105 protein-coding genes, 6 tRNA genes and 1 riboswitch (1 of these 112 only partly in view) are annotated in these 112,344 nt (G+C 68.6%); of the genes, 74 read left to right on the top strand and 37 right to left on the bottom strand.

Features of this window, described 5'->3' with window-relative positions:
• On the bottom strand, positions 1-430 hold the 5' portion of the coding sequence (locus tag K7W41_RS05655) for a sulfite oxidase-like oxidoreductase (RefSeq protein WP_224605566.1). It extends 167 nt beyond the left edge of the window; the window shows 430 of its 597 coding nt (coding positions 1-430); it begins with the start codon at positions 428-430; the stop codon falls past the left edge of the window.
• Positions 431-670: 240 nt separating this feature from the next.
• Between K7W41_RS05655 and K7W41_RS05650 the strand changes: the two genes are divergently transcribed.
• Positions 671-1,591 (top strand): DUF4032 domain-containing protein, encoded by a 921-nt coding sequence (locus K7W41_RS05650; RefSeq protein ID WP_224605565.1) that lies wholly within the window; start codon positions 671-673, stop codon positions 1,589-1,591.
• A 70-nt stretch (positions 1,592-1,661) separates the two neighbouring features.
• Here the strand turns inward: K7W41_RS05650 and K7W41_RS05645 are convergent, their stop codons facing one another.
• Complete coding sequence (locus K7W41_RS05645) at positions 1,662-2,990, bottom strand: M17 family metallopeptidase (protein ID WP_224605564.1); 1,329 nt, start codon at positions 2,988-2,990, stop codon at positions 1,662-1,664.
• A 120-nt stretch (positions 2,991-3,110) separates the two neighbouring features.
• Here K7W41_RS05645 and K7W41_RS05640 point away from each other — a divergent pair, with 120 nt between their 5' ends.
• Positions 3,111-3,443 carry an Asp23/Gls24 family envelope stress response protein gene (locus tag K7W41_RS05640; RefSeq protein WP_224605563.1) on the top strand — a complete coding sequence of 111 codons (333 nt, stop codon included), beginning with the start codon at positions 3,111-3,113 and terminating at the stop codon, positions 3,441-3,443.
• 43 nt (positions 3,444-3,486) lie between these two features.
• Complete coding sequence (locus tag K7W41_RS05635) at positions 3,487-5,046, top strand: DAK2 domain-containing protein (RefSeq protein ID WP_224606190.1); 1,560 nt, start codon at positions 3,487-3,489, stop codon at positions 5,044-5,046.
• A gap of 115 nt (positions 5,047-5,161) precedes the next feature.
• On the opposite strand, the gene K7W41_RS23465 is transcribed toward K7W41_RS05635, so the two are convergent.
• A complete protein-coding gene (locus tag K7W41_RS23465; RefSeq protein WP_263489560.1) occupies positions 5,162-7,369 on the bottom strand; it encodes a VWD domain-containing protein in 2,208 nt (735 codons plus the stop codon).
• Positions 7,370-7,962: 593 nt separating this feature from the next.
• Between K7W41_RS23465 and K7W41_RS05620 the strand changes: the two genes are divergently transcribed.
• The 6 genes from K7W41_RS05620 (at position 7,963) to rsr (ending at position 10,622) form a co-directional block, all read left to right on the top strand.
• Positions 7,963-8,040: transfer RNA gene (locus tag K7W41_RS05620), tRNA-Leu, on the top strand.
• A 234-nt stretch (positions 8,041-8,274) separates the two neighbouring features.
• Positions 8,275-8,415 (top strand) — tRNA-OTHER (locus K7W41_RS05615).
• 23 nt (positions 8,416-8,438) lie between these two features.
• A tRNA-OTHER gene (locus tag K7W41_RS05610) sits at positions 8,439-8,587 on the top strand.
• Positions 8,588-8,599: 12 nt separating this feature from the next.
• Positions 8,600-8,719: transfer RNA gene (locus K7W41_RS05605), tRNA-Arg, on the top strand.
• A gap of 4 nt (positions 8,720-8,723) precedes the next feature.
• Positions 8,724-8,795, top strand: a tRNA-Phe gene (locus K7W41_RS05600).
• Between the two features lie 219 nt (positions 8,796-9,014).
• The gene (rsr, locus tag K7W41_RS05595; RefSeq protein WP_224605560.1) at positions 9,015-10,622 is read left to right on the top strand and encodes an RNA-binding protein Rsr; all 1,608 of its coding nucleotides are present in this window, start codon (positions 9,015-9,017) and stop codon (positions 10,620-10,622) included.
• Between the two features lie 100 nt (positions 10,623-10,722).
• Here rsr and K7W41_RS05590 read toward each other — a convergent pair whose 3' ends face one another.
• The gene (locus tag K7W41_RS05590; RefSeq protein WP_224605557.1) at positions 10,723-12,483 is read right to left on the bottom strand and encodes a bifunctional metallophosphatase/5'-nucleotidase; all 1,761 of its coding nucleotides are present in this window, start codon (positions 12,481-12,483) and stop codon (positions 10,723-10,725) included.
• 102 nt (positions 12,484-12,585) lie between these two features.
• Between K7W41_RS05590 and murF the strand changes: the two genes are divergently transcribed.
• The 15 genes from murF to K7W41_RS05515 all read left to right on the top strand — a co-directional run bounded on the left by murF (position 12,586) and on the right by K7W41_RS05515 (position 26,704).
• Positions 12,586-13,890, top strand: a complete 1,305-nt coding sequence (gene murF / locus K7W41_RS05585; protein ID WP_224605555.1) for a UDP-N-acetylmuramoyl-tripeptide--D-alanyl-D-alanine ligase — start codon at positions 12,586-12,588, stop codon at positions 13,888-13,890.
• Between the two features lie 524 nt (positions 13,891-14,414).
• Positions 14,415-15,140 carry a hypothetical protein gene (locus tag K7W41_RS05580; RefSeq protein ID WP_224605552.1) on the top strand — a complete coding sequence of 242 codons (726 nt, stop codon included), beginning with the start codon at positions 14,415-14,417 and terminating at the stop codon, positions 15,138-15,140.
• A 268-nt stretch (positions 15,141-15,408) separates the two neighbouring features.
• Positions 15,409-16,587, top strand: coding sequence for a type IV pilus assembly protein PilM (pilM, locus tag K7W41_RS05575; RefSeq protein WP_221088930.1), 1,179 nt, complete (start codon positions 15,409-15,411; stop codon positions 16,585-16,587).
• The gene (locus K7W41_RS05570; protein ID WP_224605549.1) at positions 16,580-17,278 is read left to right on the top strand and encodes a PilN domain-containing protein; all 699 of its coding nucleotides are present in this window, start codon (positions 16,580-16,582) and stop codon (positions 17,276-17,278) included. Before pilM ends, K7W41_RS05570 begins: the two co-directional genes overlap by 8 nt.
• Positions 17,268-17,909 (top strand): type IV pilus inner membrane component PilO, encoded by a 642-nt coding sequence (gene pilO / locus K7W41_RS05565; protein WP_224605547.1) that lies wholly within the window; start codon positions 17,268-17,270, stop codon positions 17,907-17,909. Before K7W41_RS05570 ends, pilO begins: the two co-directional genes overlap by 11 nt.
• Positions 17,906-19,195, top strand: a complete 1,290-nt coding sequence (locus K7W41_RS05560; protein ID WP_224605544.1) for a hypothetical protein — start codon at positions 17,906-17,908, stop codon at positions 19,193-19,195. The genes pilO and K7W41_RS05560 overlap by 4 nt, the downstream gene beginning before the upstream one ends.
• A 3-nt stretch (positions 19,196-19,198) precedes the next feature.
• Positions 19,199-21,211 (top strand): secretin N-terminal domain-containing protein, encoded by a 2,013-nt coding sequence (locus K7W41_RS05555; RefSeq protein WP_224605541.1) that lies wholly within the window; start codon positions 19,199-19,201, stop codon positions 21,209-21,211.
• Positions 21,212-21,306: 95 nt separating this feature from the next.
• Positions 21,307-22,455, top strand: a complete 1,149-nt coding sequence (aroC, locus tag K7W41_RS05550; protein WP_224605538.1) for a chorismate synthase — start codon at positions 21,307-21,309, stop codon at positions 22,453-22,455.
• 7 nt (positions 22,456-22,462) lie between these two features.
• Positions 22,463-23,215 (top strand): shikimate kinase, encoded by a 753-nt coding sequence (locus K7W41_RS05545; protein WP_318010895.1) that lies wholly within the window; start codon positions 22,463-22,465, stop codon positions 23,213-23,215.
• Positions 23,202-24,269 carry a 3-dehydroquinate synthase gene (gene aroB, locus K7W41_RS05540; protein ID WP_224605533.1) on the top strand — a complete coding sequence of 356 codons (1,068 nt, stop codon included), beginning with the start codon at positions 23,202-23,204 and terminating at the stop codon, positions 24,267-24,269. The genes K7W41_RS05545 and aroB overlap by 14 nt, the downstream gene beginning before the upstream one ends.
• 97 nt (positions 24,270-24,366) lie before the next feature.
• Positions 24,367-24,792, top strand: a complete 426-nt coding sequence (aroQ, locus tag K7W41_RS05535; protein WP_224605530.1) for a type II 3-dehydroquinate dehydratase — start codon at positions 24,367-24,369, stop codon at positions 24,790-24,792.
• On the top strand, positions 24,789-25,025 hold the full coding sequence (locus K7W41_RS23780; RefSeq protein WP_224605527.1) for a CPCC family cysteine-rich protein: 237 nt from the start codon (positions 24,789-24,791) through the stop codon (positions 25,023-25,025). The genes aroQ and K7W41_RS23780 overlap by 4 nt, the downstream gene beginning before the upstream one ends.
• Before the next feature lie 163 nt (positions 25,026-25,188).
• Positions 25,189-25,614, top strand: a complete 426-nt coding sequence (gene rplM, locus K7W41_RS05525) for a 50S ribosomal protein L13 (protein WP_221088939.1) — start codon at positions 25,189-25,191, stop codon at positions 25,612-25,614.
• Positions 25,614-26,015 (top strand): 30S ribosomal protein S9, encoded by a 402-nt coding sequence (gene rpsI / locus K7W41_RS05520; protein ID WP_224605525.1) that lies wholly within the window; start codon positions 25,614-25,616, stop codon positions 26,013-26,015. The genes rplM and rpsI overlap by 1 nt, the downstream gene beginning before the upstream one ends.
• Positions 26,016-26,110: 95 nt before the next feature.
• Positions 26,111-26,704, top strand: a complete 594-nt coding sequence (locus K7W41_RS05515) for an antibiotic biosynthesis monooxygenase (protein ID WP_224605523.1) — start codon at positions 26,111-26,113, stop codon at positions 26,702-26,704.
• A gap of 72 nt (positions 26,705-26,776) precedes the next feature.
• Here K7W41_RS05515 and K7W41_RS05510 read toward each other — a convergent pair whose 3' ends face one another.
• Both K7W41_RS05510 and K7W41_RS05505 read right to left on the bottom strand, forming a co-directional pair.
• Positions 26,777-27,244 carry an NfeD family protein gene (locus K7W41_RS05510; protein ID WP_224605521.1) on the bottom strand — a complete coding sequence of 156 codons (468 nt, stop codon included), beginning with the start codon at positions 27,242-27,244 and terminating at the stop codon, positions 26,777-26,779.
• Positions 27,245-27,246: 2 nt separating this feature from the next.
• A complete protein-coding gene (locus tag K7W41_RS05505) occupies positions 27,247-28,167 on the bottom strand; it encodes an SPFH domain-containing protein (RefSeq protein ID WP_224605519.1) in 921 nt (306 codons plus the stop codon).
• Positions 28,168-28,288: 121 nt separating this feature from the next.
• Here K7W41_RS05505 and K7W41_RS05500 point away from each other — a divergent pair, with 121 nt between their 5' ends.
• Together K7W41_RS05500 and K7W41_RS05495 are read left to right on the top strand one after the other, a co-directional pair.
• Positions 28,289-29,737 carry an ATP-binding cassette domain-containing protein gene (locus K7W41_RS05500; protein WP_224605518.1) on the top strand — a complete coding sequence of 483 codons (1,449 nt, stop codon included), beginning with the start codon at positions 28,289-28,291 and terminating at the stop codon, positions 29,735-29,737.
• 5 nt (positions 29,738-29,742) lie between these two features.
• A complete protein-coding gene (locus K7W41_RS05495; protein WP_224605515.1) occupies positions 29,743-30,300 on the top strand; it encodes a PsbP-related protein in 558 nt (185 codons plus the stop codon).
• Positions 30,301-30,607: 307 nt separating this feature from the next.
• Here the strand turns inward: K7W41_RS05495 and K7W41_RS05490 are convergent, their stop codons facing one another.
• The 3 genes from K7W41_RS05490 to rplS all read right to left on the bottom strand — a co-directional run bounded on the left by K7W41_RS05490 (position 30,608) and on the right by rplS (position 32,807).
• Complete coding sequence (locus K7W41_RS05490; protein WP_318010894.1) at positions 30,608-31,438, bottom strand: HAD family hydrolase; 831 nt, start codon at positions 31,436-31,438, stop codon at positions 30,608-30,610.
• A gap of 10 nt (positions 31,439-31,448) precedes the next feature.
• On the bottom strand, positions 31,449-32,237 hold the full coding sequence (locus tag K7W41_RS05485; RefSeq protein ID WP_224605512.1) for an HAD family hydrolase: 789 nt from the start codon (positions 32,235-32,237) through the stop codon (positions 31,449-31,451).
• 99 nt (positions 32,238-32,336) lie between these two features.
• Complete coding sequence (gene rplS, locus K7W41_RS05480) at positions 32,337-32,807, bottom strand: 50S ribosomal protein L19 (RefSeq protein WP_224605509.1); 471 nt, start codon at positions 32,805-32,807, stop codon at positions 32,337-32,339.
• Positions 32,808-33,012: 205 nt separating this feature from the next.
• On the opposite strand from rplS, the gene K7W41_RS05475 reads away from it, so the two are divergent.
• On the top strand, positions 33,013-33,792 hold the full coding sequence (locus K7W41_RS05475; protein ID WP_224605506.1) for a hypothetical protein: 780 nt from the start codon (positions 33,013-33,015) through the stop codon (positions 33,790-33,792).
• Between the two features lie 106 nt (positions 33,793-33,898).
• Here the strand turns inward: K7W41_RS05475 and K7W41_RS05470 are convergent, their stop codons facing one another.
• Positions 33,899-34,564 (bottom strand): GNAT family N-acetyltransferase, encoded by a 666-nt coding sequence (locus K7W41_RS05470; RefSeq protein WP_224605502.1) that lies wholly within the window; start codon positions 34,562-34,564, stop codon positions 33,899-33,901.
• Between the two features lie 83 nt (positions 34,565-34,647).
• On the opposite strand from K7W41_RS05470, the gene lipB reads away from it, so the two are divergent.
• The 3 genes from lipB (at position 34,648) to K7W41_RS05455 (ending at position 37,327) form a co-directional block, all read left to right on the top strand.
• Positions 34,648-35,367, top strand: a complete 720-nt coding sequence (gene lipB, locus K7W41_RS05465) for a lipoyl(octanoyl) transferase LipB (RefSeq protein WP_224605499.1) — start codon at positions 34,648-34,650, stop codon at positions 35,365-35,367.
• A 9-nt stretch (positions 35,368-35,376) separates the two neighbouring features.
• A complete protein-coding gene (gene lipA / locus K7W41_RS05460; protein ID WP_224605497.1) occupies positions 35,377-36,372 on the top strand; it encodes a lipoyl synthase in 996 nt (331 codons plus the stop codon).
• Between the two features lie 103 nt (positions 36,373-36,475).
• Positions 36,476-37,327: a CBS domain-containing protein gene (locus K7W41_RS05455; protein WP_224605495.1), complete on the top strand. Its 852-nt coding sequence runs from the start codon at positions 36,476-36,478 to the stop codon at positions 37,325-37,327.
• A 140-nt stretch (positions 37,328-37,467) separates the two neighbouring features.
• Here the strand turns inward: K7W41_RS05455 and K7W41_RS05450 are convergent, their stop codons facing one another.
• The 4 genes from K7W41_RS05450 to dgt all read right to left on the bottom strand — a co-directional run bounded on the left by K7W41_RS05450 (position 37,468) and on the right by dgt (position 42,705).
• Positions 37,468-37,611, bottom strand: a complete 144-nt coding sequence (locus K7W41_RS05450) for a hypothetical protein (protein ID WP_224605493.1) — start codon at positions 37,609-37,611, stop codon at positions 37,468-37,470.
• A gap of 371 nt (positions 37,612-37,982) precedes the next feature.
• On the bottom strand, positions 37,983-40,925 hold the full coding sequence (locus K7W41_RS05445; RefSeq protein ID WP_224605491.1) for an HD domain-containing protein: 2,943 nt from the start codon (positions 40,923-40,925) through the stop codon (positions 37,983-37,985).
• Positions 40,926-41,413: 488 nt separating this feature from the next.
• Positions 41,414-41,490 (bottom strand) — tRNA-Ile (locus tag K7W41_RS05440).
• Positions 41,491-41,577: 87 nt separating this feature from the next.
• A complete protein-coding gene (gene dgt, locus K7W41_RS05435; protein WP_224605489.1) occupies positions 41,578-42,705 on the bottom strand; it encodes a dGTP triphosphohydrolase in 1,128 nt (375 codons plus the stop codon).
• A 59-nt stretch (positions 42,706-42,764) separates the two neighbouring features.
• Between dgt and K7W41_RS05430 the strand changes: the two genes are divergently transcribed.
• Positions 42,765-43,271, top strand: coding sequence for an NUDIX domain-containing protein (locus K7W41_RS05430; protein ID WP_224605487.1), 507 nt, complete (start codon positions 42,765-42,767; stop codon positions 43,269-43,271).
• Positions 43,268-44,164 carry a riboflavin biosynthesis protein RibF gene (gene ribF, locus K7W41_RS05425; protein WP_224605485.1) on the top strand — a complete coding sequence of 299 codons (897 nt, stop codon included), beginning with the start codon at positions 43,268-43,270 and terminating at the stop codon, positions 44,162-44,164. Before K7W41_RS05430 ends, ribF begins: the two co-directional genes overlap by 4 nt.
• A 531-nt stretch (positions 44,165-44,695) precedes the next feature.
• On the opposite strand, the gene K7W41_RS05420 is transcribed toward ribF, so the two are convergent.
• Positions 44,696-45,235, bottom strand: a complete 540-nt coding sequence (locus K7W41_RS05420; protein WP_224605483.1) for a hypothetical protein — start codon at positions 45,233-45,235, stop codon at positions 44,696-44,698.
• A 30-nt stretch (positions 45,236-45,265) separates the two neighbouring features.
• On the opposite strand from K7W41_RS05420, the gene K7W41_RS05415 reads away from it, so the two are divergent.
• From K7W41_RS05415 to K7W41_RS05395, 5 genes are all read left to right on the top strand, one after another.
• The gene (locus tag K7W41_RS05415) at positions 45,266-46,336 is read left to right on the top strand and encodes a CobW family GTP-binding protein (protein ID WP_224605479.1); all 1,071 of its coding nucleotides are present in this window, start codon (positions 45,266-45,268) and stop codon (positions 46,334-46,336) included.
• A 63-nt stretch (positions 46,337-46,399) separates the two neighbouring features.
• On the top strand, positions 46,400-46,645 hold the full coding sequence (gene rpmB / locus K7W41_RS05410) for a 50S ribosomal protein L28 (protein ID WP_224605478.1): 246 nt from the start codon (positions 46,400-46,402) through the stop codon (positions 46,643-46,645).
• Positions 46,642-47,541: a metal ABC transporter solute-binding protein, Zn/Mn family gene (locus tag K7W41_RS05405; protein ID WP_224605474.1), complete on the top strand. Its 900-nt coding sequence runs from the start codon at positions 46,642-46,644 to the stop codon at positions 47,539-47,541. The genes rpmB and K7W41_RS05405 overlap by 4 nt, the downstream gene beginning before the upstream one ends.
• Positions 47,542-47,652: 111 nt before the next feature.
• Complete coding sequence (locus tag K7W41_RS05400; RefSeq protein WP_224605470.1) at positions 47,653-48,369, top strand: metal ABC transporter ATP-binding protein; 717 nt, start codon at positions 47,653-47,655, stop codon at positions 48,367-48,369.
• A gap of 146 nt (positions 48,370-48,515) precedes the next feature.
• Positions 48,516-49,325 carry a metal ABC transporter permease gene (locus tag K7W41_RS05395; protein WP_224605469.1) on the top strand — a complete coding sequence of 270 codons (810 nt, stop codon included), beginning with the start codon at positions 48,516-48,518 and terminating at the stop codon, positions 49,323-49,325.
• Between the two features lie 225 nt (positions 49,326-49,550).
• Here K7W41_RS05395 and K7W41_RS05390 read toward each other — a convergent pair whose 3' ends face one another.
• Positions 49,551-50,978 (bottom strand): serine hydrolase domain-containing protein, encoded by a 1,428-nt coding sequence (locus K7W41_RS05390; protein ID WP_224605467.1) that lies wholly within the window; start codon positions 50,976-50,978, stop codon positions 49,551-49,553.
• Between the two features lie 537 nt (positions 50,979-51,515).
• On the opposite strand from K7W41_RS05390, the gene K7W41_RS05385 reads away from it, so the two are divergent.
• Complete coding sequence (locus K7W41_RS05385) at positions 51,516-53,117, top strand: ABC-F family ATP-binding cassette domain-containing protein (protein WP_224605466.1); 1,602 nt, start codon at positions 51,516-51,518, stop codon at positions 53,115-53,117.
• On the opposite strand, the gene K7W41_RS05380 is transcribed toward K7W41_RS05385, so the two are convergent.
• Complete coding sequence (locus tag K7W41_RS05380; protein WP_224605465.1) at positions 53,114-54,235, bottom strand: quinone oxidoreductase family protein; 1,122 nt, start codon at positions 54,233-54,235, stop codon at positions 53,114-53,116. The genes K7W41_RS05385 and K7W41_RS05380 overlap by 4 nt on opposite strands.
• A 98-nt stretch (positions 54,236-54,333) precedes the next feature.
• Entirely contained in the window at positions 54,334-54,954 is a 621-nt protein-coding gene (locus K7W41_RS05375) for a nitroreductase family protein (RefSeq protein WP_224605464.1), read from the bottom strand.
• A gap of 88 nt (positions 54,955-55,042) precedes the next feature.
• Between K7W41_RS05375 and K7W41_RS05370 the strand changes: the two genes are divergently transcribed.
• From K7W41_RS05370 to K7W41_RS05340, 7 genes are all read left to right on the top strand, one after another.
• Positions 55,043-55,396, top strand: coding sequence for a winged helix-turn-helix transcriptional regulator (locus K7W41_RS05370; RefSeq protein WP_224605463.1), 354 nt, complete (start codon positions 55,043-55,045; stop codon positions 55,394-55,396).
• A 93-nt stretch (positions 55,397-55,489) separates the two neighbouring features.
• The gene (locus tag K7W41_RS05365) at positions 55,490-55,723 is read left to right on the top strand and encodes a hypothetical protein (RefSeq protein WP_224605462.1); all 234 of its coding nucleotides are present in this window, start codon (positions 55,490-55,492) and stop codon (positions 55,721-55,723) included.
• A 43-nt stretch (positions 55,724-55,766) separates the two neighbouring features.
• Complete coding sequence (locus K7W41_RS05360) at positions 55,767-56,321, top strand: hypothetical protein (RefSeq protein ID WP_224605460.1); 555 nt, start codon at positions 55,767-55,769, stop codon at positions 56,319-56,321.
• Between the two features lie 149 nt (positions 56,322-56,470).
• Positions 56,471-56,557, top strand: a riboswitch (ZMP/ZTP riboswitch).
• Positions 56,558-56,615: 58 nt separating this feature from the next.
• On the top strand, positions 56,616-58,181 hold the full coding sequence (gene purH, locus K7W41_RS05355; protein WP_224605458.1) for a bifunctional phosphoribosylaminoimidazolecarboxamide formyltransferase/IMP cyclohydrolase: 1,566 nt from the start codon (positions 56,616-56,618) through the stop codon (positions 58,179-58,181).
• 185 nt (positions 58,182-58,366) lie between these two features.
• Positions 58,367-58,828 (top strand): MarR family winged helix-turn-helix transcriptional regulator, encoded by a 462-nt coding sequence (locus K7W41_RS05350; protein WP_224605456.1) that lies wholly within the window; start codon positions 58,367-58,369, stop codon positions 58,826-58,828.
• Entirely contained in the window at positions 58,825-60,009 is a 1,185-nt protein-coding gene (locus K7W41_RS05345; protein WP_224605454.1) for a cytochrome P450, read from the top strand. Before K7W41_RS05350 ends, K7W41_RS05345 begins: the two co-directional genes overlap by 4 nt.
• Before the next feature lie 258 nt (positions 60,010-60,267).
• Positions 60,268-60,666 (top strand): hypothetical protein, encoded by a 399-nt coding sequence (locus K7W41_RS05340; RefSeq protein ID WP_224605452.1) that lies wholly within the window; start codon positions 60,268-60,270, stop codon positions 60,664-60,666.
• A gap of 66 nt (positions 60,667-60,732) precedes the next feature.
• On the opposite strand, the gene K7W41_RS05335 is transcribed toward K7W41_RS05340, so the two are convergent.
• The gene (locus K7W41_RS05335) at positions 60,733-61,311 is read right to left on the bottom strand and encodes a DUF4258 domain-containing protein (RefSeq protein ID WP_224606180.1); all 579 of its coding nucleotides are present in this window, start codon (positions 61,309-61,311) and stop codon (positions 60,733-60,735) included.
• Positions 61,312-61,664: 353 nt separating this feature from the next.
• Here K7W41_RS05335 and K7W41_RS05330 point away from each other — a divergent pair, with 353 nt between their 5' ends.
• The 3 genes from K7W41_RS05330 (at position 61,665) to K7W41_RS05320 (ending at position 64,817) form a co-directional block, all read left to right on the top strand.
• Complete coding sequence (locus tag K7W41_RS05330) at positions 61,665-62,513, top strand: GNAT family N-acetyltransferase (RefSeq protein ID WP_318010893.1); 849 nt, start codon at positions 61,665-61,667, stop codon at positions 62,511-62,513.
• 100 nt (positions 62,514-62,613) lie between these two features.
• Positions 62,614-62,922, top strand: coding sequence for a hypothetical protein (locus K7W41_RS05325; protein WP_224605450.1), 309 nt, complete (start codon positions 62,614-62,616; stop codon positions 62,920-62,922).
• A gap of 524 nt (positions 62,923-63,446) precedes the next feature.
• Positions 63,447-64,817, top strand: coding sequence for a serine hydrolase (locus tag K7W41_RS05320; protein ID WP_224605449.1), 1,371 nt, complete (start codon positions 63,447-63,449; stop codon positions 64,815-64,817).
• Positions 64,818-64,996: 179 nt separating this feature from the next.
• On the opposite strand, the gene K7W41_RS05315 is transcribed toward K7W41_RS05320, so the two are convergent.
• Positions 64,997-65,611 carry a DUF305 domain-containing protein gene (locus K7W41_RS05315; RefSeq protein WP_224605448.1) on the bottom strand — a complete coding sequence of 205 codons (615 nt, stop codon included), beginning with the start codon at positions 65,609-65,611 and terminating at the stop codon, positions 64,997-64,999.
• Between the two features lie 43 nt (positions 65,612-65,654).
• Here K7W41_RS05315 and K7W41_RS05310 point away from each other — a divergent pair, with 43 nt between their 5' ends.
• The gene (locus K7W41_RS05310) at positions 65,655-66,446 is read left to right on the top strand and encodes a YdcF family protein (RefSeq protein WP_224605446.1); all 792 of its coding nucleotides are present in this window, start codon (positions 65,655-65,657) and stop codon (positions 66,444-66,446) included.
• Here the strand turns inward: K7W41_RS05310 and K7W41_RS05305 are convergent, their stop codons facing one another.
• Positions 66,447-66,710: a hypothetical protein gene (locus tag K7W41_RS05305; protein WP_224605444.1), complete on the bottom strand. Its 264-nt coding sequence runs from the start codon at positions 66,708-66,710 to the stop codon at positions 66,447-66,449.
• A gap of 223 nt (positions 66,711-66,933) precedes the next feature.
• On the opposite strand from K7W41_RS05305, the gene trmFO reads away from it, so the two are divergent.
• Positions 66,934-68,334 carry a methylenetetrahydrofolate--tRNA-(uracil(54)-C(5))-methyltransferase (FADH(2)-oxidizing) TrmFO gene (gene trmFO / locus K7W41_RS05300; protein ID WP_224605441.1) on the top strand — a complete coding sequence of 467 codons (1,401 nt, stop codon included), beginning with the start codon at positions 66,934-66,936 and terminating at the stop codon, positions 68,332-68,334.
• Positions 68,335-68,677: 343 nt separating this feature from the next.
• On the opposite strand, the gene K7W41_RS05295 is transcribed toward trmFO, so the two are convergent.
• Positions 68,678-69,865, bottom strand: coding sequence for a hypothetical protein (locus K7W41_RS05295; protein ID WP_224605440.1), 1,188 nt, complete (start codon positions 69,863-69,865; stop codon positions 68,678-68,680).
• A gap of 122 nt (positions 69,866-69,987) precedes the next feature.
• On the opposite strand from K7W41_RS05295, the gene murD reads away from it, so the two are divergent.
• The 3 genes from murD (at position 69,988) to K7W41_RS05280 (ending at position 73,266) form a co-directional block, all read left to right on the top strand.
• Complete coding sequence (murD, locus tag K7W41_RS05290) at positions 69,988-71,268, top strand: UDP-N-acetylmuramoyl-L-alanine--D-glutamate ligase (RefSeq protein ID WP_224606177.1); 1,281 nt, start codon at positions 69,988-69,990, stop codon at positions 71,266-71,268.
• The gene (locus tag K7W41_RS05285; RefSeq protein ID WP_224605437.1) at positions 71,265-72,377 is read left to right on the top strand and encodes an FtsW/RodA/SpoVE family cell cycle protein; all 1,113 of its coding nucleotides are present in this window, start codon (positions 71,265-71,267) and stop codon (positions 72,375-72,377) included. Before murD ends, K7W41_RS05285 begins: the two co-directional genes overlap by 4 nt.
• A gap of 76 nt (positions 72,378-72,453) precedes the next feature.
• On the top strand, positions 72,454-73,266 hold the full coding sequence (locus K7W41_RS05280) for an EamA family transporter (RefSeq protein ID WP_224606174.1): 813 nt from the start codon (positions 72,454-72,456) through the stop codon (positions 73,264-73,266).
• A gap of 601 nt (positions 73,267-73,867) precedes the next feature.
• On the opposite strand, the gene K7W41_RS05275 is transcribed toward K7W41_RS05280, so the two are convergent.
• Positions 73,868-75,442 (bottom strand): ABC transporter ATP-binding protein, encoded by a 1,575-nt coding sequence (locus tag K7W41_RS05275; protein ID WP_224605433.1) that lies wholly within the window; start codon positions 75,440-75,442, stop codon positions 73,868-73,870.
• 131 nt (positions 75,443-75,573) lie between these two features.
• Between K7W41_RS05275 and K7W41_RS05270 the strand changes: the two genes are divergently transcribed.
• Together K7W41_RS05270 and K7W41_RS05265 are read left to right on the top strand one after the other, a co-directional pair.
• Positions 75,574-76,398 (top strand): phosphatase PAP2 family protein, encoded by an 825-nt coding sequence (locus K7W41_RS05270; protein ID WP_224605431.1) that lies wholly within the window; start codon positions 75,574-75,576, stop codon positions 76,396-76,398.
• 44 nt (positions 76,399-76,442) lie between these two features.
• On the top strand, positions 76,443-77,141 hold the full coding sequence (locus tag K7W41_RS05265) for a c-type cytochrome (protein ID WP_224605429.1): 699 nt from the start codon (positions 76,443-76,445) through the stop codon (positions 77,139-77,141).
• 76 nt (positions 77,142-77,217) lie between these two features.
• On the opposite strand, the gene K7W41_RS05260 is transcribed toward K7W41_RS05265, so the two are convergent.
• The 3 genes from K7W41_RS05260 to K7W41_RS05250 all read right to left on the bottom strand — a co-directional run bounded on the left by K7W41_RS05260 (position 77,218) and on the right by K7W41_RS05250 (position 80,583).
• The gene (locus tag K7W41_RS05260) at positions 77,218-77,544 is read right to left on the bottom strand and encodes an HNH endonuclease (protein ID WP_224605427.1); all 327 of its coding nucleotides are present in this window, start codon (positions 77,542-77,544) and stop codon (positions 77,218-77,220) included.
• A gap of 155 nt (positions 77,545-77,699) precedes the next feature.
• Entirely contained in the window at positions 77,700-79,346 is a 1,647-nt protein-coding gene (locus K7W41_RS05255; protein ID WP_224605425.1) for a catalase, read from the bottom strand.
• 256 nt (positions 79,347-79,602) lie between these two features.
• Positions 79,603-80,583, bottom strand: coding sequence for a DUF1517 domain-containing protein (locus K7W41_RS05250; protein WP_224605423.1), 981 nt, complete (start codon positions 80,581-80,583; stop codon positions 79,603-79,605).
• Between the two features lie 131 nt (positions 80,584-80,714).
• Between K7W41_RS05250 and K7W41_RS05245 the strand changes: the two genes are divergently transcribed.
• The 8 genes from K7W41_RS05245 to K7W41_RS05210 all read left to right on the top strand — a co-directional run bounded on the left by K7W41_RS05245 (position 80,715) and on the right by K7W41_RS05210 (position 89,154).
• The gene (locus K7W41_RS05245) at positions 80,715-81,089 is read left to right on the top strand and encodes a hypothetical protein (RefSeq protein ID WP_224605420.1); all 375 of its coding nucleotides are present in this window, start codon (positions 80,715-80,717) and stop codon (positions 81,087-81,089) included.
• Positions 81,090-81,434: 345 nt separating this feature from the next.
• On the top strand, positions 81,435-82,118 hold the full coding sequence (locus K7W41_RS05240) for a YtxH domain-containing protein (protein WP_224605419.1): 684 nt from the start codon (positions 81,435-81,437) through the stop codon (positions 82,116-82,118).
• A 117-nt stretch (positions 82,119-82,235) separates the two neighbouring features.
• Positions 82,236-82,544 (top strand): ATP-dependent Clp protease adapter ClpS, encoded by a 309-nt coding sequence (gene clpS, locus K7W41_RS05235; RefSeq protein ID WP_224605417.1) that lies wholly within the window; start codon positions 82,236-82,238, stop codon positions 82,542-82,544.
• A 31-nt stretch (positions 82,545-82,575) separates the two neighbouring features.
• Positions 82,576-84,798: an AAA family ATPase gene (locus tag K7W41_RS05230; RefSeq protein ID WP_224605415.1), complete on the top strand. Its 2,223-nt coding sequence runs from the start codon at positions 82,576-82,578 to the stop codon at positions 84,796-84,798.
• A 327-nt stretch (positions 84,799-85,125) separates the two neighbouring features.
• Complete coding sequence (locus K7W41_RS05225; protein WP_224605414.1) at positions 85,126-85,620, top strand: hypothetical protein; 495 nt, start codon at positions 85,126-85,128, stop codon at positions 85,618-85,620.
• Between the two features lie 99 nt (positions 85,621-85,719).
• Positions 85,720-86,301, top strand: coding sequence for a GNAT family N-acetyltransferase (locus tag K7W41_RS05220; RefSeq protein WP_224605412.1), 582 nt, complete (start codon positions 85,720-85,722; stop codon positions 86,299-86,301).
• A 35-nt stretch (positions 86,302-86,336) separates the two neighbouring features.
• On the top strand, positions 86,337-87,470 hold the full coding sequence (locus K7W41_RS05215; RefSeq protein ID WP_449508525.1) for an LCP family protein: 1,134 nt from the start codon (positions 86,337-86,339) through the stop codon (positions 87,468-87,470).
• 88 nt (positions 87,471-87,558) lie between these two features.
• Positions 87,559-89,154, top strand: coding sequence for an alpha-amylase family glycosyl hydrolase (locus K7W41_RS05210; RefSeq protein WP_224605410.1), 1,596 nt, complete (start codon positions 87,559-87,561; stop codon positions 89,152-89,154).
• Between the two features lie 545 nt (positions 89,155-89,699).
• On the opposite strand, the gene K7W41_RS05205 is transcribed toward K7W41_RS05210, so the two are convergent.
• Positions 89,700-90,452, bottom strand: a complete 753-nt coding sequence (locus K7W41_RS05205) for a serine/threonine-protein kinase (RefSeq protein WP_224605408.1) — start codon at positions 90,450-90,452, stop codon at positions 89,700-89,702.
• Positions 90,453-90,767: 315 nt separating this feature from the next.
• Here K7W41_RS05205 and K7W41_RS05200 point away from each other — a divergent pair, with 315 nt between their 5' ends.
• Positions 90,768-91,586 carry a patatin-like phospholipase family protein gene (locus K7W41_RS05200; protein WP_224605406.1) on the top strand — a complete coding sequence of 273 codons (819 nt, stop codon included), beginning with the start codon at positions 90,768-90,770 and terminating at the stop codon, positions 91,584-91,586.
• A gap of 47 nt (positions 91,587-91,633) precedes the next feature.
• On the top strand, positions 91,634-92,443 hold the full coding sequence (lepB, locus tag K7W41_RS05195) for a signal peptidase I (protein WP_224605404.1): 810 nt from the start codon (positions 91,634-91,636) through the stop codon (positions 92,441-92,443).
• Between the two features lie 184 nt (positions 92,444-92,627).
• Here lepB and K7W41_RS05190 read toward each other — a convergent pair whose 3' ends face one another.
• A complete protein-coding gene (locus tag K7W41_RS05190; protein WP_224605402.1) occupies positions 92,628-92,999 on the bottom strand; it encodes a VOC family protein in 372 nt (123 codons plus the stop codon).
• Positions 93,000-93,038: 39 nt separating this feature from the next.
• Between K7W41_RS05190 and K7W41_RS05185 the strand changes: the two genes are divergently transcribed.
• The 4 genes from K7W41_RS05185 (at position 93,039) to K7W41_RS05170 (ending at position 96,035) form a co-directional block, all read left to right on the top strand.
• Complete coding sequence (locus K7W41_RS05185; protein ID WP_224605399.1) at positions 93,039-93,623, top strand: hypothetical protein; 585 nt, start codon at positions 93,039-93,041, stop codon at positions 93,621-93,623.
• A 51-nt stretch (positions 93,624-93,674) separates the two neighbouring features.
• The gene (locus K7W41_RS05180) at positions 93,675-94,703 is read left to right on the top strand and encodes an aldo/keto reductase (RefSeq protein ID WP_224605396.1); all 1,029 of its coding nucleotides are present in this window, start codon (positions 93,675-93,677) and stop codon (positions 94,701-94,703) included.
• A 119-nt stretch (positions 94,704-94,822) separates the two neighbouring features.
• Positions 94,823-95,569, top strand: coding sequence for a chlorite dismutase family protein (locus tag K7W41_RS05175; RefSeq protein ID WP_224606169.1), 747 nt, complete (start codon positions 94,823-94,825; stop codon positions 95,567-95,569).
• 79 nt (positions 95,570-95,648) lie between these two features.
• A complete protein-coding gene (locus K7W41_RS05170; RefSeq protein WP_224605392.1) occupies positions 95,649-96,035 on the top strand; it encodes a hypothetical protein in 387 nt (128 codons plus the stop codon).
• Between the two features lie 74 nt (positions 96,036-96,109).
• Here the strand turns inward: K7W41_RS05170 and K7W41_RS05165 are convergent, their stop codons facing one another.
• Both K7W41_RS05165 and K7W41_RS05160 read right to left on the bottom strand, forming a co-directional pair.
• Entirely contained in the window at positions 96,110-97,123 is a 1,014-nt protein-coding gene (locus tag K7W41_RS05165; protein WP_224605389.1) for a threonine aldolase family protein, read from the bottom strand.
• Between the two features lie 316 nt (positions 97,124-97,439).
• Positions 97,440-99,452: an elongation factor G gene (locus K7W41_RS05160; RefSeq protein ID WP_224605386.1), complete on the bottom strand. Its 2,013-nt coding sequence runs from the start codon at positions 99,450-99,452 to the stop codon at positions 97,440-97,442.
• Between the two features lie 329 nt (positions 99,453-99,781).
• Between K7W41_RS05160 and mnmD the strand changes: the two genes are divergently transcribed.
• The 3 genes from mnmD (at position 99,782) to K7W41_RS05145 (ending at position 102,535) form a co-directional block, all read left to right on the top strand.
• On the top strand, positions 99,782-100,510 hold the full coding sequence (gene mnmD / locus K7W41_RS05155; protein ID WP_224605384.1) for a tRNA (5-methylaminomethyl-2-thiouridine)(34)-methyltransferase MnmD: 729 nt from the start codon (positions 99,782-99,784) through the stop codon (positions 100,508-100,510).
• Positions 100,507-101,472: an FAD-dependent oxidoreductase gene (locus K7W41_RS05150; RefSeq protein ID WP_224605382.1), complete on the top strand. Its 966-nt coding sequence runs from the start codon at positions 100,507-100,509 to the stop codon at positions 101,470-101,472. Before mnmD ends, K7W41_RS05150 begins: the two co-directional genes overlap by 4 nt.
• 61 nt (positions 101,473-101,533) lie before the next feature.
• Entirely contained in the window at positions 101,534-102,535 is a 1,002-nt protein-coding gene (locus K7W41_RS05145; RefSeq protein WP_224605380.1) for an isocitrate/isopropylmalate dehydrogenase family protein, read from the top strand.
• A gap of 80 nt (positions 102,536-102,615) precedes the next feature.
• Here K7W41_RS05145 and K7W41_RS05140 read toward each other — a convergent pair whose 3' ends face one another.
• The 5 genes from K7W41_RS05140 to K7W41_RS05120 all read right to left on the bottom strand — a co-directional run bounded on the left by K7W41_RS05140 (position 102,616) and on the right by K7W41_RS05120 (position 106,807).
• Positions 102,616-103,797 carry a trans-sulfuration enzyme family protein gene (locus K7W41_RS05140; protein WP_224605378.1) on the bottom strand — a complete coding sequence of 394 codons (1,182 nt, stop codon included), beginning with the start codon at positions 103,795-103,797 and terminating at the stop codon, positions 102,616-102,618.
• A gap of 20 nt (positions 103,798-103,817) precedes the next feature.
• Positions 103,818-104,324 (bottom strand): hypothetical protein, encoded by a 507-nt coding sequence (locus K7W41_RS05135; RefSeq protein WP_224605376.1) that lies wholly within the window; start codon positions 104,322-104,324, stop codon positions 103,818-103,820.
• Between the two features lie 12 nt (positions 104,325-104,336).
• Complete coding sequence (locus K7W41_RS05130) at positions 104,337-105,149, bottom strand: nitroreductase family protein (RefSeq protein WP_224605374.1); 813 nt, start codon at positions 105,147-105,149, stop codon at positions 104,337-104,339.
• 234 nt (positions 105,150-105,383) lie between these two features.
• Entirely contained in the window at positions 105,384-106,385 is a 1,002-nt protein-coding gene (locus K7W41_RS05125; protein ID WP_224605373.1) for an FAD:protein FMN transferase, read from the bottom strand.
• 140 nt (positions 106,386-106,525) lie between these two features.
• Positions 106,526-106,807: a hypothetical protein gene (locus K7W41_RS05120; RefSeq protein WP_224605369.1), complete on the bottom strand. Its 282-nt coding sequence runs from the start codon at positions 106,805-106,807 to the stop codon at positions 106,526-106,528.
• 93 nt (positions 106,808-106,900) lie between these two features.
• Between K7W41_RS05120 and K7W41_RS05115 the strand changes: the two genes are divergently transcribed.
• Complete coding sequence (locus K7W41_RS05115; RefSeq protein WP_224605366.1) at positions 106,901-107,356, top strand: hypothetical protein; 456 nt, start codon at positions 106,901-106,903, stop codon at positions 107,354-107,356.
• Positions 107,357-107,436: 80 nt separating this feature from the next.
• On the opposite strand, the gene K7W41_RS05110 is transcribed toward K7W41_RS05115, so the two are convergent.
• Positions 107,437-109,071, bottom strand: a complete 1,635-nt coding sequence (locus K7W41_RS05110) for a GGDEF domain-containing protein (RefSeq protein ID WP_224605363.1) — start codon at positions 109,069-109,071, stop codon at positions 107,437-107,439.
• 87 nt (positions 109,072-109,158) lie between these two features.
• Positions 109,159-111,090, bottom strand: coding sequence for a 1,4-alpha-glucan branching enzyme (locus K7W41_RS05105; RefSeq protein WP_224605360.1), 1,932 nt, complete (start codon positions 111,088-111,090; stop codon positions 109,159-109,161).
• A 187-nt stretch (positions 111,091-111,277) separates the two neighbouring features.
• Between K7W41_RS05105 and K7W41_RS05100 the strand changes: the two genes are divergently transcribed.
• Entirely contained in the window at positions 111,278-112,108 is an 831-nt protein-coding gene (locus tag K7W41_RS05100) for a hypothetical protein (RefSeq protein ID WP_224605358.1), read from the top strand.
• The last annotated feature ends 236 nt before the right edge of the window (positions 112,109-112,344 follow it).

The following is a 112,344-nucleotide window of genomic DNA, read 5'->3' as shown; positions in this document are numbered from 1 at the left end:
GTTCGGCGTCCAGCGGCTGACCATCGAAGGTATGGGCCAGCAGATTATCGGGGCGCAAAAAGTCGTCCAGGCTGAGGTTCGTGGTGTACCCGCCCACCGAATGCTGCATCACGTGGGTGGCGCCGGGCTTCAGGCGCACGTGCGCCATCAGGTCGGTGACGCGCACGCCGGTCCAGGTGGTGTCCAGCTTGCTCCAATGCGTGACGCAGTGAATGTCGTAGGTCAGGGTGGTCTGGGGCAGGGCCAGCAGATCAGCCCAGGTCAGCGTGTGTTCCTCGGCCAGCCCGAAGATCCGCACGGCCACGTCCTGCGGGGCGTAGTGCTGGGTGGGCCCGTAGGTCAGCACCGGGAAGCGGGTGGTCAGGCTCTGGCCCGGGGGCACCCGGCCGCCTAGGTCGTCGGCGGGCTTTTTGAAGAACTTGCCAAGCATGGCCGCATTCAACCCCCGCCCCGCCCGCGCTGCCCAGGGTCCAGCCTACGATGTGTGGGCTGCCTTAAGGCTTGTCTTATGCGCCGCTGCCCCGCCCCCGGGGCTTTCATCACACGCCCCTGACGCCCCTTGGTGTACCCTGAACACCAGCGACCGGGGCTCTTTCTTTCCCCCGGCAACGAAGGCGACCCGGCCGACTTGCGTCCCTGACCGCAGGGCACCCCAAGGAGCCGAGATTCCATGTCCGCATTCGATCAGGCCCGGCACGAGGTAGAACGCGCGCGCTTTCTCAGTGACGTGCGCGACCTGCTGTCCATTCTGCGCCGGCAGCCCAACGAGCTGCTGCCCTTTGACTGGGTGCGCCATCTGGCCCCCGAAGGCGAGTATGCGCGCGGCCTGCAAACCATCGAGGTGGACCACATCATCGGGTCGGTGGACCGCTACCGCGAGTTTGACCGCCATTACCTGCCCAAGGAGCGCCACCTGGACGAACGCTGGATCGGCGTGCGCAGCGCGCAGCTGCAGGGCAAGGAACTGCCGCCCATCCAGGTGTACCAGGTGGGCGAGCTGTATTTCGTCAAGGACGGCAACCACCGCGTTTCCGTCGCCCGGCGCCAGGGTCAGAAATACATCGACGCCGACGTGATCGAACTGCAGGTCACCGTCCCCCCCGAGGAAGGCGACACCCTCAAGGACCTGATCATCAAGGGCGAGTACGCGCAGTTTCTCAAGGCCACCAACCTCGACCGGGTGGTGCCGGGCCACCATGAAATCCTGTTCACCACGCCGGGGCGCTACGAAAAGCTGCTGGAGCACATCCGCACGCGGCAGTATTTTCTGGACCGCAAGCCTGAACGCGCGGGCCTGCCGCCCGTCACCTGGGAAGAGGCCGTGGACAGCTGGTACCGCCGCCTGTACTGCCGCATTGTGGAGAACATCGGCAAGCACGACGTCATGGCGCACTTCCCCGGCCGCACCGAGGCGGACCTGTACCTGTGGATCATGGACCACCGCTATTTCCTGACCCAGCACGGCGGCCACGACGTGGGCAGCGAGGAAGCCACGGTGCAGTTCCGCACCCAGTACGCCCCGCCTATCTACAAACGCCTGCGCCAGCGCGTGCAGCTGCTGCTGCGGGGGAAGCTGGGGCCAGCGGTGTAAGGGATGTGGGGTGTAGGACGTAGGTTGTAGGAAAGGAGGTGGACTTTTCCTACAGCATACAACCCACGACCTACAGCCTCCCCAACACGTATTCCACCAGCGTCCCCACCCCCCAGCCCGTCGCCACTTCCTCACGGGTGGCGTTGCCGGCGATGTCCAGGTGGGCCCAGGGGCGGGTGACGAACTGCTGGAGGAACAGGGCGGCCTTGATGCTGGCGCCCGCCGGGTTCATGTCGCTGTTTTTCAGGTCGGCCACGGTGTTTTTCTGGTAGCCCTTCAGGTAGGGCTGGTGCAGGGGCAGTTCCCACACGTGCTCGCCGGCGGCCTCAGCGGCGCTTTTCAGGCGGGCGGTCAGGGCGGGGTCGCTGCTGAACAGGGCCGCAATGTCGTTGCCCAGGGCGCTCACCTTCACGCCGGTCAGGGTGGCGAGGTCCACCAGTTCGGTGGCGCCTTCCTCGCAGGCCACGGTCAGGGCGTCGGCCAGCACCAGGCGGCCCTCGGCGTCGGTGTTCGTGACTTCTACATGCAGGCCGTTGGCCGCGCGGTAAATATCGCCGGGGCGCATGGCGTTCGGGCCCACCATGTTCTCGGCGGCGGCCACGTAGGCGCGCACCTCCACGCCTTCCGGCACCTGCGCCTTCAGTTCCCCCAGGGCGCGCATGGCCCCCAGCACCGCCGCCGCGCCGCCCATGTCGTTCTTCATGCCGTTCATCCCCGCCGCCGGCTTGATGGAATAGCCGCCCGTGTCGAAGGTGATGCCCTTGCCCACCAGCGCCAGCACAGCTGTTTTTTCGCCGCGGGCGGGTAAGGTCACGCGGATCAGGCGCGGGCCAGTCGCGTTCCCGGCCGCGACGGCGGCCAGCAGCCCCATGCCGCGCGCCTGAATGTCGTCGCCGTCCCACACGTCCACATCCAGGCCCAGGGCCTCCAGGGTCCGGGCCTCGCGGGCCAGGGTGACGGGGTTCAGCACGTTGGCGGGCGCGCTGGTGAGTTCACGGGCAAAGGTCAGGCCCGCGTTCAGGGCGCTGAGGCGCGCGTGGGCTTCGTCGCTCAGGCCCTCCACCAGCAGAGAGGGGGTGGTGCCCGGTGTCTGTCGGTAGCGCCGTTCGCGCCAGCCTTCGGCCAGGGCCGCCTGAGCCAGCGCCGCGCCGTGCGGGGTGGCCGGCACCTTCACCGAGGCCGCCTTCAGCTCACGCGCCAGTCCGGCCAGCGCCGCGCCCAGGTCACGGGCCTCCCGGGCGCTTGCGGGGGCCAGGGCCACCGCCTCGTCCCCATCTTCGGTCCGGGCCAGCAGCCGCACCTCACCCGCCTTCAGGCCCTGGGTCAGCCGCTCCGTCTGTTCGGGGCCCGCCCACACCAACGCAAGGTCTGCACGCTCCAGCGTCTTCACAAGTGACATGCGCGGAGTAAACCACGCCCGCCCCCGCCCTGTTCACCCACGCCAGACACCCCGGCCCTCCCGCTTCCCGCACCCCGCGCCCCGCTCCCTTTTCTACCGCCCCTTATACTGCCCTTTACTGTGAACGGCTCCATTCAAATCACCGAGGCGGCGCTGGCCTCCCTGATCGGCCTCACCGCCCATGAGATTCCGGGCGTGGTGGGCATGGCCCCCGCCAACCTCAAAGAAGGCCTCAGCCGCGTGCTGGGGCGCGCGCAGGTCAGTGACGGCGTGGTGATCACCAAGGACGGCGCGCGCTATGCGGCCGACCTGTACGTGGTCATGGCCTACGGCGTCAGCATTCCCACCGTGGCGCGCAACATTGCCGAGCGCGTGGAACACACCGTGAAAACCCAGGCGGGCCTGGAGCTGGCCGCCACCCGCGTGCATGCCGTGGGGGTGCAGCGTGTCTGAAGTGACCCCCCACACCCACCTGCAGCCTGCCGATCTGGCCCGCATGCTGCGCTACGCCACCGACTGGCTGGGCGTGTACCGCGAGCAGGTCAACGCCCTGAACGTGTACCCGGTCCCTGACGGCGACACCGGCACCAACATGCACCTGACGATGCAGTCGGTGCGCCGCGAACTGGACACCTGCGACGAGAGCAGCATGGCCCAGGTGGCCCGCGCCATCAGCTACGGGGCGCTGCTGGGCGCGCGCGGCAACAGCGGCGTGATTCTCTCACAGCTGCTCAAGGGCTTTGCGGAGGTCATCAAGGACCAGAAGACCGTGGATGCCGCTGGCCTGAGCCGCGCCTTCCAGGCGGCCCAGCGCGTGGGGTATGGCGCCGTGATGAAGCCGGTGGAAGGCACCATCCTGACCGTGGCGCGCGGTGTGGCCGAGGGCGCGCAGGGCGAGGACATTGAAACCGTGCTGGAACAGGCCCTGTTCCGGGGCCAGGAACTGCTGGACCAGACCCCCGAGATGCTGCCCGCGCTCAAGCAGGCGGGCGTGATTGACAGCGGCGGCCAGGGCTACCTGTACATCGTGCAGGGGATGCTGGCGCAGCTGCGCGGCGAGGCGCTGCCCCCGGCCCCCGAGATCACCTCGTATGCCCAGGAGCAGTTCGAGAACGAGGAATTCGGCTTCTGCACCGAGTTCCTGATGAGCGAGGCCACCAAGCCCATCGAGGAAATCCGCGAGCTGGTCAGCCCTTACGGTGACAGCCTGCTGGTGGTGGGCGCCGAGGGCTACGTGAAGGGCCACATCCACACCAACGAGCCCGATCAGCTGCTGGCCACCGTGGCCCGCTACGGCAAGATGCTGAAAACCAAGGTCGAGGACATGAGCGAGCAGCACACCGAGATCCTGGGCATGGCGGGCTCGGCGGCGCGCGCTGAAGAAGAAATTGCCCCCAGCGGCCTGGTGGCGGTGGCCAGTGGCTACGGGCTGGTCAAGCTGTTCCGCTCACTGGGCGCGCGCATCGTGTCGGGTGGGCAGACCGCCAACCCCAGCGTGCAGGACATTGTGGACGCGGTGCGCTCGGTCAGCGCCGAGAAAGTCATCATCCTGCCCAACAACAAGAATGTGCTGATGGCCGCCGAAAAGGCGATGGAGCTAATGGACGGCCGCGCCGTAGTCATCCCGACCCGCACCCTGGGCCAGGGGATGGGCGCCGCGCTGAACTTCAGCCCCGACACCCCCGCCGAGGAGTTGAAGGACGCCATGACCGAGGCCGCCCAGGCGGTTACCACCCTGGAGGTCACGCGCGCCAGCCGCACCACCAGCATCACCGTGCAGGACGGACGCACCCTGGAGATTGCCGAGGGCGACGTGATTGGCCTGAAGGACGACGAACTGGTGCAAAGTGGCGGCAGTCCCGAAGACAGCGTGCTGGAGATGCTGGGGCGCCACCACGAAGGCCAGGAGATCATCACGGTGTTCGGTGGCCCGCAAAAAACCCAGGAGGACCTGGACGCCCTGGCCGCGCGCATCTCGGAAGCGTATGGCGACGCCGAGGTCGAAACCCACATGGGTGGCCCGGACCTGTACGACTATCTGGTGACGCTGGAATAGGGGAAGTGGTGAGTGGTCAGTGGTGAGTAGAACCACCCCCCACATGAGGGGGCCAGCGGCACACACCGCTGGCCCCCTCTCTTTTCCCACAACCTCCGACCAACCACCCACCGCCCTACCGGCAATCGCCCGCGGGTACCGTCACCGTCTGCACCCCGCCAAAGCGGTTATTCGCCGTGCTGGCTTCCGGAAAGTAGGCGCCGAAATTCACGCGGGCGGCGTAGGTGTGGGCGCCGGGGGCGTCGGCGGGCTGGGTGGAAGGGAAGTACACCGGGATGGTCACGGTGGCACTCTGGCCCGGGGCCAGGGCGCCCAGGCCTACCCCATTGCCCCGGTAGCCGCTGGGCTGGCCCTCGTCGCGGGTGTCCACCACCTGCACCACGCCCACGTCGGGCCGCGCGGGGCTGGGGGCGCCGCCCACGTTGCGCACCGTGACCTGGGCGGTCACCAGGGCCTGGCCGGCGCGGCAGACCCCGCTGTAGACGGCACTAAAGGCGGTCACCGTCAGGTCAGGCAGGGCCAGGCGCACCTGGTCGCGCGGGGGCTGGGTCTCGGCGCTGCTGGCGGCAAAGCGGGGATTGCCGGTCAGGGCCACATCGGTCACGCAGCGGTCCAGCAAGAGGGGGTCGGTCACGCCCGCCGCGCGGCAGGTGGCCTCGGCGCTGGCGGCGGCCCCGGCAGGCACGGCGGGCGCCGCCGCCGGGAAGGTGGGATCGTCAAAGCCGCCAAAGCGTTCGCCGTCGTCGTACACGAACAGCGACTCGGTGGCCGACGGCACCCGCCAGCTGTTGCCAAACGTGCCGTACAGCTCGCCCAGACCTGTTGGGCCGGGCAGGGTCACCCCGCCGCGCGTGGTGAGTTCGTTGGTCAGGTTGCCGTCGAAGTTGCCCCACAGCCCGCGCACGCGGCCCCGGCGGCTGTCGGGCAGGGTCAGGCGGGCGTCCAGGTACGCGCCGTTGTTGGTGATCGCCAGGCGCTCGCCGCCCGGGAAGGCCAGGGTGTAGAGGTTGCCGCTCTGCGTGATCCGGAAACCGCCGCCCAGGTCCAGCCCCCCCACGGGCACCTCAGTGCGCACGCCCGCATCCCCCAGGCGCAGGGCCGGAATCTGCCCGGCGTAGACACCCACCTTCTGGCCGTTCATGCGGGTGGCAATGGCGGTGTTCACACTGACCACGCGGCTGCCGCCCCAGGGCCGCTGCCGGGCCTGCACGCGAAAGTCATCGGTGCTGGCCTGGGTCAGGTCGAATTCGCCCACGGCCTGGAATTCCAGCGCCACCTGATCCAGCGAGATGAGGTGCGGGTCGCCCCAGCTGACCGCCGGCGGGTTGGGCGCGGCGGCCTGCACCGTCACGTCCCGCCCGGCCTCGTCGCCGTTGCGAATGGCCATGCGCGAGTCTGGGGTGAAACTGCCCACAAAGGCCCCCGCCCCGTCGTTGTAGGCGTAGACCCGCACCTTCACCGTCTGCCCCGCCGGCAGCGTCCCCGCTGGCAGGCTGAAGCTGCGCGCGCTGCCCGGCAGGTCGCCCGAGCGCCAGCCGTGCCCCACGCCGTCCGCCACCCAGGTCGCCGCCACCACAAAGCGTGCCGGATTACTGGCCGAGGTCCAGGCCACTGGCAGGGCCGCGCCCGGGGCCACGCTGGTCCCCGCCGCCGGGGCATTCAGGATGGGGCGTTCCGGCACGCGGTCGGTGGCGAACACCAGGCACTCGCCCACCCGGGTCAGCAGGGCCAGGGGACTGCCCGCCGCCACGGGGGCCGGCAGGGTGCCCTGGTACAGGCCGCCGCCACTGGCGCCCAGCGTCAGGCCGTTCACAGTCACGGTGGCCGCGCCGCTGCCCACCTGCACGTTCTGGGCCTGCACGCCCATATCGGTGCCCTGCACGGGGTAGCGCGCGCACACCAGCGGCCCGCCCGAAACCGGCGCCGGGGACGCCGAGGCCGCCACCTTCGCGTCCCCCAGCGCCACCACCCGGAAGTCGTAGCGCACACCATTTTTCAGGTTCGGCACGCGGTACCGCAGCGCGGCGGCCTCCTGGCTGCTGGACACGGGCCGGGCATTCAACTTCTGGCCCCCCTGGTATACGTCGTACCCGGAGACGCGCGGGTCGGCAGTCCAGACCAGGGTGACGGCCCCGTCCTCCGGCACCACCACCAGCGCCGGGCCAGCCAGCACCCGCACCAGATTGGGATTGACCACCGGTTGCAGGGGTTGCAGCGCGCTGCCCGGCGCCGTGAGGCCCTGGGCGCTGGCGGCCCCCAGCAGTGTCAGCGGGACCAGGCCACAGAGTCTCAGGAACCGCCCTTTTTGCGTTGTGTTCGTCATGGTCCTTCCTCCTGCCTGGCGCCCGGCCAGGGTGCGCCCAGGGTAGACAGGTCCCCATGAACGCCCCGTGATCGGTCCGGCAGGCGACCATGACCGCGCCGCCAGGCCCCGCTGAATGGCGTACACGCCTCTTACGCCACCCAGCGAATGTGGCGCGCCCGCCGGCCCCCTACACTTCCCCCGTGCCCGCTGACTGGGCCGAAGACCCAGGGTTATCCTTCCCACGATCCCTCTGTCGCCCCTTTGCCCGGTCAACCTCACTCACCCCTCGTCCAGAGGTCAAGGCGCCTGATGTTCGCTCAGGAAACATGCCCCTCAAGTCCGATTGGGTGTCCCACTCCTCCGGGTGGGCCGAAGGCCATGAGTTCTCCCTTTCCAGGACATCCGCTCATGGCTCTGCCTTGTCCACCCCACCTTCACGCAGGTTTCTTCTAGTCAGCAAGATGCCGGGCAACCGTCCGGTGACGGCGGTGCAATTCCGACCAACCTGCTCCACGGGACTATGTGTCCCTTTTGCACACCCTTGCCCAACCTGTGGGCCGAAGCACAAGGGTTATCTTCCCGGCTGCTCTGGCCCCCACGAGGTCTCCTATGCTCCGGTATCCCAACTTGGTAGAGGAACACGGCTCAGAACCGTGTCAGTGCTGGTTCGAGTCCAGCCCGGAGCACCAGGCCCGATCCGGGCCCATCCCGGTGGCTGTCCGGTCCCCCAGACAGATGTTGCCCTGCGTGGGCCACGGCCCAAACGCAGCAGGCCTTCTTGATCCCCCTCCAGACAAGCGCGCCACCCGCTGCGGAAGACAACCTGACCGGTTTCCCGGGAGAGGCAACGCAGCTTGCGCGCGCTGCAGGCCTGTGGGTCTTCGGCCTTCGCTCAGTCAGTCTGGCGCTCCAACTTTAACTATGCAGCGGGTAGCTCAGCTGGTAGAGCAATTGGCTACCTGAAAGGGCAGTTTCCTTCCACAGCCACTTGCCCGCTTCTGGGCCGACAATGCAAGGTTACCTTTTCATCAATGGGTCGCGGGTTCGAATCCCGCCCCGCTGCATTACCTCTTCAAACATCACCGTGGGGACGGTGGTGGAACTGGTCAACACGAATGTGGCTTCTTCCAAGAAGCTCTGCCTTTGCGTTCCCTTGCCTGTCAAAGCGGGCCGAGAGTGAAGGCTGATCTGGAACATTGGTCGCAAGACCTGCGGGTTCAAGTCCCGCCCGTCCCCCACCCTTTTTCTGGAACGGTAGCTCAGCGGTTAGAGCACTTTGCCAGCGCCGCACCTTGCCCGATTGGGCCGAAGGCACTGGCTTATCGACTACGGATCGAGAGGTCGTGGGTTCGACTCCCACCCGTTCCCCCGTGAACTGGTAGCTCAGATGGCAGAGCGGCTGGCTGAAGCCCAGCAGATGCAGGTTCGATTCCTGCCCTGTTCATACGGATTCCGTCTGTTCCGTTGCCAAACCGGAACATCACCGGTTTGCCAACTCCACGCCCGGAACCCTTTTCTCTTCTTCTCGCATCCGCTCGGATTGAATCACTTCGTAGCGATGCAATCGAAGCCCGCATCACCACCCAGGCGCGTGGCGCCGGGTCGCTGCTGGCGCAGGTCCAGCATCCATCTCCCCCGCCCCCACAGAGGAGGGCCGATGTCCATGAAGAACCTACTGAACGCGATCACCCCCGCCCGCACCCCGCAGACCGAAGGACTGGACCCCCGGCAGATCAAAAACAACGCCGGCGGCTATGTCTACGGCCTGTCGGACGAGGCCCGGCTGACGCGCTTTCTGATTCTGGGCACGGACGGCGGCACGTTTTACGCGGGCGAGCGGGCGCACACCACGCAGGCCACCGAGTTTGTAAAGACCTTTGTGCAGGTGGACGCCGCCGCAGCCCTGCGCATTACGCTGGACGTGGTGCGCGCCGCCCGCGCCCCCAAGCCGGACCCCGCGCTGCTGGTGCTGGCGCTGATCGCCAAAACTGCCCTGAACGCCGCCGACCGCCAGGCCGCCTGGGCGGCGCTCCCCGAGGTGGCGCGCACCGGCACCATGCTGCTGCACTTCCTGGCGTTTGCCGACGCTCTGGGGGGCTGGGGCCGCCTGACCCGCCGGGGTGTGGCGAACGTGTACGAAACCGCCGATGTGGGCCGGCTGGCCCTGTGGGCGGTGAAGTACAAGAGCCGCGACGGCTGGAGCCAGCGCGACGCCCTGCGCAAGAGCCACCCCAAAGTGGCCGACCCCGAGCGCAACGCCGTGCTCAAGTTCATGGCGAACGGCGTGCTCCCGGCCCTGGGGGCAGAGGTCAGCGCCCCGGCCCTGCGCGTGATTGAAGGGCACCTGCTGGCCACCAGCGCGGGCACCGACCGGGACGCCGCCACCCTGATGCGCGGCTATGGCCTGCCCATTGAGGCGGTGCCCACCCACCTGCGCGGCGCCGAGGTCTACCGCGCGGCTATGCAGACCAACGGCCTGACCTGGCTGCTGCGCAACCTGGGGAACCTGGGCCGCGTGGGCGTGCTGACCGCGAACGACCCGGCCACGGTGCAGGCCGTCACGGGCCGCCTGACGGACCCCGGCGCCCTGAAGCGCGGGCGCATTCATCCGCTGGATGTGCTGAAGGCCCGGCTGGTGTATGCCCAGGGCCGGGGCGTGAAGGGCAAGAGCGAGTGGCTGCCCGTTCCCCAGGTGATTGACGCGCTGGAAGACGCCTTTCACCTGGCCTTCGGGAACGTGCGGGCGGCGGGTACCCGGCACCTGCTGGCCCTGGATGTCTCGGGCTCCATGACCTGCGGGCAGGTGGGCGGGGTGCCCGGCCTGAGCCCCAACATGGCCGCCGCCGCCATGAGCCTCGTGGCGCTGCGCACCGAAGCCAGCGCGCTGACCATGGGCTTTGCCGCTCAGTTCCGGGCCCTGAACATCACGGCGCGCGACACGCTGGAAGCGGCCATGCGCAAGGCCCAGAGCGCCAGCTTTGGCGCCACCGACTGCGCGCAGCCCATGCTGTGGGCCGCCGCACAGGGGCTGGAGGTGGACACCTTTGTGGTCTACACCGACAACGAAACCTGGGCCGGCCAGGTGCACCCTGCGGTGGCCCTGGACCGCTACCGCCAGAAAATGGGCATTGACGCCCGCCTGATCGTGGTGGGCCTCACCGCCACCGGGTTCACGATTGCCGACCCCAACCGCACCGACATGCTGGACGTGGTGGGCTTCGACACGGCGGCGCCTGGGGTGATGGCGGACTTCGCCCGGGGGGTCCTGTAGGGGCCAACAGCGGCTGGCTTATGGCAGATGGCCAGGACCAAAAGGCAGATGGCAGAGGCTCCCACGAGCCCTCTGCCATCTGCGTTGTGCCATTTGCCCTTTAGGGCAGAACGACGATGCGGCCCTTGACCGTGTTCGTCAGCTGAGGCCCCTTGGCCTTCAGGTAGTTGCTGAGCACGTCGGTGTCGGCCAGACCCGGCAGCTGCACCACGTTGGTGGCGCTCTTGAACGCCAGGAAGTTGTCGCCGCCGCCCGCCAGGAAGTTGTTCGTGGCAATGCGGTAGGTGGCGGTGGGGCTGATCGGGGTGCCGTTCAGGGTGATATCGGCAATGTTGATCTTGCTGCCCGCCGGGGCGCTCTGGCTGTACTTGTAGCTGAAGCCCTCAGACACCTGCAGCAGCTTGACCGAGGTGGCGTTGGCGCCCGAGAACTGCTGCTCCAGCAGGTCGTCGATCTGCTGACCCGTCAGGCTCAGGATGGTGGTGGTGTTGCCAAAGGGGTTCACGGCGAACACGTCTCCGAAGTTCACGGCGTTGTTCGGCTTGATCTGGGTGCTGTCGGGCAGGTCGGCGCGAATGCCGCCAGGGTTCATAATCCCGATCTGCACGCTGGCGTCGTTGGCCTTGCCGGCGGCCAGCAGCGCGTCGGCGATCACGTCGCCCAGCGCGCTTTCGATGGTGCGGTCCTGCACGCCAGCGGCGTTGTACCCGCGCTTGATCTGGGGCGAGCCCAGGCGCGCGATTTCCACGCTGCTGATGGCGGCCACCTTGCTCCTGGCGGTGGTAACCAGCTGGGTCATGCCGAAGTCCAGCTGACCGGCCTTGGCGCGGGCGTCGTAGTCCACCACGAGGTTGGCGGCCTTCACAGTCATGACCTTGTGGTTGGCCTTGTCGACCGTCAGGTCCAGGCGCTGCAGCAGGTGACCGTACTGCTCGCCCTGAATCACGATGCGGTCCTGGCCGGCGGGATCAGGCACGAGGCAGTTGTAACCCTTGTGGCTGTGGCCGCTGATGATCGCGCTGACCGAGGGGTCCACCTGGGTCGCAATCTTGTAGATCGCGCTGTCGGTCTTGAGGGTCTTGCAGCCCACGGTGGCGTAGTTGTCGGTGCTGCCTGCGGCCAGTTCGCCGCCCTCGTGGATCAGCATGATGATCGCGTCGGGGTTCTGGGCCTTGATTTCCGGCAGCACCTTGTTCACGGCGGCGGCCGGGTCGCTGAAGGCGAGGTCCTTGATGCCTTCGGGCGAGACAATGCCCGGGGTCTCAGTGGTCACGGCCCCCACAAAGGCGATCTTGGCGCCGCCCACCTGCTCAATCACGTAGGACTTGAAGGGGCTGCCCGTCTTGCCGGACGCCGCGTTGTAGGCCACGTTGGCGGCGATCCACTGGAAGTTGGCGCCTTTGTAGTTGGGGTCAAACTTACAGGCCTTGGCCGTGTCGTTGCTGGCACAGCCGCCGTTTTGCATGCGCAGCAGTTCGGCAAGGCCCTGGTCAAACTCGTGGTTGCCCAGCGCGCTGACCCGCATGCCCAGGCCGTTCAGGGCGTAGACAGCGGGTTCGTCACGCAGCAGACCCGAGGTGATGGGGCTGGCGCCGATCAGGTCGCCCCCACCCACGAAGATGGTGTTGGGGTTGGCCTTGCGGGCGTCGTTCAGCTCGGCGGCGATGGCTTCCACGCCCCCGGCCTTGATGTCGGCCGTGGCGCCCACCGGGCGGAATCCACTGGGTTCCAGGTTGCCGTGGAAGTCGTTCAGGCCCAGCACTGTCACGTTGACAGGATCAGCGGGCAGCACCGTGTTGGGGGGCGTACAGGCGCTCAGGCCCAGGGCTACAGTCAGCAGCAGCAGGGGGGTTTTGTTCATATGACCCCGGTATTCTACTCATCCCTTCTCATGGCTATGTGAGCTTGTTGGCACTCGCGCGGCTCCACCTACCGGGGGGGCTGGGTCTGGTAGCCTCGCGCCATGCTCGACCCGCGTGCCGTGCCGTTTGACGCCGCCCTGCACCCCGACGCCCGCCCGGCGCTGCGCCTGACCTGGGATTCGCGCGAAGCCGGGCCAGACACCGCGTTCGTGGCCCTGCCCGGCGAGCGCATGCACGGCAACGCCTTTGTGGACGCCGCCCTGGCCGCCGGGGCCCCCTTTGTGCTGACCGATCTGGCGGTGCCCCGGGCCCTGCGGGTGCCCGACGCCAGAACGGCTCTGTTCGCCTGGGCCCGCGCTGAACGCACCCACGCGCCCCTGGTGGTGGGGATCACCGGCAGCGCGGGCAAGACCACCGCCAAAAGTTACGCCGCCGCCGCGCTGGGCGCCCTGTCCATGCCGGTGTACAACACCATGCCCGCCATTGCCTGCTTCCTGATCGAGCGGGGCCGCGCCGGGCAGCCCCTGGTGGTCGAAATGGGCATTGACCGCCCCGGTGAGATGGCCGAACTGGTGGACCTGGTGCGGCCCGATGTGGGCGTGGTCACCTCTATTGGCCCGGCGCATCTGGAGCAGCTGGGCAGCATTGAGAACATCGCCCGGGAAAAGGGCGGCATTCTGCAGGGCGCGCGCGGCCTGGTGGGGGCCCAGGCGGCGGCCTATTACCCCGGCGCAGACAGCTACGGTTTTGGCCCCGTGACCTTTGCGGGTGAGGGCCTGCGGGTCACGCCCGAGGGCGCGCGCTTCGCCTTTGCCGGGGTGCCGGTGTTTCTGCCCTACGCCGCGCAGGTGCAGGCGGAAGCGGCGGTGCTGGGCCTGGTGCTGGCGCGCGAGGCCGGGGTGGCCCTCCCCGACGCCGCGGCGCGCCTGCGCGGCGTTCAGGTGCCGGGCGGGCGCTACACGGTTCACCCAGGGTCCATTACCGTCATTGACGACGCCTACAACGCCTCCCCCGTGGCGGTGCGCGCGGCCCTGGACGCCCTTCAGGCCCTACCGGGGCGCAGGATCAGCGTGCTGGGCCGCATGCTAGAACTGGGCCCCACCGAGCGCGCCCTGCACGCCGAGGTGGGCGCCTACGCCCGGCAGCGCGCCGACGTGACCTACGGCGTGGGGGCCTTCGCCGCCGAACTGGGCGACCGCGCCTTCGCCACCGTGCCCGAACTGACCGCCGCCCTGCTGGCCGACCTGCGCCCCGGCGACGTGGTGCTGGTCAAGGCCAGCCGCGGCATCTCGTGGACCCCGGACCGCCGGGCGCAGGAGGGCGTGGGCCTGGACACCGTGGTGCAGGCCCTGTTAAAGGCCCGCGAGCAGGTTTCGGCCTCCGGACCCGCAGCCGCCGATCTGTAAGGCGCGGCGTCCACAGCCCGGCGGGTGGGGCCACGCCGGGACCAGTGGCGTGGCGGACTGGAAGGGCGCTGGTCTGAATCCATACTTCGGGCGATGCGGGCCGTCCGCCGAGAGAGGCCCACCAAACCACGCGGCTTTGATCCCTCTTGCCTCCCGGACAACGCGCAGAGCGGCGCAGCAGCAAGGGGCGTGCCCAGACGCTCGGCCGACGCTGCTTCCATGGCCTGATCGCCCCGCCCGGACAAAACCCCTGCTCTTGCAGCGCCCCTCTTTAGACCGGGGCCAGTCGACAGTCTCTCTTCGCCTTCTGCGCGGCGTGCCACAGTCCTGCGGCCGTTCTGGCCTTGAGCGGCCACCGACAAGGAAGCAACAGGGTCCAGTGCCCAATACCAGGGCCTCAAGGTGGCCCAAAGACATACACCTGCTGGCCTTTGAGCGGCACAGGCAACGTGTCAGGGTCACACAAGCTTTATGGTCCCACCGGCCTTCATGCCCCTCAGTCCTGGGCGGCCCACAATGCGGCCATGCGCTTCTTGCTGCCCCTGGCCCTGCTGCTGACGGCGTGCGTGCCCACCCTGTCGTCAGCCCCGACGACCTGGCCCTTCCGGGCTGCGTTCAGTGACCTGGGGGTGGCCTGGGTCAGTGGGGGCCGGGCCTGTGTGGCGCGGGCGCCCTCATTTGAGCGCAGCTGTCCAGCGCTGCCAGGAGCCGTGGACGTCGCCTGGGCCCAGGGCGATGCCTGGGCGGCCGTGCCGGAACGGGGGCTGGCCGTGACCCTGGACCGCGCGCCGCGCACCGTGAACGTGGGCCGCGTGGTGGCCCTGAGTGCCAGCCGCGCCTACCGCGAGGACGGCAGCGCGGTGGACTATGACGGCCGCGCCGCGCCCGGGGTACGCGGCGCGCCCCAGGCGGCCCTCACCAGCCTTCAGGGCGAAGACTTCGTGCTGCTGGGCGGGCAGGTGGTGCGGGTCCCGGGGGCCGCCACCGGCCAGGGGCCCGCCAGCTATCTGGCCCTCGGCCCAGGTGGCGTTACCGGGACCGCGCAGCCGCAGGTGCAGACCCCGGGCGGCACCTACCGCCTGACCGGGCAGGCCCTGGTGCGCCTGGACGCAGCCGGGCAGGTGCGGGCCCAGGTGCCCCACGGTGCGGGCCGCATCGGCACCGTGGGCGCCCTGGTGGTCACGGTCAGCCCGGATGGTCAGTTGCGTCTGTTTGACGCCAGCCTGCAACCCTGGCCCGCGCCCCGCTGAAAGGGCAATGAAGGGCGGCCTCAGAGTGCGCCCAGGGGTCACCCGAACAGGCCAGCTCCAGATGCTGCCCGAAGTCTCATTTTGCCGATCTGAGCGGCAATATTCGATTTTGTACAGATGTAAGTGTTCGGTAAGCGGAATGATGGTCATATGGCCCAAGCCCATGACCCTCACGCCGTTTTCCTGTCGCCGTGCCCGCATGCTCCTCCAGCCCCCTTCCCCGAGTCAGATGAGGGAATGCTAAAATCAGCGTGATCCTGGAGGGAGAATGTCGAGTTTCCTGAACCGCTTATTGAATCCACGGCCAAACGCGCTGGGAGTCGAGATCGGCACCAGTGCCATCAAGGTTGTGGCCCTGCGTCCCGGCTCTCCGCCTTCCCTCCAGCACGCCATCATGGTGCCGACCCCCATTGGCAGCATGCGCGACGGGCTGGTGGTTGAACCCCAGGCGGTGGCCACCGAGCTGAAGAACCTGCTGGCCGAGCACCGCATCACCACCCGGCACGCGGTGACGGCCGTGCCCAACCAGGCCGCCGTGACCCGCAACATCATGGTGCCCAAGATGGAGCGCAAGGACCTGCAGGAAGCCATCAAGTGGGAAGCCGAGCGCTACATTCCCTACCCCATTGATGACGTGAGCCTGGACTTTGACCTGCTGGACGATCCTGCCAACGTCCCCGACGACGGCCAGATGGAGGTCGTGATTGCTGCCGCCCCCACCGAGGCCGTGGCCCGGCAGGTGGAGGTGCTGCGCCTGGCCGGCCTGGAACCCACCGTGGTGGACCTCAAGAGCTTTGCCTCGCTGCGCGCGCTGCGCGGCAACCTGCTGGGCGAGCACCTCACCAAGAGCACCCTGACCGGCAGCAACTACACCGAAGCCGGCGAGGTGGCGCTGGTGATGGAAATTGGCGCGAGCAGCTCGGTCATCAACCTTGTGCGCGGCGACCGCGTGCTGATGGCCCGCAACATCAACGTCTCGGCCGACGACTTCACGATGGCGCTGCAGAAGGCCTTTGATCTGGACTTCTCGGCGGCTGAAGACGTGAAACTGGGCTACGCCACCGCCACCACCCCCACCGAGGACGAGGAAGACCTGCTGAACTTCGATATGGCCCGCGAGCAATACTCCCCGGCGCGCGTGTTCGAGGTGATTCGCCCCGTGCTGGGCGACCTGATTACCGAGATTCGCCGCAGCCTGGAGTTCTACCGCGTGCAAAGCGGCGACGTGGTGATTGACCGGACCTTCCTGGCCGGCGGCGGCGCCAAACTGCGCGGGCTGGCCGCCGCCATTAGCGACGCGCTGGGCTTCCGCGTAGAGGTCGCCAGCCCCTGGCTGACGGTGCAGACCGATCAGGCCAATGTGGACACCGGCTACCTGCAGGCCAACGCGCCGGAATTCACGGTGCCGCTGGGCCTGGCACTGCGGGGGGTGGGCAGCCGTGGTTGAAATCAACCTGCTGCCCCAGCAGTACCGCAAGCAGGCCGAGCCCAACGCCTGGATTCCCGCAGCCATCGGGGTGGCGGCCATCACGGGTCTGGCGCTGCTGGCCGGCGAAATTGCCACCGGAACCCGGGCCGGCGAACTGCGCAAGCAGCTGGACGCCCTGAACGGTGACGCCACGGCGCTGGCCCCGGCCAATGCCGAATTCGTGCGGCTGACCCAGCAGAAAACGCAGCTGGAACAGGTGACCAATGTGTCGCAGCAGTTGCGTTCCAGCAAAACCTACTGGACCAATGATCTGGCTGCCTTTACGGCGCAGCTGCCCCAGGGCAGCGGGGTTGCCCTGCAGAGCATGAGCATCAAGGCCCTGGATGCCAGCGCGCTCAGCACCCTGCAGCAGACCGGAATTTACACCGGCAAGAATGTCACCCGCGAAATTGACTTGACCGGCAACGCCAGCAGCCAGCAGGCCGTGGTCAATTTCCTGCGCACCTTTGAAAACAGTCCCAACTTCGGGGTGAATTTCCGCAATCTGCAAAGTGATGCCAGCACGGGGCGGTACACCTTCAGCGCCTCGGTAGGCATCGTGCAGGCCAGCGCCCCTGCACCAGCAGACACTCCCGCCACGCCCGGGGCGACCCCTGCTGCGCCCAGCGCCCCTGCAGGTACCACGGGAGGAAACGGCAGTGTCAATTAAACTTGCCCCGCGCAACGTCTTTCTGCTGGTGCTGGCCGTCTGCCTGATCGTGGGCGCGCTGTGGTACACCATGCGCTTTCAGGCCCGCCAGGCAGAAATCAGCGCGCTGCAGAGCGATCTAGACAGCGTCAATGCCCGCGTGCTGACCCTGCGTGCCAACGCCGCGCGCCTGCCGGCCCTGCGCGAAGAGGTCGCCACCCTGTCGCGCGAGCGACAGGTCTTTCTGGCCGCACTCCCCCAGACCGCCAATTACAACGCGGTGCTGGACGAGGTGCGCCTGAACGCCAGTGCCGCCGGCGCCACCCTGAGTGGTTTTACCGTGCAGACAGGCAACACCACCAACCTGCCCGCTGGTGTGCGGCCCCTGAGCCTGAACCTGAACGTGAGTGGCCGCTTTGCGCAGCTGTTCCAGCTTCTGCGCTCGCTGGAGACCATGAACCGTTTTTCCACTGTGACGGCCGTGAACCTGCAACTGCCTGCCGCCACCAGCCTGGACCCTCGCCTGGAAAGCACCATGGGCCTGACCGTGTACACCTTTGATCCCGCCCAGGCAGCGGCCACCCCCGGCACCGCCGAGGCCCCGAATGCGGCGCCCGCCGCGCCCAGTGCGCCGGCAGGAGGTACCCAGTGACGCGCGCGCCCGTCAAACTCTCCCGCGAGATGAAGGTGCTGCTGGGCCTGCTGCTGCTCGTGGCGGCCATCAGCCTCTGGTACTTTCTGACCAGCCAGCGGGCCGGGCAGGACGACCTGACCGCCACCCAGCCGCCCGTGAGCACCGACCCGAACGGCAGCACGGTCCCCGTGACCCCTGACCCAGCGGGTGGAACCACCCCCAACACCGTGCAGCCGGACGGTCAGGTGGATGTCGAAGTGATTCCGCCGTTCCCCACGGATGACGCGGCGCAGACCCCTGACGCGGCGGCTGGCGGCGACGTGCCGCCCACCCCCGGCGGCATTAACCCCAACACCGCGCTGGCCTCTGTGCCGGGCACCAACCCCTTCCGGCCTCTGGCTGTGAATGCCACCAACACCAATGGAGCGGGCTCGAGCGCGGCCCCGTCCCCCACGCCGGTGGCGGTGGCGCCTACACCCATCCCCAGCGGCAGTGGCAGCAGCAGTGGCGGCGTCACCCCCGTCACTTCGACCGGCGGGGCCCTGGGCCTCAGCCCCGTGGCGGGCAGCGCGGGCGACAGCAGCGGCAGCAGCAGCGGCCCCATCCCGGTGCCCCAGATTCCCGGCGCCAACGGCGAATCCAGCGTGGGCGGCACGCCCGTGGTTGTGACCCCCCTGCCCACGGTGGACGGCCCTGTGGTGGTGGGCGGCCAGGGCAGCAACGCGAACGGCGCGGGTCCGGCCAGCGGCAGCACGGCCGGAGGCAACACCAGCAGCAACAGTGGCAATGGTTCTGGCACCGGCGCGCCTCCCACCCCCCGGCCCCCCGCGCCCCCTGTGGCTGGCGTGAGTGTTCCCAACGTGACCCGCTTGCCAAGTGGCGCCGCCGGCAGCAGCACCCTGGGTGCGGGCACGGCGGGCACGGGAACCCCGGGAACTGGCGGCGCAGGCACGCTGCCTGGCGCTTCAGGCACAGGTGTGGCGGGCACGCCAGCCACCGCCACCCCCACGCCCAGCACCCCGCAGGTCATCACGGACCTGAGTGCTCCGCCCACGGCGGGTACCACCCCGGCGGCCAGCACCAATGCCCTGGACAGCTTCGTGCAGACGCAGGAACTGGCTTTCAATGCCGTGGTCCTGGGGCCCGTCAACACCGCCATCTTCCGCAGCAAGGACGGCTTTGTCGTGGTTTCGGTGGGGCAGACGCTGCCCGATACGCAGGTGACGGTCAAGGAAGTCACCGCCACCAGCGCGACCCTCAGCCTGGGCAACAACACGACCACACTCGAACTGGAAAAAAGGTGAGCCATGACTAAACGCTTCGCATCCCTCCTGCTGACCGCCGCGCTGGGCATGGCCGCCGCGCAGACCGCTGGCCCCGCCGCTCCTGTGACCGCCGCTGCGGACCCCTCGCTCTCGGGGGCCAACGTGACCATCGAGATTGGCCGCTACGGTGGGCCGCTCTCCAGCCTGTTGGCGGCGCTGGCCAAGTCAGCCGGGTACGGCCTGATTCTGGATACGAACGTGGACGTCCTGCCAGGCGCGGGCAGCACGGCGAGCCCTGACACTGCCGGCACTGCGGCGGGCACACCGGCCACGGGCACGGCGCCCAGCGCGGCAGGCACGGCCCGGCCCATCGTCTACTCCTTTCAGAACAAGCCCTTCAACGAGGTCTGGCCCCTCCTGATGGATGTGTACGGCCTGAGCTACGACGTGGTGCAACTGGGCGGTCAGCCGGTGCTGCGCGTGAGCAACACGCCGATTCAGCGCACCATTACGCTGCGCAACGCCGACGCCACGCAGGCCGCCCAGCAGGTCAAGCTGTTTTTCGGCACGCCCACCTACAGCGAAACCCCGCAGCGCGACGCCCAGGGCAACACCGTGGGGGTCACGCGCACCCTGGTGGACGTGAAACTGGACTCACCCACCCTGCGCATCGTGCCCGACGTGCGCAGCAACGCGGTGATCGTGCGCGGTACCAACAAGGAAGTGGCGGAAGTCACGCGCCTGCTGGGCCAGCTGGACACCAGCGCGACCACCCCAGCCACCGGCACAACCCCTTCGGCCGATACCCAAACAGTGCAGCGCGTGTATGCGGTCAAGGGTGCCCAAGCGGACATCACGACGCTGCTGGCTGCGCAGTATCCGGGCTTAAAGGTGACTGCCGTGGGCCAAACGGGCCAACTGGTCATCACCGGGCCGCAAAACCAACTGGAAGCAGCCCTCACCTTGCTGGGGCAGGTGGACCGCCCCGCGCCTTCAGTCACCAGCGCGCAGATCACGCAGCGGGTGTTTCAGCTCGTCAATGCCAGCGCCGAAGAAGTCAAGGCGACCCTGGAAGGGACCCTGGCACGTGATGTGACCACGAACAGCACCACACCGACTACACCCGCAGCAGGGAGCACCAGCACAACCAGCATCTCGGTGACCTCTGCCCCTGCCAATAGCAGCTCGGCCACCAGCACCGCTACGCCGGGCGCACAGGCCAACACGGTCACCATCATTGCTGACAAGCGCACGAATACCCTGATCGTGCGCGGCACTCCCGACCAGGTCACGCAGGTGGCCGAGCTGATTCCGCAGCTGGACCAGCGCGTGCCGCAGATCAACGTGCAGGTGCGCATTCAGGAAATCACCGAGCGCGCTGCGCGCAGCCTGGGCGTGAACCTGCGCGCGGGCTTCGGGGGCTTTACGGTGTCCACCAGCGGCGGCACCGGGCTGGCCGCCTCCTTTGACCCCACCCAGAGCCTGATCGGCTTTAACCTGGGCGCCACCCTGAACACGCTACAAACCCAGGGTCTGAGCAAGAGCGTGTACGACGGCAGCATCACCATGCAGAGCGGCCAGCGGGCGCTCGGTTCATCCACTGAGACCCAGAACGCCTCCAGCACCGCTGCCGCCACCATCAAGAGTGGTGGGCGCCTCGAAGTGAACATCCCGTCTCAGGGCAACGCCGACAACATTCAGAAGCAGATTGACTACGGCGTGAACCTGGACTTCTTCAGCCCGCAGGTGGCCCCGGACGGCACCATCACCCTGCGGGTGCGTGGGCAGGTCAACGCACTGCAAACGGCCATCAACGCCACCACGCTGCCTAACATTCTGCAGTTCACCAACAGCGAGGCCCAGACCACGCTGACCTTCAAGAACGGCGAAACCCTGCTGCTCAGCGGCCTGCTGGCCAACCGCGAGTCCACCACCAACGGTGGTGTGCCGTTCCTCTCCAGCATTCCGGTGGTGGGGGCGCTGTTCGGAAACCAGAACACCACGCGCGAACAGACCCAGCTGCTGGTGGTCATCACCGGCAACATCGTTCGCTAACCGCCCTCCTGCCGCCGCCGCGCTCCCTTCACGGGGGCGCGTTTGTTTGGGCATGGAGCGGCGCCTCTCCCACCCCACGCGCTACAGTCGCCCCCATGAGGTATCTGACCGCCGGGGAATCACACGGGCCGCAGCTGACGGCCATCATCGAGGGGTTACCGGCACAGCTGCCGCTGGGCAAGGCCGACATTGACCCCTGGCTGAAAAAGCGGCAGGGCGGCTACGGGCGGGGCCGCCGCATGGTGATTGAAACCGACGAGGCCGACATTCTGAGCGGCGTGCGCGCCGGGCGCACCACCGGGGCTCCGGTCACCCTGGCGATTGCCAACAAGGACCACCGCAACTGGGTGGAGATCATGTCGCCCGAGCCCGGGGGCGAACCCCGCAAGAAGGCCCTGACCGACGCCCGCCCCGGCCACGCCGACCTGACCGGCGGCATCAAGTACCGCCACAAGGATCTGCGTGACGTGCTGGAACGCGCCAGCGCCCGCGAAACGGCGGCCCGGGTGGCGGTGGGCAGCGTGGCCCTGAAACTGCTGGCCGAACTGGGCGTGGAGGGCGCGAACTACGTGTCCAGCCTAGCGGGCATCGAGACGGGGGTGCCGTTCTCCTGGGACACGCTGGCCGCGATTGAAGACAGCGACCTGCGCACCCCCGACCCCGACGCCGCCGCCCAGATGCGCGAGCGCATTGACCAGGCCAAAAAGGACGGCGACACCCTGGGCGGCATTCTGGAGGTGCGCTTCCGGGGCCTGCCGGTGGGCCTGGGCAGTTACGTGCACGCCGACCGCAAGCTGGATGGCCGGATTGCCGCCGCCTGCCTGAGCGTGCAGGCGATGAAGGGTGTAGAGATTGGCCGCGCCTTCGAGAACGCCCGCAAGCCCGGCAGTGGCGTGCACGACCCTGTGTTCTACCGGGACGGCACCTATGCCCGCGACACCAACGGCGCCGGGGGCCTGGAAGCCGGCATGACCAATGGCGAGGAACTGATCGTGCGCGTGGCCATGAAACCCATCGCCACCCTGATGAAGCCGCTGCCCACCGTGAATGTGGTGACCCACGAGGCCAGCGACGCCGCGCGAGAACGCAGCGACACCACGGCTGTCCCCGCCGCCGGGGTGATTCTGCAGTGCGCCGTGGGCTGGGTGCTGGCCGAGGCCATGCTGGAAAAGTTCGGCGGCGACACCCTGCCCGAGCTGCAGGAGCGGGTGGCCGCCGCGCGCGCCTACGCGCAGCACTACTGAGGGCCCCATGTTCAGCGACGCGGCGGGTGAGCCGCCCCCCACCGACCGGCCGGCCCGCCTGGAGTGGGCCCTGAGCACCGAACTGCGCGGCCCTGGCCCGGCGCCAGAGGGTGCGCCCGTCACGCCGCCTGCGGAGGACTGCCGTACACTGTCCCCCATGTTCAGTTCCGGCCTGATTGAGCGCCCGGTGTCGTGGGTGGCGCTGGCGGGCTTTATGGGTACGGGCAAAAGCCGCATCGGCTGGGAACTGTCGCGCGCCCTGGCACTGCATTTTGTGGACACCGACAAGCTGATCACCCGCGTGGTGGGCAAAAGCATCCCCGAGGTCTTTGCCCAGGAAGGCGAGGGCTACTTCCGCGCCTGCGAGCACGAGGTGGTCCGGCGCGTGACGCGGCTGGAACACGCGGTGATCAGCCTGGGAGGCGGCACCTTCATCAACGAGGACAACCGCCACGAACTGCTGGAACGCGGCCCGGTGGTGGTGCTGTGGGCCAGCCCGGAAACGGTCTACCAGCGCACCAAGCACAGTGACCGCCCCCTGCTGCGCGCGGAGGATCCGCTGTCCAAAATCCGCACCCTGATGCACGAGCGAGAGCCGGTCTACCGCCAGGGCACCATCCATGTGCACAGCGACGGCCGCCCCAGCGAGGAGATTGTCGAGGAGATCATCGAGCGCCTGTGGGCCTGGGCCGACGTGCAGCAGGCGTGGGCCGACGCCGGCCCCGAGCGGCCCGAGCTGGGGGAACGTGCGGCCGATTGAGGTGGGCGGCGCGGCGCCCTACACCGTGCAGGTGGGCCCCGGGCTGCTGGGCACGCTTCAGGTGCCCGGGCGCCACACCGCCCTGATTCATCCGGTGGACCTGCCCCCTGCGTTCGTGGCGGCCGTGCAGGCGGCCACGCAGCCTGTGGTTACCATCCCCGTCCCCGCCCGCGACGACTGCAAGACGATGGCGGTCCTGAGCGGCGTGCTCTCGGCCCTGGCGGGCGCGAACCTTCCCCGCGACGGCGCCGTCATTGGCCTGGGCGGCGGCGCGGCCACCGATCTGGCGGGCTTTGCGGCGGCCAGCTACCTGCGCGGGGTGGCCTTTTACACGGTCCCCACCACCCTGCTGGGCATGGTGGACGCGGCGGTGGGCGGCAAAACCGGCGTGAACCTGCCCGAAGGCAAGAATCTGGTGGGCGCGTTCTGGCCTCCGAAGGCGGTGTGGTGCGACACCGACACGCTGGCCACCCTGCCCGGCGCCGTGTTCCGCGAAGGGGCCGCCGAGGCATACAAGCACGGCCTGATTGCCGACCCCAGCCTGCTGCCGCGTGTTCTCTCTCCTGATTTCCGTCCCGGTGGCCCTGGCCTGCAGGACACGCTGGCCGACGCCATTGCGGTCAAAGCGGGCGTGGTCACCCGCGACCTGACGGAACAGGGCGAGCGGGCCTTTCTCAACTTTGGGCACACGCTGGCGCACGCGCTGGAAGCGGTGACCCACCACACCCTGTCCCACGGCGAGGCGGTGGCTTACGGGATGCACTACGCCGCCCGGCTTTCCCGCGCCCTGGGCGGCGCCGACCTGGCCCCCCACACCCTGGCGTTCCTGCACTGGCAGCGGCCCCAGCCCCTGCCCCCCCTGACGTACGACGACGTGGCCCCCTACATGGCCCGCGACAAGAAGGCCGATGCCGAGGGCGTGCGCTTTGTGCTCCTGCGTGGCCTCGCCCAGCCGTATCTGGCGCGGGTGCCGGAAGCGGTGCTGCGGGCGGAGTTTGAGGGGTGGGAAAAAGAGGTGCGCGGGGTGCGGGAAGCGGGGGGCGGGGAAGGCTGAGAACCGCCAGTTTGTATGGCGGCCCCTGCTCCATCTCTGGGCCTGAGCGCTCAACATCTCCCGCGCACCGCCTCCTGCACACTGCTACCCTCCTCTCATGCTGCTCGTGCTGAACGGCCCCAATCTGAACCGCCTTGGCCTGCGTGAACCGGGCGTGTACGGCTCGCAGACGCTCGAAGACCTGGAGCGGCAGTGTGAGGCCTGGGGTGCGGAACTGGGCCAATCGGTCACCTGCCGCCAGAGCAACTACGAAGGCCAGCTGGTGGAATGGGTGCAGGATGCCGAGGAGCACGGCTTTACCGGCATCGTGATCAACCCGGGGGCCCTCACGCACTATTCCTACGCCCTGCGCGACGCGATTGCCGGGCAGCGCGTGCCGGTGGTGGAAGTGCACATCAGCAACGTGGACGCCCGCGAGGAGTTCCGGCACAAGAGCGTAACGGCCGCCGTCTGCCGGGGCAAGATCAGCGGCCTGGGCTTCCTGGGCTACCGGCTGGGAATGGAGGCGCTGGTGGAGGCGTGAGCAAGAGGTTCGCCTGCCCCTGCTGCGGCTTTCTGACGCTCAAGCGGCGCGGCCACTATGACATCTGCCGAGTTTGCTTCTGGGAGGACGATGGTGGGAACGACGATCACAGGCACAGCGGCCCCAATCACATGACCCTGGGCGAGGCACGCCAGAACTTCGCCAGATTGGGTGCTTGTGACGAAGGCTCCCTGGCCTTCGTACGCCCGCCCCTTCCCTACGAAATCCCATGAACCGCTTGCCCCGCCTAGGCCCTTTCTGATACCTTGGCCTTTAGTGTCTTGTGCTTGGTAGGGCACGGGGCGACCGGGAGGCACCCGGACACGCACGCCAGTTTCTTCCCCCGAAAACGCGGGGCGTGTCGCAGCCAAATTCCCTTCTGTATGGAGTTTCACGGTGAAAACCTACATCCCCAAAAATGACGAGCAGAACTGGGTCGTCGTGGACGCCGCCAACGTGCCCCTGGGCCGTCTGGCCACGCTGATCGCCAGCCGTATCCGTGGCAAGCACCGCCCCGACTTCACCCCCAACATGATCCAGGGTGACTTTGTGGTGGTCATCAATGCCCAGCAGGTCGCCCTGACCGGCAACAAGCTGGACGGCAAGGTCTACACCCGCTACACCGGCTACCAGGGTGGCCTGAAGACCGAAACCGCCCGTCAGGCGCTGGCCAAGCACCCCGAGCGCGTCATTGAGCACGCCGTGTTCGGCATGCTGCCCAAGGGCCGTCAGGGCCGCGCCATGCACAGCCGCCTGAAGGTCTACGCCGGCGAAACGCACCCCCACGCGGCTCAGAAGCCCCAGACCCTCGAGGTTAAATAATGGCGATTCAGCAACCTGAACAGTTCTACGGCACCGGCCGCCGCAAGAGCGCCGTGGCCCGCGTGTTCCTCCGCCCTGGCGAAGGCAAGATCATCGTGAACGGCAAAGAGTTCCAGACCTACTTCCGTGGTCTGCTGCGCGCCGTGCACGCCCTGCAGGCGTTCCGTGAAACCGGCACCGCTGGCCGCTACGACGCCGTGATCACCGTGGCCGGCGGCGGCCCCACCGGTCAGGCCGACGCCATCAAGCTGGGCATCGCCCGCGCGCTGCTGAAGGTCAACCCCGACTTCCGCACCCAGCTGAAGCCCAAGGGCCTGCTGACCCGCGACCCCCGCGAAGTCGAGCGCAAGAAGTACGGCCTGAAAAAGGCCCGCCGCGCCCCCCAGTTCAGCAAGCGCTGATCCTCTCCCGCCCCCCCTGCCCCCTTCCATGTGCGGAAGGGGGTTTGTTCTGTGCCGGGCGGCTTACGCTTGTTCCGGTCCACAAGGAGGTTTCCGTGACTCAGCCCAATCCCGTCATGACCGTACCCTCGCCCACCTCGGCGGCCCCCGAAGGCGTGACGCTGGTGATCACCGAGCGGGTGCGCCCGTCGCAAGTCGAGCCCTACGAAACCTGGGCGCGCGGGGTACACGCCCTGCTGGCGCAGCAGTCCGGCTTTCTGGGCCTGCACGTGCTGCGTGACCCCTCTGGCCCCGTGCCCGAGTACATCACCCTGCTGCGCTTTGCCACGCAGGAGGCGCTGGACGCATGGCGGGCCAATCCAGCCTACGCGGCGGCCCTGCGCGAGTTGCCCACCTTTACAGCGTCCGATGTGGATTACCGCGAGGCGCGCGGCCTGGAAGCGTGGTTCGACCTGCCCGGCAGCCTGCCTGCCCCGCCACTGTGGAAGAACGTGCTGGTGGGCTTTGTGGGGGTCTATCCTCTGATCCTGCTGTTCAGCTACCTGTGCGGCTTTTTCACGAAAGGCTGGCCCTGGTGGGCGGCGATCATTCCGTCGGCGTTCCTGGCCACCGTATTCCTGAACTGGCCGGTGCTGCCGCTGCTGTCGCGGCTGCTGCGGCGCTGGCTGTATCCGGCCCAGCGGGGCTGAGCCGGGCCATGGGCGATGGGCCATGAGCTTTGGGGGTTGCCCCATGGCTCATGGCCCATCGCTCATCGCCCCTCAGGTCCAGGTGCCGTTCACTTCACGCACGTGCAGGGTGGCGCCGTCGGCGGCCACGATCAGCACGCGGGCGCCTTCGGGGGTGTCGGGACCCGTGACACGCCATTCGCCGTCGCCCACGCGCACGCGGCCCACGCCGTTTTCGATGGCGCGGGTGACCACCACGGTCTGCCCCACCAAGCGGTGCGAGCCCTGGTTCAGGCGCTCGGCTTCGGGGGAATCGGGGAGCAGCCGGGCCATATAGCGGCGGCCCAGCACCACCGCCGCCACGCTGAGCACTGCAAAGAGCAGCAGTTGCACCGCCACCGGCAGAGGCAGCACGAACACCAGCAGCCCCAGGGCAAAGGCCGCCAGCGCCAGCCAGACGAAGAAGACGCCGGGGGCCGCCACCTCCAACATCAGCAGGAGGGCGCCCAGCACCCACCAGTGCCAGGGCGCCACGCGGCTCAGGGTGGGCCACCAGTCCACCGCTATCCCTTGCGCCCGCCGAAGGCTTCGCGGGCCACCTCGGCAATGCCCTGTAGGCTCCCCAGCACGCTGGTGGCCTCAATGGGCAGAATCAGGGTTTTCTGGTTGGGGGCCGCCGCCACGTCGCGCAGGGCCTCCACGTACTTCTGGGCCACGAAGTAGTTGATGGCCTGCGCGTTGCCGGCCTCAATCGCCTCGCTGACCATACGGGTGGCCGCCGCCTCGGCCTGGGCGGCGCGCTCTCTGGCCTCGGCTTCCAGAAAGGCGGCCTGCCGGCGCCCCTCGGCCGACAGGATCTCGGCCTGCTTCTCGCCCTCGGCCTTCAGAATGGCGGCCTGCCGGAAGCCCTCGGCGTCCAGGATGTTGGCTCGTTTTTCGCGTTCGGCCTTCATCTGGCGGGCCATGCTGGCCACCAGATCGGCGGGCGGCTTGATGTCCTTGACCTCAATGCGCGTGGCCTTCACGCCCCACGGCTCGGTGGCCTCGTCCACCACCGTCAGCAGGCGGGCATTGATCTGGTCGCGGTTGGAGAGCAGTTCGTCCAGGTCCATGCTGCCCATCACGGTGCGGATGTTGGTCATGGTGAGGTTCAGGATGGCCTGCTGCAGGTTGCTGACCTCGTAGCTGGCCTTGGCGGCGTCCAGCACCTGATAGAACACCACGCCGTCCACCGTGACCAGCGCGTTGTCCTTGGTGATGACCTCCTGGCTGGGCACGTCCAGCACCTGCTCCATCATGTTGACCTTGCGGCCAATGCGGTCTATGTACGGCATGATGAGGTTCAGGCCCGGCTTCAGGCTGCGCTGAAACTTGCCGAAGCGCTCCAGGGTCCACTGCGAGCCCTGCGGCACACTCTTGACCCCGGCAAACAGCGTGACGATCACCAGCAGCACCAGCACCGCCACAAAAATCGTAAATCCCATAACTCATTCCCCCCCGTGTGTTTCAAACGCTTACGCGGCGGGCCCGGCGTGGGTTCCCGGCAGCTGGGCCAGGCAGACGGGTCAAGCCCCCACACCGTCCCGGCCCGCTAGACTCGCACGGATGCCGCCCCTGGTTCGCCTGCTGAACGTGACTGCGCTGCAAGGCGGCCAGCCGGTGCTGCGCGGGGTGGGGCTGGAGGTGGCCCCGGGCGAGGCCCTGCGGCTGTGGGGGCCCAACGGCGGCGGCAAAACCACGCTGCTGCGCCTGCTGGCCGGGCAGGTGGCCCCGGTTGCGGGCGAGCGCACCTACCACCTGGGCGGGCAGGACCAGCGCTCGGCGGTGCAGGCCCGGCGCACCCTGCGCGTGGTGGGCCCCGACGCCGAGGCGTTTTACCTGTCGCGCGACTGGGTGCAGAGCGCCGGGGACGTGCTGCTGGCCGCCTTCGAAGGCGAGGCCCTGAACCTGTGGACCCCCAGCCCGGCGGCGCGGGCCCGGCTGCAGGAGGTGGCGGCCCTGACCCGCCTGGAGCTGCTACTGGCACGCGATTTTCGCACCCTCAGCCACGGGCAGCGTCGCCGGGTGCTGCTGGCCGCCGCCCTGATGCCCGCCCCCGAGTTGCTGCTGCTGGACGAGTTCACCGATGGCCTGAGTGAACGCGCACGGGCCGAACTGGGCACGGTGCTGGCGCGCGTACACGCCGCCGGGGTGGCGGTGGTGCTCGCCACGCACCGCCCCGAAGAGGCGCCGCCCCTGCCCTGGCGCACGCTGCGGGTGTGGGGCGGCCAGGTGACCGAGGCGGCGCCGCCAGAAGAACCTGTGGCCCGGCCCACGCCTCTTCCGCGCCCGGGTGACCACGCCAGCGCGCCCCTCGTGCGCCTGCAGGACGTTACGGTGTACCGCAACGGCGAGCGCGCCCTGGGGCCCCTCAGCTGGACCTGGGCGGCAGGGCAGCACTGGCTGGTAACGGGCGAGAACGGCAGCGGCAAAAGCACCCTGACCCGCCTGATCGCCGGCGAGCTGCACCCGGCCGTGGGCGGGCACATTGAGCGCCCCTTTCTGAACCGCGACCGCCTGGAGGACCGCCGCGCCGCCACCGGGCTGGTGGGCGCCGAGGTGGGGATTCGCCAGCGGCGCGACTGGACCGGCCGCGAGGTGATTGGCAGCGCCTGGAGTGGCAGCGAGGGCTTTGCTCCCGAACTGACCCCGGCCCAGGCGGCCGAGGTAGAGCACCTGGCGGCCGGGCTGGGCGCCCGTGAACTGCTGGACCACCCCGCCGAGGGGCTGTCGCAGGGGCAGTGGCGCCGCCTGCTGCTGGCCCGCGCGGTGATTCACCGTCCCCGCCTGCTGCTGCTGGACGAGGGCCTGGATTTTCTGGATGCGCCGGCGCGCGCCGCCTTTCTGGCCCTGCTGCCCAGGCTCGTGCAGGGCGGCACACACCTACTGGTGGTCGCGCACCGCGCCGCCGACGCCCTGCCGGGGCTGACCCACCACCTGCACCTGCAGGCGGGGCAGGCGGCTTTTGCCGGGCCGCTGGCGTCAGATTGGGCTCACCTTCAGGCTCTACCTTAAAAGCCATGAACCGCGTGTTTCTCAGCCTCGCCCTGCTTGCGGGCCCCCTTGCGACTGTTCAGGCCCAGACGGCCCCGGCCACCTCTGCGCCGGCCACCACCGAGCCGCGCACCATTGAAACCATCACGGCCACCAGCAACAAGGGCTACAGCATTCGCGTGCCCAGCGGCTGGACCCCGCTGAAAAACGTGCCGGGCACGGACATCGCCTTTATCAACAAGACCATCGGAGCGCTGCGGCCCACGGTGACGGTGGTCGTGCAGGACATTCCCGCCGAACTGAAAGCCACCCTGGCCGACGTGCGCGACATCAACGAGCGCAAGATGCCCGAAGTGGTCACCAAGCTGAAGTTTCTGGGCGAGAAGAACGTCAAGGTGAGCGGCCAGCCCGCCATCCTCTGGAGCTACACCGGCGACGGCGAGGGCGGCACCGTGCGCTGGACCCAGCTGTTCACCCTGAAAAACAACCGCCTGTACACCGCCACCCTGATGCTCCCCAGCGGCACCCCCGCCGATCTGGCCGAGCAGGGCCGGGCCATTCTGACCAGCATGACGCTGAAGTAAGAGCGTGGCATGTGGGGGTGGAGCGTGGGGAGAGGTCCCAGACGCTCCGCTCCTTTTGCTTGTGGGCGTGAAGCTGGGTCGAGGAGGCCCGTGCCAGCAGGCCATACCGCTTTTGGGCTGCTCTACGGAGCACCGTTTTGTTCGTCGCTCAGGGGGAGCAGAGTTGCAATGACGTGACCCTCGGCAGCAGGACGCGGAAGAGGGGCCTCACAGCCCTATGTCCAGTCGCCCGGCCCGAATCGTCCCTCTTTCGCGGAGCACCCAGCCAGACTGCTGAGGTGAAGCCCCAGCGCCCCTGCACCACGCTCTACGTTCCACGCTCCATGCTCGCCCCACCCCTCTCCATCCGCTCGGCCCAGGCGTGCAAAAACGCCCCCAGCTCCTCCTGCACCGGCACCTGGGCGCGGGCGTGGGGGGCCAGCAGGGGCAGGGTGCCCACCTGCACGCCGTAGCCAGCGACTTCCAGCATGGCCTCGTCGTTGTCGCTGTCGCCGTAGGCCACGGTGCGGTCATGGGAGATGCCCAGGGTGTCGGCAATCAGGGTCAGCGCGGCGCCCTTGTGCGCCCCTTCGGGGGTCACGGTCAGGAAATGGGGGTAGGGGGCCTGGGCACCCGTCAGCACGAGGTGGGGGTGAGACTGGCGCAGGCGCGAGGCCAGATCGGCCACGCCGGGGTGGTAGAAGCCCACCTTCAGGATGCCGCTGCTGGGGGCCTCGGCCAGGGGACGGAACTGCCGGGCCACCATCCAGGCTTCGGGCTGGGTGCCACTGGGCAGGTCCACGTACAGGGCCTCGGCGGTAAACAGCACCACCCGCGCGCCGTGCAGTTCGTGGGCCAGCACCGCTTCCAGATCGGTGGCCGAGAACTGCGCTTCCACATGCAGGTCCTCGCCCACCAGAATGCGCCCGCCGTTGTTGGTGGCCACCGCGTCGGGCTGCACGCTGAGGCGCACCTGAGCGGGGGGCGTGTCGCGCCCGGTGATGATCGCCACCTTCACGCCCAGCGCCCGCAGCCGCGCCAGGGCGGCAGCGGTGTCTTCGGGCACCTCGCGCCCGGCATCGGGAATCAGGGTGCCGTCCAGGTCGAAGGCCATGAGCAGCGGCAGCGTGGTCGGCGCGTCGGCAGGCAGGTCCCTCACGGGCGGCAGCCTAGCGCATTTGGGTCAGCGCGGCGGACAGGTGGGGCGGGGCAACGCCCTGCCGGAACTGCCGCAGCATCCGGCCCAGCGCGGCGGGACCGGCCACGGTGTGGTCGGCGTGGGCCAGCGCCACCTCTGCGCCCACCCGCACGAATACGCCGGCCTGGGCCTGCATGGGGGCGTCGGCCGGACCGTCGCCCGCCGCCAGCACCCGCGCGCGGGGCACGCCCAGCTGGCGGCGCAGCTCGGCCAGGGCCGCCCCCTTGTCGGCGCCCCGGGCCACCAGCACCACGCGGTCGGCCCGCTCGTGGATCACGCCTGCCCCTGGTAGGGCGGCCCACGCGGCCTGCACCTCGTCCAGCCGCGCCCGGTCGGGGCCGCCGTGCACCAGTTTCAGGACCCCGGGGGCCGCCGCCGCCCGGCGCGCGAAGTTCGGGTCCGTGTGGCGCAGGGCCGCCGCTGGATCGCGGGTGACCACCACGGTCTTGCCCCCAACCGCCAGATCCGCCGGGCGCAGCGGGGCCAGGGCCGCCGCCACGGTTCCGGGTGCCAGGGCCCGCTCATGGATCACCTGCCCACCCTGGAGCAGCTGGGCCCCGTAGCAGCGCGAGACGGTCCCCACCGGCCAGTCGGCCAGAAAGGTGGGCACCCAGGCGCGCGCGGTCAGCAGGGCGAGGTGAGCGCCCCCGGCCTGCCACGCCCGCAGTTCGGGGGGCAGGTCCGGGGGCGCCTCGCCCGCCGCGTCCAGCAGCGTGCCGTCCAGATCCAGGGCCAGCAGGGCAAATGGCAGCGGCGACACACCTCTACGGTAAACCGGCTGGCCGCTGCTCCACCACCCTTGCCCCAGCACACTGAACCGCCCCCGCACAGGGCGGGGGCGGCGCAGAGGAACCGTCGCTTATTCGGCGTCGGTGGCGGGCGCTTCGTCGCTGACAGGGGTCACCGGGGCCGCCGCCATGCTCTTGCTCTGCTGGGCGCGGGCGGCGTCTTTCATCACGCGGCTGCGGTCGCTCTTGATGCGGGCAGCCTTGCCGCGCAGGTCGCGCAGGTAGTACAGCTTGGCGCGGCGCACCTTGCCGCGCTCCAGCACGGTCACCTTGGCGACCAGGGGGCTGGAGAAGGGGAACACGCGCTCCACGCCTTCACCAAAGCTGATCTTGCGCACGGTGAAACTGCGGCGGCTGCCCGTGCCGTTGATGGCAATGACCACGCCTTCAAAGGCCTGGTTGCGGGTGCGGTTGCCTTCCACCACTTTGGTTTCCACGCGCACGGTGTCGCCGGGGCGGAACTCGGGGTGATCGGCCTTGATGTGGGGCTGCTCGACGGCGCGCAGAATGGCGCCACGGTTCACTTTGATGCTGCTCTGCATGATGACTCTCCTTTGGGCAGCGGACCGTCCCACACTGCTGCGGCTGGGCAGCCAGAGACGTTCTTACTCCTGCACTGGCCCCGGCAAGTGCCGCGCGGCCAAACCGGAAGAGTATACGCGCCCCGCCCCAGTGGCGGCAAGGGGCAAGCCCAGCGCAACCCAGCTCACCATGTGCGCCGGACGGGTACGCCACCCTGAAGCCTTGATGAACGGCGGCGAAACGGCACAGCGGGTGGGCGAGGTCCGGGCAGCTTCACTGGCGCAGCGCCGCCGGGTGGCCGAAATGCGTGCCCGGCAGCATGTGGGCGCCGCCGGCTGGGCCCAGAGCAGCGCCCTGGACGCCATTGTGCGCGCCGGTCGCGAGGGCCTGGCCGCCACCGACGCCCTGCGGCAGGTGATGCACCTGACCACCGAGCAGCTGCGCGCCCTGCCCCTGAGCGACGCGGCCGGGGAACAGGCCACGCAGGCCCGCGCCCTGCGGCAACTGCTGGAAAGTGGCGAGGCCCAGCTGACGGCGGCCCAGGCCCTGGACGCCCTGGTGTGTGAGGCGCTGGGCGACGTGGCCGACACCCCGCTGGACGAGGTAAACGTGCGCCGCCTGAAAGACATTCATGCCCGGGTGCAACAGCAGGTGGCCGCCCTGGATACCCTGGTGCAGGCCGCGCAGGTGCAGGCGCAGACCCTGGAGCAGGTCAGCGAACTGTCGCGCGTGAGTGCCGAATTCCACGACAAGGTGGCGGGCCTGGGTCAGCTGAGTGCCCACGAGGAAGCCGAGGCGCTGGGCGAGGCTGGCGAGCAGGTGGTCACCCGCCTGACCCAGCTGGACGACGCCCCCCCGGCCCAGGTGGCGGCCCTGACTCGGATTGGCGAGGCGGTGGCCGCTGGGCTGGGGGACAGCGGCGCCCCGCCTGCCGAGCAGGCCCAGGCGCTGGACGAACTGGCCCAGCTGATGGGCGAAAAAGCCGAGGAAGTGCGCCAGGGTTAGGGCCGTTTCTCTCTGATCCGCCAGCTCCCGGAAGAGGCCCGGGGGCTGGCTTCATACCGGGCGGGGCGTCTTTCTCCTGTTCGGGGTGCACTGCTCTGCCAACGGTTCAACCTGCGTCAGACGCCCAGGGGCCCGCCGCCGGGGTGGGCACCCAGTATCGGCGGATGGGTTTGTCGTGGTCCGGCACCGTGAATTCGCCTTCTAACTCGCCCCCATTGGCTTCAATCACGGCGCGCGAGCCCAGGTTGTCCACGTCGCAGCTGACCAGGGCGCGCGCTATGCCCAGTTCGCGGGCCCGCACCAGGGCCAGCCGCAGGGCCAGGGTGGCGTGGCCCTGGCGGCGGGCACTGGGCCGGATCTCGTAGCCGATGTGGCCGCCGAATTCACGCAGGCGCCCATTGAGCGTGTGGCGGAGGCTCACGCGGCCCAGGTAGGTGTCGCCCTGCACCAGCCACAGCGCCTCGGAGTGCACGTAGCCCTCCGGCAAGATGTTGCCGGGTTCATACGCGCGCAGTGCGGCCAGAAAGGCTGGGAAGTTGGCTTCCAGTTCGGACAGGTTCCAGTTGAGGGTGTCCCCCAGGCCGCTGCCCTGCTCCTGGGCTTCGCGTACGGCGTCGAGAAAGCTGGCTTGATACCGAAGGGCGGGAGGCACAAGGTCCGGCATGGCCCAGGGTAGGGGCCCCGGCCCCAGGCCGCCCTCGGCCATCTGGCGCAGGGCCCGCCCCGCCGTCCCCGCTGCCCGGACGGGCGCGACCAGCGCAGGGCGCGGCATTCACCAGCCTCCCTGGTCAATGGTGGGCAGACCGCCGCCTGTGACACGGTGAAAAGGGCCTTGCGCGGCGTACCATGAACCCCATGAGCGACCCCGCCTTTGCCGTGCTGGACCTGGGCACCACCGGGTACCGGGACGCCTGGGACCTTCAGAAAACCCTGCACGCGCAGGTGGTGGCGGGCGAGGCCCCGCCCACGCTGCTGCTTGTTGAACACCCGCCCGTGCTGACGCTGGGCCGCAAAGCCAAGGAAGGCACCAACATCGTGGTCACGCGCGACTACCTGCGCGCGCAGGGCATTGAGGTGCTGGACGTGGAGCGCGGCGGCGACGTGACCTACCACGGCCCCGGACAACTGGTGGCCTACGCCATTTTTCCCGTGGGCCGCAAGGTGGCCGACTTTCTGCGCCTGCTGGAACAGGCCACCATTGGCGCCCTGCACACCCTGGGGCTGCCTGACGCCCGCCCCAACCCCGGCTACGCGGGCGTGTACGTGACCCCGCGCGAGGTCAACGGCCTGACCTACGAACAGAAAATCGCCTCGTTCGGGGTGGCGGTGCAGCGGCATGTGGCCCTGCACGGCCTGGCCCTGAACGTGACCACGCAGCTCCAGCACTTTGACCTGATCGTGCCCTGCGGCCTGCACGGCACCCAGATGACCAGCGTGGCGCGCGAGTACGAGTTGCGCGGCCTCTCCGGTTCACCCACCATGACCGACGCCAAGGCGGCCCTGACAGGCGCCTTTACCACCACCTTCGCCCCCTACGACTGGACGCTGCCCACCTTTGCCGCAGCCGGGAGCTGAGACCCCACCATGACCCAGACCGACCCCACCGCCAAAGAACCCAAGTTCATCAAGAACGGCATCTACCGCAAAGACAGCGTGCCGGTGCGCGACAAGAAGCCCGAATGGCTGAAAGTGACCATTCCCACCGGGCAGGTGTTCACCGAGGTGCGCAAGATCGTCAAGGAGCACCGCCTGCATACCGTGTGCGAGGAGGCGATGTGCCCCAATATTGGCGAGTGCTGGTCGCGCGGCACAGCCACCTTCATGCTGATGGGCCACATCTGCACGCGGGCCTGCCGCTTCTGCGCCGTGGACACTGGCAACCCTATGGGCAAGCTGGACCTGGATGAGCCGCAGGGCGTGGCCGAGAGCGTCAAACTCATGGGTTTGAAGTACGTGGTGCTCACCAGCGTGGACCGTGACGACCTGCCCGACGGCGGCGCCTACCACTTTGCCAAGACGGTGCAGGCGATCAAGCGCCTGAACCCTGAAACCCGCGTGGAGGCCCTGACCCCGGACTTTGGCGGCAACCCCCACTGCGTGGACTTGGTGCTGGACAGCGGCGTGGACACCTACGCCCAGAACCTGGAGACTGTGCGCCGCCTGACCCACCCGGTGCGCGACATCCGCGCCAGCTACGACCAGACCCTGAAGGTCCTGGCCCACGCCAAGGCGGCCCGCCCCGACGTGATCACCAAGACCAGCATCATGCTGGGCCTGGGCGAAACCCGCGAGGAACTGCGCGAAACCATGCGCGACTGCCGCGCGGCGGGCGTGGACGTGCTGACCTTCGGGCAGTACCTGCGGCCCACCATGCACCACCTGCCGGTGGAACGCTACGTCTCCCCGGCCGAATTCGACGAGATCCGCGAGGAAGCCATGCAACTGGGCTTTCTGGAAGTCGTGTCGGGGCCACTGGTACGCAGCTCGTACAAGGCCGAGCAGATCGTGATGGACAAGCCGGGCACCCTGCCCGAACACCTGGCGCACCTGGACGGCAGCGAACAGCTCAGCCTGATCTGAGGGCGCAGCTTGGGGAGTGGGGCGGGGAACTTCAACCCGCCCCACTCCTGCTGTAATGCCTCTGCAATCTGCGCGGGCCACCCTGGGGGCAGGAGGTTTCACCATGACCATGCCCACCCGGGTTCAGGACGCCATGCACCCCCGCGCCGTGAGCATCTCGCCCCACGACCCCCTCACGGCCGCGGTGGTGGCGATGGAAGAACTGGACATCAAGCGGCTGCCGGTGGTTCATGACGGCCGCGTGGTGGGCATCGTGACCGACGGCGAGGTGCGGCGCGCCCTGCCCACGCTCACCGAGGGCCTGAGCCCCTGGGCCTTTGCCGCGCGGGTGGGCCGCGTGCGCCTGCGCGAGATCATGCGCGCGCCCGTGCACACCGTGACCCCTGAAACCCCCCTGCGCGCCGCCCTGCAGACCATGCTGGACCGCCGGGTGGGCGGCCTGCCGGTGGTGAACGAGGACGGCGAGCCGCTGGGCATGCTGACCCTGACCGACATTCTGCGCGCCGAGGTGCGGGCGCCCCGCCTGCACTGGGGGCTGGCGGATCAGCACATGACCCGCACTGTGGTCACCACCGCCCCCGATTCCCCCGCCGCCGAGGCCGCCGCCAAGCTGAAGGTGACGCGCCTGCGGGTGCTGCCGGTGGTGGACGGCGAGCAACTGGTGGGCGTGCTGCACGAAAAGGACATCGCGGCGGCCATTGACCGCGCCGGGGCCTCGCACGGGCCCACCGTGCTGGCCGCTCAATTCGTGCTGGGCGGCGTGACCGTACGTGACCTGATGCGCCCGCCCACTGGCTACCTGATGGAAGGCGTGCCCCTGCACGACGCCGTGCGCCGCATGCTGGACCTGCATGTGCGCGGCCTGCCGATCATTACCCAGGAGGGTGAACTGTTGGGCGTGCTGACCATCAGCGACGTGATCCGCGCGGTGCTGGGGCAGGGGCAGCCCGCGTAACACTGGGCATTTTTCCGGGCCTTTCAGGTTCGGCCACGGGTGGGCTCAAGGCCCAGGCCAGTGCCAGATTCTACGCCCCAACACCTTTCTGGGCTCAAGAAAAAACCCCGCCGAAGCGGGGGCGGAGCGCTGGGCCCTTCTTACTGCTCGTGATCCTTGGGGCACAGGGGCTTCATCCACGCGCACCCGGTGGCCGGCTGCACGCCCCCAACAGACGCGGCACTTGCGGCAACAGACGCACCAAGAACGGCGACAGCAAAAAACAGACGCACGGCTTTCTTCATGGCAACCTCCTGTGGTGGTACGGCGCCACCCTAGCAGAGCCCTGCGCGCGCCCCAGAGGCACTTCTGCTTGACTTTTCGCTCCATGTAGCTTTGAGTGCGACCTACCCGTGAGGGGCGCTGTATTCGCTGGTCCTACACCGCAAAAACCCCCGCGCGTGGCGGGGGCTTCTCTTTGGTGCGAATGCCCAGACTTGAACTGGGGACCTCATGCTTATCAACGGTCAGGGATAACTCACCACATTTGAAAAACACCGTCCTGAACTATGTAACACATAGCGGTAGAATCTTCAACAAATTTGAGACCACACGACATCAGAAGTTTTTAAGGAAAACAGCGGCAGTTACAAGGCTATGCACTCATTCGCATTTATCAGGATTCGCTAGACTCTATACTATCTTCATTTTCTTCGTCAAGTTCTTCAGTATTGCCATTTAAATCTACCAAACCACTTTCACTTTCAAAAAGATTCACTGCGGCTTCCAAATCAGTGCTAGATACCAGCAACATTCTATCTTTCTTATGATGAGGGATGACTAGTGCTTTCATAGTACTTCTATAAGCATTGAAAAAATTGGAGAGGCGTAGATCACTCTGCACTATCGGGTTAAGAATACTCATGGCGAATATCTCTTCTTCTTCAGCGTTTAGGTGCGATACTATCTCAATCAGCTTTTCATCTTCAATAGTAACACTACCTCTAATTATAGCTATGTAGCCATTATTAAATCTACGGGTGGTTATCTGATCTTTTATCTCTCTTCTCATTCCTCCCTTTTTATTTAGCTGATGGAAAACATAGCCGGGGACCAGAATAAGTATGCCTCGAATAGAATTCACAGGGGCATAAGGGCCACTAAAGGCATCTGCCAAGTCACCATATAGCATGTACTTTACAAATGACATATTGCGCGCAAAGGCATAGTTTCTTGATATTGGTGTTATCATCGCATCATCGCCGACAACATTCAGAATATTACGAATAGCGCTACGAGACACAACGATAAACAATCTCAACGGAGACAAAGCAATAACAGCCGGATCCATAAATCCAAAGCCAGACTTGCTAATCCAGAACGGATGGAAGGAAAAGTCTATTCTTTGATAACGCCTGCCGTATCTTACTCCAGGATATATTAATTTGGAGGTGCCAGATTCGAGAAATGCCACCATTTCTTCATAAGAAGGAACGTTAACTATTGCATGTGCAATCATATTTAATGCGATTGATTGAACTAAATCCTGCTCGAACGGCAATCGGGAACCCGTCAAAGCAGATCTTTGAAGGTTTAGCGGCATACGCCCGAGCGGGTCATAGATGGCTAACCTTGGTTTTTTAAATGCAAAAAAATGCTGCGAAGAAGGGCTAGGGTGGTTCGGCAATTCATAATCGGGGAAGGAAATAGAATATCCGTTAGTACTAAATACTGCAAACCCGTTAACTATCAAACCATCACGATGATGATGCGTCCAGTGAATCTTCGGATAATCTTTTGTATTGATAGTGCGCCACAGAGGTGGATTTGAATCTCGTTCACTAGGCACAGTCTTGTCAGGAGCAGTCTGACCTATAGTATAGGGCACACCTTCTTCAGAGAACCACGCAACGCTTGGATTATTATTAAAATACCAAATCCAGCTATCATTTCCACTAGACGACAATTCGCTATTGCGCAATGGCACTTCGAGGAGTTGCCTCCAAACCAAATCATCAGTTATCTTGATAGCTATCTCCGTACCAATATCCGCGTTTATTTTCTTTAACTCGATATAAGCATCACCGTTCGTTAATGAGAATTCTAACGCTTGATCTCTTCTCTGTGAGATATGGCGAGTTTTGACGCGAATTTCCGGACCAAGCAAAAATGCCGCAAGGACACCGACACCAAATCTTCCACTTCTGTAAACCGAGTTACTTCCGTCGGGTGAGTCGTGCATCTTATGCCAAGAATCACTATTTCTAAAAGATGCACCTACATTTAGAAAGTATTGATCAATGATTTCTTTCGTCATACCGATGCCTCTATCTTTTATAAGAAGCCAACGATTACTTTCTTCATCAACGTAAGTTTTTATCTCGATATCAAAATTGCCCCCGTTTGGTTCAACAAGAGTAATATCTATCTGCGCCCTCTTCACATGATCAACCAATTCACGCCTAGCATCTACTGCGTTTTGCAGCATTTCTCTTAATCCTATACTAGGTACTTTTCCATACAAAGGAGAAATAAGTAGATTAAGCAGCTCCGCATTGGCTGTTTTTAATTTGATTTCCATTGGGACATACGAAACAGTCTCCTCAAATTGCGCCAAGTTATCCAGATTGGATCTTATACGCCTTATAGAGAGCCCAGATAGCCCAAGGGGCAATAACTCCTCATACCTGCCATATATCTCCCCTAGTGCTGCCCAGGAAGTGTCCAATTCATATTGAATACCCTTAAAGAGAGATTTAAGCTTAAGAAATGTTGTCACATCTTTAGGTTTAGCGTTTATCTTTATAGCTTCCGGGTCTTCATTAATAGTTTTAATATCATCTATTGAATCATGGACCCTCCACTCCGCTCTGGAGAGGGGACTTGAAAGATTTTTTATTTGCAAGATCTGTCCTGACGCTCTCTCACGTTGGACTTGCATGTAATCGGCAATCCTCACTATTGCCATTAGATAAGGAGCATGTATGCCCTTATAATCTCTTCTATCTTCATAATTAATGTATTCCAGCGCATCACGAAGTTCTTGCCCATGACTGCGCGCAATCTTTCCACCAAATTCTGCTATATATTGCGGAATACCGACGAATCTTAATGGACTTTCATGTCCCTTTGGAGCAGGAAAACCGAAATGTGAAATTTCATGAGCCAGTCTAGGATGGTGGCGCCTCAAAAACTCCCCGATGAGCATTTTATCAAATAAACTCCAGTTTTTATGATTTTCAACAGGAGGTTTTACAGAATATTCTTCACCAAATAAACTATACACCTTTTTCTCATCAAATCTCTTTGCCTCTTCCAGAAAGTCAATCCATAGTTGCTGCCATGTTGACTTATCGTAATCAGTCATAATTTGATCACTCGACAAAAGACCAATAAAGCCTTCTTCGGTGATATGCATTCCTAAGTCATGCAAAAGAATTGCGACTATCAGAGTCGCAGCATCCTCCGGAGTTAGCTTATTCCAAGCCTCGTCGGTAATCAGTGAAGTGGCCGTCTGTAAAACTTCATTTATGTGCCGCACGCCATGATTTGTATATTCGCCAAAAAATGGGATTTGACTATTGTCCACTATCTTGAAGAAATTAGGTAAATTTGACAAAATAGCCCCATACAACTCCGTATCTCTCTAGAGAAGGCTGGTTAACCTCACAGGTATATCGAACATAATTACTCCTTTTAATTTTTATATCGACCAATATATCAGATCGGGGTTAAGGCTGAACTCAAAGCAGGTGGTCTATAGCTGCGTGTCTGCTTAACGGCAGACATACCAAATGTTATCGCACTTCCTTGAATTTGCCCCTCAAATTCAGACATAAAACTACCAGAGACAGCCTAAGCCTTCCGATGATAATCCCACTCATCGCCGGAGAGGGGCAGAAATACCGCTCCGCCCCTCTCTCTTCTGTCGCCACTTCAACCACTTCTGATGCATGTAGTTGTTCAAGAGGGAAAGCGCAACATAGTCAACCTGTTCGGCTTTCATTCCCCACTATTGGGCTGGGCAAAGTGCGTCGCGCCCTTGAGCCCCCTTACATGCATGAGTCAAAACGAAGAAACCCCGTCTATGACGGGGTTTCTCCTCTTTGGTGCGAATGCCCAGACTTGAACTGGGGACCTCACGCTTATCAGGCGTGCGCTCTAACCAGCTGAGCTACACTCGCGCCCTTCGTGGCCGCGCCCTCTCGGGCAGGCGGGCATAAATGTAGCAGGGCCGGCAAAGGCTGTCAACGCCCGCCCCGATCCGCCACTTAGCGCGGCCACAGCGTGGGCGTGGCGGGCGGGGTAGTAGAACTGTGGGCGTCCAGCGCGTAGCGGTCGGTCATGCCCGCCAGGTAGTCGCACACGGCGCGGGACAGGTCGCCTGCCTGGGCCCGGGCGCGGAAGGTGGGGGGCAACATGCTGGGGCGGTTGGTCAGCGCGTCAAACAGGGTGGTGAGCACGCGGGTGGCCTGCTCCACCTGCATTTCCACGCGCCAGTGGCGGTACAGGTTCTCGCGCAGAAAGGCGCTGGTGTCCCGCAGGCGCTCCCGTATGCCTGGGCTGTAGGTGATCAGAGGGCCGGCAAAGGTGCGGGCAGCTTCGGGGGTGCGCACGCCACTGGCCTGAATGGCCGCGTGGCTGGCGTGGGTCAGGTCGCGGATCAGGGTGCCCAGCAGGCGGCGGTGCAGGGTGCGGCGCTCGCGTTCGGTCAGGGTGTCGCCGCGCAGCCCGGCGCCTTCGAGCAGCTCACACCACAGCGGAAGGGCGCACAGCTGGGCCGGGGTGATCAGGCCGCTGCGCAGGCCGTCGTCCAGGTCGTGGGCGGTGTAGGCCAGGGCGTCGGCGGCGTCCACCAGTTGCGCTTCCAGGCTGGGCCGGGACAGGCCGGCGCGGTCATGCTTGTTCAGGCCGTCCAGGGTATCCAGGGTCAGGTTCAGGCCCGCGTATTCGGACTTGGGGCGCTCCAGCTCGGTCACGATGCGCCTCGCCTGGGTGTTGTGGTTAAAGCCGCCGTGCGCCTGCATCAGGGCGTTCAGCACCCGCTCGCCCGCGTGGCCGAAGGGGGGGTGGCCCAGATCGTGCGCCAGGGCCACCGTTTCGGCCAGCGTTTCATTCAAGCCCAGCGTCAGCGCCACGCTGCGCGCCACCTGCCCCACCTCCAGGGTGTGGGTCAGGCGGGTGCGGTAGTGATCGCCCGCCGCCGAGAGAAACACCTGTGTTTTGGCTTCCAGGCGCCGGAAGGCCGTGGTGTGCAGCACCCGGTCGCGGTCTTTCTGAAAGGCCGTGCGGGTGTCGCTTTCCGGCTCGGGGTGCTCGCGCGTGGCGTCGCGGCTCAGGGCGGCGTAGGGGGCTAGGGTCGCGGCCTCGCGCGCTTCGAGCTGGGCCCGGGTGATCATCCCCCGCAGTGTACGGCGCACGCTGAGGGCGGGGGCCCGTGCATTACAGTTGCCGCAAGATGAGTGAACAGACGCAGGTGATCTACGACGGCCACATCGTGCGGCTGGAAGTGCAGGGGGGCAAGTGGGAAATCGTGCGCCACGCCAGCGCGGTAGCGGTGCTGGCGCTGAATGACCGGGGCGAGATGCTACTGGTGCGTCAGCAGCGGCGCGCTATCGGGCAGCACACCGTGGAAGCCCCGGCGGGCCTGATTGACGAGGGCGAATCGCCCGAAACCGCCGCCCGCCGCGAGCTGCAGGAAGAAGCCGGCCTGGACGGCGACATGACGCTGCTCACCCGCTTTTATTCCAGCCCCGGCTTCTGCGATGAAGAACTGCTCATTTTCGAGGCCACGAACCTGCGTGAAAGCAAACTGCCCCACGACGAGGACGAGGAGGGCATTGAGGTGCTGTGGCTCCCCCCCGCCGAGGTGCTGCAGGGCCTGAAAGACGGTTCGCTAGTGGGCAGCGCCTCCACGGTCACAGCGGCGCTCTTTGGCGTGCAGCGGCTGGCGGCGCGCGCATGAAAACCTATGTCTCGCCCGCCCAGCGCCCGAACACCGCCACGGCCGTGGCCATTGGCTCCTTTGACGGCATGCACCTGGGCCACCAGGCCCTGATTGCCCAGCTGAAGGCCAAAGCGCGCGAACACCGCGTGCCCAGCGTGGTTTACACCTTCGATCCCCCCACCCGCGTGCTGACCCAGGGCGTGGAGTTCCTCTCGACCCTGCCGGAAAAACTGGACCTGCTGGCCCGCTACGGCGTGGATGAAACCATTGCCGCCGCCTTTACCTCCGAGTTTGCCGCGCGCCCCAAGGACGCCTTTCTGGACGACCTGCGCACGCTGCGCCCGCAGGCGATTGTGGTGGGCGAGGATTTTCATTTTGGCAAGGGCCGGGCCGGCGGCGTGGAAGACCTGAAAACCGTGGCCCCCGAGGTGGTGGTGGTACCTATTCACGGCCTGGGCGGCGAGGACATCAAGAGCACCCGCGTGCGCGAGTACCTGAAGGCAGGCGATGTGGAGGGCGCCCGGCGCCTGCTGGGCCGCCACTACGACGCGCAGGGCGTGGTGGTGCAGGGTGACCGCCTGGGCCGCACCCTGGGCTGGCCCACCGCGAATATTCAGGTGCCAGACGGCAAGGCGCTGCCGCTGGGCGTGTTTGCGGTGGTGGCCCTGGGCGACCACGGGCGCTGGCACGGCGTGGCGAATGTGGGCTTCCGACCCACGGTGAACGGCCGCACCCGCCGCTTCGAGGTGCATCTATTTGATTTTGAAGGCGACCTGTACGGGCAGGAGCTGCAGATCAAATTCTTTACAAGGTTGCGCGGCGAGCAGAAGTTCAGCGGTCTGGATGAACTGAAGGCGCAGATTGCCCGGGATGCCCAGGCGGCCCGGGACGCCCTGAAGGACGTGCGGTGAGATCAACCCCGGTTGAATCGCCTTTCTCAACGATTCAAGCCGAGCAAAGTGAGCAGGAGCAGAACAGGTTCCGGGTGCGGGATGGACAAGTTGGCTCTTCCCCGATTTGCCTGCGGACCAGATGGAAGCCGTGAGGCCCAGTTTGGTGGCGGTTGGTGCTGCCCCTGAGCCTCGTGCTCCCCTCCTGGGTCACGATGCGCCCCAGGGTGATGGTGGCTGACACGGCCTCCCCCTCCCCCTCCGGTCTCGCCCCCCTGAGCCTGTCCGGCTTTCCTCTGCCCTCCACGCCTTTCGGTGGAAGTTCAAGCGGGGAGTCCGCCTTCTCTGTCCTGCCGCTGCTGCTGAACTGGGGAGTGGCGCTTGCCACCCTGAGTCTGGGGGCTTCTCTGACCTGCCCTGCTCTGGAGAGGCGGCGCTGGCGGGGCCTGGGCGCGCGGCTTTGGTGCGCGGCCGTGTTCACGCTGGTGCTGCTGGGCGTAGGCATGGGGATAGGCCGGGTGTCCTGGCAACTCTCTCTCCCCGTGGTAGAGGTCAGTGAACGGGTGCTCTGGCTGGGCCTCTCTGATTGACCGCCAGCAGGTGGGGCTCAGCCTGGGTGGGTCGGGAGAAGGCCCCGCCGCCTGCCCCCACAAACGCCAGTGGGGCTGGCTCTGCCAGTGACCCCCGGTGCCACGCCTGCCACGCCGGCAGGGCCGCCCGCACTGGGCGCGGGGGCCGCAGTTCGTCGGCCAGGGCCGGGCGGTATCCGGGCCCGTAGCGCCCTTCAATCCAGCGTTCGTGCCCCTGCAGCGCCGCGCGCACCTGCGTACGTCCCAGGGCCAGCGGCACATGTTGCCCCGCCAGCGTGAAGGTCTGGGTGCGGCGGTTGAAGTGCAGCGGGCCGCGCGGTGTCTGCAGGGTCAGGCCGGCGCTGTGCAGCGACAGGTCGCCCAGGGTGTAGCGGCTGCTGCCCTGCGCGGCGCGTGCCTTGGAAAAGCCCCGCAACGCCAGATCCCCTTGGCGGGCGTCCACGCCCAGAAACCAGAACTGGGCGGTGAGGGGGCAGCAGCGAACGGTGTAGAACCTTGTCATGTATTTGAGAATAGTTTATCGTTATCAGTTGTGAACAGTCCTGCCCGGCCCACCCCACCCCCCACCTCCATTCCGGTCACCGTGCTGTGCGGCTTTCTGGGGGCCGGCAAGACCACGCTGCTCAACCACCTGCTGACCCAGACGAACGGGCAGCGCATCGCCGTGATTGTCAATGAGTTCGGGGCCGTGAACATTGACGCCTCGCTGGTGGTCAAGACGGATGAACAGATCACCGAACTGTCCAACGGCTGTATCTGCTGCACGCTGCGCGGCGACCTGCTGCACGCCGTGGACGAGTTGCTGCGCACGCGCGAACTGGACGCCATCCTGATCGAGTCCACCGGGATTGGCGAGCCGCTGCCGATTGCCCAGACGTTCTGCCTGACCCCCGAAGAACTGGAACTGGAGCCCGAAGACGGCCAGCCCGCCCTGCCCAACCTGCTGGGCCGCGTGCATGTGGACGCGATGGTGACCGTGGTGGACAGCGCACAGTTTTTTGCGCTGTGGAACCGTCAGGACGCCATTCCCGGCGACGATTTTGAGCGCGGCTTTGGCGAACTGCTGGCCGAGCAGCTGGAATTCGCGGACATCGTGGTGCTGAACAAATTGGATCTCGCCGCGCCAGAGGATGTGCGCCTGCTGCGCGACCTCGTGCGGATTACCAACCCACGCGCCCGGGTGCTGGACGCCACACATGGCGTGCTGCCGGCTGGGGTTCTGCTGAACACCGGCCTCTTCGACTTTGACCAGGCCAGTGGGCTGGACGCCTGGATGGCCGAGTTGGGCAGGGCGCACACGCCGGAATCGGAAACCTATGGCCTGGAGACGCACCTCTTCCGCGCCGAGCGGCCCTTTGACCCCGACAAGTTGACCCGCGCGCTGACCGCCGGGTTGCCGCGCAACGTGATTCGCTCCAAGGGTTGGGTGAACCTGGGCGACGGCGCCGCGACCCTGTGGAACCACACCGGGCGGCAACTGGCGCTGGAACAGGCCGGCGAGTGGCTGGACCCCGTCCAGGCCCACAGCGAACTGGTCTTTATTGGCCGCGCGCTGGACGGCCCGGCGCTGGACACACTCCTGACCAGCGCCCTGCAGGGTTGACCTGCGGCACGCCTTCGGTCTGCCGCCCCTTTCCCCCACCAGATATGATAAGGAGGACTCAAGATGAGCCGTGAATGTTACCTGACCGGCAAGAAGAACAAGGTCGTCAACCGCGTGGCCCGGCGTGGCAAGGCGCGCGCCCAGGGCGGCGTGGGCCGCAAGACCACCGGCGTCACCAAGCGGGTGCAGCGGGCCAATCTGCACAAGAAGACCATCCGCGAGGGCGGCGTGGTCAAGACCGTGTGGCTCAGTGCCTCGGCGCTGCGCACCCTGGGCCGGGGGGCCGCGCGCGGCACCGAACTCGTATGACGCGGGCCCTTATTTTGGCGGCGCTGCTGGCGGGCGGCGCCCAGGCCGCGCCCCTGCAGGTGAGCGCCACCACCAGCATCATCGCCGACTTTGTGCAGGCGGTGGGCGGCAGCCGCGTGCAGGTCACCGTGATGGTGCCCCCTGGCGGCGACACGCACACCTTTCAGCCCTCGACGGGCGTGATCCGCACCCTGGCGCAAAGCCGCCTGCTGTTCGCCAACGGAGCAGGCCTGGAACCGTGGCTGCCCAAATTGCAGGCCAGCGCTCCCAAAGTGCCGGTCAAGCTGCTGACCCAGGGCCTGAAGCTCCAGCCGGCCAACCATGAGGCCGGGCACGGTGACCATGCGGGCCACGGCGCGCTGGACCCCCATGCGTGGTGGGATGCGGGGCTGGCGGCCGGTTACGTGAACAATGTCCAGCAGGCCCTGAGTGCGCTTGACCCGGCGGGCAAGGCCGCGTACGCGAAGAACGCCGCCGCCTACCGCAAGGCGCTGGCCGCCGCCGACGCCTACGCGAAAAAACAGTTTGCCACCGTGCCCGCCGCGCGCCGGGTGGTGGTCACCAACCACGACAGCCTGCACTACTTCGCCAGCCGCTACGGCCTGAAGGTGGTGGGCGCGGTGATTCCCGGCCTGGGCACCGAACGCGAACCCAGCGCCCGCGAACTGGCGACCCTGGCCCAGACCATGAAAAAGACCGGCGCCCGCGTGATTTTCACCGAGAACACCGTCAACGCCCGCCTGGCCCAGACCCTGGCCAGCGAGGCCGGCGCCGTGGTGGCCCCGCCCCTGTACACCGACGCCCTGGGCCCCAAAGGCAGCGCGGGCGACACCTTCCTGAAAGCCCTGCGCGCCAACGTGGACATCATGGTGCGGGCGCTGAAACAGGCCCGCTAGGCGCCCTGCCCCGCACCCCATCGCCCGGCCACGCAAGAAGCCGGGCGACGTTCTGCTTTCTTCTTGATTCTGCACTCGCAACATCAAGTGCCCGGGGAGTATGCTGGTCTGATGCTGGGCGTGGACAATCTGACCGTGACCTACGGCGCGCACACCGCCCTGGAGCGGGCCAGCGTGCGCTTTGAGGCGGGGTCGTTCAGTGCGGTGATTGGCCCCAACGGTGCGGGCAAAAGCACGCTGCTCAAAACCCTGGTGGGCCTACTGCCCGACCCCCAGGGCGCGGTGCGCTTTGACCCGGGGCACACCGCGCGCGGCTGCATTTCCTACGTGCCGCAGCAGCAGACCCTGGACTGGGCCTTTCCGGTGACCGTGTGGGACGTGGCGATGATGGGCCGCACCGGGCGCCTGGGCTGGCTGCGCTGGCCGGGGCGCAAGGACCGGCAGATCGTGGAAGCGGCCCTGAAGGAAACCGGCGTGTACGAGCTGCGGGGCCGCCACATTGGGGCGCTCTCGGGCGGGCAGCGCCAGCGGGTGCTGCTGGCCCGCATGCTGGCGCGCCAGGGCCACCTGCTGCTGCTGGACGAACCCCTGACCGGCGTGGACGCCGCCACCCAGGAACAGCTGATGGCCCTGCTGCGCGCCCAGGCCGACAAGGGCCGCGCCGTGGTGATGGTCACCCACGACCTCGAACAGGCCCGGCGCTGGTGCGACCATCTGGTGCTGGTCAACCGCCGCGTGGTGGCCGATGGCACCCCCGAGCAGGTGTACACCACCGCCAACATTGAAGCCACCTTCAGCACCAGCCACCTGGGGCCCACGCATGCGTAGGGGCGGTGATGGAGGAAGGTTGATGGTTGATGGTGGGGCACCCGCGCGCCCCCCTGTTGCTGGCCTTTCCCACACACCACGCGCCACGTTCCACGCTCGCCCTTCTTTTTTTCCCACTCCCTACTCCCCACTCCCCACCCCCCCCTATGGACTGGCTCACTGACCCCCTGCAATTCGGCTTTTTCGTGCGCGCCTTGCTGGCCGTCACGCTGGTCAGCGTGCTCTGCGCGCTGGTGGGCGCCTGGGTGGTCCTGCGCGGGCTGAGTTACATCGGGGACGCCATGAGCCACGCGGTGCTGCCGGGCATCGTGGCGGCGTTTCTGATGAAGGGCAACCTCCTGCTGGGCGCGCTGGTGGCCGCCGTGCTGACCGCCCTGGGCATTGGCGCGGTGGGGCGGCGCAGCGGCCTGAAACAGGACAGCGCCATTGGCATTGTGTTCGTGGGGATGTTCGCCCTGGGGATCGTGCTGCTTTCGCGCGTGCCCACCTTCACCACCGACCTGAGCAACTTTCTGATTGGCAACCCGCTGGGCGTGACCCCGGCCGATCTGTGGGGCGCGCTGGCCTTGACGGCGCTGGTGGGCGGCCTGCTGGGCGCGCTGCAAAAGGAACTCCTGCTGGCCTCATTTGACCCCACCGAAGCGCGGGCGGTGGGGCTCCCCGTGCGGCGGCTTGACAGCCTGCTGCTGATCGTCATTGGCCTGGTGGTGGTCCTGACCGTGCAGCTGGTGGGCACCACCCTCAGCGTGAGCCTGCTGATCACGTCCAGCGCGGCGGCCCGGCTGCTGTCGCGCAGCCTGAAAAAGATGATGGCGCTCTCGGCGCTGCTGGGCACAGCGGGCGGCGTCACGGGGCTGTATCTCAGCTATTTCCTGAACACAGCCCCCGGCGCGACCATTGTGCTGGTGAATACGGCGGTGTTCCTGCTGGCCCTGCTGGTGAGAAAGCGGGAATAAGCGGGGAGAGGGCGGCGGTGCACAGGGCCGGGCCTTCAGGCGCCTTTCACCCCTTCATCCGGGACGACACAGATGCCGAAGCCTCTTGGGAAGAGCGGAGGGCTGCTGTTTCATCGCCGTTGCCTCGCCTGGTCTCGGGTTCGCTCTCCTGCGGAACTCTCCGAGTTTGCGATGCCGCTTGACGCGTCCGCCCACCCCTTGCCTCCAGCGCACCTGAGTGCCTTATCAGGCCAGCACATCGGCCCGGACGGCGCGCAGGGGCCGGTCAGCAAAGCCCATCGTGGCGGGCGGCATCAGCGTCAGGGTGCCGGCCGCCTCATTCACCGTCACGCTCCAGTGAAAGCCGGCTTCTGGCCACAGCAGTGTGACGAGCTGTCCACCGTCGCGCGTGGGCACCGCCCGGCCCAGCATGGGTTCCTCGCTGACGGGCCACGCGGTGGTGCGGCCCTCGTGCCAGTCCAGCCAGCCCACCGATACTGGGTGCTTGCCCCGCTCGTCAGCGAAGGTGAGGGTGCCGCCCCCTGGGCCCAGCACCACCCAGCAGGCGGTCAGGCCCAGATCGTTGGCCTCGAACACGTAGGTCGCTTCCTGGGGTGCCGTGGGGCCAGGGGCGCCCGGCGCGGGCAGCGGCAGGTGCAGCCCCTCGCAGCGGGCACGCAGGGCGGCCAGCGCGGTGGGGTCCTCAGGGCACGCCCCGGCGCCCATGTCCCCGCGCAGGTGGGTCCAGACGTGGTCCAGTACGCGCTGCATGTCAGCGACGTTGGCGGTGATCGCCAGCACCGCCCCCTCGCGCGGCATCACGATGCAGAACTGACCAAGGGCGCCGTCGGCCCGGTAGGCGCCGTGGCGACAGCGCCAGAACTGGTAGCCGTAGCCCTGGGCCCAGTCGCTGCCGGGGTCGTCGCCGGGCGGCACATGGGCCCGCACGGCGGCGTCCACCCACGCGGCAGGCAGCAGGGCTTGCCCCGCCCACTCGCCCCGCTGCAAGCAGAACTGCCCAAAGCGCGCTATGCCTTCGGTGGTCAGGTGCAGGCCCCAGCCGCCCAGGTGGATGCCCTGCCCATTGGCAGCCCAGCGCGCCTCTTCAATGCCCAGCGGCCCCAGCAGCCGGGGGCGCAGGAAGTCCAGCAGGGGCTGCCCCGAGAGCCGCTGCACCAGCGCCGAGAGCATGAAGGTGGCCGCGCTGTTGTACACGAACCCGGTGCCGGGCGGGTGCGCCACGGGCTGCGCCAGAAAGGCCCGCACCCAGTCGCCATCCTGGGCTGCCATCAGGGCGCCGGTGATGTCCTCGGCGTGGCCGCTGCGCATGGTCAGCAGGTCTTCAATGCGCATGGCGGCCAGGTGGGGCGACACGGTCTCCGGCAGCGCGTCCGGGAAATGGTCTACCAGCCGGTCCTCCACCTGCACCCGCCCATCCGCCACCAGACAGCCCACCGCCATCGCCGTCACGCTTTTGCTCAGCGAATACAGATGATGCACGCGCGCCGGGGTGTAGGGGGCCCAGTGCCCTTCGGCCACCACCGCCCCTGCGCGCAGCAACATGAAACTGTGAAGTTCCAGGCCGCCTTCGGCCAGCGCGTCCAGCCACGCCAGCACGGCGCGCGACGACAGGCCCTGCGCTTCGGGAGAGGTACGCGGCAGTGGAGGGGTCACGGCTTCACTGTAAGGCGGTGCCGAAGGGCGCGAAGGAGGCCAGCAAGACAGCACCCGACCTGCTCTGGTTCGGCGTGCCCCTCTCCCCTGGTGGGAGAGGGAGGGAGGAGCGGAGCGACGGAAGGGTGAGGGGGCCACCGCGCGGCCCAGACGGGTATGCAATCCATTGAGTTCCGTATGAGCAGCCCTCCGAGTCCCAAGCCTCCGGTGCCTCCCCGCCCAATTTCCAGCCCCCAGAGCTGTCCCTCCCGCGCTGCATCACGCTGCATGGCCCTGCTGCCGAAAACTATGACCCACGTTCCTGCCCCCAGCTAAGCCACTCGGCGCACCCCTTTTCAGGCGGCGGACCGTACCCTGGGGACAGCGCGCCCACCCCCAGGCCCTGCCCTGGCGAATTGCGGCGGCTTGACCCCTTCGCCCATTCAAAGGACCCCTGCTGCCCTTGCGTTGGTAATCCCTGAACAAACGTGTTGAGAGCTGCCCTGCCCGCGCCGCTGTGCGGGCGTGCGGGGCCTGACTGATTCAGGGAGACAACCTATGCCGAAGGCCGCAGGGATCGCGCGTTCCTACGCCGACCGCACCATCTTTGACAACCTTGATCTGGACGTGGGCCCCGGGGACCGCGTGGCGCTGATCGGCGCCAACGGCAGCGGGAAAAGTTCGCTGCTGCGGCTGCTGGCCGGTCTGGACACCCCGGACGCGGGCACCGTGACCCGCACGGGCCGGGTGGCCCTGCTGGCCCAGCAGGCCGAACTGCAGGGCACGGTGCTGGACGCCGTGACCCCCGCCGAACTGCAGCGCACCCGCCTCGCCCTGGCCGCCGCGACCCTGGCCCTGGACGGCGGCCAGGGCGAGGCGCTTCAGGCTTTTGCCGACGCCGAGGAACACTGGCGCGTGGCGGGCGGCTACGACTTCGAGGCGCGGGCCGAAGCGGTGCTTTCGGGGTTAGACCTGCGCGGCGACGCCCCCGCTGACCGGCTGTCGGGCGGGCAGACGCGGCGTGTGCTGCTGGCGAGGCTGCTGCTCTCGCCCGCCGACGTGCACCTGCTGGACGAACCCACCAACCATCTGGACAGCGCGGGGGCCATGTGGCTGGAAGACTGGATTCGGGCCTCGCCCGCTGCCTTCGTGCTGGCCAGCCACGACCGCGCCTTTCTGGACGCGGTGGCCACGCGCACGGCCGAACTGGAACGCGGCGAGCTGCGCGAGTACCCCGGCGCCTACACCGAGGCCATGCGACTGAAAGCCACCCTGCGCGAGGCCCAGGCGCGCGACCACGCGGCCTACCAGCGCAAGCGCGCCGCCCTGGACGAGGAGCGGCGCCGGCAGGCCAGCAAGGGCGCCGTGCAGGAGAACCGCCGCCGCGCCCGCGACAACGACAAGTTTCTGTCCAGCCACAAGGCCGGGCGTGCCCAGCAGATTCATTCGGCCCGCGCCCGCGCCATGCAGAAACAGCTGGACCGCCTGGACGAGCAGGCGGTGGCCAAACCCTACGCCGATGGACGGGTGGTGCGGCTCAACCTGCCCCCAGCGCCCCCTGGCCCGGCCGAGGTGCTGCGCGCCCAGGGCCTGACCGTCACGCGGGGCGGGCGGCCTGTGCTGAGCGGGGTGAACCTGGAGGTGCGCCGGGGTGAGCGCGTGGCCCTGACCGGCCCCAATGGCGGCGGCAAAAGTACCCTGCTGCGCGCGCTGCTGGGCGAGCTGCCAGCCCAGGGCACCGTGCACTGGGGCGCGGGGCTCACCCGGGCCGTTCTTGAGCAGGGCGGCGAGGAGCTGCGCGGCCTGCATACGGTGGGCGACGCCCTGCTGGACGCCAACCCGCACCTGAGCCCCCACCAGCTGCACGAAGTGGCGGCTGGGCTGCAGGTGCCGGGTGGCCCCGCCTTTGCCCTGGACGCCCTTTCGGGTGGCCAGCGCACCCGCCTGAGCCTAGCCCGCCTGAGCGTGACCCGCGCCCAGGTGCTGGTGCTGGACGAACCCACCAACCACCTGGACGTGCAGGCCATTGAAGCCCTGGAAGGCTTCCTGCTGACCTTTCCGGGCACAGTGCTGCTGGCCAGCCACGACCGCACCCTGATTTCGCGGGTGGCCACCCGGGTCTGGCGGGTGGAGGGCGGACAGGTTCAGGTGCTGGCCTAATACGGCTTCCGAAAAATTCCGTCACACCTGACGGAATTTTTCCGACCGGAGGGAGAGGGAAAGGGTACGGATTTCCGGGAATTGGAGGAACATCCAGTTCTTTTCTGGATGTTACGGAAATGGACGGAATCCGTATAAGGGGCCATCAACGTGAGGCGCTCGCTCACGGCGCCCGCCTGGGCGCGGCGGTGGGCCTCGGCCGCGTGGTGAAGGGGCAGGGTCAGGCCGGTGTGCACCCGCACGTCACCGCGCGCCAGGGCCTCCAGGGCCGCCAGCGCCACGGTCCGGGCCTGCTCGGGGCGGTGCTGGCGCAGGGTGCCGCCGGAATACCCGATCACGGCCCGGCCCTCGCCGTGCAGAGGCGCGGTAGGGATCAGGCCGGGGCGCCCGCCCGCATGCCCGTAGGTCACCAGCCGGCCAAACCGGGCGAGGCAGCCCAGACCGCGCTCGGCGGTCTCGCCGCCCACCGAATCCAGAATCACGTCGGCGCCCCGGCCACCGGTCAGGTCTAGGGTCAGGGCGGCAAAATCCTGCGTGTGGCGGTTCACCACGGCGTCCGCGCCCAGGCCACGCACGAATTCGGCGCGGCCTGGGTCGCCCACCACGGCCAGCACCCGCGCGCCCCGGGCCCGGGCCAGTTGCACGGCGAGGTGCCCCACACCGCCCCCAGCCGCGTGAATGAGGACCGTTTCACCCGGTTGCACCCCAGCCGCCTGCAGCACCCCGAACGCCGTGGAGAGCGGCACCAGTGCGGCGGCCTGCTCACTGCCGACCCCGGGTGGGAGCGGCAGGCAGAACGCGGCGGGCGCGAGCACGTGGGTGGCGTAGCTGCCCCCGGCGGTGAAACAGGCCACCCGCGTGCCCACGGTCAGGTCGGTCACGCCTTCACCCAGCGCGTCCACAGTGCCGGCGGCGTCCAGTCCAGGCACGAACGGCAGCGGCGCGCCGGGCCCGTAGCCGCCGCGCCGGGACAGCACATCGGCGTAGTTCACGCCGGTGACCTCCACGCGCACCCGCACCTGACCTGGGCCGGGCTGGGGCAGGGGCCGGGCCTGCCAACGCAGCACCTCGGGGCCTCCATGTTCTTCCACGATGACGGCAAATGAAGCGGGGCTCATGCCTTCAGCAAACGGCAAAACCCGCCCCCGGGTGTGGGGACGGGCTGTTACTGCCCGAGAGGCGCCCGCGCGCGCGGGCCCGGACCTCCTGGCCAGTCTCAGTAGAACTTGGTCAGGCGCTCGACGCTGTGGCGGTGGTGGGGGAAGCCGTCCTCGGCGCGCTTGCCGATGGGCAGCAGGCCAGCAAACTGCACGTGCTCGGGCAGGCCCAGGATTTCCTTGACCTTCTCAGGCTGGAAGCCCAGCATAGGCACGGTGTCGTAGCCCAGGCCGCGGGCGGCGACCATCAGAAAGCCGAAAGCGATGTTGGCCTGGCTCAGCCCCCACTGGCCGCGCTGGGCCACGTCCTGGCTGCCGAACACGCGGTCAAAGGTGGTGCGCTGGCCGGTGCGGCCCGCTTCGCCCATGCCGGGGTGGGCGGTGTCTTCCACAGTCTGCAGGGTGTCTTCCATGTCGCTGTACACCACGATCACGGCGGGCGCGTTCGTCACCTGGCCCTGACCGTAGGCGGCTTCCTGCAGCTGCGCCTTGACGGCGGGGTCCTGCACCACGGCAAAGCGCCACGTCTGGGCGTTCCAGGCGCTGGGCGCGAGGCTGGCGAGGCGCAGGATTTCGCGCAGGTCGTCCTGGTTCATGGGCTCCTGCACGTACTTGCGGATGCTGCGCCGGGTTTCGATGGCTTCGGTGACGGTCAGGGGTTTGGTGGCAATCGCGGTCATGCTGGGAGGTTATCCCCACTGCTTTGAAATGTCAAGCGGTGTGTGTTCCGTCATGATTTGATCAGCAGCATCTGTGTACACTCTGGGCATGAGCATGGAACACACTGGTTTCTGCCCGGTTTACCGGGCCATCGGGGTGTTGCAGGAAAAATGGGTGCTGCATATCGTGCGCGCCCTGCTGAATGGTGAAAAGGGCTTCAACGAACTTGCCCGGGCTGTTGGCGGCTGCAACAGCGCCACCCTGACCCAGCGCCTGGAGCACTTAGAGCACCTCAGCCTGATTCACAAGCGGACCGAGGACAGCCACGGCAAGCTGGCCCGCAGCGTCTACAGCCTCACGCCAGCCGGCCTGGAACTGCAAAGCGTCATTGACGCCATTGGCTCCTGGGCGCAGTCTCACCTGCAAGGGCCTGAGACGCCAGCCGAACCCACGCCCTGCTGAGGGGCCCCTCCTTGTCCGGCGCGTTGTCTCCTCTCCTTGGGCCAGCGCGCCCTTTTCATGGGTGTGCAGGGTCACCTGCCCCCCGGAGGTTCTATGACCGGCGTTCTGCTGTTCCTCGTGCTGCCCACCGCCCTGATCGTGCTGGCCTTTCGCATCAAACCTCTGGTCCGGCCGGACGAGCAGCGCGGCGACCCCATGGGCCAGGGCCTGAGCGCCCAGGGCATGTTCGGCGGCCATGGTCTGGCCGCCGATGAACGCCCCGTGCCCGAAGACACCGAACCCGTGCGCTTTGACCTGAGCGGCATGAAACCCCGGGAAGGTCAATAAACGCCCAAGCCCGCCCAGGGCGGGGCCGCGTAGGCTGAGCCCCATGAGCCTCAAGGACAAGTTCTCGGGCGAAGAATGGTTCACCGTGATGAACGGCCCCGGCCGGGCGGGCGCCGCCGTGATGGCCGCCAGCCCCAGCGGCGTGACCGGACTGCTGGCCGAAGGACAAGCCCTGGGGCTGGCCGTGCGCCAGGGCCTCAGCGCTGCCGGGCGCACCCCGCTGCTCGAAGCCATGGCCGCTGACCTGCTGGGCACGCCGCCGGACCCAGGCACCGTGCCCCGGCAGGAGCGGGCGCGGAACATGGACGAGGCCCGTGAGCAGAGCCTGCAGGGCGTGCGGCAGGCCGCGTGGCTGGTGAGCGCCAAGACCAGCCCCGAAGACGCCGCCGCCTACCGGCACCTGCTGCTGAGCGTGGCCGAGCAGGTGGCCCTGGCCGCCAAGGAAGGCGGGTTTCTGGGCATTGGCGGCGAGCAGGTCAGCGAGCGCGAACGCGCGGTGATCGAAGAACTGCGCCGCCTGCTGGGGGGCACCGAGGCGGCGCCGGCCCCCACCCCCCTGTCGGCCCCGGCCCCAGACGGCAGCGGCAACAGCAACTGAACTGGACCTGAGCTGCAGCGCCCACACCCTCCTGTGCCCCGGGGTGTGGGCGTCCGGTTGAGCCTTCCCCCACGCCCGCGCTGTTCTGGCCGCCCTGTCCAGCACTGCGGAGCGCCCCCGCCTGGGGGGCGCGTTACACTACCCGCTGAAGCGTTGGGGGCGACTGGCGCAGAACGTGGACAGACCACGGGGAAGCCCCCACACCCCACTCCTGATCGCGCGCCTGGGTCACCCTCTGAAGCCCGTTCTGGCCCCCCCGGCGCCGGGGCGGGGCCTGCAGCCCTGGAGAGCACTGTGACCCACACACCCCACCCCCCCAAACGCGCCCTTCTTTCCGTGAGCGACAAGACCGGCGTGGTGGAATTTGCCCGCCAGCTGGCCGAGCGCGGCTGGGAAATTCTCAGCACGGGCGGCACCTACCAGAGCATTGTCGAGGCGGGCATTGCCGCCCGGCAGGTCAGCGACGTGACCGGCTTTCCCGAGATGCTGGACGGCCGGGTCAAGACCCTGCACCCGGCCGTGCACGGCGGCATCCTGGCGCGCCGCGAGCCCGGACACCTGGACCAACTGGCACAGCACGGGATTGGCACCATTGATCTGGTGTGCGTGAACCTCTATCCCTTCCGGGAAACGGTGGCGCGCGGCGCGGCCTTCCCCGAGGTGATCGAGAACATTGACATCGGCGGGCCTGCCATGATCCGCTCGGCGGCCAAGAACCACGCGGGCGTGCTGGTGCTGGTGGACCCGGCCGATTACCCGGTGGCCCTGCAGGACGAGGTGAGCGCAGCCGAGCGCCAGCGGCTGGCGGCCAAGGCCTACCGCCACACCAGCGAGTATGACGCCGCCATTACCGCCTATCTGGAAGGCACGTCGGATGAGCTGCCCACCGCACTGCCCGAGACGCTGACCCTGAACCTGACCCGCGCCGCGCAGGTGCGCTACGGCGAAAACCCGCACCAGCCCGGCGCGATCTACCGCCTGGGCGCCGCGCAGGGCCCGGTGCTGGACGCGCGGCTGCTGAGCGGCAAGCCCATGAGCTTTAACAACTACGCCGACGCCGACGCCGCCTGGGCCCTGTGCCAGGAATTGAGCGAGCAGGAAGCGGCGGTGCCCGGCCACGAAGTGGCCTGCGTGGCGGTCAAGCACGCCAACCCCTGCGGCGTGGCCCTGGCACAGAGCGCCCGCACCGCCTGGGAACGCGCCCGGGACGCCGATACCCTCAGCGTGTTCGGCGGCGTGGTGGCCCTCAGCCGCCCGGTGGACCTGGAAGCCGCGCAGGCCATGCGCGGCACCTTCCTGGAGGTGCTGATCGCCCCCGAGGTCAGCCCGGAGGCCGCCGCGTGGTTCGCCGAGAAGAAGCCGGACCTGCGTGTGCTGGTGGCGGGCCCCACGGCCGGGGTCAGCCGACTGGACGTGCGGCCCCTGACCGGCGGCTTTGCCGTGCAGGAACGCGACACCCGCCCCTGGGACGACCTGTGCACCGAGGTGGTCACCAACCGCGAACCCACCGAGCAGGAATGGCTGGATCTGCGCTTTGCCTGGGCCACGGTCAAGCACGCGCGCAGCAACGCGGTGGTGCTGGCCCGGGACGGGGTCACGGTGGGCCTGGGGGCCGGGGCGGTCAGCCGCATCTGGGCCGCCGAGCGCGCGGTGGCCAACGCGGGCGACCGCGCCCAGGGCTCGGTCCTGGCCTCGGAGGCGTTCTTCCCCTTTGACGATGTGGTGCGGCTGGCTGCCGGGGCGGGCGTGCGCGCCATTCTGCAACCCGGTGGCGCCAAGCGTGACCCCGAAGTGATTGCCGCCTGTAACGAACTGGGCGTGAGCATGGTGTTCACGGGTTCACGCCACTTCCGGCACTAAGTCAGGCGGGAAAGGGACGCGGCGGGGGCCAAAACCCCGCCGCGTCCCGCTCTCTGCCCCACACGCAGCTGACGCCTCTGTGTGGTGATCGGCCGCGTGCCCGCTGAGCCAGGAAGCGAAAATCGCCAGCCCTGTCTCCACCCTCCTCTCAGCTTCTTCTGAAGAAATAGTTGCAGAATGCAATCATGTCCGTTTCCCCTCCCCCTTCCCCGGACCTGCAGGCCCAGCCGCTGCGGTTTCTGGCGGCGTACTGGGGCGTGTGGCAGGTCATGAGTACGCGGCTGCACGCGGCGCTGGAGCGCCAGCACAGCCTGGACCTGCGGACCTTCATTGCGCTCAGTTACGTGCAGGCGGGGCCCATCACCCCGGCCGAACTGGCCCGGCAGCTGAAGGTGCCCCGCTACGAGGTGGCCCGCATCCTGCGCCGCCTGGACGACCTGCACGCTATTGCCCGCCGCCGCGACCCGGGGGACGCCCGCTCGCACGCCCTGCACATTGAGCCGCTGGGGCAGGCCATCTGGGCCAGCGCCATGCAGACCGTGCAGGCCGTGACCGCCCCCGCCCTGACCACGCTGAACACCGACCTTGACCCGGTGACGGCCGCGCTCGAACGCCTCGCCGCCCTTTCCCCGGAGGACCGATCATGACCACCCCCGCCCAGTGCCCCTTTGGCCACGGCAGCCTGACCCGCCTGCCTGCAGCCTCGCCCCGCGCCGGCGCCCCCCTGCGCCTGGAGGGCGAGGCGTACCACATTCACGATTTCCAGACCGCGCGCGAGGTGCTGCGCAGCGACGATGTGGTGCAGGCCGGCTTCGGGGCCGACCAGTTGCAGGGCGCCAGCGTGCTGCGCAACAAACCCGTGCTGTACACCGAGGGCGACACCCACCACGAGATGCGCCGCGACACCGCGCGGTACTTCACCCCCGCCGCCGTGGCGACCTACCACCCCATGATTGCCGCCCTGGCCGACGACCTGCTGGGCCAGCTGGCCCGGACCGGCGAGGCGAACGTGGACGACCTGAGCCTGACGATGGCTGTGCGCGTGGCCGCGCAGGTGGTGGGCCTCACCGACAGCGCCCTGCCAGGGCTGCACCGCCGCGTGACCACCTTTGTGGAAGGGGACCGGCCCCGGGGCGAAGGGGCCTCGCGGCTGCAGCAGGTGCTGGACCAGCGCCACCTGCTGGCCTTTTACCTGCTGGACGTGAAACCCGCCATTGCCCGGCGCCGACGCGAGCGGCGTGACGACCTGATCAGCCATCTGCTGGACCAGAACTACAGCGACCTGGAAATCCTGACCGAGTGCCTCACCTACGGCACGGCGGGCATGGTGACCACCCGCGAGTTCATCACGGTGGCCGCGTGGCACCTGCTGCGCGAGCCCGAACTGCGCTGGCACTATGTCCACGGCACCGAGCGCGAGCGCCACGCCGTGCTGCACGAAATTCTGCGGGTCGAGCCGGTGGTGTCCACCCTTTACCGCCGCACCGTGCGCGACCTGACGGTGGGGGGCGAGGTGATTCCGGCGGGCCGCCTGCTGGCCCTGAACATCCGCGACACCAACGAGGACCCGGCCGTGGCGGGCGCGGACCCGGCGACCCTGTGCCCGGGGCGCCCGCTGCCGCGCGGCGTGCAGCCCCCGGTGCTGGCCTTTGGGGACGGCCACCACCGCTGCCCGGGGGCCTTTCTGGCCATCCGCGAAAGCGACGTGTTCCTGCGCCGCCTGCTGATGTGGCGCGACCTGCGCCTCGTCTCGCCGCCCAGAGTCACGTTCAATGAGGTGGTGCAGGGCTACGAACTGCGCGGCATGCGCGTGGCCCTGGGCCGCTGACCGGGGCAGCCGAAGAGCGCGACCAGGACAGCCACCTGTCTGGATGGCACTCAGAGCAGAGCCCAGAGCCACCCCGGGGGTTCCCCTCAATAGCTCCGAGGCGAACAAAGTGGGCGTCGGGGAAGGACAGCGGCGCCCACGAAATTGAGGGGCCGCTTTTTGGCCCCAGGCCGGAACTGGCAGCCGCTGTCATGGGCTCTGCCCTAACCACACTGAATCTGGAATCCACGGTCAGGCCGAACCGGATACCGTAACGCTGTGCCTTTCCAGCCTCTGCCACAGGACCAGCCCAGCGCCATCCTGAGCTGCCCGGACTGCCATGCGTCCTGGCTGATCTACGAGCAGCAGGTGGGGTTGCCCATCACCTGCCCGGGCTGTGGTTCCACGGCCCGGCCCACCCACCTGGGGCACACCAAGGCCGGCAGTGGCCGTCAGGTGTCCTTTCCCAGTTTCCGGCGCCTCTTGGAACAGCCGGACACGGCACACAGAGTCATTCCCATAGTGGAACGCTGGCTGAATCTGCGTTATGAAGGCGCGCTGCGCTTCGTGGACCCGGCCGGGCAGCCAGTCCTGCTGACCGAGGTGCATTTCCAGCTTCAGGGGCAGGCGGAGTGGCAGGGAGCGATCTACAACCTGTTCATGTCCAGCGTGCGCTGAGCGGCAACCACGCGGGCCGCCGGGCGATGAAGCGTCACCCGGCGGCCCAATGTGCGGCCTGCCCTGCTACGCGCTCTTTTTGCGGCCCTTGCCCCGGTGGCCCACGCGGTTGCCGGCGTGGGCGGTGCGGGCGCGCACGATCTGCTCGTCGTAACGCAGCATCAGCGCCAGCCGGGCGCGGCTGATGATGTGGTGCGGGTGCTTGGGCACAAAGGCCGTCACGATATCCACATGGCCGTCCCCGTGCGGCTCGGCCACCACATGCAGCGGCAGGGCCACCCCGCAGGCCTCGAAATAGCCGCACACCAGCCAGCGGCGTTCCTCGGTGTACACGGCGCGCACCCGGCCCGTCAGCAACACGTTCAGCACGTCGTGTTCCAGAAAGCCCTCGGCGCGGGCGTGGCTGATCGCGTGGGGGCACAGGTGATAGCGGCCGTCGTACACGGCGTCGCGTAAGCGGGCGTGGGCGCGCGCGAGGCTGAAATCGTCGGTGCTCACGCCCGCCAGTTCGGCCTGCCGCTGCGGCTTCAGGGGCGCCTGCGGGCTGGCCGCCCGGGGTGGGGGCGAAGGCGGCGTGCGCCGCGCAGCCTTTTCGGCGCGAGACAGCTGGGCGCGCAGTTGCAGCAGGTCCGTACTGGCCTGCACTTCACCCAGTTTGATGGCCTGTGGCGGCCCGCCGGTCTTGGGCGCGCCTGGGCTTCTGCTACGGTGTCTGGTCACGGCGAAGCACCTCCGGGAAAAGCGCGCCTGAACAGGGGGCTCAAAAAGAAAAGGCCCCTCAAACACGCGGTTCGTGTCTGTGGGGAAGGGGGCGTCGTACCCTGTTCAGGGCATGGGCGCAGCATAGCACGCACGCCGGGCCCCGCAGCGTGAGGCCCGGCGCAGACAGGCGCGGCGGCGGGTGGCTACCCTGATTGTGTCTGGTTCGACAGTGTGCTTGGTTCTGCCCCTCCTCTTTCTGCCTTTTTTCTTCGGAGGTTCCTGCCATGATCCGCCCCATGCTGGCCACAGATGTGCCCGATGTCCTCGCGCTGCTCAACTGGATGGACGACGCCCCCGAGCGCGAGGTCTTCTCGCCCGAAGCGCGCAGCGAAGGCGAACTGAAGGTGGAATGCGAGGACTGCACCTGCTTGGTGGACGCGGACGAGGAGGGCGTGCTGGCCTACTGCGCCCTGTCGCCCTTCCGGGACGGGCTGGTGATGGAAGGACCGATCAGCGACGGCGGGCAGGTGGGGCCGCTGCTGCGCCACGCCCTGGAGCGGGCCGATGGCCTGCCGGTGTACGCCTTTGCCGCGCGCGACAACCTCCCGGTGCGGGAAGCCCTGGAGGCCGCCGGCTTTGCCCCCATGCACACCACCGACTTCTACAGCGCCCCGCTGTCGCGCCTGACCCCGCACGCCTGCGCGCCGGCCGGGCACCGGATTGTGCACCACCTGCCGCTGGCCACCTACCGCGAGCTGTTCCGCGCCAGCGAGGACACCTGGGCCGAGCGCCTGAACTGGACCCCGGAGCAGGTGGACGAACATTTCGCGCGCCCCGATGTGCGGCTGGTCGCCCTGCTGCGCGGCGAGCAACCTGTGGGCTTTGCCGAGCTGGAATTCAACGCCGAGGACGCCCGCGCCGACGTGACCTACGTGGCCGTGCACCCCGCCGAGCGCGGCCAGGGCTACGGCCTGACCCTGCTGGCCCTGGCCGCCGCCGAGGCCGACACCCGCCCGGAACTGCGCACCCTGCGCGTGCGGGCCCACGACCACATGAAGCCCGCCCGCGCCCTGTACGCCCGCGCGGGCCTGACCCACTGCCGCAGCGTGGTGACCTACATGAAAGAGGGCGACGAGGACGTGTAAAGGGCTTTGGGCGGGGAGCGGGGAAGCGCGTTGCGTGTTCCCCCACCCAAACCCGGGCTTGCCCACAGATGCGCGCCCGGCCGGGCCGTAAGCTGCCTCCGTGGCCAAGAAGGATCGGCGTTCCCCACAACCCGCGTTCGTGACCCTGCGCGACATGCCGGGCACCCGCGTGATGTTCTGGGTGGTGGACAGCTGCCCCTACTGCGGCGAGCGCCACCTGCATGTGGCCGGCAACCTCCGCACCGCCGACCCCGGCGAGACGCTGGGCGAGGTTCCGGCCCCCTGCCAGCCCGAGCGGCCCTATGTGCTGTCCCTGCCCCCCCGCCCCAAGCGCAAGAACGGCAAGGAAGAGCGCCGCCGGGAGCGGCGGGAGAACAAACGCGACGACTGGGACGAGGACAGCTGGTAAGGGTAAGGGCCCCGGCCTGAACGGACCGCAGAAGGTAGAGGGACCCCAGGTCAATACCATCAAAACCTCTGAGCAAGGAGGCGAAACGTTTTCAAGCCTGATGAGGTGAGAGGGCGGAAACGTCGTCTGGAACGCTTGGCCTGTGCCCTCCTCTCAGCCTGCGCGGGGCAGCTCTGCGAGTCTCCCGTAAGGGGGGACGGGCTGAAACAGCGTGTTTGGCGAGCGACGCTGCGCAGATTTTTAGAGCGGTTGACCAGAGACCCCTCTCCCCTCGCTGCGGCGCCGCTCTTCGAGTCCCACGAGGGGAGCGGGTCGAGACCCAACATCATCTTTAGGTCATCTGCTCTAGAACTCTCCAAAGGCTTGCCGAGGCGAGCGGCATTGAGGGGCCACTGTTCGCCCCTGGGATTGAACAGGCCGCCGCTGGGTGACGGCGCACTCTGGACCCTTCCACCCTCCACCTTTCGGTCTGCTGCTTTCTGGGGGCGGCGCCCAGACGGCGGGCAGTCAGACTGTGCCGCGTGATGACCCTTCATCTTCCCCTGACGGCCCTTCTTCTTCTCGCTGGTGCAGCCGGCGCCGCCACGCCCGCCCGCATCCCCGAGGCCGCCGCCGCGTACGTGCAGGCGCAGGCCCAGGCCACCGGCTTTATGGGCACGGTGCTGATCACCCAGCGGGGGCGCACCCTGTACGCGGGCACGGCTGGGCAGGCCAACCTGGAACTGGGAGCGCGCGTTACCCCGGACACGCTGTTCCGTATCGCCTCGATCAGCAAGAGCTTCACCGCCGCCGCCATCCTGAAGCTGCAGGACCAGGGCAAACTGAATGTGGGGGACCGCCTTTCGCGGTTTCTGCCAGCCTACCCGCACGCCCAGGAGATCACCCTGCACCAGCTCCTGACCCACACCGCCGGGGTGGCCGACTACACCGACCGCGACGCGTTTGCCACCTTCAAGGCCCTGCCCCACACCCTCGATGCCCTGATCGCGCGCTTTGCGGGGCAGCCGCTGAACTTTGCGCCGGGCACCAAATTTCAGTACAGCAACGCCGGGTACGTGCTGCTGAGCCGGGTGGTGGAGGTGGCCTCGGGTCAGCCGTACGCCGATTTTCTGCGCCAGCAGGTGCTGGCCCCGGCGGGCCTGAAGCTCACCGACTACGACGCCCCGCAGCCCCTGCGCGCGGGCCGCGCGTCCGGCTACGACTTTGACGGCACCACCTACACCAACGCCGACCATGTGGACGCCAGCGTGGCCTCGGGGGCGGGCGCGCTGATCAGCACCGCGCGCGAATTGGATGCCTGGATTCACGCCCTGCAGGGAGGCCGGGTGCTCTCCAAGGCCGCCACCGCCCAGATGTTCACCCCGGCGGTCCCGGTGGCCCCGGGTCAGGACTCGCGGTATGGCTACGGCTGGCTCATCACGCCGGCCAGCGGGGCAGAGCCGGCGCGCACCGAACACAACGGCAACATTGACGGCTACATGGCCCTTCTTCGCACCTACCCGGCCGAGGACCTGACCATTACGGTGCTGTCCAACGTTTCCACAGCCCCAGTGGGCCTCATGGCCGACGATCTGGCGGCCCTGGTGCATGGTCAGCCCTACACGCTGCCGGTCAAGCCCAGGGTGGTCTCGGTGCCGGCCGCCGTGCTGGACCGCTACGTGGGCACCTACGCCTTTGCGGACGGCCAGCAGTTTGAGGTGCGGCGTCAGGGGGCGGGCCTGCGGGTGACCGTCAGCGACCAGATCTTTCCACTGATCGCGGTGGCCCCCGACCGGTTCCTGCTGCAAGCCGTGGGCGCCGAACTGGTGTTCGGCCCCGTCACCGGGGGGCAGGCCGAGCAGGTGATGTTCCAGCAGAGCGGCCAGAGCGAACCCGCCCGCCGCGTGCGCCGGTAGGGCCTGGAAGCCGAGTGGCCGGGGCCAACGAAGCCTCGGCCAGGGCAGAGGCAAAACCCCGTCAGACAGATGGGCGCCCCCGGCGGCCGACCTGCACGGCCAGGGGGAAACGGTGGATGATGGAACCGGCCTCTTCATCCTCCCGCGCCGCCGGTTCTGATCCGCCCCCATTCAGCTTTCTACGGACGGCTGTGGTCGTGGCCCCCCATGTCCATGCCCCCCGGCGCGGGCAGCGGCTGGGCGCCCCGTTCTCTCAGCAGCGTGGTCATCAGGCGGATCTCGGCGGCCTGGGCATTTTGAATCTGGGCAGCCAGGGCCCGCACTTCCGGGCGCACCCGCGCCTCCAGCACCGGCGTGACCATTGCCAGCGCCCCCTGATGGTGCCGGGTCATCAGCTGCAGAAACTGCACCTCGCTCTGCCGGGGCGGCAGGGTGCTGATGCGCGCCACCTCGGCGGGGGTCGCCATGCCCATCATGCGGGCGTGCTCGGCGCTCATGCCCTCGCCGCCCCAGGGCCGGCCCCAGATGGTCAGCCAGCCGCGCATCTGCCCAATCTGCTCCTGCTGCGAAAGCAGCATGTCCAGGGCAATGGTGCGCAGCTGCGGGTCGCGGCTGCGCTCGCGGATACGAATGGCCATGTCCACCGCCTGGGTGTGGTGCTGGGTCATCTCGCGCACGAAGCGGACCTCCGGGCTTTGCTCGCCCGGGGGCAGGAGGCGCGGGGCCAGCAGCAGGGCGGCGGCCAGCACCCCAGCCAGGAGCAGCAGCACAGGCAGCAGAATTCGGCGCGGCATCAGGGGCGAGTATAGGCGCCGCCCCCCGGTAGACTTGCCCCAGATGCGGGCGCAGTGGCGGGGCAGTGTGGGCGGCGGCGTGCTGGGGGCGGCGCTGGGGATTCTGGCGGCCTTTTTTGGCGATGTGCGCGCGCCGGTGGGCCTGCTAATCGGGCTGGTGCTGGTGGGCGCCCTGGTCGGGGAGTGGCCGCCCGCGTGGCGCGCGCTGCGGCTGGGCGCGGGCGCGCTGGCCCTGGGCCTGTGGCTGTGCCTGCTGACCCCGGTGCTGCGCGCGCCGCTGGCTGCCCTGACCCTGGCCCAGGGGCCCCAGCCCGCCGACGCCATTGTGGTGCTGGGGGGCGGGGTGCAGTGCGGCACCCGCACCCTGGAGCCCAGCAGCCTCAGCCGCCTGGTGCGGGGGCTGGAACTGTGGCGGGCGGGCTACGCGCCCGTGGTCACCGTGTCCGAACAGTCCGGGCTGATCGGGGCCCGGGGCTGTCCGAAAATCAGCACGCTGGCCCAGGCGCACCTCCGCGCGCTGGTGCCTTCGCCGGGTCCGCAGGTGCTCACCCTGACCAACGTGACCACCACCCGCGACGAGGCGGCCCGCGTGCGCGACCTTGCCCAGGCGCGCGGCTGGACCCGGGTGCTGCTCGTGACCAGCCCCAGCCACTCGCGCCGCGCCGCCGCGCTGTTCCGGGCCCAGGGCGTGAACGTGCTCAGCGTGCCCGCCCCCGAGGTGCGCTTTGACGAAACGCTGCCCTTGCCGGCTGACCGCCTGTGGGCCGCACGCATCCTGGCCTACGAGAGCCTGTCGCGCGTAAAGGCGGCCCTGGGCGGCACGCCGGAGCGGTAATCAGAGCTGGCCCGGGTCAAGCGTCCACTGCACAACTTCAAACTCGCGCCATGAGTGATCACTCCCGAAGAAGCTGATCTGCCGTCCGTCCTGAAACTGCAGTGAGAGGCTGGGTGTGGTCTGCCTGACGCCATACAACCAGCCCGCCAGTGTTTGCCCCCGGAGCCCCGTTTCATTTCCCAGATCGCGCAGGGGCGCAAACAGACCCTCTTCAGGCACTTCCCAGGCCAGGGGCGCTGTGTCCGATGACGGCCAGGCCAGCATGGGGCCATGCGCCACCACTGGCCTTCCAGGCGCAGCCACACGATATGGGGCGAACAGACCAAATCTGTAGAGCGGAACTCTTCGGCCATCAACGCCTGAACCACCGCACCGTTGAGCGGCGGCGGCTCTCCGACCAAATCGAAGGTGTGCCGCATGGCCCTCCCCTCCTGCCCTTCCCCACCCCACAAATCCCCGCCCTCCTTTCCCCTACACTCGCTGCTTGATGAGTGAGCGGATGATCACGGTGGTGGGCGCAGGCCTGGCGGGCTCGGAGGCGGCGCTGGCCGCCGCGCGGCTGGGCGTGCGGGTGCGCCTGTATGAAATGCGCCCGGTCAAGATGACCCCCGCGCACCGCAGCGGCAACTTCGCCGAACTGGTGTGCAGCAACTCGCTGGGCGGCGAGGGCGAACTGCAGAGCAAGGGCCTGCTGCAGGCCGAACTGCGCTCCGTGGGCGGCGAGATTGTGGGGGCCGCCGACGCCTCCAAGTTGCCCGCCGGCAACGCGCTGGCCGTGGAGCGCGATGAATTCAGCGCCCGCGTGACCCAGGCGGTGCGCGAACACCCGCTGATTGAGGTGCGGGGCGAGGAAGTCACCGCTGTGCCCCAGGGCATCGCCGTGATCGCCTCCGGGCCCCTGACCTCGGACGCGCTGGCCGCCGACCTTGCCCAGCTGACGGGTAGCGAGCGCCTGAGCTTTTATGACGCCGCCGCCCCGGTGATCGCCTTCGAGAGCATCAACATGGACGTGGCGTGGCGCGCGGGCCGCTACGACCAGAGTGCCGATTACATCAACTGCCCTTTTACCAAAGAGGAGTACCTGGCGTTTTTTGGGGCGCTGGAGCAGGCCCGCGCCCACACGCCGCACGACTGGGAGAAGCTGGAATTTTTCGAGGGCTGCATGCCCATTGAAGAAATTGCGCGCCGGGGCGTGGACACGCCGCGCTTTGGCCCCATGAGCCCCAAGGGCCTGGACAACCCCCGCACCGGGCGCTGGCCCTACGCCGTGGCCCAGCTGCGCCAGGAAGACCGCGAGGGCCGCATGTGGTCCCTGGTGGGCTTTCAGACGGGCCTGAAGTGGGGCGACCAGAAAGCGGTGGTGCAACTGATTCCAGGGCTGGAAAACGCCGAGATTGTGCGCTACGGCGTGATGCACCGCAACACCTACCTGAACGCGCCGGCGGTGCTGGACTCCACCCTGCAGCTGCGCGCCGACGCGCAGAAATTTGTGGCAGGCGTGCTGGCCGGCACCGAGGGCTACCTGGAAAGCGCCGCCACCGGCTGGCTGGCCGGCACCAATGCCGCCCGACTGGCCCTGGGCCTGCCGCCCCTGACCCCCCCGGCCGAATCCATGCTGGGCGGCCTGACCCGCTACCTCGCCAGCGCCAACCCCAAGGGCTTCCAGCCCATGAACGTGAACTGGGCCCTGGTCCCCGAACTGCCCGCCGAGGTGAACCCCAAGACTGGCAAACCCCGCAAGCTGGGCAAACGCGAAAAGCGCCCGGTGATGTTCCACCGTGGCCTGAATGCGTTTATGACCTGGGCACAGGCCGAAGCCGGCCTGAGTGTGACCGCGCCTGCCATCCTGACCGAGACACCCGCAGAACCCGAAGTCGCCAGCGTCTGAGCGAGAGACCCCCTCACCCCTTGCTGCGCAAGGCCCTCTCCCGTTGGGAGAGGGTCAAAACATCGCCCTATCTTTTGTCTTTTGAAAAGTAGAACCTTCTGGGGCACACCAAGCCTTCCTGCCCTCATACCGCCCAGGTCCAGACGAAGCCGTCGTGCCCGAAGGGCGCGGGCGTACGACGATGGGCGGAGCAGGGCGACGGCGTACACAGCGGGGCGAAGGAAGGCCGCTCCACACCGCCAGTCAACGTTTGCCGAGCGCAGCGGAAAAACTCCCCCTGCCCCTCTGGGGTAGGGGGCTGGGGGGTGGGGCAAGCCAGCAAAGAAGACCTGCCCCCACCCCCCTACCGCAACCGCTGCACCTGCACCGTATACCGCCCCCCCACATCCTCCCGCCAAGCCACCGTCACCCGCCCCTGCCGGTCCACCGCCACCGCCGGCGACCGCGCGTCCCGCTTCAGGCTCCGGTTCAGCACCGGCCACGCCGCCCACGCCCGCCCATCCCAGCGCGCCGCGTGAATCTGCCCCAGCCCGTCGCTGAGGCGCTCTTCCACCCAGGCCAGCACCGCGTGCCCCGCCGGATCGGTGGCCAGCGCCGGCGCCGAAGCGTACAGGCGACTGAGCGCCCCGCCCATCGGTACCCAGCGCGCGCCGTCCCAGCGCGTGGCCAGCAGGGTGTCCTGGCCCTGCACCTGCTGCAGCCACGCCACCGTGGGCCGGTCCTGGCCGTCCAGCACCATGCGGGTAGAGGCCACGTAGGCGGGCTGGGCGTTCAGGGCGCCGCCCAGGGGCTGCCAGCGTGCCCCAGTCCAGCGCGCAGCCAGCACGCGGCTTTCGGTGACCTCGCCCTGCAGCCACGCCACCACCGGCTGCCCGCTGCGGGTCAGGGCCAGGGCCGGGGTCCGGGAAAACGTGCGGATGTCGTTAAACGCCGGCCCCCGCACCCAGCTTTTCTGGGCCGGGTCCCAGCGCCGCACCGTCAGCTGGCTGCCGTCGGGCTTGCGCAGGTACTCGCCCCAGGCCAGCACAATTTCGCCCTGCCACGCCGCCACGGCGCGGGTGCGCGCCGCGTAAGGCAGGTCGTCGCCCAGGTAGCGCCCGGCCCAGTCGGTCCAGCCCTGGCCTTCACGCCACGCCCGCAGTTCCACCACGTCGTTGTCGCCGTAGTTCTCGTTCCACACGGCGGCCGGGCGCCCCTGCTCATCCAGCACGAGGTTCAGGTTGGAAGCCGGGCGGGGCTGGCGGTAATTCAGCACGTCGCCCAGGGGCTGCCACGCGCCGCCCTGGCTGCGCCACACCCGCACCACGCGCCCGGTAAAGGTGCCGCGCCCAGAAGAAAAACGGCCGCTGTCCACCACCGCGCCCAGGTGCAGGGTGCCGTCGGGGGCGGCGGCCAGCGCCACCTCACGCACCGGGGCCATGAGGGGCGGCGGGGTCAGGGCCGGGCCCACGCGCAGGGGGTCGGCACCCCCGGCCAGGGCGGCGGTGGGCAGGGGCAGGGCCAGGGTCAGCAGGGCGGCGCGGCGCAGCATCGAAACCTCCGGTGAGTGGGGGGGCGGCTGAGGGGGTGTCTTTGCCGATTCTTGCCCATGTGGGCGCGCTTCTCAAGCGCCGCGCCCCGCCCCTGCTCTATGGTGGGGGCGTGAACGACGGGGTGCTGGTATACGGACTGGGGCGCAGTGGCCGGGGGGCGGCGCGCTTTCTGGCCCGCGAGGGCAAAAAGGCCGAGTGGATCGACGCGCGCCCAGCGGCCGAGGATCTGGCGCTGATGGCGGAACTGGGCTGGGCACCGGGGGACGCGTCGCGCCCCTACCGCACGGTGGTGGCCGCGCCCGGCGTGCCCATTGACCACCCGGACCTGACCCGGCTGCGCGCGGCCGGCGCCGAGGTGATTGGCGAGGTGGTGCTGGCCGCCCGCGCCCGCCCAGCGCTGCCGATGGTGGGCATTACCGGCACCGCTGGCAAGGGCAGCACCACGGTGCTGGTGGCCCAGTTGCTGCGCGCCTCGGGGCTGCGGGCGCTGGAGGGCGGCAACATTGACCCCCCGCTGCTGGACGTGGTGGACCGCGCCGAGGTGGCGGTGGTGGAACTCTCCAGCTTTCAGCTGGAACGCGTGCCGGGCCTGCGCCTGCCGGTGGCGGTGATCACCAACCTGGGCGTGGACCACCTGGACCGCCACGGCACCCTGGAGGCCTACCACGGCGCCAAGCGCAACATCACGGCCGGGCAGGAAGCCGGCGACGTGCTGGTGCTGCCTGCCGGGCTGGCCGTGCCCACCCGGGCCCAGGTGCGCGCCTTTGACCCTGCGCGGCTGGTGCTGGCGGACGGCCAGCCCGTGCTGGACCCGGGCGACCTGCCTGCCGGGGTTCACCCCGCCAACGCCGCCGCCGCCCTGCTGGCGGCCGAGGCGCTGCTGACCCACCTGGGGCGCCCCGCCGATCCAGCGGTCCTGGGGGACGCCCTGCGCCATGCCCAGCCGGTGGCGGGCCGCTTTGAAACGGTGGCGCAGGCGGGAGACGTGACCTTTATCGAAGATTCCATTGCCACCCGCACCCTGGCGGTGCAAGCGGCCCTGCAGCGCGCCCGGCCCCCGGTGGCGTGGCTGGTGGGCGGCCGGGACAAGGGCGCCGAACTGGCCCCCCTGCGCGAGGCGGCCCAGGGCCGGGTGGCCCAGGTGATCGCCTTTGGCGAGGACGGCGAGACGATGGCGCGCGCCCTAGGGCTGCCCTACCGCGTGGTGGGCGGCGAGGACGGCGAGGCCACCATGCGCGCGGCCGTGCAGGCGGGCCTGGACGCCCTGCCAGGGGGCGGCACGGTGCTGCTGGCCCCGGTGGGCACCAGTTTTGACCAGTTCCGCGACTACAAGGCCCGGGGCGAGAGTTTTCGCCGGGCTGCCCAGGCGCTGGCCCAGGCCCGGACGGAGGCCCAGCTGTGAGCGTGCAGCTGCTGATTGCCCAGGTGCTGCTGATCAGCATGGGCCTGCTGGGCGTGGCGGCGGTGGACCCCGCCAAGATCTTCGACCACGGCCCCAAGGCGCTGCTGGCGCTGGGGCTCACGCTGCTGGCCGCGCGCCTGCGGCCCCGGGCCTTTTTGCAACTGGGCCCCTGGGTGTGGGGCGTGACCCTGGTGATGCTGGTGCTGGTGCACTTTATCGGGGTGGGCACCGCCGAGAGTTCCGGCACCCGGCGCTGGCTGGATTTCGGCGTGATCCGCTTTCAGCCTTCCGAGATGGCCAAGCTGGGGCTCGTGATGATGCTGGCATCCTTTTTCGCGCGCCGAGGCGTGCAGAACAAGCTGATCAGCGCCACGGGCATGATCGTGCTGACCACGGGGCTGGTGTTCTGGGAGCCAGACCTGGGCAGCAGCGTGCTGATGTTCTCGCTGGGCATCATCCTGATGTACGCGGCGGGGGTCAGGATCAGCAACATCAGCGGCTTCATGCTGGCGCTGGGGCTGCTGGCCATTCCGGTGGCGGGCATCTACGTGGAGCGCAACCCCTACATCATGGAGCGGCTGACCGGGCACCAGAACCGGGGCGAGGACCCCACCCAGGGCCTGGACCAGATTGGGCTGGCCCACCGCGACCTGCGCATGGGCGGCATCATCGGGCAGGGCCCGGACGGCCCCCGTTACGAGTACTTCGGCGAGCACACCGACATGATCGTGGCCTCGGTGGGCTTCAGTTCGGGGCTGCTGGGCGTGACCATCCTGCTCTTTGCCTACTGGCTGATCGTGGCCACCGCCCTGGACGTGGCGCACCTCGCCAGCCGGGTGCGGCCCATGACCCCAGAAATCCACGGCGCCAGTGTGCTGGCCATTGGCGCCATGTTCATGATCGTGGGGCAGGCCTTCGTGAACCTGTGCGTGGCCGCTGGCATCTTTCCCGTGACCGGGGTGCCGCTGCCACTGGTGAGTTACGGCTTTTCCAGCCTGCTGACCATGAGCCTCGCGCTGGGGGTCATTCACTCCGCCATGCGCGAGGTGCGCCGCGCCCTGCCCGAACCCAGCGAAACCGACCCCCCGGTGGCCCTGAGTGCCGACTGACCCGGGCGCGCCCGGCGCGGCTGCCACGGTGCCGGGGCGCTTCAGCCTGCCGCCCATTCCGGCCCTGCTGCTGGCCATGCTGAGCATTCAGGGCGGCGCCGCCTTTGCCAAGACGCTGTTTCCCACCCTGGGCGCGGCCGGCACCACCACCCTGCGCGTGACCCTGGCGGCGGCCCTGCTGCTGGCCGTGTTCCGCCCCAACCTGCGCCGACTGACCCGCGCCGACTGGGCCGCCATTGCCCCCTACGGCGCCGCCCTGGGCCTGATGAACCTCGCCTTTTACGAGTCGCTGCGCTTTTTGCCGCTGGGGCTGGCGGTCACGCTGGAATTCCTGGGGCCGCTGCTGCTGGCCCTGGCCCTGTCGCGCCGCGCCGCCGATGTAGGCTGGGTGGCCCTGGCGGGCGTGGGCATTGCCCTGATTGCCCCCATTGGCGGCCAGGGCGCGCATCAGGTGTCCCCCATTGGCATCGTGCTGGCGCTGACGGCTGGGGCGCTGTGGGCCGCCTACATCCTGGCCGGCGGGGCGGTGGGGCGCCGGGTGCCGGGCAGCACTGGGGTGGTGGCGGGCATGGTGGTGGCCGCCCTGGTCACCCTGCCCTTCGGCGCGGTGCAGGCGGGGCCGGCCCTGCTGTCGCCCGCCGTGCTGCTCTCGGGCCTCGCGGTGGCGGCGCTGTCGAGCGCGCTGCCCTACACCCTGGAAATGCGCGCGCTGCGGGCGATTCCGGCGCAGGTGTTCGGCGTGATGATGAGCCTGGAGCCGGCACTGGCGGCGCTGAGTGGGCTGCTGTTTTTGCATGAGCGGTTGACGGGGGTGCAGTGGGTGGCGATGGGGTGTGTGGTTGTGGCGAGTGCGGGGATTCAGTTGAGGGGGAAGGCGGGGGGGGAGTAGGGCGATTTTGTTTGCTTGTTTGCCCCAGCCCCCCTACCCCGGAGGGGCAGGGGGGAGCAACGTTCGCACTGGGCAACGTTGACTGACGATTTATGGCGGCCCTCCTTCGCCCCGCGATGTACGCCGTGGTCCGCCTCCGCCCATCGCCTCACGCCCGCGCGCTGCGCGCACGACGGCTTCCGTTGCTCGCCCCGTAGGGGTGAAGGGTGGGGACGCTGAGGGCACGAGGTTCTACTTTGAAAAGCAGCTTCGGCATTTGGCCGTTGTGTTTTTCAAAAGTAGAACCTTCTGGGCCGCACCAAGTTCCCTTGCCCCCTGACCGCCCAGGTCCAGACGAGGCCGTCGTGCCCGAAGGGCGCGGGCCATTGCGCGTTACCAGCGGATGGCGTCGAGGCCGGACACGTCACTTGGTCGCGCAACCCCAGCCGACGCCAGTAGAAACTCTTGCCCAGTGCGAACGTCGCTCCCCCCTGCCCCTCCGGGGTAGGGGGGCTGGGGGGGGTGGGGCAAACAAGCAAACAAAATCGCCCTCCTCCCCCCAAACACCCTCAACCAAAAGCGCCCCCACCACCCAGCAGGAGCGCCCCAACCCAGTGCGGCCTTACCAGCCCGCTTTGGTCGTCGTCGTATCCTCCCCACTCCCCGTCATCAGCAGCCCCAGCTGCGTCTCCGTGGCATTGGCCGCGTCCACCTCACCCACAATCTTGCCCTCAAACATCACCAGAATGCGGTCGGCAAGGTTCATCACCTCGCCCAAGTCGGCGCTGACCAGCAGCACGGCCAGCCCCTGGTCACGCGCCTCCACGATGCGGGCGTGAATGAACTCAATGGCGCCAATGTCCACGCCGCGCGTGGGCTGGCTGGCCACCAGAATCTTGGGGCCCTTGCGCATCTCGCGCGCCACGATGATCTTCTGCGCGTTGCCCCCGGAGTACCGCCCGGCGGGCAGCGAGGCGCTGCGCGGGCGCACGTCGTACTGCTCGCTCAGCTTCTTGGCGTTCTCCTCAATCACGTCGCGGCGCAGGAACCCAAAGCGGCCCGCAAAGGGCGGGCGGTCATGCTCGCCCAGAATGAAGTTCTCGGCGGTGGTCATCTCCAGCACCAGCCCGCGCTCGTTGCGGTCCTCGGGGACGTGGGACAGGCCCGAGGCCTCCACTTCACGCACGCCCCGGGCACTCTTGCCCAGGTAGCTGATCTGCCCCTCGTAGGGCTTCAGGCCAGTGATCGCCTCAATCAGTTCGCTCTGGCCGTTGCCTTCCACGCCAGCAATGCCCACGACCTCGCCCGCGCGCACCTGAAAGCTCACGCCGTCCACGGCGTTGTGGTGCTCGCCCTTCACGACCACGTTCTGCACGTCCAGCGCCACCGCGCCGGGCTGGGCGGCCTGCTTCTGCACCTTCAGCGATACGTCGCGGCCCACCATCATGCGGGCCAGCAGCTCGGTGGTGGCGCCCTGGGCCGGAATGGTGCCGATCATCTTGCCGTCGCGGATCACGCTGATGGTGTCGCTGATGTGCAGTACCTCGTGCAGCTTGTGGCTGATGAAAATCACCGCGTTGCCGCTGGCGGCGTACTGGTTTTTCAGAAAGGCGAACAGTTCGTCGGTTTCGCTGGGGGTCAGCACGGCGGTGGGCTCGTCCAGAATCAGGATGCGCGCGCCCCGGTACAGGGTTTTAAGGATCTCGACCTTCTGCTGCTGGCCCACGGGCAGCTCGCCCACGATGGCGTCGGGGTTCAGGTCAAAGCCAAACTGCTTGATCAGCTCGGCCACGCGCCGCCGGGCGGCCGGGTAGTCAATGGCGCCGCCGCTGGTGGGCTCAGCGCCCAGAATCACGTTTTCGGTCACCGAGAGCGTCTCGACCAGCATGAAGTGCTGAAACACCATGCCGATGCCGCGTTTGATGGCCTCGCTGGGGTTTTTCAGGTCCACGGGTTCACCGTCCACGACAATCTGGCCGCTGGTGGGGGGCTGAATGCCGTACACGATCTTCATCAGGGTGGACTTGCCGGCGCCGTTCTCGCCGCACAGGGCGTGCACGCTGCCCCACTGCACGGTCATGGAGATGTTGTCGTTGGCCAGCACCAGCGGAAAGCGCTTGGTGATGCCGCGCAGTTCCAGCGCGTTGGAGGAGTTGTGCTGAACGGCCCGGAGCACGTCAGGCTGGGAAAGGGTCATACCCCGCAGTTTACCGCGCCCTGCCCTGAACCGGCGCGTTTCAGGGCCTGGCGGCGCTGGGGGGGCCGGGTGGGCAGCCACTTAGCCCAGCCCCCTTACCCCGCCGCTGGAATCAGGCACAATGTAAGCTCATGGACAGTTTCTGGTTGATGGTCACGAACCTGGGTCGTGACGAGGTCTTTATCGTGGCGCTGGCCCTGTACACCTGGCTGGTGCGGCCGTCTGGGGGGCGGGACCTGGGCATCGCCTTTGCCCTGAGCTACCTGACCAACACCGCCCTGAAATACGGCCTGGACCTGCCGCGCCCCTTCTGGAGCGACCCCAGCGTGGCCTCGGAAGCCGCCAAGGCCACGGCCGGGGGACCGGGCCTGCCCAGCGGGCACGCGCAGATGAGCGCCACGCTGTACCTGGGCATGGCGGCGCAGATCGGGCGGCCCTGGTTCTGGTCCGTGGCCGCCGCGCTGGTGGCCCTGATCAGCCTCTCGCGCCTCGCCCTGCATGTGCACTACCCCAGCGACACGGTTGTGGGCCTGCTGCTGGGCGTCTGCTTTGCGGCCCTGGGGGCACGCGGCCACTTTCCAGACCACGCGCTGGGCCGCTGGCTGCCCCCGGCCCTGGTGCTGCTGGCCGCTGCGCTCATGCCGGCCGGAAGCCCCCGCGAGGTGGGCGCCGGGCTGGGGCTGCTGGCGGGCTTCTGGGCGGTGCGCCCCACCTTCACTCCCCCGCGCGATGTCGCGGGGCGCCTGATCGTGGCAGTGGTGGGCCTGATGCTGGTGTTCGCCGTGTATTTCGGCCTGGGCGCCCTGCCCGAGAGCATCAAAGATCTGCCGCTGGGGCGCGCGGTGCGCTACGCCCTGCTGGTCGCCACGGCCGCCTGGGTGGTGCCCACGCTGCTGCGCCGCTGGATGCCGGCGCAGGTGGCGGCCACGGCCCCGGCCGCGCAGCCCGTACACTAGGCCACATCCGCAGGTCACCGCACCCCTATTTCTGGAGGTTGGTTATGGGCACGTTCTCTCCGCCGGTCCGCCTTACTGTTGCTGGTCTGCCCGCGCTGCTGCTGGCCTCGGTGGTGTTCGCGCAGACGGCCCCGGCGTCTGCCCCCGCCCTGAACGCGGCAGCGCCCAGCGCGGCCCGGGGCGCCACCCTCGCCGCGTCGTGCGCCGGTTGTCACGGTCCTTCTGGCCGCGCGCCAGACCTGACCGGCCGCCCCGCCGCACAGACCCAGGCGGCGCTGGTGGCCTACCGCAGCGGCGCCCGGCGGCACCCCGTGATGCAGGGCGTGGCCGCGCGCCTGTCTGACCAGGACATCGTGGACTTGGCGGCGCACTACGCCCAGGCGGGGGCGCCGCCCACTGCGCCCGTGCCCACCCCGCCCCCGAGCACCCCGCCCGCCACGACCACGCCCGCCGCCGCAGCGACCCCGCTGGCGCGGGGCAAGGCGCTGTACCTGGAGGGTGCCCCGGCCCGCAACATCCTGGCCTGCGCGGTGTGCCACGGCGAGGACGGCCAGGGGGCCGAGGCCCTGGGCATTCCCAGCATCGCCGGGCTGGGCGAAGCGGCCACCCTGGCGGCCCTGAAGTCTTACCGCGCCATGCCCCCCGTGGGCATCGCCTACCCCGACGCCATGCGCATTGCCCTGAAGCCCATGACGGACGCGGATCTGGCGGCGGTGTCGGCGTATGTGGGCACGCTGAAATAAGGCCATGAGCTCTGGGCCATGAGCCATGGGGACAACCCCCAAAGCTCATGGCCCATGGCTCATAGCCCTCGGCCTCTTACCTCACCCGCACCGCTTTGGTGGCCGGCTGCTTGCGAATCCAGGCCACGAAGCGGGCCACGTCTTCGTGGGCGCGCAGGGCGTCCAGATCGGCGTAGTCGCGGGCCAGTTCGGCGTTGGTGAAGGTGCGGTGCAGGAACTTGTGGCAGGGCGGGCACAGCAGGGCGGTGGGCAGTTCGGTTGCCTTCAGGCCCTGGCGGCGGCCTTGCGAGCGGGGCAACAGGTGGTGTTCGGTCAGCTGCGGGACCTCGCGCCCGCACAGGGCGCAGCGCTGCGGCGCGCGGGGCGGCGGGGGCCAGGCGGAATCGGCGCGGTGGCGGGCCATCAGGGGCCAGGATAGGCAGGTAAGGCCTGGGCAACCGTGCGGGGCCTCGCAGAGCCGGGGTGGACGGCGGGGGCCAGAGGAGGCCAGAACAAAACAGTCCCGCCCGCAGATGCCTCCTGGCCTGCGGGCGGGACTGTTTCGGCGCGGCTTGGTCTTCAGTACGGCTGGGCGGGCTCGCTCTGCTGCTCGGCGTCCTGCACGGCCTGCGCCTGCTTGTCCTGGGGCCGCGCCTGGGCCAGCCCCTCGGCCACGCGGCGGCCGTAGTCGGCGTCGCACTGGGTGAAGAGCTGAATCATGCGCTGCTGAATGCGGGGGTCCACCGGCGCCAGGGTGTCCACGAGGTTGCGGATCAGCTCGTCGCGCTCCCAGGGCTCAAAGGCGCGGTAGCGCTCGCCCGCCTGCCCAAAATCGTTGGTGCGGTCAATGCTCTGGCGCACCAGCTGGCCTGAGACGTGGGGGGTGTGCGGCTGGCCGGCGGGCGGGGCCTCACGCAGGCCGCCCAGCACCGAGGGCTCGTAGTTCACGTGCGGGTTCTGGCCGGGCGCGGTGTCCACGCGGTAGGCCATCTGCCCGTCGCGCTGGTTGGTGGCCACATGCTTCCTGGGCGCGTTGATGGGCAGTTGCAGGTAGTTGGTGCCCACGCGGTAGCGCTGGGTGTCCGAATACGAGAACGTGCGCCCCTGCAGCATCTTGTCGTCGCTGAAATCCAGGCCGTCCACCAGCACGCCGGTGCCAAAGGCCACCTGTTCCACCTCGGCAAAGTAGTTTTCGGGGTTGCGGTCCAGGGTCATCTTGCCCACGGGCAGGAAGGGGAACTGGTCCTCGGGCCAGAGCTTGGTGTCGTCCAGGGGGTCAAAGTCCAGTTCGGGGTGCTCGCCGTCGCTCATGATCTGCACGCACAGTTCCCACTGGGGGAATTGCCCGGCGGCAATGTGGTCATACAGGTCCTGGGTGGCGTGGTTGAAGTTCTTGCCCTGCACCTGCTCGGCCTCGGCCTGGGTGAGGTTGCGAATGCCCTGCAGCGGCTCCCAGTGGTACTTGACCAACACGCCCTCGCCGGCCGCGTTCACCCACTTGTAGGTGTTCACCCCCGAGCCCTGCATCTGGCGGTAGTTCGCCGGAATGCCCCAGGGCGAGAACAGGAAGGTGATCATGTGCATTGCTTCGGGCGTCTGGCTGATGAAGTCGAAGATGCGCTGCCCGTCTTGCCGGTTGGTCACGGGATCGGGCTTGAAGGCGTGCACCAGATCAGGAAACTTCATGGCGTCGCGGATAAAGAACACCTTGAGGTTGTTGCCCACCAGGTCCCAGTTGCCGTCCTCGGTGTAGAACTTCACCGCAAAGCCCCGGGGGTCGCGCAGGGTTTCGGGCGAGTGCCCCCCGTGGATCACGCTGGAAAAGCGCACGAACACGGGGGTTTGCTTGCCGGCCTCCTGAAACAGCTTGGCGCGGGTGTACTTGCTGATGGGCTCGCCGCCCACCGTGCCGTAGGCCTCGAACACGCCGTGGGCGCCGGCCCCCCGGGCATGCACCACGCGCTCGGGCACCCGCTCACGGTCAAAGTGGCTGATCTTCTCCAGAAAGTGGTAGTTCTCCAGCGTCACCGGGCCGCGCGGGCCCACCGTGCGCAGGTGCTGGTTGTCGGTGACCGGGTGGCCCTGGCGCGTGGTGAGCGTCTGGGCCGTTTCGCCCTCGCTGTGGCGGGGGTCGGCGGGATGTCCGGCGCCCTGGGCCGCCGTGCCGGACGGGTCGGGCGTGGTTTCGGTCTGGCTGGGCGGGTTCTGGCGGGTCTGGTCGTCCATACGCCGGTTATACCCAAGTTTGCGGGGCAACCATTGGCGTGCAGTTCAGTGGGCAGAGACAGCGCGGCGCTTTGTGGGACGGCGTACAGCGGTGGGCGGCTGGGGGCCTAGAGTGGACTGTTTGGCAAGAGAAGGGGGTCTGGGTCTTGTGCGCTACCGGGCCAAGGGGCACCGCTGAAACCCCCTCTCCCCCTCCCCCATCACAGCGAGAGGCTGGGCGCCCCCACTTTTCCCGGGCGCCCAGCCTCCTTTTCTCTTACAGCCGCGTCAAATCAGGGTATTTCTGGATGGCCTCGTCTTCGCTGAGGAATTCGCCGGGGGCGTCGGGGCTCCAGATCACCTCGGCGCGGATCAGGTCGCCGGGGGTCACACTGCTGATGGCGCTCAGGGCGGCGCGGGCCTCCTGGGCGGTGGTCACGCCTGCCGGGGGCAGGGCGGCCAGGGCGTGGGCCGCCACGGCGATGGTCACGGCGAGGTACTGGTCGCCGGCCTCGTGCTGAAAGGTGTAGTCCTCGCGGTGCGCGTAGCCGCTGCGGGGGTCGTTGTTCTGGTAGTTGCTGGTGGTCTGCTCGGTAAAGGCGGCGCGGGCCTGCGTGGCCCAGGCGCCCACCTGACTGTCGGCGGTGGCCGCCGAACCCTGGGCACGCTGCACGTGGCCGTACACCCAGCGGTCAGGGTGGCGCAGCAGCACCAGCGCGGCCTCCTGCAGCATGCGGGTCAGGCCCTCGTTGGTGTCGGGGTCGCCGGTCTGGGCCACGCGGGCCAGGGCGCGCTTGACCTCGTCGCCCTCGGCCAGCAGCAGTTGCACGCTCAGGGCCTGCGCGGTGCCGCTCACCGCGCCCAGGCCACGCGCGCCGCCGCCTCCCAGCCCCCGGCGCATGGCGCCCACCACCATGAACACCACGCCGCCCAGAATCAGCAGGCCGATCAAGCCAAAGCCGCCGCCCCCGCCGTACCCAAAGCCGCCGCCGTAGCCGCCGCCACCAATGATGATGGGCCCGCTGTAGCCGCCGCCATACCCGCCGCCGTACCCACCGCTGTAGCCGCCCCCGTACCCCCCACCACGCGAGGGACTGCTGTAGCCGCCACCGCCGTACCCTCCGCCCGAACTGCCAGAGCTGCGGCCCCCAAACCCGCCGCCGGACTGCGCGTGGGCCAGCCCCAGCAGCGGGGGCAACAGCAGGATCAGCAGCAGAAAGCGGCGCAGCGTGGCAAGAAGGGCAGACGGTGCGGTCATACCGCAGTCTACCGGCCGCCCAGAAGGGTGCCTGCACCGTTTCTTATGGGGTTTTTGGCGGTTTTGTTCACAAAGGACCGCGCCGGTGCGCCCTGGGCTGCCCCCGGCAGAGGCGGCGTACACTGACCGGCGTGAGTGCCCGCGCCCCGATCACCCTGAGCCCCGACGCCTGGGACGCCTTTCTGGCCGGCCTGTACGAGCGTGGCGACCGCCTGGACCTGCGCCAGCCGGGCCAGACCTACGCCCCGGATGAGGTGGTGGACGCCTGGGTGCTCAGCGGCCACGCCGAAGCCCTGCGCAGCGCCGAGGTGGACGGCGACCTGTGGGGCACCCTGGAAGACATTGAGGAAGAAGCGGGATCCGAGGCCGAAGCCTGGGCCAAGATCGTGGCCTTTTATCTGGAGCGCGGCTGCGTGCTGGTGCAGGTGCAGGGCCTGGACGAACCCGAAGACTGGATTCTGAGCGAGGACCTTGCCCGCCGCCTGGGCCTGCCGGTGGACGGATAGGGATTGCGGCTTATCCGTTCTGGAAGCACTGGTGCACCCGAACGGAGGGCGAAGGAACAACGCGGACGCAGAGGCGTGGAAGCGCCGAAGTGCAGGGGCTGTCATCCGGAAGCCACATCAGACAGGCTGCCGTCTGTGCCGCACGGCACAAGGAACAGAAACCGGGTCTCCCACGCCACGCCGGGCATTCATTTTCCTTCCCGCGCCGCTTGAATGAAAGCGTTGACATAAACGGCTTGACCGGGGTCTACCTCTACCCTGCCCCCTTCCCCTGGCCCTCCGGCGTGAACCGCCTGTAAATTGCGGCTCATCCCGCACAGATGAGGGGGGCGTAGGCTCTTTCTCATGAGAGAGCATCATTTTCCCCTGAAACGTCTGCTGGTCCTGGGTGCCCTGGTGGGCGCCGGTGCGTACTACTTCAGCCGCGAGCAGAACCGCCGCGCCCTGGACGCCAAGCTGGCCGAACTGGGCCTGAAAGACGCCGCGCACGACGTGGGCCAGAGCGTGACCAAGGGCTGGGAAAAGACCAAGGAGGCCGCCAAGGACGCGGGCGCCGTGCTGGCCGAGAAAGCCGGTGAGGTCAAGGACGCCGCCGCCTCGGGCGGGGTGCAGGCCGCCGCCGAAAAGGCCAAGGACGTGGCCGGCGACGTGAAAACGGCCGTGAGCAGCGCCGCCACGCAGGCCGGGGCCGCTGCCCAGGGCGTGGCCCAGACCGCCAGCGACAAGGCCCAAGACCTGAAGGCCGAGGCCAAGGCGGGCGCCGCGCAGGCCGACAGCGACCTGAAAGCGGGCGCGCAGCAGGCCGCCGAGGGGGCCAAGACCGCAGCCCAGACAGCCGCGCAGGGTGCGGGCCAGAGCACCCAGGATCAGAACGCCCAGAAACCCGCCGGCCAACCCGCCAGCACCCCGGCCCAGGGCAGCGCCCCAGCCCAAGGCGCAGCAGGCCAGGGCCCCCAGCCCCAGGCGAACCAGGGCCAGCAGGGCAATGCGGGCACGGGGCCCAAGCCCGGCAGCAACGGCAAAGCCTGATACTTCACGCCTCTCTCCCCGCCCCTCCGCCCTGGGAGGGGCGCTTTGCTCTTCCGCGCGCCCACACCGTAAGGCGTGTTCCTGCCCGCCCCGGGCACGGGCCGCTACACTCGCCCCATGACGCGCCGGGAGGAGCAGGGCCAGACCCAGACACTGGAGCGCACGCACACCGAGAAGCCCCGGCTGTTTCGGGTGCTGCTGCTGAACGACGACTACACGCCCATGGACTTCGTGGTGATGGTGCTGCGGCGCTACTTTCGCAAGGGCGAGCAGGACGCCGAACTGATCATGCTGGCGGTGCACCGCAAGGGTCAGGGGATGGCGGGCGTGTACCCGCGCGACGTGGCCGAGACCAAGGTGGCGCAGGTCACGGCCCACGCCCGGCAGGAAGGCCACCCGCTGCGGGTGGTGGCGGAGCCGGAATGAAGCACCCAGCGCGCGGCCCCCGGAGGCGCACATGATTGGAGACCACCTGCAAGTCACGATTGCCCGCGCCGCCGACTACGCGCGCGAGGCGGGGCACGAATATGTCACCCAGGAACACCTGCTCCTGGCCCTGACGCACGACCCCGAAGCCAGGGACGCCCTGCTGGCCCTGGGCGTGGACGTGCCGCGCCTGCGCGACGCCCTGCACGGTGCCCTGGCCGACCTGGAGACCCTGCCAGACGCCGAGCCCGATTTCACGCTGGGCGTGCACCGGGTGGTGGAAGGCGCGGTGCTGCAGCTGCATGCCAGCGGCAAGGGCCGCGAGCAGGCCGACGGCGCCCGGGTGCTGGCCGAACTGCTGGAAGAGGACGACAGCGCCGCCCGCGCCGCCCTGGAAGCGCAGGGGGTCACGCGGCTCGACGTGCTGAACTACCTGTCGCACGGGGTGGCCAAGGTGCCCGGCCGCGAGCGCGAGCGCCGCGTGGCGGGCGTGGATGGCCCCGGGGACACGGCCCCCGCCCCGGACGCCGAGCCCGACCCGCTGGCCGCCTACGCCAGCGACCTGACGGCCCAGGCCCGCGCGGGCGCCTTTGACCCAGTGATTGGCCGCGCGGCCGAACTGGAGCGCGTGGTGCACATCCTGGCGCGGCGCACGAAAAACAACCCCGTGCTGGTGGGCGAACCCGGCGTAGGCAAAACCGCCCTGGCCGAGGGGCTGGCGCAGCGGGTGGCGGGTGGGCAGGCCCCGGGCTTCCTGCGCGGCGCGGCCGTGTACGCCCTGGACCTGGGCGCGCTGCTGGCGGGCACGCGCTACCGGGGCGATTTCGAGCAGCGGCTCAAGGGGGTGCTGGCCGCGCTGGACGGCCAGAACGCCGTGCTGTTCATTGACGAACTGCACACCCTGGTGGGTGCCGGCGCCACCGAGGGCGGCAGCGTGGACGCCGCCAACCTGCTGAAACCGGCGCTGGCCCGGGGGCGACTGCGGGTGCTGGGGGCCACCACCCCCGCCGAGGTGCGCCACCTGGAAAAAGACCGCGCGCTGTGGCGCCGCTTTCAGACCGTGGAGGTGCCCGAACCCACCGAGGAGGACGCCCTGGCCATCGTGCAGGGCCTGTCTGGCCGCTACGCGGCGCACCACGGCGTGACCTACACCCCGGCGGCGCTGGAGGCGGCCGTGCGCCTGTCGGTGCGGCACCTGCGCGACCGCTTCCTGCCCGACAAGGCCATTGACGTGCTGGACGAGGCGGGCGCGGCCCGGTCCAGCAGTGGCCAGGGGGGGCGCCTGGACGTGCCCGAGATCGAGGCCACGGTGGCCCGCATGGCCCGGGTGCCGCTGGGGGCGGTCAAGGCCGAGGAAGTCACCTCGCTGGCGACGCTGGAAGCAGACCTGAAGGCGCGGGTGTACGGCCAGGACGCGGCGGTGGGGGCGGTGGCGAATGCCGTGAAGCTGGCGCGCGCCGGGCTGCGCGACCCGAACAAGCCCCAGGGCATGTTTCTGTTTGCTGGGCCCACGGGCGTAGGCAAGACCGAACTGGCCCGCGCGCTGGCCGAGCGCCTGGGCATTCATCTGGCGCGCTTTGACATGAGCGAGTACCAGGAAGCGCACACGGTGGCCCGCCTGATCGGCGCCCCGCCCGGCTACGTGGGCTTTGACCAGGGCGGCCTGCTCACCGACGCCGTGGCCAAACACCCGCATGCGGTGGTGCTGCTCGACGAGATCGAAAAGGCGCACCCGGACGTCTACAACCTTTTCCTGCAGCTGATGGACCACGGCACCCTGACCGACCACACCGGCAAGAAGGTGGATGGCCGGGGCCTGATCCTGATCTTCACCACCAACGCGGGCGCCGCCGACGCCGCGCGCCCGGCGCTGGGGTTTTCCCGCATGGGCCGCAGCGGCGAGGAAGCCGAGGCGGTGAAGCGCACCTTTACCCCCGAATTCCGCAACCGGCTGGACGCCACGTTGCACTTTGCGCCGCTGTCTCCGGCCGTCATGGACCATGTGGTGGACAAGTTCCTGCGCGAGCTGCAGGCGCAACTGCAGGAACGGGGCGTCACGCTGACGGTCACCCCGGCGGCCCGCGCCCGGCTGGCCGCCCTGGGCTACGACCCGGCGCTGGGGGCCCGGCCCCTGGCCCGCGTGCTTGACACCCACCTCAAGCAGCCCCTGGCTGACGCCCTGCTGTTCGGCCACCTGAAAGGCGGCGGGGTTGCCACGGCTGATGTGCAGGACGGACAGCTGGTCGTGACCTGAGCGCCAAACCGGGTGAGGGGCTCAGCCGCCTCTGGCCCAAGACCGGCAGGAGTGGCCGCCGCGTCTGGCAGGGGGGCGGCATGCGGGCTGGCCGCTGACCCTCACCTGGCGTCTGCCCCAACGCCCCATCAGGCACCGGTTCAGGCGCACGGGGGCCCGCCAGCACATCCGGGAAACCGCCGCATGTTCCGGCGCCGCAGCCCTGCGCTTTACGGTGAAAAGGGCAAAATGACTGTGGGCTCCGCTATGAACTGAACGCAAAGGAGGTAAAGGTTTAGTGCCTTTCTGCTCACGCCGTGTTCCCACTTAGCCGGGAAGATGGCAGGCATGAAACCGACCCTGCTGGTTCTGCTCACCGCTGCCCTGCTCGCGTCCTGCGCGCCCAAGAACGACGCCGCGACCACCACCACCGAGACCACGACCACCTCAACCGACACCAGCGACGTGGGCACCGCCGACACCAGCACCGATACGGCCACGACCGACACCACCGACGCGGCCAACGACCCGGCGGATTCCGGCGCCGACAGCACCCTGACCAACAACGACGACGCCAACGCGAGCGAAGAGATGGACATGGCGATGGGCAACGGGCTGGAAGGCACCGTGACCGACTTTAACGGCACGGGCCAGAGCTTTACCCTGAACGAGAACGACGCCAACTACGCGGTCAAGGTTTCGCCGGAGACCGTGTACGAAGGCGGCGCCACCACCGCCGAGGAATTCTTCGGCACCGACCGCGCTGACGCCAAGGTCGCTGTGGAAGGCAAGATTGACGAGACCAGCAAAACCCTGAACGCCACCAAGATCACCCTGAACTGATCCGCTTTGCCTGCGCCGGCTCTCCTCGTGGGGGCCGGTGCTTGCTGGGGTCGCCGTGCAGCCTCGGGCTGCCCGCAGCCAGACCCGTATTCTTGCCCCATGCCGTCCTCCCCGCCCATGGTCCGCCCGGCCACCCCGGACGACGCCGCCTTTGCCGCGCCGCTCATTCAGGCGACCATTGGCCGCATCGGCTGGGCGCTGACGGGCACGCAGAGCGATGAATCGGCGGCGCGGGTGATTCAGGCCCACTGGGCGCAGCCTGGGCACCGCTTGAGTCTGGAGCGCGTCCGGGTGCTGGAGCGGGCAGGCGAGCCGCTGGGTCTGTCGGTGGCCTACCCCGGGGCCAACGCCTGGGCGCTGGATGAACCCTGGCGCGCCCGCCTGCAGGCCCTGGGCCAGCCGGACGATATAGAGAGTGAGGGCACCCCCGGCGAACTGTACCTGGACACGCTGGCCGTGGTGCCGGCCGCCCGGGGCCAGGGCCTGGGGGCCCATCTGCTGGCGCACACCGCCCACTGGGCCGCCGGGCTGGGCCTGCCCCGGGTGGGGCTGCTGGTGGAGGCCGACAATCCCGCTGCGCGCCTGTACGCCCGCGCCGGCTTTCGCCCGGTGGGCACACGGCAGCTGGCCGGGGGGACCTACACGCACCTCGTGCGCCCCGTCTCTGCCCCTTCGGAGTGACCCTGCCCATGCGCGCGGGCGTTATGCTCGGCAGCGTGCGTGCCGCTGTTGTTGTTCTGGTTGCCCTGGCGGGTGTGGGCGCCCTGCTGGCCCCTGCCGTTCCCTTTCTGAGCCGCTACGGCACCCTACCCAAAAAAGCGGATGGCCCCGTGAACGTGCTGCTGGCCGGCGTGGACGTGAACTACGACGACACGGCCCCAGTCTGGCCCTACCCGGCCAAGCCCGAAAATTACAATGGCCGCACCGACACCCTCATGCTGGCGCAGGCGTGGCCGGACGGCCGCGTGAACCTGCTGAGCATCCCGCGCGACTCCTGGGTGAACATCCCGGGCTACGGCTGGGGCAAGATCAATGGCGCCAACGCGCATGGCGGCCCCGGAATGCTGGTGCGCGCCGTCGAGAGCCTGACGGGCATGCGGGTGGACGCCCACGCCCTCCTGAGCCTGAACGCCCTGCCCGCGCTGACCGACGCGGCGGGCGGCGTGACCGTGGACGTGCAGCAGCCCATGAAGTACGACGACAACGCCGGCCACCTGCACATTGACCTGAAGCCGGGCCGCCAGCGCCTGAACGGCGAACAGGCGGTGGGTTTCCTGCGCTTTCGCAAGGACAACCTGGGCGATATTGGCCGCATTGCCCGCCAGCAGCAGTTTCTGGGGGCCCTGGCCGCGCAGGCAAAAAACCCGCTGCACTGGTGGCGCCTGCCCGCCATGGTGGGCGCGGCGGACCGCAACATGAAAACCAACCTCAGCCGGGCGCAGGTGGCGGCCCTGCTGGGCGCGGCCCTGGGCGGCGTGAAGCTGCAAACCTTCAGCGTGCCCGGCGATTTCGGTGCCGGCGGCACCTGGGCGGTGGACCGCGCTGCGCTGCGAACGACCCTCGCCAAGCACTTCCGCGACCCCAACGACCCGCGCTCACTGGGCGTGGCGGTGGTCAACACCGACGCCCCGGACGGCAGCGCCCGGCGCCTGAAAGCCCGCCTGGAAGCCCTGGGCTACAGCAACGTCTGGATCGTGAACGAGGCGCGTGCGCCGGCCACCACCACCGCCACCGGCGAGGCCGCCGCGCGGGTGCTGCAGGACGTGGGCCACGGCGCCGTCTCGCAGGCCGCCGGAGCCCCCGGCGCCGACGTCACCGTGCGGCTGGGCAACGACACCCCGGGCGAGTAAAGCCGCCCGCGAGGGCCCCCACCTTTCTGTCTAGACACCATCTTCTGAAACGATTCAGCCCGCTGGATTCACCTGTTACCCTGCCCGCATGACCCCCTCCCTGAGCGGCGAACTGAAGTGGTGGCAGAGCGGCATCATCTACCAGATCTACCCGCGCTCCTTTCAGGACGACAGCGGCGACGGCGTGGGCGACCTGCGCGGGATCACGCGGCGCCTGCCCTACGTGGCCAGCCTGGGGGTGCAGGCGGTGTGGCTCTCCCCCATCTTCAAAAGCCCCATGCGCGACTTCGGCTACGACGTGGCCGACTACTGCGACATTGACCCCCTGTTCGGCACCCTGGCCGACTTTGACGCGCTGGTGGCCGAGGCCCACCGCCTGGGTCTGAAGGTCATGCTGGACTATGTGCCCAACCACACGTCCTCGGACCACGTATGGTTCCAGGCGGCGCTGAGCGGCAAAGACAGCGACCAGCGCGACTGGTACGTGTGGCGCGACCCGGCCCCGGGCGGCGGCGTGCCCAACAACTGGAAGTCCTTTTTCGGTGGCCCGGCCTGGACGCTGGACGAGGCGAGCGGCCAGTACTACCTGCACCAGTTTTTGCCCACCCAGCCGGATCTGAACTGGCGTAACCCCCTGGTGAGAGAGGCCATGTTCGAGGTGCTGCGCTTCTGGATGCGCCGGGGCGTGGACGGCTTCCGGGTGGACGTGATCTGGCTGCTGGCCGAGGACGAGCGCTTTCTGGACGAGCCCGAGAACCCCGAGTGGAAAGAAGGCCAGCCCGAGCACTGGCGCCTGCTGCACCCCTACACCCAGGACCAGCCCGAAACCCATGAGTACATCCGGCAGATGCGCGCGGTGCTCGATGAATTCGAGGACCGCATGATGGTGGGCGAGATTTACCTGCCCATAGAGCAGCTGCTGCCCTACGCCGGCACGGCCGACGCCCAGATGGTGCACCTGCCCTTTAACTTTCACCTGATCCTGATGCCCTGGCGCCCGGAGGCCGTACGCGCCTTTGCCGACCGCTACGACGCGGCGTGCCGGGCGGCGGGCACCTGGCCCAACTGGGTGCTGGGCAACCACGACCAGCACCGCTTCAAGACCCGCCTGGGGCCAGCGCAGTACCGCGTGGCCCAGACCCTGCTGCTGACCCTGCGCGGCACCCCCACCGTGTACTACGGCGACGAGATAGGCATGGAGAACGTGCCGGTGCCCCCCGAGCGCATGGTGGACCCGGCCGGGTTGCAGCAGCCAGATGTGCCCGGCGCCAGCCGCGACCCCGAACGCACGCCGATGCCCTGGGACGCGGGCGAGAACGCGGGCTTCAGTGCGCCCGGCACCACCCCGTGGCTGCCCCTGGGCGACGACGCCGCGCAGCGCCATGTGGCCGCCCAGGAAGCGGACCCCCACAGCGACCTGCACTACTTCCGCGCCCTGACCCGCCTGCGCGCCGACCACCCGGCGCTGGTGGGCGGCACCTACCGCAGCGTGGACGCGGGCGAGGGCGTTTTCGCCTTTGTGCGCGAGGGCGACGGCGAGCGCCTGACGGTGCTGCTGAACTTCAGCGGCGAACACCAGGACCTGGGCGAGCTGACCGGGGGCCAGACCCTGCTGAGCAGCTGGGGCGACATGCCCGCCAGCGGCGCGCCCCTGCGCCCCCATGAGGCCCGCATCCTGCGCTGAGCGGAAGTGGACGGGAATGGGCGGCCTCTCGCGGAGGCGGCCCGTTTCTGATGGCACCAGGGTGAAGGCATGTGGGCTGGCTGCCAGCTTGACGCCCGGCGGCCCCACCTGGCACCCAGAAACCGGACTTGTGCCCGCGCTTCGCGGCCCACTGACCCCGCTGTTTTTGCCTGGCCCTGCAGCGAAGCCGCGGAGCGGCGCCGCAGCGGGAGGCAACTGGGTTCAGCGCCCAACACGGCCCGACCGACGCTGCCCCCGCCACCGCTTTGAACAGCCTGCCCAGCCGCGCTCATGGCGTCATAGCGGTAACCACATCACCTGAAGGGTTGACCTTCAGGTGATGTGGGGCGAGCGAAGCGAGTGACCGCGACAGACAGCGGTTGGCGTGGCGTTGAGGGGGGTGCTGTTCTCTCCAGGGCGGAACGGATGACCGCTGTCAGCCCGTTCATTAGGCTCACCCTTCCAGGCCGCCCACCCCCTGCCCTGTGCAGAGACAGCCTCTTTTCACCCTGGGGCGACCCTGATTTGTTCTCCTCTGACCGCCCTCAGTAGGGCAGGCTCGCCAGCCGCAGCAGTTCCTGGCGCACCTGCGCGGCGTCGCCGGGGCGCTCGCGGCGCTCGGGGTGGGTCAGGGCCAGGTGCAGGGCGCCCAGGGGATCACTCGTCAGGGGGTAGGGCTCTTCAGGGTCAGGCAGGGCGCCGTACAGGCCCCAGCCCAGCAGCACGCCCACCCCGTACAGGTCGCTTTCGGGGCCCAGCGGCTCGCCCCGGCGGGCTTCGGGGCTCTGGAAAGCGGCGGTGCCCAGGCGCGTGGGCGTGCTGAACACCTCGAAGGCCGGGCCCGACAGGTCGTAGTCCACCAGCTTGGCGCTGCCGTCGTCTTCCACCATCACGTTTTCAGGCTTGATGTCGCGGTGCACCAGCCCCAGGCCGTGCAGGTATCCCAGGGCGTCCAGCAGATGCACCAGGGTCAGTAGAAAGGGGCGGCGCTCGGTGGTGGCGGCCGGGCGCTGGCCGTAGCGGCCAAACAGCACCTCGCCGCGCGCCAGGGTGCTGACCAGCGCGGGCTGACCGTCCACGGTGGTGCGGGCCATCACGCGCACCAGCCGCGTGTGGTCCAGGTGGTGGCCGTGCTGGTATTCCCGGTCGGCGTAGCCCTGCAGGTGGGCCGGAAAGATCTTGACGGCGCAGGGCTGCCCCGTACGGTCCACGGCGAAGTACACCAGACTGTGCGACCCACGGCCCACCGGCCGGACCAGTCGCACGCCGTCTCCCACCACCTGACCCGCCAGAGGCATCAATTCAAACTACACCACCTTGGGGGGGGTGCGCTTCTCCCCTCCGGGGGCAGCGGCCCAGCGGCAGCGGCGCACTGGGCACAGCGGCGCGCCGCAGACACCGCGTGGGCGCCCCTGGGGCGGCCCCGGGCGCCAGCCCCCGGGCTGCACTGTCAGAATCGAGGGCATGATCCAGCTGCCTGCCCGCTCTGGCCCGTCCAGAACCAAACTGGATGGGTCTCGCCCTCGGCGCTGTCGCGGCCCCATGTCCGGCCACCCCGTTTGTGCCGGAAGGCGCGCCAGGCCACACCAGCGCGGCGCTGCGCGGGCCAGGGCATGAAAGGCTACGGCCTGGTCCTGGGGGGCGGCGGGGCGCGGGGGCTGGCGCACCTGGGGGTGTGGGAGGTGCTTGAAGCCCACGACCTGCGCCCCGCGGTGGTGGCCGGCACCAGCATGGGCGGCCTGGTGGGGGCTTTTATTGCGGCCGGCTACCGCGCCGACGAACTGGAGCGGCTGGCCCGCAGCGTGTCGTGGCGGCGCCTGCTGGACCTGCGGCCCACGCCGGGCCTGATCCGGCAGACCACCCTGAGTGCCTGGCTGGCGCAGCACCTGCCCGAAACGTTCGAAGAACTGCCCACGCCGCTGGCCATCACCGCCACCGATCTGCTCTCGGGGCGCGCGGTGTACCTCACGCGCGGGAACCTGCACGACGCCCTGCGCGCCACCACCGCTTATCCCGGCGCCCTGGAGCCGGTGCCCTACGAGGACATGCTGCTGTCTGACGGCGGGATTCTGAACCAGTTGCCGGTGGACGCCGCGCTGTTCCTGGGCGCGCGGCAGGTGCTGGCGGTGAACGTCACGGCGCCCGACCCCCTGGAACTGGAGGGGCGCCGCACCCTGCCCTGGCGCCGGGGGGGCGCGACCCTGGGGCCGGTGCGCGCCCTGCGCCGGGCCGTGGAGATCATGCAGGCGCAGCTGACCGACGCCCGGGTGAACCTCTACCGCCCGGACGTGCAGCTGCGCCCGCAGCTGGGTGACATTGACCTGATGACCTTTCACCGCAGCGACCAGGCCATTGCGGCGGGGCGGGACGCGGCGCAGGCCAACCTGGCGCGCCTGCTGACCCTGCAGCCGGCGCCGCGCCCCAGCACGTAGGGGGGCCCCCCCGGCCCTGGCCCGCCGGGCGCTATGCTGCTCGGTGCATGACCAGACCAGACAAGCCCGCCCTGAGCCCCCTTCAGAAACTGTGGAAGGAAGTGCTGGAACCCATCGTGTTCGCGGTGGTGATCACGCAGTTTGTTGCCACGCTGGTGGGCGTGGACGGCGTGAGCATGATGCCCAACCTGCGTGACCGCGAGCGCGTGTTTGTGCCCAAGTACGAAACGTGGCTGCACAAGGCGGGCATTGGCGAGTTCAAGCGCGGCGATATCCTGATTTTCAAGCCCCCGCGCGAGGCCAGCGCCAAGATTGAAAACCTCACCAAGGCCGCGCCCCTGAACCTGTGGACCTACCGGCCCTTTCTGATCAAGCGCCTGATCGGCCTGCCCGGCGACAAGATCCGCATTCAGGGCGGCGAGGTGAGCGTGAACGGCGTGAAGCTGGATTCAGGCTGGACCACCGATTTCTGGAAGGCCCAGGGCTGCTGGGACACGGAAAGCCCGGTGGCGAATCTGGCGCAGTCGAGCCGCATTGGTGAGCGTGGGTTCATGCAGAGTGTGAACGTGGTCCAGGACCAGGAAGAGTTCACGGTGCCGGCGGGGCACTACTACGTGATGGGCGACAACCGCACCGCCACTGGCTCGGAAGATTCGCGCATCGTGGGGCCGGTGCCCCGGCGCGATGTGGCCGGGCGAGCGGCGGCCGTGGTGTGGCCCATCATGCGCAAGGTCAATGTCAAAGGCGCCTGCCAGATCGGTGCCAAGCCTGAGTTCAGCGGCGACAGCGTGCTGAACTGGCGGGTGCTAAGCCGCCCAGCCGCCTTTACCGAGTTGCAGAACGCCCTGAACCGCTGAGCCGAACGGCCCTTCTGCGCCCTGCAGGGCCCGCTGGGTTCAGCGCCGCTTAGGGCAAGGGCCGCTGGCCCAATCCCCTGCGCCGCCCCGCCGCCGACCACGGCGCGGGGCGGCAAAAACGCCGTCCAAAGCGCCGCTCGGGCCGACTAGCCCCGGCGCGCGGGCGGTCCTTCTCCATCACCCATCATCCATCAACCGTTCCCCCTTCCAGCAGCTCCACCTGCCGCCCGTCCGGGTCCTGCACGAAGGCCATGTCGCGCCCGCCGGGGCTGGGCTGCAGGTCGCGGGTTACGGGCACGCCCTGGGCACGTAGCACTGGCAGCAGGGCGCGCAGGCCCTGAACATGCAGGGCGATGTGCTCGGCCCAGTGGGAGTGGGGCGCGGGCACTTCCCCGCCCACCTCGAAAAACTGCAGGCGGCCCGTGCCCAGGCGCACCACCGCGCGGCCATAGCCTTCGGGGGTGGTGAGCTGCTTTTCGACCACGCCGCCCAGGCGGGTGTAAAAGGCCACGGCGGCGGCCAGGTCGCGGGTCAGGAAGGAGACGTGCTTGAGCATGGACCCCAGGGTATCCGCCCGGGAAGGTACGCTCGGGGCATGGCTCCCCCACCCTGGCACCTGCGTGGCCGCGCCTGGATGGCCGTCTATGCCCGCCCCCAGCCCGGCGCGCTGCTGCTGGTGCGCTACAGCCACTCGCCCGTGGGCCCCTACGACGAGGTGATGTGGGTGGCCCTGGGCGCCCCCAGCCCCGCCGGGCCACGCCCACAGGTGACGCGCATTGCGGTGAGCACGCCGCAGAGCGTGGCCTGGGGCCGGGCGAACTGGGGCATTCCCAAAACGCTGGCCCGCTTCGAGTGGCTGGGCACGCCGGAACGCGGGCAGGTGCGCATTCAGGAGGAGGGCCGCCCGCTGGCCCACCTCGCCTTTCAGGGCTTTGGCCCGGCGCTGCCGGTGTCCACGGCGCCCGTTCCCGCCCCCTGGCGCACGCTGGCGCAGCCCCGGCTGGACGGCAGAGCCGGCTGGTGGCTGACCCGGGTGGGCCTGACTGGCCGCGTGCAACCCGCCCGCCTGAGCGTGGTGGACGCCGGGGCCCTGCACCCGGGCCTGGACCGCGTGCGGCCCCTGGTGGCGGTGGCGGTGCCGTCGGGCCACCTGCACTTTCCGGTCCCCACGCCTGCCTGACCGGTCGTTCGGGGTCAACCATCCCCGGGGCGCGGTGGAATAGTGCCGGACATGGAATACCGCAAGTTGCTGGGCACCGACCTGACCGTGAGCGCGGTGGGCTTTGGCGTGTGGACGGTGGGCACCACCTGGTGGGGCGTCAAGGACGAGGCGATGGGCAAGGCGCTGCTGAGGCGGGCCTTTGACCTGGGCATCACTTTTTTTGACAACGCCGACACCTACGCCTCGGGCCGCGCGGAGGAGTTGCAGCGCGAGGCCCTGGGGGACCTGCGCGACCAGATCGTGATTGGCACGAAGTTCGGCTACGACATCTACAACCACCCCGACCGCCCCGGGCAGCAGGAGCGCCCCCACGACTGGTCGCCGGCCCACCTGCGCCGCGCGCTGGAAGGCAGCCTGAAGCGGCTGGGCACCGACCGCATTGACTACTACCAGCTGCACAACCCGCGCATGGACGCCATCCTGCGCGACGACCTGTGGGCCGAACTGGACCGGGCCAGGGCCGAGGGCCTGATTCTGGCCTACGGCACCGCCCTGGGCCCGGCCCAGCACGAGCGCCAGATTGAAGAGGGCATAGCCAGCGTGCGCGACCGCCGCGCGCCCACCCAGATCATCTACAACCTGCTGGAACAGGCGCTGGGCGAGCAGATTCTGCCCGTGGCCGAGGAGGTGGGTGTGGGCGTGATGGCCCGCGTGCCGCACGCTTCGGGGCTGCTGGAAGGCTACATGAGCCTGGACACCGAATTTGAACCCGGCGACCACCGCAACTGGCGCATGACCACCAACGCCCGCCGCAAGGCCTGGATGGAAGATGGCCTGAAAAAGGTGGAGCAGTTGCAGGAAGGTTTTGTGCAGGGCAAGGGCCGCACCATTGGCCAGCTGGCGATTCAGTTCGCCCTGCGCTCCCCGGCGATGGCGAGCGTGCTGCCCAATATCTACTCCGAAGAGGGCCTGCGCGAGTACGCCGCCACCTTTGACGCCGCGCCCCTCACCGACGAGGAATTCGAAGGCATTCAGACGCTCTACCGCGCCAACTTCGGCATGACCCATGACCTGCGCGGTCAGGTGGTGGCCCAGTGAGTGGTGAACAGGTGAGCGGCGAGCGGCCTGAAGGTCAGCGCCCTGAGGGTCAGCGGCCAGAAGGCGCGCCGCCTGCGGCGGCTGGCCGCCCCGGCGGCGCCCCCGGTGGCCGCCCGAAGATGATGGTGGACCTGGACCCCAGCGGGCAGGTGACGCAGAGGGAACCCGACCGCGCCCAGCGCCAGTTTCTGAACTACGCCTTTTTCAAGCTGGACCCCACCTTTCGCCGCCTACCGCACGCCGAGCGCGAAGAACTGAAGGCCGAGTTCCTGGCCGCCGCCCAGGGCTGGGTGGACGACGCACAGGCCGAGCAGGGCCTGATTCAGCGCCCCTACTCGCTGGTGGGCGTGCGCGGCGACGTGGATTTCATGCTGTGGCGCATCGCCTTTGACGTGCGCGAGTTTCAGGACGCCCAGGCCCGGCTGAACCGCACCCGCCTGATGGGCTACCTGTCGCAGCCCTACAACTTCGTGTCCATGAACAAGCGCAGCCAGTATGTCAACCGCGTGGAGGGCAGCGGGCACGGGCTGGAAATCCTGCCGGGGCAGGGCAAATTCCTGTTCATCTACCCCTTCGTGAAAACGCGGGCGTGGTACGACCTGACCCCCCACAGCCGCCAGGGCATGATGGACGAGCACATCTACGCCAGCGGCCCCTTCAAGGGCGTGCGGATCAACACCAGCTACTCCTACGGCATTGACGACCAGGAGTTTGTGGTGAGCTTCGACTCCGACCACCCGCAAGAATTCGTGGATCTGGTGCACCGCCTGCGCTACACCGAAGCCAGCATGTACACCTTGCAGGACACCCCGATGTTCACCTGCGTAAAGAAAGAATTGGCCGAAGTTCTGAACGACCTGGGCTGAAGCCAACCGTTGCCACGTCCATCCCAGGCCAGTCCCGGGATGGACGTTTTGCTGTTCAGGGCCCAGACTCCTGCTCAGCATGACCGCCGGCGAGTTCTTTACCGTTCCCGGCCTTCAGCCCGCAGAGATTGGCGCGTGGGTGGACACCTGGCTACGCCAACCGGGCGGCAATCTGGGGCTGGCCCCTCGCCAGTGGGAAGGCCCGCTGCCGGTGGCCATTACCGCACTGCGCCGTGCCTGTGGCCCGGAGCCCGGGATGGAATACCCCGAGCCAGCCGAGCGGTGGACCGCCCGGCTTGACGCGCTGATGCAGGCCCACCAGCGGGGAGCCCGCTTTGCCCCGCTGATCGTGCAGCGCCGTGGCGACGTGCTCTCCGTGCGCGACGGCAACCACCGTCTGGGGGCGCTGGAACAACTTGGGGGAACCGAAGCCTGGGTGGTTATCTGGTCGGACGGCGTGGGCTGAGGCGAACAGCGCGGCAGGGACCAGACCAGCCCACGCTCCTCCCCCAGGCGTGGGCTGTTCTGGCGTGGGTGTTCTTACGCCGTCAGCACCCCTATCGCGCGGGCCAGTGCCTCGTCGTCAATCTGGTGGTGGAGCACAAACCGCACCGAATCCGGGCCCAGGGCATTGGCCAGCACCCCCTGCTCGGCCCAGGTGGCGGCCCGCTGGGCGGCGTCTGGCACCGCGGCGTACACGATGTTGGTCTGCACGGCGGCCAGATTCACGCGGAAGCCGGCGTTCACCAGTCCCTCGGCCAGCACGCGGGCGCGGCGGTGGTCTTCGGCCAGCCGGGCGGGGCCTTCTCGCAAGGCCACCAGCGCGGCGGCGGCCAGCACGCCCGCCTGCCGCATCCCGCCGCCCATCATCTTGCGGTAGCGGTGCGCCTGCTTCATGGCCGCTGCCGAGCCAGTCAGCACACTGCCCACCGGCGCGCCCAGCCCCTTGCTCAGGCACACGCTGACGGTGTCGAACATGCCCGTCACTTCGCGGAGTTCCACGCCCAGCGCCACCGCCGCGTTGTATACGCGGGCGCCGTCCAGGTGAAAGGGCAGTCCTTCTTCGGTGGCCACCGCGCGGATCTGGTGCAGCACTTCAGGGGAAATCACCGTGCCACCCGCCTTGTTGTGCGTGTTTTCCAGGCTGATCATGCCGGTGGGCGACTGGTGAATGCTGCGGCGAATGGCGGCGCGCACATCCTCGGGGGCGGGCACCCCCAGCGGCGCGGGCACAAAACGCGGCACCACGCCGCTGAAGGTGGCCATCATGCCCAGTTCCCACTCGTAGATGTGCGAGCCCTCGGCGCAGATGGCTTCCTCGCCCCGGCGCGTGTGCAGGGCAATGGCGACCTGATTGGTCATGGTGCCGGACGGCATGAACAGCCCCGCCTCGTGGCCGGTGAGGCGGGCCACCTCGGCCTGCAGGGCATTCACAGTGGGGTCCTCGCCGTACACGTCGTCGCCCACGGGGGCCTGGGCCATCGCTTCACGCATGGCCGGCGTGGGCGTGGTGACGGTATCCGAGCGCAGATCAGCAATCACGGGCAGGGGCATGAAGCGGATGCTACGCCGGGGCGGGGCCCGTGGGTCAGGGGGCGTCCAGCCGGGCGGGCAGGGGCGGCTGAGCGCTGAGGACAGCCACCCAGTCGGTCCATGCGACATGAGGTTGCCCCCTTGCTCTTGGCGCGGCGCGGACATGCCCTCCCTTCACCCCGGTGCTGGGGGGTACAGGGCGGCCGTTATCAGCCCAACGCCGACCCCCATCGTCAGTCCCTCCACGCCGCTTGAGAAGGCGAAGAACGCCCCTCCAGTTGTGGAAGGGCGCCACTTCAACCGGTGCCGAGTGATGTGGCCAGAAGCCTGAGCCCCTCTACGCCCCGGCCAGTTCGCCCTTCCTCTCCTCGATGATCTTTTTCGCCAGATGGTCCGGCACCGGCTGGTAGCCGTGCGCCTTCACGCTGAAGGCCCCCCGGTCGCCCGTCAGCGAGCGCAGGTCGGCGCTGTAGGTCTGCACCTCGGCCTGGGGCACGATGGCGGTGACGGTAATCACGGTGCCGCTGGTGTCCATGCCCTGCACGCGGGCGCGGCGGGTTTGCAGGTCGCTGATCAGGTCGCCGGTAAAGCTGGCGGGCGCCCGCACCTTCAGCTGATACACCGGCTCCAGCAGCCCCGGGCGCGCGCCGTCCAGGGCATTTTTCAGGGCGAGGCTGCCGGCGGTGCGAAAGGCGATGTCGCTGCTGTCCACATCGTGATAACTGCCGTCCAGCACGGTGACGTGGACGTCCTGGAGGGGGTAGCCGGCCAGCGAACCCTTTTGCATGGCGTCCTGCACGCCTTTTTCAATGCTGGGAATGTACTTGCCGGGAATGGCGCCGCCCACCACCGCCGAGCGGAAGGCAAAGCCCTCGCCGGGCTCAATGCGAATGCGGCAGTCGCCGTACTGGCCGTGTCCGCCACTTTGCTTCTTGTGCTTGCCCTGCGCCTCGCACGCGGCATGAATGGTTTCGCGGTAGGGAATGCGCGGCGTGCTGGTCCTGACGTTCACGCCCAGGGCCGCCAGTTTTTCCACGGCGATGCCCAGGTGCATGTCCCCCATGCCAGAGAGCAATTGCTCGCCCGTCTGCGGCTCTCGGCTGTACAGCAGCGTGGGGTCTTCCTCGCGCAGGCGGGCCAGGGCGGCGCCCAGCTTGTCCTCGTCAGCGCGGGTGACGGGGTGGATGGCGAGCGTGTGGGCCGGCTCGGGCAGCCACAGGGGGTCATATTGAATGGGCTGGGCAGGGTCGGCCAGGGTGTCCCCGGCGTGCAGGTCGGGCAGTTTGGTGAGCACGCCAATGCTGCCCGCCGGGAGTTCGTGCACCTCGGTCAGGTCCTTGCCGCCCGGCACATAGAGGTGCATGGGGCGCACATCGGTGCCCTGGGTGGTGTTGCGCACGGGGTCGCCGGGGCGCAGGGTGCCGCTCCACACGCGAATGTAGGCCAGCTTGCCCACAAAGGGGTCCACCGACACCCGCCACACCCGCGCGCTGAAGGGGGCGTCGGGCAGCGGCTCGCGCGTCTGGCCATCCACGCCGGTCAGCGGGCCCCGTTCGCGGGCCGAGCGCAGGCCCTGCACCATCAGGTCCAGCAGCACGTCTATGCCCACGCCGCTCAGGGCGCTCACGGGCAGCACCGGGTACAGGGTGCCCGCGTGCACCGCGCGCCAGAAGGCGGCCTGCAACTCTTCTGGGCCCACCTCCTCGCCTTCCAGATAGCGGGCCATCAGGTCGTTGTCGGTTTCCACAATCGCGTCGGTCAGGGCCTCGCGCGCTTCCCGCAGGGGCGCACTCAGGGCGGGCGGCAGGGCCTGTGGGGGGCTGGCCTCGCCGGTCAGCACGTTCACCACCCCCGCAAACTCCGCGCCCTGGCCCAGCGGCAGCCATGCGGCGGCCACCGGGCCCTTCAGGCTGGCCCTCAGGTCGGCCAGCACGGCAAAAAAGTCGGCGCGCTCGCGGTCCATCTTGTTCACCACAACCAGCCGGGGCATCTCGAAGCGGTCGGCGGTGGCCCACACGCGCTCGGTGCCCACCTCCACGCCGCCCAGGGCACTCACGACGACGGCGGCCGAATCGGCGGCGCGAATCCCGCCGCGAATCTCGCGCACGAAGTCGGCGTAGCCCGGCGTGTCCAGCACCGTCAGGTCGGTGCCCGCGTGGTTCAGGCGCAGCACCCCGGTCTGAATGGAAAAGCCGTGCGCCTTTTCGGCCTCGGTGTGGTCGCTGTGAGCGGTGCCGTCCTCCACCCGCCCGGCGCGCGAAATGGCCCCGCTGCGAAACAGCAGGGCCTCGGCCAGCGTGGTTTTTCCAGCTCCGCTGTGGCCCGCCAGACTGACAACGCGAACAGGCATGAGGATCACCAGACCTTTCCCGGGAAGGCTGCCCCGGGGGCAAAGGAGGGAAAGCCAGCGAACGCACGCCGCAGCGGATGGGGGGTAGTTGGGTGGAGTGTAAGGGTTTTTGGGGGGGTAGATGGCGGAGAGCAGATGGCAGATGGCGCATGGCAGATGGCGGAAGGGGGGTGGTGCGCGCCAGAGGGTCGAGGGGTCGAGCAGTCGAGAAAAGCGAATCCCCTCTCGACTGCTCGACGCCTAGACTTCTCGACCCTCAGCCCTCCACCCCACAACCGACAACCCACGACCCACACCCCACACCCCCCCCGCCCCCTATCCTGACCCCCATGACCCGCGATGAGCCGCCCGCCTACGCCCTGCTGCCCACCCCGGATGGGTCGCGCACGGCCTTCAATGCCCGGTACGGCGAGGCGTATGGGTCGCGGCACGGCGCGGCGGCGCAGGCGCGGCATGTGTTTGTGGAGGGCACGGGCACCCACTGGCACCCCGCGCCCCGGGTGCTGGAGATTGGCTTCGGGGTGGGCGTGAACTTCCGGGCCACGCTGGCCGACACGGCGGCGCGCGGCACGGCGCTGCACTACCGCGCCTACGAATTCGACCCCGCCCCGCGCGAGGTGCTGCGCGCCGTGGCCGAGGGCGGGCAGGGGGCTGAACATCCCGCCTGGGCCGCCCTGCTGGCCGCGTGGCCGGAGACCGGCGGCGCGCAGGGTGAGGTGGAGGTGGAGGCCGGCGGCGTGCGGGTGACCGTCACCTTTGCCGATGTGCTGGCCGCAGACCTGCCCCGAGACTGGGCCACCGCCCTATACCTGGACGGCTTCTCGCCGTCGCGCAACCCGGAGGTCTGGACGCCGGACTTTGTGGCGCGGCTGGCGGGCGCCCTGGCGCCGGGCGGCGTGCTGGGCACCTACAGCGCGGCGGGGCATGTGCGCCGGGCGCTGGCGGCGGCGGGGCTGCGGGCAGAGCGGCGGCCCGGCGCGCCAGGGAAACGGGAATGCCTGCGAGCGGTGCGGGACGTGGAGAGTGGGGCGTGGGAAGTGGAGGAAGGGCCGCTTTGAACGTCGTGGTGGTGGGGGCGGGCATTGCGGGGGCCTCGGCGGCCTATTTCCTGGCGCGGGGCGGGGCGGCGGTCACCGTGGTGGACGCCGGGGCGCACACCGCCAGCCATGTGCCCAGCGCGCTGGTGAATCCGGTGCGGGGCCAGTCGGGCGGAGTGGACGCGCGGGCGCTGGCGGGCATGGCGTTCACCTGGGCGCTGGTGCGGGAACTGGAAGGCCAGGGGTGGCCTGTTCCCCACGGGCAGGCGGGGGTGCTCCGGCCGGTCCCAGACGAGAGGGCACGTGCCCGCTTTGAACGCAATCTGCCCCCTGACCTGGCGCATAGGTGGCTGAGGCCCGAAGAGTCACCCGAACCGCTGGCTCCTGGCTGGGCGCATGTGCTGTCGCTGCCGCAGGGAGGCTGGGTGGACGGGCAGGCGCTCACCGGGGCGCTGCTGCGCGCTTCGGGGGCGCGGGTGGTGCGGGGGCGGGCGGTGGCCTGGACCAGGCACGAGGTTCAGCTTCTGGACGCCGCCCCCCTGCACGCCGACGCCGTGGTGGTCTGCGGCGGGTCGGTGGGCACGCACTGGGCCGGCGAGGCCGCCACCCACCGCATGGGCACGCTGCTGACCCTAGACCGCGCGGTCACGGGGCAGCCCGTCAGCTTTGGGGCGTATCTGGCCCCGGCGCGGACCGGCGGCGTGCTGGGCGCCACCTTTGAGGCCCCCTCGCCACACTGGCAGCCCGAAACCCTACCCCTCCCCTCGCTGGGCTGGCTACTGGGCAAGGGGCTGGCGCTGAGTGACCTGCGGGGCACTCAGGTCACCGGCCGCTGGACCGGCTCGCGGCTCTCGGGGCTGAAGGCGGGCCCCCAGCCGGACGGGACTTGGCGCCTGGGGGGCCTGGGCAGCAAGGGCTTCCTGCTGGGGCCGCTGCTGGCGCGTGAGCTGGCAGGGCAACTGCTGGCGTCACGCGGCGGGTAACGCGCCACTGCGTGGGGGACGGATGAAGCGTTTCCCACCCCTGGCTTACACTGCTCAGGTTATGGCGACCTACCGCATCTGCTTGATTGAAGGCGACGGCATTGGCCACGAGGTCATCCCCGCCGCCCGCCGCGTGCTCGACGCCGCTGGCTTTAGCGCCGAATATGTGCACGCCGAAGCCGGCTACGAGTACTACCTGGACCACGGCACCAGCGTCCCCCAGGCCACCTACGACGCCGTGGAGAACACCCACGCCACCCTGTTTGGCGCCGCCACCAGCCCCAGCGGCGAGAAACCCGCCGGGTTCTTTGGCGCCATTCGCCACCTGCGCCAGAAGTACGGCCTGTACGCCAACGTGCGCCCCACCAAGACCCGCCCGGTGCCCGGCGCCTACGAAAACGTGGACCTCGTGATTGTCCGCGAGAACACCCAGGGCCTGTACGTGGAGCAGGAGCGCCGCTACGGCGACACCGCCATTGCCGACACCGTGATCACCAAGGACGCCAGCCTGCGCATCGGCAAATTTGCCGCCGAACTGGCCATGAAGCGCGGCAAGCGACTGACGGTGGTGCACAAGGCCAACGTGCTGCCCGTGACCCAGGGCCTGTTCCTGAACACCATTTTGGACCACGCGGCGGGCGTGGACGGCCTGAACACGACCACCATGATCGTGGACAACGCCGCCATGCAGCTGGTGCGCAACCCCCAGCAGTTCGACGTGATGGTGATGACCAACATGTTCGGCGACATCCTGTCCGACCTCGCCGCCGGTTTGGTGGGCGGCCTGGGCATCGCCGCCAGCGGCAACGTGGGCGACCAGTTCGGCATTTTCGAGAGCGTGCACGGCAGCGCGCCCGACATTGCCGGGCAGGGCATCAGCAACCCCACCGCCACCATCCTGGCCGCCGTGTTGATGCTGGACCACATTGGCGACCACGACACCGCCCGCCGCATTGACGCGGCCGTGAACAAGGTCCTGGTCGAAGGCCCCCGCACCCGCGACCTGGGCGGCACCGCCGGCACGGAAGAGTTTACGAACGCAGTGATCAAAGCCCTGGCGTAAGGCCGATCAAAAAGGAGGGAGGCCCGGACGCAAGTGTTCCGGGCCTCCCTCCTTTTCCATCAACTCTTACCCTTCAACCATCAACCTTCTAAGGCCGCTTCAAACTCGCCCAGCAGGTCGCCAATATCCTCAATCCCAATGCTCAGGCGCAGCAGATTCGGCGTGATGCCCAGGCGGCGGCGCTCGGCTTCAGGCAGCGGGCGGTGCGAGGTACCCCAGGGCCACGACAGCGTGGTCACCACGTCCGCGAGGCTGGGGGCCAGGGGAATGCGGCCCGCCAGGGCCTTCACAAAACCGGGCGCGTCCTCGATCTCGGCGCTGAGCATGCCGCCAAACCCATTCGGGAACAGGTCCATCGCCAGGTGAAACTGCGGGTGGTCGCTGAGCCCCGGATGGTACACCGCCTTCACGCGCGGGTGGTTGACCAGCACGTCGGCCACCGCCTGCGCGTTGCCGCTGTGGGCACGCATGCGCAGGCCCAGGGTTTTGAGGCCCTGCAGGGTCATCCAGGCGTCAAAGGCGCTCATCGTGCCGCCCAGGCGCAGCAAGCGGGTGCGGGCCTGGGCGATCAGGTCGGCGCGCCCACACGCCACGCCCCCGAAGGCGGTGCTGTGCCCGCTGAGGTACTTGCTGACCGAGTGCGTCACCAGATCGGCGCCGTGTTCGGCAGGCCGCAGCATGGCGGGGCTGGCAAAGGTGTTGTCCACGCTCAGCAGGGCGCCGCGTTCGTGGGCCAGCGCCGCCAGGGCCGGCAGGTCCGGCACCGTCATCAGCGGATTGGTCAGGCTCTCCACATGCAGCACGCGGGTGTTCGCCCGGAAGGCGGCGCCCACCTCCTCGTGGTTGCACGCGTCCACAAAGGACACCTCGATGCCCAGGCGAGGAAACTCCTCCTTCAGCAGGGCGTACGTCACGCCGTACACGCGGGCGTCGGTGATGATGTGGTCGCCTGAACGCAGCACCCCCAGCAGCGCCGCGCTGATGGCCGCCATCCCGCTGCCGGCCACCAGGGCGGCCTCGGTGCCTTCCAGGGCGGCCAGGGCGCGTTCCAGCGTGGCGGCGTTGGGCGTGCCGTTGCGGTAGTAGAAGCTGGCCGGTTCTTCACCGCTCATGGCGCGGTCCAGGTCGTCCAGATCGGCAAAGGCGTAGACGGTGCTCTGGTAGATCGGCTCCACCAGCGGCGCCGAGCGGTTCGGGCGGGCCTCCTCGCCCGCGCGGGCGGCCAGGGTGGTCAGGTCAGGGGCAGGCTTGGGGGCGCTCACGCGAGCATTCTAGGGGCGCTTCAGCGTGCGTTTCTCAAGGCCTTTATCCAGGCCGGAAGCTGCTTGAGGGGCAGCACATCAGCGGGCCCCGTCTGACCGTACCGGGTCAGGACGCCGTAGGCCACCGGGCCACTGACCAGCAAGCCCAGGCCGGTGCAGGCCACAGGTGAGTAACGACCGGCAGGCATAGGTGCTCCAGTTCGCCAGTCCTTGCGGGTCAACGCCAGTACCCAGCGTGTACCCACGGGGTACTGGGTGACATACGGGAAAGGCGACATGCCGTCATCACCCCTCACGGTCAGCCGCGTGGCCCCCGGCTGGCCCACATACGTGCCCAGCACCCGCACCTGCATATCCAACACCGAGGGAAACCCGGTGCCGGTCCGGGGCAGATGCCGCTCCACTTCCACCAGCGCGACCACCTCGGCCGCTTTGACCGCCTGATCAAAGGCCTGGAAGACGCAGGACGTCCCCGCCGCCTGCCCAGCCACCCACAAGATTCCCAGCCCCAGCCATCGGCGTTTCATGCACCACCCGTATCAGGCGTCACCTGACGGCGGATGAGCCTCGCCCCTACCGGCCCACAGTCCCTGCCTCTTCAGGGCGGCCACCAGATGCACCTCGCGCGCCTCCATGCTGCCCCCTGCGCCAAAGTAGGCGTTCAGCAGCCGCACCCAGTCGCCGGGCTTGCCTCCCCGCGCGGCAATGGGGTTCATGATCGCCACGGCCTCCTGCAGCTCGGCTTCGGTGCCGTCGCGGTATTCATCGGTGTGAATGACCAGCGGGCGCGGCACGCGGGGGCGCTGGGGCGGCGTTTCGGCCGGGCGGCCCACCGTGAGGCCCGCAAACGGCAGCACGCCGGGGGGCAGCTTGAGCAGGTCCAGAATGCCGTCCAGGCCGTTCAGCACCCCGCCAATCCAGCAGCCCTGGTAGCCCAGCAGTTCGGCGGCGGTCAGCAGGTTGGTGCCGGCCATCACCGCGTCGCCAATGCCGAAGTGCACGGCAATGGCCGGCCAGTGCCCGGGGGTGCGCCCCCCCGTTTCCAGCACCCGCCCGGTGCGCCGCACGTCGGCGCAGACCACAAAGGCTTCCGACGCCGCAGCGATATGCGCGTTCGTGGTCAGCTCGGCCATGCGGGCGCGCACCTCTGGGCGGGTTAGGCGAATCAGGGAATACAGCTGCGCGGTGGCGTCGGTGGGGGCGCGCTGCGCGGCGTGCAGGATGGCTTCCAGGTGTGCGGCGGGCAGCGGCAGCGGCGAGCCGTCCGGGTGCGTTTCGTACTGCCGCACCGTGCGGTGAGCATCGTAAAAGGCGGTGACCTGTTCCGGGGTCAGGGGGTGGGGCGCACTCATGCGGCGCAGGATAGCCCCGGCGATGTGGACGGGCGCCGCGCCGCAGAAGGCCCCCCGAGCGCCAATGCCGTCTTCAGGGCTGGCCCGTCGCCCGAGGGCTCACTCGCCGGGCGCGGTTTCCCCACACGTCCAGCCTCCTCTCAAGCGAGAAGGGGACTCCCAACGCTGCAATTCAGAGTGCAGGGCAAGTCGTCCGGCGCTTCCACTTTCAAACCAAGCTGGGGGCCCGTCCCCCTACCAGCCCTGATCATCCCGGGGGCTCTGGCGGGGCCACGCGCGGCTGCGGTGGCGCTGGCCGTCCGGGGTCACCACCAGCGCCGCGCAGCCGGGCGTCTGATCCACCAGGGCCAGCCCGCTGCGCACGCCCACCACGCCCAGCACCGTGGCCAGGGCCTCGGCAGTGGCGCCGTCGGGGGCCGTGACGGTCAGGCCGGGCACCTGGGGCGCGGGACACCCGGTGCGGGGGTCCACCAGCGGCCGGAACGGGGGCTCGCCCACCGGCTGCCCCGGGCGCGCCGCGCCGCGCATGGCCAGCGCCCCGCCCTGCACGCGCACGCGCGCCAGACACGGGGCGTTGTCCATGGCGGTAAAGGGATCGGCCACCGCCACGGTGACGGGCCCAGGGCCCAGCACCCGCAGGGCCTCGCCCGCGCGGATGGTCACCCGGCGCACCCCCGCCGCCCGCGAGGCCACGGCCGCCGCGCGGTCCACCATGTATCCCCGGGCCAGCGCGCCCAGCGCCAGCGGCGCCCGCGCGTGCAGGGTGGCGCGGCCATCGGCGTGCAGGGTCCACGGGGGCCCCTGCAAAGAGCTGACCAGCCGCTGCACCTCCTGCGGTGGGGGTTCCCGGCCGGCATGCGCCGCGTGGCGCCACAGGTCACTCAGCACCCCAGCGCCCGGGTGCAGGGCGCCCCCACTGCGCACGCGCCAGTGGTCCGCGAGGCGCAGCACCGCCGTCAGGTCCAGGCTGAGGGGCAGCGGTGTTCCTTCAGGGTGCGCCTGCCAGCGTCGCCACTCGCTCTGCGGATCGGTGTCGCCCAGCACGCGCCCCAGGCGCTCCAGTTCACTCAGGGCGTCGTGTTCGGCCTGCTCGGCCTGGGCGCGGCTGGCCGCCACGATCTGCACCTCCAGGGCCGTGTCCAGCAGACGCGTGTACTGGCCCCGCAGCCGGTAAGGCGGCCGCGTGCCCAGTCGCCGCGCCGCCCCCAGCAGCCCGATGAAGGTCACGCCCCTCATTGTGCCCCCCGGAGCCTGCTTTGCGCGAGGGGTGGTGCTGGCCCTGTCCAGAACGCGAGGGGAGGCTGGGCGCGCGGGCGCTGTCTCCACGCGCCCCCAAACGCGGCAGACACGCTTGGCTAGCGCATTCGCGCCTGCACTTACCCGCCCGGCTGGCGGCTGAGCTGCCCGAAAATCAGGGCGATCAGCAGCAGGTCCAGCGCCCAGCTGGCCGGGCGGCGCAGGCGCTCGTCGCGCCGGGCACGCAGCACCTGCAGCCCCAGCCGCAGCAGCAGCAGGCCCCCCACCAGCGCCGGACTGGGCGCGGCGCCGCCCGTGAGCAGCGGCCACAGCAGCAGCAGCGCCAGTACCCCCAGGAGGGCGAAACTCAGCATGGTCAGGGCGTCGGGCCCCGGGCGCGGGGTGGGGTCAGGGGCGCTCATGGGGGTCATTAGAGCAGGTGCGTGGCCCGGAACCAGGACGTGTCGACCAAGTCATCAACTCCAGGCAGACCAGCGTCTGGCTAAGCTACGGGTATGTCTGAGCTCGTGAACTACCGCTATCTCTGGGATGGCTCTGCGCCAGAGTGGGTGATTGCGCATCTCGATCGAAGAGAGTTCTTTCCATTCAACCTTCAGACTGGCCAGGGCATGGCGATTCTTGATGGCGAACCCGGCCTCATGGACAACATCCTGCGCTGCATGCGGGAGGCGGGGCGCCCTCTGCTGAATTACAAGGAGTGGAGCGTGCAGCGCAGCACCGCCTCCGACGTCCTCCGGTCTATTGAGGACCTCTCGAGGAAAGTACAAAAGATCCGAACACACAGCACGCGCGAACTTGGAACGCAGGCCTTGTCCATTACAGCCCCGCTCGCGGGCGTCCGGGCACAGCTTGAAGTGCCACATGACGAAGCAACCTTGCGACAAGCCGCGCGCACGGTCTGGTCCGTGCAGCAAGGCTTGCTTGAATTTTGTCGCGCTCATCACCTCTGAGGGGCAATGTAAAACACGAGGTGCTGGAATAACGGGAGCCACAGGGACCACACTGCTTGTTCTGATTTGGCCGGTCCACCCTACGGGCCCCGGTACACCCGCAACTGGTTCTTGCCCGCGCGTTTGGCCTCGTACATGGCCTGGTCGGCGGCGTGCAGCAGGGCCTCGCGGTCACGGGCCTGCCCCGGGTACAGCGCGCAGCCGCAGCTGGCTCCCACCTGCACGGCCTCTGCGCCCAGCCACACCGTCCCCTGCAGGGCCCCCAGGAGGCGCGCGCCCACCTGCGTGGCCCCGCCTTCGTCCAGGCCGCGCAGCATCACCACAAATTCGTCGCCCGACAGCCGCGCCAGCAGGTCCGATTCGCGCACGCCCGCGCGCAGCCGCCTCGCCACCTCGCGCAGCAACTCGTCACCGGCGGCGTGCCCGAGGGTGTCATTGACCGCCTTGAAGCCGTCCAGGTCCAGAAACAGCAGCGCCAGCGGCTCGGGGCCCGCGCGGCCCAGCGCCTGATCCAGCCCCTCCAGAAACAGCGCGCGGTTGGGCAGGCCGGTCAGCGGGTCGTGGGTGGCCAGGGTGCGCGCGCGGTGCTCGGCCTGCCGCAACTCGGCGTTCAGCTGTTCCAGCTCGGCGCTGCGCCGCCGCTCCAGTTCCGCCTCGCGCTGCAGCAGCGACACCTTGGCCTGCACCGCCAGCACCTTGGCCTTGCGGTCCAGGGTCTGGGCGTGCAGGGCGCGTTCCAGCGTCACATACCGCTTGTGATGGTGCAGCGCGGCTTCAAAGTCGCGCGCCGCTTCGTACTGTTCGGCCAGCGCGGCATGCACCTCGGCCTCGCGTCCGCGCAGCCCGGCGCTCTGGGCCAGCGCCAGGGCTGCGCGCAGGTCGGTCTGCGCGGCCCCCGGGTCGCCCGCGTGGCCGTGCAGCCGGGCGCGGGCCAGCAGGGTGTAGGCCTCGAAATCCTTTTCCTGGCCGGCGCGGTGCAGTTCCAGCGCCGCCTCGCACAGGGGCCGGGCGTCCTCGTGGCGGCCCAGGTCCAGCAGGGTCAGGGTGAGGTAGGTCAGGGCCACGGCCTCGGGCTGGCGCAACCCCAGGGCGCGCAGGGTGGGCAGCGCCGCCTGTCCCAGGGCCAGCGCCTGTTCGGGGTGGCCCAGGTGGTAATGGTCAATGGCGATATTCAGGTCGTTGATGGCACCCTGCAGCGCGGGCATGCCCCCGCCCTCCCCTGCCGCCTGCAGGGCCGCCAGCACCCCCGCCACCCGCTGGTGCAGCGCCAAGGCGTCCTCGTGGTCCTGCAGTTCCCAGGCCATCAGCGCCATGTTGGACAGCACCTTGGCTTCCAGCACCCCGTCCCCGTGCAGCTGCGCCAGTTGCAGGCCGCGCAGGGCGTGTTCCATGCCTTCGGGATAATGGCCCAGGCGAAAATAAGCCACGCTGAGGGCGTTGGCATTGTTGCCCAGCAGATCGGGGAAGTGGGGGTCGGCCAGGGTCTGGGCACGTTCCAGGGCGCTCAGGGCCCCCGGGTAATCCGCACGGTAGATGGCGCTGGCGCCCAGCATGGTCAGGGCCAGCGCCTGGGCGCGGGTGTCCCCCAGGGCTTCGGCCAGCGCCAGGGCCTCGCGGGCCAGTGCGGCGCCCTGCACCGGGTCGCCCAGCTTGCGCTCCTCGGCGGCCACCAGCAGGCGGGCCAGTTCCTGGGCCCCCAGCCCCGACTCGGTCATGGAGCAGTGTGGCAAGCCCGGCCTCTCGGGGCTGTCACGGCGCACACGGGTACGGGGCCTTAAGGCGCGGCGGCCCCAGGCCCCGCGTTACGGCTGAGCCGAGGCCACCTCTACCGCTTCGGCCTCCGCAGCTTCTCCGTCGGCCAGTTCGTGGGCCGGGCTCAGCACCAGCACACTGTTGGGGGGCAGGTTCAGACGCAGGTGGTGGGTCTGGCCGTGCCACCCTTCCTCCTTCGCCAGCAGGTCGGGCTGCTGGGTGCCAAAGCCGCCGTAGTCGCCGTCATCGGTAGAGAGCAGCAGGCGGTAGGCGCCGCCCTGCGGCACGCCCACCGGGTAGCCTTCGCGGTACACCGGGGTCAGGTTGGCCACCACCACGCTCCAGGCCCCCCCCTGCGGATCGCGGCGCACAAAGGCGTACACGCTGCTCTCGGTGTCGTCGGCGCTCAGCCAGAGCATGCCTTCTTCTTTGGTGTCACCCACATGCCAGTCCGGGCGGGTGCGGTACAGGCCGTTCAGGCGCCGCACCAGATTCATCACGCCCCGGTGGTCGGGCACATCGGCCAGGTGCCAGGGCAGCGGGGCGTCGTGGTTCCATTCGGTGGGCTGTGCGAACTCCTGGCCCATGAACAGCAGCTTCTTGCCCGGCGTGGTCCACATCAGGGCCAGAAAGGCGCGGTAGCCGGCGCGCTGGGCATACCAGTCGCCCGGCATCTTGGCCACCATGCTCTTTTTCAGGTGCACCACCTCGTCGTGGCTGATCGCCAGCACAAAGTGCTCACTGGTGCGGTACACGTTGAAAAACGTCAGGGCGTGATGGTGGTGCTTGCGCCACAGCGGGTCCTGCTCGAAGTAGCGCAGGCTGTCGTTCATCCAGCCCATCGCCCATTTGTAGTCAAAGCCCAGGCCAAACGGCGCCGGGGTGGTCACGCCCGGGAACGAGGTGCTTTCCTCGGCAATGATCATGCAGCCCGGGGCCATGTGGTGCGCGACCTCGTTCAGACGCTTGAGAAAGGCGATGGCTTCGAGGTTCTCGCGCCCGCCGTGAATGTTGGGCACCCACTCGGTGCGCGAGAAATCCAGGTACAGCATGCTGGCCACGGCGTCCACCCGCAGGCCGTCCAGGTGAAAGTCCTGCAGCCACTTCAGGGCCGAACCGATCAGGAACATCACGACCTCGTTGCGGCCATAGTCGAAAATGTAGGTGTTCCAGTCCTGGTGAAAGCCCTTGCGGGGGTCGGCGTATTCGTACAGCGGGCCGCCGTCAAAGTGCGCCAGGCCCGCGTTATCGGTGGGAAAATGCCCCGGCACCCAGTCCAGAATCACACCGATCCCCAGGCTGTGCAGGTGGTTGACGAAATACTTGAAGTCCTCGGGGCTGCCCATGCGGCTGGTGGGCGCGTAGTACCCGGTGACCTGATAGCCCCACGAGCCGTCAAAGGGGTGCTCCATGACCCCCAGCAGTTCCACATGGGTGTAGCCCATGTACTGCACGTAGTCGCCCAGGCGGTGGGCAAGGTCGCGGTAATTCATGAACCAGCCGTCGTCGCGCCGCGCCCACGAGGGCAGGTGCACCTCGTAGATGCTGACCGGGCGCTCCAGCCCCGGCTCGCGGGCCCCCATCCAGCGGTCGTCAGTCCAGGTGAACGGCTGGTTCCAGATGATGCTGGCGGTGGCCGGGCGCACCTCGAAAAAGGTGCCGTAGGGGTCCATCTTGTCCTCGGTGCGGCCGTCCTGGGCGGTGATACGGAACTTGTAGCGCTGCCCGTGGCGCGCCGCCGGCACAAAGGCCCCCCAGAAGCCAAAATCCAGGCGCTGCATGGGATGGTCAAAGCCATTGAAGCCGTTAAAGTCGCCGACCACACTCACATGGTGGGCATTGGGGGCCCAGACGCCAAACCGCACGCCCTCTACCCCGTTTTCTGTGGTGGGGTGCGCGCCCAGCAGGTGATCGGGGCGCACGAGGTCCGCCGTGACCAGTTTTTGCAGGTGCCCATGATCCAGCGGAAGCGGTTCACTCATGGGGCAAAGTCTAGCGGCGCCCCGTTCGGGGCCGGCACAATCTGACGGGAAGATAAAGGTGGGGTGCGGGGAGCAGGAGGCGGGAGGCGGTGAGGAGCAGCCGGAGGTTGAGGGGTCAAGGCGTCTAGACGTCGAGGAGGGGCACAACTGCGGCAGCGCGGGTTCTCCCTGCAGCCTAGACTGGCGCGTGCCCCTGCGACTGGACGCCCTGCCCACCGACGCCGCGTTGCCGCTGGTGGGGCAGGTGCTGGGGGCTGACCTGAGCGCACTGGGGCCGCAGCTGAGTGGAGCGTGGGCGGTCTGGTCGCCTGGCGGCGCGCTGTTGGGGGCCCTTGCCCTGCGCCCCTCACCGGCCCACGGGCAGGAGGTGCTGGGCGGCGCCGTGGCTGGTGTTGAGCAACATGAGGCTGCACGGCTTTTGCTCGGGGCGGCGCAGGCGACCGGGCCGCTATATGCCTACGCCGACGAGGCCCTGCTGCCAGCCTCTGCCCTGCAGGCCCTGGGCTGGCGCGAGGTCAGCGCCTACGCCCAGCTCAGTGGACCGTTGCCCGGTGGGCTGCCTTGTGCCCCCGACGGCGTTACCCTGCTGCCCCTGGCCGACCTGTCCAGCCCTTCCCAGCGGCTGGCCGCGCAGCGAACGTATGCCGACCGCATTGGCCATACCTTCGCCACAGAAGCGGACGTGCAGCCGGGCGCAGGGGGCGTGAACGAGGACCTCAGCCGCGTGGCGCTGGCCTCATCCAGCCAACCCCTGGGTATCTGCCGCGCGTGGCTGGACGGGCATGAGCTTGCCGTGGGCAGCCCCGGTGTTCACCCAGACTGGCGCGGCGGCCCGCTGCGCCGCGCCCTGCTGCTGGCGGTGTGTCAGGCCGCGCGGGCGGCAGGTGCCACCACCGTGACCGTGGACACCTGGGGCGACACGCCCGAAGAACGGGCCGACGATCTGGCCCTGGGGCTGAGTGTCATCGCCTTCACGCCGCTTTACGCTTCTGGTCAACCCCCGTCTGCAACACCCTGAGGGGCATCGCCCCAGCTTTCTGGGTAAGGCTGGTGATCATCGACATACGCTGTGTCATACGTGCCCCACCCCATGAGCTCGTAATACTTCGTCATGGCCTGGAAATGGCTGCTGGCCCGGACAGTCCAGATCAAGCGAGCGCCGGGCGATAGAAATTGGCGGGTCTGATCGCCGTGCGCTCCTGCCAAGCAGAAGGTCCACCCTGCACCATCTCCCTATTCCCAGAGCTCATGCAA

Source organism: Deinococcus multiflagellatus (assembly GCF_020166415.1).
Lineage (GTDB): Bacteria > Deinococcota > Deinococci > Deinococcales > Deinococcaceae > Deinococcus > Deinococcus multiflagellatus.
Note: the sequence above shows the minus strand (reverse complement) of the source record. Positions and strands in the feature narration are given on the sequence as shown.

Coding starts and splice junctions, on each gene's coding strand:
- K7W41_RS05225 (WP_224605414.1), top strand. CDS start 85,126: ATGAAACCGACCCTGCTGGTTCTGCTCACCGCTGCCCTGCTCGCGTCC.
- lipB (WP_224605499.1), top strand. CDS start 34,648: ATGAGCGACCCCGCCTTTGCCGTGCTGGACCTGGGCACCACCGGGTAC.
- K7W41_RS05450 (WP_224605493.1), bottom strand. CDS start 37,611: ATGAAGAAAGCCGTGCGTCTGTTTTTTGCTGTCGCCGTTCTTGGTGCG.
- K7W41_RS05475 (WP_224605506.1), top strand. CDS start 33,013: ATGAACGGCGGCGAAACGGCACAGCGGGTGGGCGAGGTCCGGGCAGCT.
- K7W41_RS05330 (WP_318010893.1), top strand. CDS start 61,665: ATGCTGGCCACAGATGTGCCCGATGTCCTCGCGCTGCTCAACTGGATG.
- K7W41_RS05105 (WP_224605360.1), bottom strand. CDS start 111,090: ATGAGTGAACCGCTTCCGCTGGATCATGGGCACCTGCAAAAACTGGTC.
- K7W41_RS05250 (WP_224605423.1), bottom strand. CDS start 80,583: ATGACCGCACCGTCTGCCCTTCTTGCCACGCTGCGCCGCTTTCTGCTG.
- K7W41_RS05130 (WP_224605374.1), bottom strand. CDS start 105,149: ATGAGTGCGCCCCACCCCCTGACCCCGGAACAGGTCACCGCCTTTTAC.
- K7W41_RS05345 (WP_224605454.1), top strand. CDS start 58,825: ATGACCACCCCCGCCCAGTGCCCCTTTGGCCACGGCAGCCTGACCCGC.
- K7W41_RS05545 (WP_318010895.1), top strand. CDS start 22,463: ATGTTCAGCGACGCGGCGGGTGAGCCGCCCCCCACCGACCGGCCGGCC.
- K7W41_RS05580 (WP_224605552.1), top strand. CDS start 14,415: ATGCGCTTCTTGCTGCCCCTGGCCCTGCTGCTGACGGCGTGCGTGCCC.
- K7W41_RS05375 (WP_224605464.1), bottom strand. CDS start 54,954: ATGACCGCGATTGCCACCAAACCCCTGACCGTCACCGAAGCCATCGAA.
- K7W41_RS05115 (WP_224605366.1), top strand. CDS start 106,901: ATGTCTGAGCTCGTGAACTACCGCTATCTCTGGGATGGCTCTGCGCCA.
- K7W41_RS05110 (WP_224605363.1), bottom strand. CDS start 109,071: ATGACCGAGTCGGGGCTGGGGGCCCAGGAACTGGCCCGCCTGCTGGTG.
- K7W41_RS05645 (WP_224605564.1), bottom strand. CDS start 2,990: ATGTCACTTGTGAAGACGCTGGAGCGTGCAGACCTTGCGTTGGTGTGG.
- K7W41_RS05180 (WP_224605396.1), top strand. CDS start 93,675: ATGGAATACCGCAAGTTGCTGGGCACCGACCTGACCGTGAGCGCGGTG.
- K7W41_RS05360 (WP_224605460.1), top strand. CDS start 55,767: ATGAGCCTCAAGGACAAGTTCTCGGGCGAAGAATGGTTCACCGTGATG.
- murF (WP_224605555.1), top strand. CDS start 12,586: ATGCTCGACCCGCGTGCCGTGCCGTTTGACGCCGCCCTGCACCCCGAC.
- mnmD (WP_224605384.1), top strand. CDS start 99,782: ATGACCCGCGATGAGCCGCCCGCCTACGCCCTGCTGCCCACCCCGGAT.
- dgt (WP_224605489.1), bottom strand. CDS start 42,705: ATGATCACCCGGGCCCAGCTCGAAGCGCGCGAGGCCGCGACCCTAGCC.
- K7W41_RS05395 (WP_224605469.1), top strand. CDS start 48,516: ATGGACTGGCTCACTGACCCCCTGCAATTCGGCTTTTTCGTGCGCGCC.
- K7W41_RS05175 (WP_224606169.1), top strand. CDS start 94,823: ATGATGGTGGACCTGGACCCCAGCGGGCAGGTGACGCAGAGGGAACCC.
- K7W41_RS05305 (WP_224605444.1), bottom strand. CDS start 66,710: ATGCTGGCCTGGCCGTCATCGGACACAGCGCCCCTGGCCTGGGAAGTG.
- K7W41_RS05320 (WP_224605449.1), top strand. CDS start 63,447: ATGACCCTTCATCTTCCCCTGACGGCCCTTCTTCTTCTCGCTGGTGCA.
- K7W41_RS05365 (WP_224605462.1), top strand. CDS start 55,490: ATGACCGGCGTTCTGCTGTTCCTCGTGCTGCCCACCGCCCTGATCGTG.
- K7W41_RS05635 (WP_224606190.1), top strand. CDS start 3,487: ATGCTGCGCTACGCCACCGACTGGCTGGGCGTGTACCGCGAGCAGGTC.
- K7W41_RS23465 (WP_263489560.1), bottom strand. CDS start 7,369: ATGACGAACACAACGCAAAAAGGGCGGTTCCTGAGACTCTGTGGCCTG.
- K7W41_RS05280 (WP_224606174.1), top strand. CDS start 72,454: ATGCTGAGCATTCAGGGCGGCGCCGCCTTTGCCAAGACGCTGTTTCCC.
- K7W41_RS05260 (WP_224605427.1), bottom strand. CDS start 77,544: ATGGCCCGCCACCGCGCCGATTCCGCCTGGCCCCCGCCGCCCCGCGCG.
- K7W41_RS05315 (WP_224605448.1), bottom strand. CDS start 65,611: ATGCCGCGCCGAATTCTGCTGCCTGTGCTGCTGCTCCTGGCTGGGGTG.
- pilM (WP_221088930.1), top strand. CDS start 15,409: ATGTCGAGTTTCCTGAACCGCTTATTGAATCCACGGCCAAACGCGCTG.
- K7W41_RS05650 (WP_224605565.1), top strand. CDS start 671: ATGTCCGCATTCGATCAGGCCCGGCACGAGGTAGAACGCGCGCGCTTT.
- K7W41_RS05230 (WP_224605415.1), top strand. CDS start 82,576: ATGATTGGAGACCACCTGCAAGTCACGATTGCCCGCGCCGCCGACTAC.
- K7W41_RS05220 (WP_224605412.1), top strand. CDS start 85,720: ATGCCGTCCTCCCCGCCCATGGTCCGCCCGGCCACCCCGGACGACGCC.
- K7W41_RS05240 (WP_224605419.1), top strand. CDS start 81,435: ATGAGAGAGCATCATTTTCCCCTGAAACGTCTGCTGGTCCTGGGTGCC.
- K7W41_RS05430 (WP_224605487.1), top strand. CDS start 42,765: ATGAGTGAACAGACGCAGGTGATCTACGACGGCCACATCGTGCGGCTG.
- K7W41_RS05405 (WP_224605474.1), top strand. CDS start 46,642: ATGACGCGGGCCCTTATTTTGGCGGCGCTGCTGGCGGGCGGCGCCCAG.
- K7W41_RS05370 (WP_224605463.1), top strand. CDS start 55,043: ATGAGCATGGAACACACTGGTTTCTGCCCGGTTTACCGGGCCATCGGG.
- trmFO (WP_224605441.1), top strand. CDS start 66,934: ATGAGTGAGCGGATGATCACGGTGGTGGGCGCAGGCCTGGCGGGCTCG.
- K7W41_RS05190 (WP_224605402.1), bottom strand. CDS start 92,999: ATGCTCAAGCACGTCTCCTTCCTGACCCGCGACCTGGCCGCCGCCGTG.
- rsr (WP_224605560.1), top strand. CDS start 9,015: ATGAAGAACCTACTGAACGCGATCACCCCCGCCCGCACCCCGCAGACC.
- K7W41_RS05310 (WP_224605446.1), top strand. CDS start 65,655: ATGCGGGCGCAGTGGCGGGGCAGTGTGGGCGGCGGCGTGCTGGGGGCG.
- K7W41_RS05125 (WP_224605373.1), bottom strand. CDS start 106,385: ATGAGGGGCGTGACCTTCATCGGGCTGCTGGGGGCGGCGCGGCGACTG.
- K7W41_RS05210 (WP_224605410.1), top strand. CDS start 87,559: ATGACCCCCTCCCTGAGCGGCGAACTGAAGTGGTGGCAGAGCGGCATC.
- K7W41_RS05270 (WP_224605431.1), top strand. CDS start 75,574: ATGGACAGTTTCTGGTTGATGGTCACGAACCTGGGTCGTGACGAGGTC.
- clpS (WP_224605417.1), top strand. CDS start 82,236: ATGACGCGCCGGGAGGAGCAGGGCCAGACCCAGACACTGGAGCGCACG.
- K7W41_RS05165 (WP_224605389.1), bottom strand. CDS start 97,123: ATGCCCCTGCCCGTGATTGCTGATCTGCGCTCGGATACCGTCACCACG.
- rpsI (WP_224605525.1), top strand. CDS start 25,614: ATGGCGATTCAGCAACCTGAACAGTTCTACGGCACCGGCCGCCGCAAG.
- K7W41_RS05420 (WP_224605483.1), bottom strand. CDS start 45,235: ATGACAAGGTTCTACACCGTTCGCTGCTGCCCCCTCACCGCCCAGTTC.
- K7W41_RS05500 (WP_224605518.1), top strand. CDS start 28,289: ATGCCGCCCCTGGTTCGCCTGCTGAACGTGACTGCGCTGCAAGGCGGC.
- K7W41_RS05350 (WP_224605456.1), top strand. CDS start 58,367: ATGTCCGTTTCCCCTCCCCCTTCCCCGGACCTGCAGGCCCAGCCGCTG.
- K7W41_RS05170 (WP_224605392.1), top strand. CDS start 95,649: ATGACCGCCGGCGAGTTCTTTACCGTTCCCGGCCTTCAGCCCGCAGAG.
- K7W41_RS05505 (WP_224605519.1), bottom strand. CDS start 28,167: ATGGGATTTACGATTTTTGTGGCGGTGCTGGTGCTGCTGGTGATCGTC.
- aroQ (WP_224605530.1), top strand. CDS start 24,367: ATGCTGCTCGTGCTGAACGGCCCCAATCTGAACCGCCTTGGCCTGCGT.
- K7W41_RS05120 (WP_224605369.1), bottom strand. CDS start 106,807: ATGAGCGCCCCTGACCCCACCCCGCGCCCGGGGCCCGACGCCCTGACC.
- K7W41_RS05495 (WP_224605515.1), top strand. CDS start 29,743: ATGAACCGCGTGTTTCTCAGCCTCGCCCTGCTTGCGGGCCCCCTTGCG.
- K7W41_RS05160 (WP_224605386.1), bottom strand. CDS start 99,452: ATGCCTGTTCGCGTTGTCAGTCTGGCGGGCCACAGCGGAGCTGGAAAA.
- ribF (WP_224605485.1), top strand. CDS start 43,268: ATGAAAACCTATGTCTCGCCCGCCCAGCGCCCGAACACCGCCACGGCC.
- K7W41_RS05185 (WP_224605399.1), top strand. CDS start 93,039: ATGGCTCCCCCACCCTGGCACCTGCGTGGCCGCGCCTGGATGGCCGTC.
- K7W41_RS05590 (WP_224605557.1), bottom strand. CDS start 12,483: ATGAACAAAACCCCCCTGCTGCTGCTGACTGTAGCCCTGGGCCTGAGC.
- K7W41_RS05555 (WP_224605541.1), top strand. CDS start 19,199: ATGACTAAACGCTTCGCATCCCTCCTGCTGACCGCCGCGCTGGGCATG.
- K7W41_RS05400 (WP_224605470.1), top strand. CDS start 47,653: ATGCTGGGCGTGGACAATCTGACCGTGACCTACGGCGCGCACACCGCC.
- K7W41_RS05205 (WP_224605408.1), bottom strand. CDS start 90,452: ATGCCTCTGGCGGGTCAGGTGGTGGGAGACGGCGTGCGACTGGTCCGG.
- K7W41_RS05145 (WP_224605380.1), top strand. CDS start 101,534: ATGGCGACCTACCGCATCTGCTTGATTGAAGGCGACGGCATTGGCCAC.
- rpmB (WP_224605478.1), top strand. CDS start 46,400: ATGAGCCGTGAATGTTACCTGACCGGCAAGAAGAACAAGGTCGTCAAC.
- lepB (WP_224605404.1), top strand. CDS start 91,634: ATGACCAGACCAGACAAGCCCGCCCTGAGCCCCCTTCAGAAACTGTGG.
- K7W41_RS05455 (WP_224605495.1), top strand. CDS start 36,476: ATGACCATGCCCACCCGGGTTCAGGACGCCATGCACCCCCGCGCCGTG.
- K7W41_RS05275 (WP_224605433.1), bottom strand. CDS start 75,442: ATGACCCTTTCCCAGCCTGACGTGCTCCGGGCCGTTCAGCACAACTCC.
- K7W41_RS05295 (WP_224605440.1), bottom strand. CDS start 69,865: ATGCTGCGCCGCGCCGCCCTGCTGACCCTGGCCCTGCCCCTGCCCACC.
- K7W41_RS05470 (WP_224605502.1), bottom strand. CDS start 34,564: ATGCCGCGCCCTGCGCTGGTCGCGCCCGTCCGGGCAGCGGGGACGGCG.
- aroC (WP_224605538.1), top strand. CDS start 21,307: ATGAGGTATCTGACCGCCGGGGAATCACACGGGCCGCAGCTGACGGCC.
- K7W41_RS05200 (WP_224605406.1), top strand. CDS start 90,768: ATGAAAGGCTACGGCCTGGTCCTGGGGGGCGGCGGGGCGCGGGGGCTG.
- K7W41_RS05135 (WP_224605376.1), bottom strand. CDS start 104,324: ATGAAACGCCGATGGCTGGGGCTGGGAATCTTGTGGGTGGCTGGGCAG.
- lipA (WP_224605497.1), top strand. CDS start 35,377: ATGACCCAGACCGACCCCACCGCCAAAGAACCCAAGTTCATCAAGAAC.
- K7W41_RS05385 (WP_224605466.1), top strand. CDS start 51,516: ATGCCGAAGGCCGCAGGGATCGCGCGTTCCTACGCCGACCGCACCATC.
- K7W41_RS05255 (WP_224605425.1), bottom strand. CDS start 79,346: ATGGACGACCAGACCCGCCAGAACCCGCCCAGCCAGACCGAAACCACG.
- rplS (WP_224605509.1), bottom strand. CDS start 32,807: ATGCAGAGCAGCATCAAAGTGAACCGTGGCGCCATTCTGCGCGCCGTC.
- K7W41_RS05380 (WP_224605465.1), bottom strand. CDS start 54,235: ATGAGCCCCGCTTCATTTGCCGTCATCGTGGAAGAACATGGAGGCCCC.
- K7W41_RS05265 (WP_224605429.1), top strand. CDS start 76,443: ATGGGCACGTTCTCTCCGCCGGTCCGCCTTACTGTTGCTGGTCTGCCC.